This window comes from Polynucleobacter sp. TUM22923 (assembly GCF_030295705.1).
In the GTDB taxonomy this organism is placed as follows: Bacteria; Pseudomonadota; Gammaproteobacteria; order Burkholderiales; family Burkholderiaceae; genus Polynucleobacter.
This window is the reverse complement of the sequence record NZ_AP027274.1, coordinates 1,263,487-1,373,920: the sequence shown is the minus strand read 5'-3', so window position 1 is coordinate 1,373,920 and position 110,434 is coordinate 1,263,487. Positions and strand designations below refer to the sequence as shown.

125 protein-coding genes, 1 other RNA gene and 1 pseudogene (2 of these 127 running past the window's edge) are annotated in these 110,434 nt (G+C 45.8%); 82 read left to right on the top strand and 45 right to left on the bottom strand.

Annotated features, from left to right (window positions below; all coding sequences use genetic code 11):
- Positions 1-61: the 5' portion of an exonuclease domain-containing protein gene (locus QUD86_RS07060; RefSeq protein WP_286296224.1), read on the bottom strand. 1,361 nt of this gene lie to the left of the window's left edge; 61 of the gene's 1,422 nt are visible here — the first part of the coding sequence; its start codon is at positions 59-61; the stop codon falls past the left edge of the window.
- 27 nt (positions 62-88) lie between these two features.
- A complete protein-coding gene (locus QUD86_RS07055; protein ID WP_286296222.1) occupies positions 89-1,072 on the bottom strand; it encodes an NAD(P)/FAD-dependent oxidoreductase in 984 nt (327 codons plus the stop codon).
- A gap of 170 nt (positions 1,073-1,242) precedes the next feature.
- Between QUD86_RS07055 and QUD86_RS07050 the strand changes: the two genes are divergently transcribed.
- Entirely contained in the window at positions 1,243-1,554 is a 312-nt protein-coding gene (locus QUD86_RS07050; RefSeq protein ID WP_286296221.1) for a hypothetical protein, read from the top strand.
- Positions 1,555-1,562: 8 nt separating this feature from the next.
- A complete protein-coding gene (locus tag QUD86_RS07045; RefSeq protein ID WP_286296219.1) occupies positions 1,563-1,949 on the top strand; it encodes a DUF4149 domain-containing protein in 387 nt (128 codons plus the stop codon).
- Between the two features lie 37 nt (positions 1,950-1,986).
- Here the strand turns inward: QUD86_RS07045 and QUD86_RS07040 are convergent, their stop codons facing one another.
- On the bottom strand, positions 1,987-2,865 hold the full coding sequence (locus tag QUD86_RS07040) for an oxygenase MpaB family protein (protein ID WP_286296217.1): 879 nt from the start codon (positions 2,863-2,865) through the stop codon (positions 1,987-1,989).
- 141 nt (positions 2,866-3,006) lie between these two features.
- On the opposite strand from QUD86_RS07040, the gene QUD86_RS07035 reads away from it, so the two are divergent.
- Together QUD86_RS07035 and QUD86_RS07030 are read left to right on the top strand one after the other, a co-directional pair.
- On the top strand, positions 3,007-3,609 hold the full coding sequence (locus tag QUD86_RS07035) for a nitroreductase family protein (RefSeq protein ID WP_286296215.1): 603 nt from the start codon (positions 3,007-3,009) through the stop codon (positions 3,607-3,609).
- Between the two features lie 93 nt (positions 3,610-3,702).
- Complete coding sequence (locus QUD86_RS07030; RefSeq protein WP_286296214.1) at positions 3,703-4,266, top strand: SRPBCC family protein; 564 nt, start codon at positions 3,703-3,705, stop codon at positions 4,264-4,266.
- Positions 4,267-4,270: 4 nt separating this feature from the next.
- Here the strand turns inward: QUD86_RS07030 and QUD86_RS07025 are convergent, their stop codons facing one another.
- Positions 4,271-5,026, bottom strand: coding sequence for a hypothetical protein (locus QUD86_RS07025; RefSeq protein WP_286296213.1), 756 nt, complete (start codon positions 5,024-5,026; stop codon positions 4,271-4,273).
- Positions 5,027-5,186: 160 nt separating this feature from the next.
- Between QUD86_RS07025 and QUD86_RS07020 the strand changes: the two genes are divergently transcribed.
- From QUD86_RS07020 to QUD86_RS07000, 5 genes are read left to right on the top strand one after another with little or no spacing between them, the layout of a single operon-like run.
- The gene (locus QUD86_RS07020; protein WP_286296212.1) at positions 5,187-5,813 is read left to right on the top strand and encodes a flavin reductase family protein; all 627 of its coding nucleotides are present in this window, start codon (positions 5,187-5,189) and stop codon (positions 5,811-5,813) included.
- A gap of 2 nt (positions 5,814-5,815) precedes the next feature.
- Positions 5,816-6,484, top strand: coding sequence for a DsbA family oxidoreductase (locus QUD86_RS07015; RefSeq protein ID WP_286296210.1), 669 nt, complete (start codon positions 5,816-5,818; stop codon positions 6,482-6,484).
- A complete protein-coding gene (locus QUD86_RS07010) occupies positions 6,481-7,185 on the top strand; it encodes a DUF2461 domain-containing protein (RefSeq protein ID WP_286296209.1) in 705 nt (234 codons plus the stop codon). Before QUD86_RS07015 ends, QUD86_RS07010 begins: the two co-directional genes overlap by 4 nt.
- 4 nt (positions 7,186-7,189) lie before the next feature.
- On the top strand, positions 7,190-7,960 hold the full coding sequence (modA, locus tag QUD86_RS07005) for a molybdate ABC transporter substrate-binding protein (RefSeq protein WP_286296208.1): 771 nt from the start codon (positions 7,190-7,192) through the stop codon (positions 7,958-7,960).
- A gap of 60 nt (positions 7,961-8,020) precedes the next feature.
- Positions 8,021-8,677, top strand: a complete 657-nt coding sequence (locus tag QUD86_RS07000) for a cupin domain-containing protein (protein WP_286296207.1) — start codon at positions 8,021-8,023, stop codon at positions 8,675-8,677.
- Here the strand turns inward: QUD86_RS07000 and QUD86_RS06995 are convergent.
- Positions 8,674-9,495: a hypothetical protein gene (locus QUD86_RS06995; RefSeq protein ID WP_286296206.1), complete on the bottom strand. Its 822-nt coding sequence runs from the start codon at positions 9,493-9,495 to the stop codon at positions 8,674-8,676. The genes QUD86_RS07000 and QUD86_RS06995 overlap by 4 nt on opposite strands.
- Positions 9,496-9,603: 108 nt before the next feature.
- Here QUD86_RS06995 and QUD86_RS06990 point away from each other — a divergent pair, with 108 nt between their 5' ends.
- Positions 9,604-10,800, top strand: a complete 1,197-nt coding sequence (locus tag QUD86_RS06990; RefSeq protein ID WP_286296205.1) for a CaiB/BaiF CoA transferase family protein — start codon at positions 9,604-9,606, stop codon at positions 10,798-10,800.
- Positions 10,801-10,863: 63 nt separating this feature from the next.
- Positions 10,864-11,811: a hydroxymethylglutaryl-CoA lyase gene (locus QUD86_RS06985; protein ID WP_286296204.1), complete on the top strand. Its 948-nt coding sequence runs from the start codon at positions 10,864-10,866 to the stop codon at positions 11,809-11,811.
- A gap of 157 nt (positions 11,812-11,968) precedes the next feature.
- Here the strand turns inward: QUD86_RS06985 and QUD86_RS06980 are convergent.
- A protein-coding gene (locus QUD86_RS06980; protein ID WP_286296203.1) for an IS3 family transposase occupies positions 11,969-13,080 on the bottom strand; the annotation gives its coding sequence in 2 pieces (ribosomal slippage) (positions 11,969-12,831 and positions 12,831-13,080; 1,113 coding nt in all).
- A 120-nt stretch (positions 13,081-13,200) separates the two neighbouring features.
- Here QUD86_RS06980 and QUD86_RS06975 point away from each other — a divergent pair.
- The 3 genes from QUD86_RS06975 to QUD86_RS06965 all read left to right on the top strand — a co-directional run bounded on the left by QUD86_RS06975 (position 13,201) and on the right by QUD86_RS06965 (position 14,662).
- Positions 13,201-13,491: a translational machinery protein gene (locus QUD86_RS06975; protein ID WP_286296201.1), complete on the top strand. Its 291-nt coding sequence runs from the start codon at positions 13,201-13,203 to the stop codon at positions 13,489-13,491.
- A 37-nt stretch (positions 13,492-13,528) separates the two neighbouring features.
- Positions 13,529-13,996 carry a potassium channel family protein gene (locus tag QUD86_RS06970; protein ID WP_286296199.1) on the top strand — a complete coding sequence of 156 codons (468 nt, stop codon included), beginning with the start codon at positions 13,529-13,531 and terminating at the stop codon, positions 13,994-13,996.
- Between the two features lie 75 nt (positions 13,997-14,071).
- Positions 14,072-14,662 carry a lipid-binding SYLF domain-containing protein gene (locus QUD86_RS06965; protein WP_286296198.1) on the top strand — a complete coding sequence of 197 codons (591 nt, stop codon included), beginning with the start codon at positions 14,072-14,074 and terminating at the stop codon, positions 14,660-14,662.
- Between the two features lie 12 nt (positions 14,663-14,674).
- Here the strand turns inward: QUD86_RS06965 and QUD86_RS06960 are convergent, their stop codons facing one another.
- Positions 14,675-15,574, bottom strand: coding sequence for a histone deacetylase family protein (locus tag QUD86_RS06960; protein ID WP_286296196.1), 900 nt, complete (start codon positions 15,572-15,574; stop codon positions 14,675-14,677).
- A gap of 56 nt (positions 15,575-15,630) precedes the next feature.
- Between QUD86_RS06960 and QUD86_RS06955 the strand changes: the two genes are divergently transcribed.
- A complete protein-coding gene (locus QUD86_RS06955; protein WP_286296194.1) occupies positions 15,631-15,819 on the top strand; it encodes a DUF2256 domain-containing protein in 189 nt (62 codons plus the stop codon).
- The gene (locus QUD86_RS06950; protein WP_286296193.1) at positions 15,816-17,072 is read left to right on the top strand and encodes a DASH family cryptochrome; all 1,257 of its coding nucleotides are present in this window, start codon (positions 15,816-15,818) and stop codon (positions 17,070-17,072) included. The genes QUD86_RS06955 and QUD86_RS06950 overlap by 4 nt, the downstream gene beginning before the upstream one ends.
- Before the next feature lie 12 nt (positions 17,073-17,084).
- On the opposite strand, the gene QUD86_RS06945 is transcribed toward QUD86_RS06950, so the two are convergent.
- Genes QUD86_RS06945 through QUD86_RS06935 form a run of 3 tightly spaced genes read right to left on the bottom strand, consistent with a single transcriptional unit; the run spans position 17,085 to position 18,787 of the window.
- Positions 17,085-17,465, bottom strand: coding sequence for a DUF2237 family protein (locus tag QUD86_RS06945; RefSeq protein ID WP_286296192.1), 381 nt, complete (start codon positions 17,463-17,465; stop codon positions 17,085-17,087).
- Positions 17,466-17,509: 44 nt separating this feature from the next.
- Positions 17,510-18,079 (bottom strand): histidine phosphatase family protein, encoded by a 570-nt coding sequence (locus QUD86_RS06940; protein WP_286296191.1) that lies wholly within the window; start codon positions 18,077-18,079, stop codon positions 17,510-17,512.
- Positions 18,080-18,091: 12 nt separating this feature from the next.
- Positions 18,092-18,787 carry an SDR family NAD(P)-dependent oxidoreductase gene (locus QUD86_RS06935; protein WP_286296190.1) on the bottom strand — a complete coding sequence of 232 codons (696 nt, stop codon included), beginning with the start codon at positions 18,785-18,787 and terminating at the stop codon, positions 18,092-18,094.
- Positions 18,788-18,864: 77 nt separating this feature from the next.
- On the opposite strand from QUD86_RS06935, the gene QUD86_RS06930 reads away from it, so the two are divergent.
- The 17 genes from QUD86_RS06930 to ccmI all read left to right on the top strand — a co-directional run bounded on the left by QUD86_RS06930 (position 18,865) and on the right by ccmI (position 31,788).
- Positions 18,865-19,134: a TIGR03643 family protein gene (locus tag QUD86_RS06930; RefSeq protein ID WP_100379029.1), complete on the top strand. Its 270-nt coding sequence runs from the start codon at positions 18,865-18,867 to the stop codon at positions 19,132-19,134.
- Between the two features lie 5 nt (positions 19,135-19,139).
- The gene (locus tag QUD86_RS06925; RefSeq protein ID WP_286296188.1) at positions 19,140-19,529 is read left to right on the top strand and encodes a thiol-disulfide oxidoreductase DCC family protein; all 390 of its coding nucleotides are present in this window, start codon (positions 19,140-19,142) and stop codon (positions 19,527-19,529) included.
- Between the two features lie 4 nt (positions 19,530-19,533).
- Positions 19,534-20,088 (top strand): chalcone isomerase family protein, encoded by a 555-nt coding sequence (locus QUD86_RS06920; RefSeq protein WP_286296184.1) that lies wholly within the window; start codon positions 19,534-19,536, stop codon positions 20,086-20,088.
- A complete protein-coding gene (locus QUD86_RS06915; protein WP_286296181.1) occupies positions 20,089-20,643 on the top strand; it encodes a DUF3833 domain-containing protein in 555 nt (184 codons plus the stop codon). It abuts the gene before it with no gap.
- 18 nt (positions 20,644-20,661) lie between these two features.
- Positions 20,662-22,203 carry a cryptochrome/photolyase family protein gene (locus QUD86_RS06910; protein ID WP_286296179.1) on the top strand — a complete coding sequence of 514 codons (1,542 nt, stop codon included), beginning with the start codon at positions 20,662-20,664 and terminating at the stop codon, positions 22,201-22,203.
- An 81-nt stretch (positions 22,204-22,284) separates the two neighbouring features.
- Positions 22,285-22,737, top strand: a complete 453-nt coding sequence (locus QUD86_RS06905) for a DUF2452 domain-containing protein (RefSeq protein ID WP_286296178.1) — start codon at positions 22,285-22,287, stop codon at positions 22,735-22,737.
- Positions 22,738-22,765: 28 nt separating this feature from the next.
- A complete protein-coding gene (locus QUD86_RS06900; RefSeq protein ID WP_286296177.1) occupies positions 22,766-23,746 on the top strand; it encodes a quinone oxidoreductase family protein in 981 nt (326 codons plus the stop codon).
- Positions 23,747-24,018: 272 nt separating this feature from the next.
- Complete coding sequence (locus QUD86_RS06895) at positions 24,019-24,762, top strand: transporter substrate-binding domain-containing protein (RefSeq protein WP_286296175.1); 744 nt, start codon at positions 24,019-24,021, stop codon at positions 24,760-24,762.
- 186 nt (positions 24,763-24,948) lie between these two features.
- The gene (gene ccmA / locus QUD86_RS06890) at positions 24,949-25,596 is read left to right on the top strand and encodes a cytochrome c biogenesis heme-transporting ATPase CcmA (RefSeq protein WP_286296173.1); all 648 of its coding nucleotides are present in this window, start codon (positions 24,949-24,951) and stop codon (positions 25,594-25,596) included.
- Positions 25,593-26,258, top strand: a complete 666-nt coding sequence (gene ccmB / locus QUD86_RS06885) for a heme exporter protein CcmB (protein WP_286296171.1) — start codon at positions 25,593-25,595, stop codon at positions 26,256-26,258. Before ccmA ends, ccmB begins: the two co-directional genes overlap by 4 nt.
- Positions 26,255-27,025, top strand: coding sequence for a heme ABC transporter permease CcmC (ccmC, locus tag QUD86_RS06880; protein ID WP_353506524.1), 771 nt, complete (start codon positions 26,255-26,257; stop codon positions 27,023-27,025). The genes ccmB and ccmC overlap by 4 nt, the downstream gene beginning before the upstream one ends.
- Positions 27,025-27,213 carry a heme exporter protein CcmD gene (gene ccmD, locus QUD86_RS06875; RefSeq protein ID WP_286296169.1) on the top strand — a complete coding sequence of 63 codons (189 nt, stop codon included), beginning with the start codon at positions 27,025-27,027 and terminating at the stop codon, positions 27,211-27,213. The genes ccmC and ccmD overlap by 1 nt, the downstream gene beginning before the upstream one ends.
- Positions 27,210-27,656, top strand: coding sequence for a cytochrome c maturation protein CcmE (gene ccmE, locus QUD86_RS06870; RefSeq protein WP_286296167.1), 447 nt, complete (start codon positions 27,210-27,212; stop codon positions 27,654-27,656). Before ccmD ends, ccmE begins: the two co-directional genes overlap by 4 nt.
- Positions 27,653-29,572: a heme lyase CcmF/NrfE family subunit gene (locus QUD86_RS06865; protein ID WP_286296165.1), complete on the top strand. Its 1,920-nt coding sequence runs from the start codon at positions 27,653-27,655 to the stop codon at positions 29,570-29,572. The genes ccmE and QUD86_RS06865 overlap by 4 nt, the downstream gene beginning before the upstream one ends.
- Positions 29,569-30,099 carry a DsbE family thiol:disulfide interchange protein gene (locus QUD86_RS06860; protein ID WP_286296164.1) on the top strand — a complete coding sequence of 177 codons (531 nt, stop codon included), beginning with the start codon at positions 29,569-29,571 and terminating at the stop codon, positions 30,097-30,099. Before QUD86_RS06865 ends, QUD86_RS06860 begins: the two co-directional genes overlap by 4 nt.
- Positions 30,096-30,593 (top strand): cytochrome c-type biogenesis protein, encoded by a 498-nt coding sequence (locus tag QUD86_RS06855; RefSeq protein WP_286296163.1) that lies wholly within the window; start codon positions 30,096-30,098, stop codon positions 30,591-30,593. The genes QUD86_RS06860 and QUD86_RS06855 overlap by 4 nt, the downstream gene beginning before the upstream one ends.
- Entirely contained in the window at positions 30,586-31,788 is a 1,203-nt protein-coding gene (gene ccmI, locus QUD86_RS06850; RefSeq protein WP_286296162.1) for a c-type cytochrome biogenesis protein CcmI, read from the top strand. Before QUD86_RS06855 ends, ccmI begins: the two co-directional genes overlap by 8 nt.
- Here ccmI and QUD86_RS06845 read toward each other — a convergent pair whose 3' ends face one another.
- Complete coding sequence (locus QUD86_RS06845; protein WP_286296160.1) at positions 31,789-32,550, bottom strand: SDR family oxidoreductase; 762 nt, start codon at positions 32,548-32,550, stop codon at positions 31,789-31,791. It abuts the gene before it with no gap.
- Positions 32,551-32,664: 114 nt separating this feature from the next.
- On the opposite strand from QUD86_RS06845, the gene QUD86_RS06840 reads away from it, so the two are divergent.
- The 4 genes from QUD86_RS06840 to QUD86_RS06825 all read left to right on the top strand — a co-directional run bounded on the left by QUD86_RS06840 (position 32,665) and on the right by QUD86_RS06825 (position 36,019).
- A complete protein-coding gene (locus QUD86_RS06840; RefSeq protein ID WP_286296159.1) occupies positions 32,665-33,438 on the top strand; it encodes a TAXI family TRAP transporter solute-binding subunit in 774 nt (257 codons plus the stop codon).
- Positions 33,439-33,518: 80 nt separating this feature from the next.
- Positions 33,519-33,965, top strand: a complete 447-nt coding sequence (locus QUD86_RS06835) for a hypothetical protein (protein ID WP_286296158.1) — start codon at positions 33,519-33,521, stop codon at positions 33,963-33,965.
- Between the two features lie 36 nt (positions 33,966-34,001).
- Positions 34,002-34,754, top strand: coding sequence for a 2OG-Fe dioxygenase family protein (locus QUD86_RS06830; protein ID WP_286296156.1), 753 nt, complete (start codon positions 34,002-34,004; stop codon positions 34,752-34,754).
- A 20-nt stretch (positions 34,755-34,774) separates the two neighbouring features.
- The gene (locus QUD86_RS06825) at positions 34,775-36,019 is read left to right on the top strand and encodes an MFS transporter (protein ID WP_286296155.1); all 1,245 of its coding nucleotides are present in this window, start codon (positions 34,775-34,777) and stop codon (positions 36,017-36,019) included.
- Here the strand turns inward: QUD86_RS06825 and QUD86_RS06820 are convergent.
- Entirely contained in the window at positions 36,016-36,417 is a 402-nt protein-coding gene (locus QUD86_RS06820; protein WP_286296154.1) for a DUF2177 family protein, read from the bottom strand. The genes QUD86_RS06825 and QUD86_RS06820 overlap by 4 nt on opposite strands.
- An 86-nt stretch (positions 36,418-36,503) precedes the next feature.
- Here QUD86_RS06820 and QUD86_RS06815 point away from each other — a divergent pair, with 86 nt between their 5' ends.
- Positions 36,504-36,944: a universal stress protein gene (locus QUD86_RS06815; protein ID WP_286296153.1), complete on the top strand. Its 441-nt coding sequence runs from the start codon at positions 36,504-36,506 to the stop codon at positions 36,942-36,944.
- A 74-nt stretch (positions 36,945-37,018) separates the two neighbouring features.
- On the opposite strand, the gene QUD86_RS06810 is transcribed toward QUD86_RS06815, so the two are convergent.
- Positions 37,019-38,452, bottom strand: coding sequence for a M23 family metallopeptidase (locus QUD86_RS06810; protein ID WP_286296152.1), 1,434 nt, complete (start codon positions 38,450-38,452; stop codon positions 37,019-37,021).
- 156 nt (positions 38,453-38,608) lie between these two features.
- Between QUD86_RS06810 and QUD86_RS06805 the strand changes: the two genes are divergently transcribed.
- A complete protein-coding gene (locus QUD86_RS06805; protein ID WP_286296151.1) occupies positions 38,609-39,742 on the top strand; it encodes a mandelate racemase/muconate lactonizing enzyme family protein in 1,134 nt (377 codons plus the stop codon).
- A 77-nt stretch (positions 39,743-39,819) separates the two neighbouring features.
- Here the strand turns inward: QUD86_RS06805 and QUD86_RS06800 are convergent, their stop codons facing one another.
- From QUD86_RS06800 to QUD86_RS06785, 4 genes are all read right to left on the bottom strand, one after another.
- The gene (locus tag QUD86_RS06800; protein WP_286296150.1) at positions 39,820-41,832 is read right to left on the bottom strand and encodes a TRAP transporter permease; all 2,013 of its coding nucleotides are present in this window, start codon (positions 41,830-41,832) and stop codon (positions 39,820-39,822) included.
- Positions 41,833-41,932: 100 nt separating this feature from the next.
- Positions 41,933-42,883, bottom strand: coding sequence for a TAXI family TRAP transporter solute-binding subunit (locus QUD86_RS06795; protein WP_286296149.1), 951 nt, complete (start codon positions 42,881-42,883; stop codon positions 41,933-41,935).
- A 28-nt stretch (positions 42,884-42,911) separates the two neighbouring features.
- Positions 42,912-43,838, bottom strand: a complete 927-nt coding sequence (locus tag QUD86_RS06790; protein WP_286296148.1) for a dihydrodipicolinate synthase family protein — start codon at positions 43,836-43,838, stop codon at positions 42,912-42,914.
- Between the two features lie 12 nt (positions 43,839-43,850).
- Positions 43,851-44,780 (bottom strand): 2-hydroxyacid dehydrogenase, encoded by a 930-nt coding sequence (locus tag QUD86_RS06785; RefSeq protein ID WP_286296147.1) that lies wholly within the window; start codon positions 44,778-44,780, stop codon positions 43,851-43,853.
- Between the two features lie 82 nt (positions 44,781-44,862).
- Between QUD86_RS06785 and QUD86_RS06780 the strand changes: the two genes are divergently transcribed.
- Entirely contained in the window at positions 44,863-45,804 is a 942-nt protein-coding gene (locus QUD86_RS06780; protein ID WP_286296146.1) for a 3-hydroxyacyl-CoA dehydrogenase family protein, read from the top strand.
- Between the two features lie 28 nt (positions 45,805-45,832).
- On the opposite strand, the gene QUD86_RS06775 is transcribed toward QUD86_RS06780, so the two are convergent.
- Positions 45,833-47,038 carry an MFS transporter gene (locus QUD86_RS06775; RefSeq protein WP_286296145.1) on the bottom strand — a complete coding sequence of 402 codons (1,206 nt, stop codon included), beginning with the start codon at positions 47,036-47,038 and terminating at the stop codon, positions 45,833-45,835.
- Positions 47,039-47,083: 45 nt separating this feature from the next.
- Between QUD86_RS06775 and QUD86_RS06770 the strand changes: the two genes are divergently transcribed.
- Positions 47,084-47,764, top strand: coding sequence for a cytochrome b/b6 domain-containing protein (locus tag QUD86_RS06770; RefSeq protein ID WP_286296143.1), 681 nt, complete (start codon positions 47,084-47,086; stop codon positions 47,762-47,764).
- Here the strand turns inward: QUD86_RS06770 and QUD86_RS06765 are convergent, their stop codons facing one another.
- Positions 47,765-48,217, bottom strand: coding sequence for a c-type cytochrome (locus QUD86_RS06765; RefSeq protein ID WP_286296142.1), 453 nt, complete (start codon positions 48,215-48,217; stop codon positions 47,765-47,767).
- 78 nt (positions 48,218-48,295) lie between these two features.
- A complete protein-coding gene (locus QUD86_RS06760; RefSeq protein WP_286296139.1) occupies positions 48,296-48,958 on the bottom strand; it encodes a site-2 protease family protein in 663 nt (220 codons plus the stop codon).
- 6 nt (positions 48,959-48,964) lie between these two features.
- Between QUD86_RS06760 and QUD86_RS06755 the strand changes: the two genes are divergently transcribed.
- The 3 genes from QUD86_RS06755 to crcB all read left to right on the top strand — a co-directional run bounded on the left by QUD86_RS06755 (position 48,965) and on the right by crcB (position 49,809).
- A complete protein-coding gene (locus QUD86_RS06755) occupies positions 48,965-49,156 on the top strand; it encodes a hypothetical protein (RefSeq protein WP_100378999.1) in 192 nt (63 codons plus the stop codon).
- Positions 49,157-49,200: 44 nt separating this feature from the next.
- The gene (locus tag QUD86_RS06750) at positions 49,201-49,338 is read left to right on the top strand and encodes a hypothetical protein (RefSeq protein ID WP_198508680.1); all 138 of its coding nucleotides are present in this window, start codon (positions 49,201-49,203) and stop codon (positions 49,336-49,338) included.
- Between the two features lie 69 nt (positions 49,339-49,407).
- On the top strand, positions 49,408-49,809 hold the full coding sequence (gene crcB / locus QUD86_RS06745) for a fluoride efflux transporter CrcB (protein WP_286296137.1): 402 nt from the start codon (positions 49,408-49,410) through the stop codon (positions 49,807-49,809).
- A 32-nt stretch (positions 49,810-49,841) separates the two neighbouring features.
- Here the strand turns inward: crcB and QUD86_RS06740 are convergent, their stop codons facing one another.
- The 5 genes from QUD86_RS06740 to QUD86_RS06720 form a co-directional block, all read right to left on the bottom strand.
- Positions 49,842-50,819 carry a Bug family tripartite tricarboxylate transporter substrate binding protein gene (locus tag QUD86_RS06740; protein ID WP_286296135.1) on the bottom strand — a complete coding sequence of 326 codons (978 nt, stop codon included), beginning with the start codon at positions 50,817-50,819 and terminating at the stop codon, positions 49,842-49,844.
- Entirely contained in the window at positions 50,816-51,325 is a 510-nt protein-coding gene (locus QUD86_RS06735) for a chromate transporter (RefSeq protein ID WP_286298709.1), read from the bottom strand. Before QUD86_RS06735 ends, QUD86_RS06740 begins: the two co-directional genes overlap by 4 nt.
- Before the next feature lie 8 nt (positions 51,326-51,333).
- Positions 51,334-51,873 (bottom strand): chromate transporter, encoded by a 540-nt coding sequence (locus QUD86_RS06730; protein WP_286296133.1) that lies wholly within the window; start codon positions 51,871-51,873, stop codon positions 51,334-51,336.
- Between the two features lie 14 nt (positions 51,874-51,887).
- Positions 51,888-52,865: a D-2-hydroxyacid dehydrogenase family protein gene (locus QUD86_RS06725; protein ID WP_286296132.1), complete on the bottom strand. Its 978-nt coding sequence runs from the start codon at positions 52,863-52,865 to the stop codon at positions 51,888-51,890.
- 262 nt (positions 52,866-53,127) lie between these two features.
- Positions 53,128-53,907 (bottom strand): sulfurtransferase, encoded by a 780-nt coding sequence (locus tag QUD86_RS06720; RefSeq protein WP_286296131.1) that lies wholly within the window; start codon positions 53,905-53,907, stop codon positions 53,128-53,130.
- 92 nt (positions 53,908-53,999) lie between these two features.
- On the opposite strand from QUD86_RS06720, the gene QUD86_RS06715 reads away from it, so the two are divergent.
- The 6 genes from QUD86_RS06715 to QUD86_RS06695 all read left to right on the top strand — a co-directional run bounded on the left by QUD86_RS06715 (position 54,000) and on the right by QUD86_RS06695 (position 59,860).
- Positions 54,000-54,998 (top strand): Bug family tripartite tricarboxylate transporter substrate binding protein, encoded by a 999-nt coding sequence (locus tag QUD86_RS06715; RefSeq protein WP_286296129.1) that lies wholly within the window; start codon positions 54,000-54,002, stop codon positions 54,996-54,998.
- 41 nt (positions 54,999-55,039) lie between these two features.
- Positions 55,040-55,591, top strand: a complete 552-nt coding sequence (locus tag QUD86_RS06710) for a carboxymuconolactone decarboxylase family protein (protein ID WP_286296128.1) — start codon at positions 55,040-55,042, stop codon at positions 55,589-55,591.
- A gap of 3 nt (positions 55,592-55,594) precedes the next feature.
- Positions 55,595-56,785, top strand: a complete 1,191-nt coding sequence (locus tag QUD86_RS06705; RefSeq protein ID WP_286296127.1) for a 50S ribosomal protein L11 methyltransferase — start codon at positions 55,595-55,597, stop codon at positions 56,783-56,785.
- 122 nt (positions 56,786-56,907) lie between these two features.
- Positions 56,908-57,540: an energy transducer TonB gene (locus tag QUD86_RS06700; RefSeq protein WP_286296126.1), complete on the top strand. Its 633-nt coding sequence runs from the start codon at positions 56,908-56,910 to the stop codon at positions 57,538-57,540.
- The gene (hemP, locus tag QUD86_RS09520) at positions 57,431-57,718 is read left to right on the top strand and encodes a hemin uptake protein HemP (protein ID WP_353506523.1); all 288 of its coding nucleotides are present in this window, start codon (positions 57,431-57,433) and stop codon (positions 57,716-57,718) included. Before QUD86_RS06700 ends, hemP begins: the two co-directional genes overlap by 110 nt.
- Before the next feature lie 84 nt (positions 57,719-57,802).
- Positions 57,803-59,860 carry a TonB-dependent receptor family protein gene (locus QUD86_RS06695; protein WP_286296125.1) on the top strand — a complete coding sequence of 686 codons (2,058 nt, stop codon included), beginning with the start codon at positions 57,803-57,805 and terminating at the stop codon, positions 59,858-59,860.
- Positions 59,861-59,907: 47 nt separating this feature from the next.
- Here the strand turns inward: QUD86_RS06695 and QUD86_RS06690 are convergent, their stop codons facing one another.
- Positions 59,908-60,333: a VOC family protein gene (locus QUD86_RS06690; RefSeq protein WP_286296124.1), complete on the bottom strand. Its 426-nt coding sequence runs from the start codon at positions 60,331-60,333 to the stop codon at positions 59,908-59,910.
- 105 nt (positions 60,334-60,438) lie between these two features.
- Between QUD86_RS06690 and QUD86_RS06685 the strand changes: the two genes are divergently transcribed.
- Positions 60,439-61,428, top strand: coding sequence for a Bug family tripartite tricarboxylate transporter substrate binding protein (locus tag QUD86_RS06685; protein ID WP_286296123.1), 990 nt, complete (start codon positions 60,439-60,441; stop codon positions 61,426-61,428).
- Between the two features lie 27 nt (positions 61,429-61,455).
- The gene (locus QUD86_RS06680; RefSeq protein ID WP_286296121.1) at positions 61,456-63,216 is read left to right on the top strand and encodes an IlvD/Edd family dehydratase; all 1,761 of its coding nucleotides are present in this window, start codon (positions 61,456-61,458) and stop codon (positions 63,214-63,216) included.
- Between the two features lie 338 nt (positions 63,217-63,554).
- Here QUD86_RS06680 and ssrA read toward each other — a convergent pair.
- The 4 genes from ssrA to ompA all read right to left on the bottom strand — a co-directional run bounded on the left by ssrA (position 63,555) and on the right by ompA (position 66,023).
- Positions 63,555-63,913: a transfer-messenger RNA gene (ssrA, locus tag QUD86_RS06675) on the bottom strand.
- Between the two features lie 59 nt (positions 63,914-63,972).
- Positions 63,973-64,668 (bottom strand): HAD family hydrolase, encoded by a 696-nt coding sequence (locus QUD86_RS06670; RefSeq protein WP_286296120.1) that lies wholly within the window; start codon positions 64,666-64,668, stop codon positions 63,973-63,975.
- Entirely contained in the window at positions 64,665-65,354 is a 690-nt protein-coding gene (gene ubiG, locus QUD86_RS06665) for a bifunctional 2-polyprenyl-6-hydroxyphenol methylase/3-demethylubiquinol 3-O-methyltransferase UbiG (protein ID WP_286296119.1), read from the bottom strand. Before ubiG ends, QUD86_RS06670 begins: the two co-directional genes overlap by 4 nt.
- 93 nt (positions 65,355-65,447) lie before the next feature.
- Positions 65,448-66,023, bottom strand: a complete 576-nt coding sequence (ompA, locus tag QUD86_RS06660) for an outer membrane protein OmpA (RefSeq protein WP_286296118.1) — start codon at positions 66,021-66,023, stop codon at positions 65,448-65,450.
- A gap of 157 nt (positions 66,024-66,180) precedes the next feature.
- Here ompA and gyrA point away from each other — a divergent pair, with 157 nt between their 5' ends.
- The 15 genes and pseudogenes from gyrA to cysM all read left to right on the top strand — a co-directional run bounded on the left by gyrA (position 66,181) and on the right by cysM (position 83,577).
- On the top strand, positions 66,181-68,934 hold the full coding sequence (gyrA, locus tag QUD86_RS06655) for a DNA gyrase subunit A (protein ID WP_286296117.1): 2,754 nt from the start codon (positions 66,181-66,183) through the stop codon (positions 68,932-68,934).
- A 31-nt stretch (positions 68,935-68,965) separates the two neighbouring features.
- Positions 68,966-70,063 carry a 3-phosphoserine/phosphohydroxythreonine transaminase gene (gene serC, locus QUD86_RS06650; protein ID WP_286296115.1) on the top strand — a complete coding sequence of 366 codons (1,098 nt, stop codon included), beginning with the start codon at positions 68,966-68,968 and terminating at the stop codon, positions 70,061-70,063.
- Between the two features lie 11 nt (positions 70,064-70,074).
- A complete protein-coding gene (gene pheA / locus QUD86_RS06645) occupies positions 70,075-71,154 on the top strand; it encodes a prephenate dehydratase (RefSeq protein ID WP_502928860.1) in 1,080 nt (359 codons plus the stop codon).
- A gap of 35 nt (positions 71,155-71,189) precedes the next feature.
- Entirely contained in the window at positions 71,190-72,329 is a 1,140-nt protein-coding gene (gene hisC, locus QUD86_RS06640; RefSeq protein WP_286296112.1) for a histidinol-phosphate transaminase, read from the top strand.
- Between the two features lie 5 nt (positions 72,330-72,334).
- Positions 72,335-73,207 carry a prephenate dehydrogenase gene (locus QUD86_RS06635; protein ID WP_502928898.1) on the top strand — a complete coding sequence of 291 codons (873 nt, stop codon included), beginning with the start codon at positions 72,335-72,337 and terminating at the stop codon, positions 73,205-73,207.
- Positions 73,207-74,535: a 3-phosphoshikimate 1-carboxyvinyltransferase gene (aroA, locus tag QUD86_RS06630; protein ID WP_286296108.1), complete on the top strand. Its 1,329-nt coding sequence runs from the start codon at positions 73,207-73,209 to the stop codon at positions 74,533-74,535. The genes QUD86_RS06635 and aroA overlap by 1 nt, the downstream gene beginning before the upstream one ends.
- Positions 74,536-74,548: 13 nt before the next feature.
- On the top strand, positions 74,549-75,211 hold the full coding sequence (gene cmk, locus QUD86_RS06625; RefSeq protein WP_286296107.1) for a (d)CMP kinase: 663 nt from the start codon (positions 74,549-74,551) through the stop codon (positions 75,209-75,211).
- A gap of 162 nt (positions 75,212-75,373) precedes the next feature.
- A complete protein-coding gene (rpsA, locus tag QUD86_RS06620) occupies positions 75,374-77,047 on the top strand; it encodes a 30S ribosomal protein S1 (protein WP_100378971.1) in 1,674 nt (557 codons plus the stop codon).
- 52 nt (positions 77,048-77,099) lie between these two features.
- Positions 77,100-77,396 (top strand): annotated as a pseudogene (locus tag QUD86_RS06615) (integration host factor subunit beta); the annotation flags it as partial.
- Between the two features lie 106 nt (positions 77,397-77,502).
- The gene (gene lapB, locus QUD86_RS06610; protein ID WP_286296103.1) at positions 77,503-78,714 is read left to right on the top strand and encodes a lipopolysaccharide assembly protein LapB; all 1,212 of its coding nucleotides are present in this window, start codon (positions 77,503-77,505) and stop codon (positions 78,712-78,714) included.
- 35 nt (positions 78,715-78,749) lie between these two features.
- Entirely contained in the window at positions 78,750-80,114 is a 1,365-nt protein-coding gene (locus tag QUD86_RS06605) for a UDP-glucose dehydrogenase family protein (RefSeq protein ID WP_286296101.1), read from the top strand.
- 44 nt (positions 80,115-80,158) lie between these two features.
- The gene (rfaE1, locus tag QUD86_RS06600; RefSeq protein ID WP_286296100.1) at positions 80,159-81,088 is read left to right on the top strand and encodes a D-glycero-beta-D-manno-heptose-7-phosphate kinase; all 930 of its coding nucleotides are present in this window, start codon (positions 80,159-80,161) and stop codon (positions 81,086-81,088) included.
- On the top strand, positions 81,085-82,107 hold the full coding sequence (gene rfaD / locus QUD86_RS06595) for an ADP-glyceromanno-heptose 6-epimerase (RefSeq protein ID WP_286296098.1): 1,023 nt from the start codon (positions 81,085-81,087) through the stop codon (positions 82,105-82,107). The genes rfaE1 and rfaD overlap by 4 nt, the downstream gene beginning before the upstream one ends.
- 94 nt (positions 82,108-82,201) lie before the next feature.
- Positions 82,202-82,624 (top strand): ComEA family DNA-binding protein, encoded by a 423-nt coding sequence (locus QUD86_RS06590; protein ID WP_286296097.1) that lies wholly within the window; start codon positions 82,202-82,204, stop codon positions 82,622-82,624.
- A gap of 41 nt (positions 82,625-82,665) precedes the next feature.
- Positions 82,666-83,577 (top strand): cysteine synthase CysM, encoded by a 912-nt coding sequence (cysM, locus tag QUD86_RS06585; protein WP_286296096.1) that lies wholly within the window; start codon positions 82,666-82,668, stop codon positions 83,575-83,577.
- Here cysM and QUD86_RS06580 read toward each other — a convergent pair.
- Positions 83,574-84,854, bottom strand: coding sequence for a lytic murein transglycosylase (locus QUD86_RS06580; RefSeq protein ID WP_286296094.1), 1,281 nt, complete (start codon positions 84,852-84,854; stop codon positions 83,574-83,576). The two genes, cysM and QUD86_RS06580, sit on opposite strands and share 4 nt — an antisense overlap.
- Before the next feature lie 78 nt (positions 84,855-84,932).
- Between QUD86_RS06580 and QUD86_RS06575 the strand changes: the two genes are divergently transcribed.
- Genes QUD86_RS06575 through QUD86_RS06555 form a run of 5 tightly spaced genes read left to right on the top strand, consistent with a single transcriptional unit; the run spans position 84,933 to position 91,108 of the window.
- Complete coding sequence (locus QUD86_RS06575) at positions 84,933-85,853, top strand: histone deacetylase family protein (protein ID WP_286296093.1); 921 nt, start codon at positions 84,933-84,935, stop codon at positions 85,851-85,853.
- 54 nt (positions 85,854-85,907) lie between these two features.
- Complete coding sequence (locus tag QUD86_RS06570) at positions 85,908-87,560, top strand: acyl-CoA synthetase (RefSeq protein WP_286296092.1); 1,653 nt, start codon at positions 85,908-85,910, stop codon at positions 87,558-87,560.
- Between the two features lie 59 nt (positions 87,561-87,619).
- Positions 87,620-88,369: an electron transfer flavoprotein subunit beta/FixA family protein gene (locus QUD86_RS06565; RefSeq protein ID WP_286298708.1), complete on the top strand. Its 750-nt coding sequence runs from the start codon at positions 87,620-87,622 to the stop codon at positions 88,367-88,369.
- Positions 88,370-89,305 carry an electron transfer flavoprotein subunit alpha/FixB family protein gene (locus QUD86_RS06560; protein WP_286296090.1) on the top strand — a complete coding sequence of 312 codons (936 nt, stop codon included), beginning with the start codon at positions 88,370-88,372 and terminating at the stop codon, positions 89,303-89,305.
- Positions 89,306-89,320: 15 nt separating this feature from the next.
- A complete protein-coding gene (locus QUD86_RS06555) occupies positions 89,321-91,108 on the top strand; it encodes an acyl-CoA dehydrogenase (protein WP_286296089.1) in 1,788 nt (595 codons plus the stop codon).
- Positions 91,109-91,117: 9 nt separating this feature from the next.
- Here the strand turns inward: QUD86_RS06555 and QUD86_RS06550 are convergent, their stop codons facing one another.
- Together QUD86_RS06550 and QUD86_RS06545 are read right to left on the bottom strand one after the other, a co-directional pair.
- Positions 91,118-91,564, bottom strand: coding sequence for a hypothetical protein (locus QUD86_RS06550; RefSeq protein WP_286296087.1), 447 nt, complete (start codon positions 91,562-91,564; stop codon positions 91,118-91,120).
- Between the two features lie 39 nt (positions 91,565-91,603).
- Complete coding sequence (locus QUD86_RS06545) at positions 91,604-92,077, bottom strand: META domain-containing protein (protein WP_286296085.1); 474 nt, start codon at positions 92,075-92,077, stop codon at positions 91,604-91,606.
- A gap of 303 nt (positions 92,078-92,380) precedes the next feature.
- On the opposite strand from QUD86_RS06545, the gene rpsP reads away from it, so the two are divergent.
- From rpsP to QUD86_RS06515, 6 genes are all read left to right on the top strand, one after another.
- Positions 92,381-92,626: a 30S ribosomal protein S16 gene (gene rpsP, locus QUD86_RS06540; protein WP_100378955.1), complete on the top strand. Its 246-nt coding sequence runs from the start codon at positions 92,381-92,383 to the stop codon at positions 92,624-92,626.
- A 93-nt stretch (positions 92,627-92,719) separates the two neighbouring features.
- Positions 92,720-93,283 carry a ribosome maturation factor RimM gene (rimM, locus tag QUD86_RS06535; RefSeq protein WP_286296080.1) on the top strand — a complete coding sequence of 188 codons (564 nt, stop codon included), beginning with the start codon at positions 92,720-92,722 and terminating at the stop codon, positions 93,281-93,283.
- Positions 93,284-93,300: 17 nt separating this feature from the next.
- Positions 93,301-94,047, top strand: a complete 747-nt coding sequence (gene trmD / locus QUD86_RS06530) for a tRNA (guanosine(37)-N1)-methyltransferase TrmD (protein ID WP_286296078.1) — start codon at positions 93,301-93,303, stop codon at positions 94,045-94,047.
- A 125-nt stretch (positions 94,048-94,172) separates the two neighbouring features.
- Positions 94,173-94,568 carry a 50S ribosomal protein L19 gene (gene rplS / locus QUD86_RS06525; RefSeq protein ID WP_286296077.1) on the top strand — a complete coding sequence of 132 codons (396 nt, stop codon included), beginning with the start codon at positions 94,173-94,175 and terminating at the stop codon, positions 94,566-94,568.
- 64 nt (positions 94,569-94,632) lie between these two features.
- The gene (locus QUD86_RS06520) at positions 94,633-95,370 is read left to right on the top strand and encodes a CoA pyrophosphatase (protein WP_286296075.1); all 738 of its coding nucleotides are present in this window, start codon (positions 94,633-94,635) and stop codon (positions 95,368-95,370) included.
- Positions 95,367-96,326 carry a CobD/CbiB family protein gene (locus QUD86_RS06515; protein ID WP_286296073.1) on the top strand — a complete coding sequence of 320 codons (960 nt, stop codon included), beginning with the start codon at positions 95,367-95,369 and terminating at the stop codon, positions 96,324-96,326. Before QUD86_RS06520 ends, QUD86_RS06515 begins: the two co-directional genes overlap by 4 nt.
- Here the strand turns inward: QUD86_RS06515 and rsgA are convergent.
- Both rsgA and QUD86_RS06505 read right to left on the bottom strand, forming a co-directional pair.
- Positions 96,271-97,284, bottom strand: a complete 1,014-nt coding sequence (rsgA, locus tag QUD86_RS06510; RefSeq protein ID WP_286296071.1) for a ribosome small subunit-dependent GTPase A — start codon at positions 97,282-97,284, stop codon at positions 96,271-96,273. The genes QUD86_RS06515 and rsgA overlap by 56 nt on opposite strands.
- A gap of 15 nt (positions 97,285-97,299) precedes the next feature.
- The gene (locus QUD86_RS06505) at positions 97,300-98,550 is read right to left on the bottom strand and encodes a M48 family metallopeptidase (RefSeq protein ID WP_286296070.1); all 1,251 of its coding nucleotides are present in this window, start codon (positions 98,548-98,550) and stop codon (positions 97,300-97,302) included.
- A 15-nt stretch (positions 98,551-98,565) separates the two neighbouring features.
- On the opposite strand from QUD86_RS06505, the gene orn reads away from it, so the two are divergent.
- A complete protein-coding gene (gene orn, locus QUD86_RS06500; RefSeq protein WP_286296069.1) occupies positions 98,566-99,153 on the top strand; it encodes an oligoribonuclease in 588 nt (195 codons plus the stop codon).
- Between the two features lie 51 nt (positions 99,154-99,204).
- Here orn and mog read toward each other — a convergent pair whose 3' ends face one another.
- Positions 99,205-99,828: a molybdopterin adenylyltransferase gene (gene mog, locus QUD86_RS06495; RefSeq protein WP_502928859.1), complete on the bottom strand. Its 624-nt coding sequence runs from the start codon at positions 99,826-99,828 to the stop codon at positions 99,205-99,207.
- A gap of 26 nt (positions 99,829-99,854) precedes the next feature.
- Between mog and pmbA the strand changes: the two genes are divergently transcribed.
- Positions 99,855-101,201 (top strand): metalloprotease PmbA, encoded by a 1,347-nt coding sequence (gene pmbA, locus QUD86_RS06490; protein WP_286296068.1) that lies wholly within the window; start codon positions 99,855-99,857, stop codon positions 101,199-101,201.
- A 48-nt stretch (positions 101,202-101,249) separates the two neighbouring features.
- Positions 101,250-102,338: a TRAP transporter substrate-binding protein gene (locus tag QUD86_RS06485; protein WP_286296067.1), complete on the top strand. Its 1,089-nt coding sequence runs from the start codon at positions 101,250-101,252 to the stop codon at positions 102,336-102,338.
- Positions 102,339-102,356: 18 nt separating this feature from the next.
- Here QUD86_RS06485 and QUD86_RS06480 read toward each other — a convergent pair whose 3' ends face one another.
- Genes QUD86_RS06480 through fdxA form a run of 4 tightly spaced genes read right to left on the bottom strand, consistent with a single transcriptional unit; the run spans position 102,357 to position 105,058 of the window.
- Complete coding sequence (locus tag QUD86_RS06480; RefSeq protein WP_286296065.1) at positions 102,357-102,845, bottom strand: dihydrofolate reductase; 489 nt, start codon at positions 102,843-102,845, stop codon at positions 102,357-102,359.
- A gap of 11 nt (positions 102,846-102,856) precedes the next feature.
- Positions 102,857-103,651 (bottom strand): thymidylate synthase, encoded by a 795-nt coding sequence (locus QUD86_RS06475; protein ID WP_286296063.1) that lies wholly within the window; start codon positions 103,649-103,651, stop codon positions 102,857-102,859.
- Positions 103,652-103,689: 38 nt separating this feature from the next.
- Positions 103,690-104,733, bottom strand: a complete 1,044-nt coding sequence (locus tag QUD86_RS06470) for an NAD(P)/FAD-dependent oxidoreductase (RefSeq protein ID WP_286296060.1) — start codon at positions 104,731-104,733, stop codon at positions 103,690-103,692.
- A gap of 1 nt (position 104,734) precedes the next feature.
- Entirely contained in the window at positions 104,735-105,058 is a 324-nt protein-coding gene (fdxA, locus tag QUD86_RS06465) for a ferredoxin FdxA (RefSeq protein ID WP_286296057.1), read from the bottom strand.
- Between the two features lie 119 nt (positions 105,059-105,177).
- Here fdxA and QUD86_RS06460 point away from each other — a divergent pair, with 119 nt between their 5' ends.
- The gene (locus QUD86_RS06460; protein ID WP_286296056.1) at positions 105,178-106,191 is read left to right on the top strand and encodes a 2-hydroxyacid dehydrogenase; all 1,014 of its coding nucleotides are present in this window, start codon (positions 105,178-105,180) and stop codon (positions 106,189-106,191) included.
- Here QUD86_RS06460 and QUD86_RS06455 read toward each other — a convergent pair.
- The 5 genes from QUD86_RS06455 to QUD86_RS06435 form a co-directional block, all read right to left on the bottom strand.
- Positions 106,188-106,481 carry a hypothetical protein gene (locus QUD86_RS06455; protein WP_100378939.1) on the bottom strand — a complete coding sequence of 98 codons (294 nt, stop codon included), beginning with the start codon at positions 106,479-106,481 and terminating at the stop codon, positions 106,188-106,190. The two genes, QUD86_RS06460 and QUD86_RS06455, sit on opposite strands and share 4 nt — an antisense overlap.
- A gap of 12 nt (positions 106,482-106,493) precedes the next feature.
- Positions 106,494-107,831 (bottom strand): molybdopterin molybdotransferase MoeA, encoded by a 1,338-nt coding sequence (gene moeA, locus QUD86_RS06450; protein ID WP_286296053.1) that lies wholly within the window; start codon positions 107,829-107,831, stop codon positions 106,494-106,496.
- Complete coding sequence (gene mobA, locus QUD86_RS06445) at positions 107,828-108,430, bottom strand: molybdenum cofactor guanylyltransferase MobA (RefSeq protein WP_286296050.1); 603 nt, start codon at positions 108,428-108,430, stop codon at positions 107,828-107,830. Before mobA ends, moeA begins: the two co-directional genes overlap by 4 nt.
- Positions 108,431-108,432: 2 nt before the next feature.
- Complete coding sequence (moaA, locus tag QUD86_RS06440) at positions 108,433-109,545, bottom strand: GTP 3',8-cyclase MoaA (RefSeq protein WP_286296048.1); 1,113 nt, start codon at positions 109,543-109,545, stop codon at positions 108,433-108,435.
- An 83-nt stretch (positions 109,546-109,628) separates the two neighbouring features.
- Positions 109,629-110,434: the 3' end of an Rne/Rng family ribonuclease gene (locus QUD86_RS06435; protein WP_286296045.1), read on the bottom strand. 1,792 nt of this gene lie beyond the right edge of the window; 806 of the gene's 2,598 nt are visible here — the last part of the coding sequence; its start codon lies off the right edge, out of view — the gene reads right to left on this strand; it ends in the stop codon at positions 109,629-109,631.

Genomic DNA, 110,434 nt, shown 5'->3' with positions numbered 1-110,434 from the left:
ACCCGGTTGTTTCTATATCAACAAAAGCAATTTCTGGAAAATCGTCTGATGGGGTTTTCATTATTAGAAAAGGGCGCTGACATACGCCTTAAGAATACATTCGATTCACAGCCTTAGCTAGATGAAAGCCGCTCATCCATGCCCCCTCTACTGTGGACGTTCTTAACCAGTCTCCACAAAGTGCGAGTTGATTTTGTGCATCTAAACCATAGTTTGAATGGCTTTCATTTTCTAATTTAGCGTAACGCCATAGGTGCGTTTGATACAAGTCACATTCAGCACCTGTTAAATTTTGGAAAGCCTCTATCAATAAAGGCTCTACTTCATAGTGGCTGAGTTCGAGATGCTCTTCAGACCAAGCGGGATTGGCCTGGGCCACCCAAGTTTCGTATCTTGAGCGTTCTGGTTTTGTATTGTCTCTAGCGATCCAAGAGAAAATATGGTCGTTAATAAAAGCACCATCAAAATCAAGCGTTAAAGGATTTTTAAGGTAGGCCAAAAAAGTCCAGCAGGGCAGCATCTTGACTTCACTGCACATCGTTTGGAGGTTCTGTGAGTTTTTCGCAACGAGGTTCTTCGCTTGGGCTGGAGGAATAGCGCAGATCATAAAATCAAACTGATGAGCTAGTGCACCAGATTCTTTTGAGGAAACTTCCCAATAACCATCTGTCTTGGTAATTTCTGTAATAGTCTGAGAAAGTTCAAGCGCTACATTTTTCGCTAGATACTTAGCGGGGGAAGTCATTTCTGGTACGCCAACAAATCTTTTTTTGGCGGGATCCGAGTCTATAGTCTCACCATGGGTGTAGCTGACGATCTTACCTAACCAAGGACTGGCAACTCCAGCCTGAATCCACTGCTGCACCTCTTCAGAAAAAAGAGGATCTTTTGCAGTGAAGTATTGAGCTCCGTGATCGGCGCCCCATTTTTCGTAATTCCGGTGGCTCATGCGTCCACCTACCCCATGACTTTTATCGAAGATGACTACTTCATGTCCTGCTAGTGTGAGTTGATGGGCGCAAGAGAGTCCTGCGATACCAGCACCGATAATGCCGATTTTGAGAGATTTCATTGAAAGGGATAATTCATTAAATTGAGCTATATGTTAATCCCTTTAGGCCTAATCTGCTTGGCACGGGAGTCTGTATGCCTCTAAAGGGAGGGGAGTTTGTAGCTGCAAGATTTTCAAGAAAAGATTATATTGATGTTTCGCAGTGCTATCAATACTTAGGTGCTAAAAATATGATCCGATTTCTTGTCCTTACTCTCGCAATGCTATCTACGCCTGTCTTCGCAGACCTGCCTTCAGACTTGGCGCAAGCCTGTCAAAGAGAGCAAGTGAAAGCCCATAGCAATCTAAACAAATCCCTTGTGGAAAAGGATTTTCAGCCATATTGCACATGTGTAGTTAAAGCAGTTTCCGATAAGCTCAGTAATCGTCAGTTAAATGAACTGAAGATGCATGGCTGGGATAGCAAATCGAGCTGGTTTAAAAGTGCTCAACAGTCAGCCGAAAAAGCGTGCATGGTTGATGATGCCAAAATGAAAGCTTAGGAAATATCATGAGTTCAAATTTATTGAGTTTGTATATCGTCGCTGGAATGCTAGGCATCATGTTATTTTTTACTGTTGCTGTTGCGCCTACGGTATTCAAGGTGCTGCCTCAAGAATGGTCAAGTAAATATGTCAGGGCTTTTTTCCCAAAATACTATATTTTCTTAGGCCTTTTTAGTTTGTTGTCTGCCTATTTGATTGAGGGGAATGTAAATACCCTTCTTTTGATTTTGTGCACAGTTTTATTTTTATTCACACTGTTAATATTGATGCCTGCCATTAATCGTGCCACTGACTCAGGTAATAAGAAATACTTTGGACTCCTTCATGGCCTGAGTGTGTTGGTTAATTTGATTCAGTTTGGTATTTTTGTTTACGTATTGCTCTACGAGTAAAAATCAGACCTAGCGGCACTGATTTTTTCTGCCAAGATTAACTTTTCCCATCAATTCTTCTACGGCTGTGCGCTGCCACACCATCCTTTAAAGCCATTCGGACTGGTTTAGCAATCATGGCGACCGCAGCATTGATGGCTATTCTTTGCAGTACTGAAGGTTTTTTCCGCTCAATAAACGCAAAGGCCCAATCAGGGAGATTGGCAAAGCCTGCCTCGGTAATGAGCTTAACAAACGGTTTAGTAGGTAAGCTTGTCGGAAAGTGGTCTAGTAGCTGAACGATACTCCTAGCTCTCTCCCCGTAATGAAGCTCTGACCTGTATTGGCGAATGAGATGCAGTGTTTCTATTTTTGTCTTTGGTAAACCAGGTGCGCCCAATTTATTGGCTAATAAAGTCATCTCATCAAAATATTGATCCTCTTGGCGCGTACTGATATTGTTATTTTTATGTGTCAGGTAGGAGCTTAAAAAACTACTGGTTTCAGTACTATGTACCCAGGCTAATAGGTGGGGGTCGGTTGCGCTATAGAACTTTCCAAACTCGTCTACGCCCTGGACCTTCTGATGAATCAGATTGACCTTGGCGATGATGTTTTCAGCCATCGATACCGATCCGTATGTTGTGGCGGCGATAAAGAATGCAGTTCGACCTAGGCGTCCCTTGAGATCCTCTCTAAAGGTAGAGTGATCCCAGACTCCACCAAGAGCTCCTGGGTGCAAGGCCTGCAAAATTAAGGAACTAATACCGCCAATCATCATGGACATAAAATCTGCATGAATTTCCCAGGACATGGATTCCGGGCCAAATAGACCTCGGTCACCTACTGGCTCTAAAAAAGCTACCGGTGGACCCTTGCTGCCCCCAACCATTTCACGAATGGCTTTGCGGATGGATTCTTCAATCATGGTTGACATAGCAATAGTAGTTAAATAAACCGCAGTTTAGGCGGGAATGCGTTTTATTGTTTGCTCCGACTGAAGTCCCCGCCCGAACCTGAGGCCTCAATGAGTCAAGCATGCTATCGTGACCCTTTACCCCAATCAAGGATCAAGATTATGAATACATTGGACGCAATTCGCGCAAGACGGGCAGTTAAGCACTATGACCCGGCATTTACAATTCCCAAGGAAGAGCTGGAGCAGTTAATTGACCTAGCGATGCAATCCCCTTCGTCTTTCAATATCCAGCACTGGAGGCTAGTTAATGTCACAGATCCTGCAATTAGAACGCAATTGCGTGCAGCGGCCCATGATCAAGCTCAAGTAACAGATAGCTCTTTATTATTTGTTGTCTGTACTGATTTAAAGGCTTGGGAAAAAGACCCACAACGATATTGGGTGAATGCACCTAAGGAGGCGCAAGATATATTGGTGCCTTGGATTAATCCATTTTATGCAGGTAATGAGCAACTTCAGCGTGATGAGGCAATGCGTTCTGTAGGTATATTGCTGCAAACGATGATGTTATCTGCAAAAGCAATGGGATATGACTCTTGTCCAATGATTGGATTTGACTCTGATAAGGTAGGGCAAATCATCAAGCTACCAAAAGACTATGCCGTGGGCGCAATGCTCGTCATTGGCAAGGGAATTAAGTCTGCATGGCCTAAGCCAGGATTTATTTCCAAGGCTGAAATGGTGATAGAAAATCATTTCTAATTTAAGGTATTGAGAAAAAATAGCTGATCTCGGTCAGCTATTTTCTTATATTTTTTTATTTATATTTTTCTGTGTTGGCCGTAAAATCATTTTATGAAATGGCTTTTATCCCTTCTAGTCTTGATCCACTTTTCGGCCTTTGCCCAATCGACCACTAGTTCTTTTGACGTGGATGTTGATGTATCAAGGGTAGGTAAAAATTTGAAAGTGCAGGCATCGTATCGTTTGCCTATTTCATTATGTGCCGCTTATCAATTTTTGACTGACTATGATGGCGCTAGAAATATCCCGGGCATTATTGAGTCTAAGGTAATTTCTAGGGCGAGAGGTAAAGTCCAGGTGGAGAGGCTAATCCAGGAGAGAATCCTCTTTATTCCTATTAATATGCGATCGGTAGTTGAGTACTCAGAGTTACCAAATCGCGGTTTAGATTTTGAGCAAACTAGCGGCGATAATAATTTATATAAAGGGACATGGCGCCTCACAGATGAAGGAAAGAAGATTCTCTTTCAATATCAAAGCTTAGTTGAGCCTAACTCTGTGATGCCAAATATTGTGATCGAGTACTTCATTGAAAATAGCATTCAGTCACGCTTCGAAAAAATGGCAGAAAATGCCTATCAATTTGGACAAAAGCCTACCCTGGCCTGCAAGTAGATTTTTAGGGCAGGACTGCCATCCACTGATCATCGATCTTGGCAAGCTCAACGCGAGATAGTAAGTGCGCCTCTTCCCAATAGCGTCCAGACTCAACAAAGTAGCCTAATTTTTCTTCAGAGTCTAATGCGGCTTGTATGCGTTGCTGATCAAGTTGATCTTGAAGATTTTTGAGGTGTTGATTAAAGCCCTGCTCAGTAAGAACCTGTAGTTGATCGACCGACATGCGAGGAAACATCAGCCTTGAAGTGGGTTGATCACTCAGGTTGACACAAAGACATTGCTGCCCCGCTGCTAAGGCTAGCAGTCGGATCGATTTAGCTTCTAGTGATTGCAAGGTCACATCATCTCTTAACGGGTCGGGCGCGCCATTTCCATAAAAATGCGTTTGACTACCGTCACTTGGGTAAATCATATCGCAGCCAATGAAGGCCATTACATCTGGTTTAAGGGCCCCTAAGACCCAATAGGCCGCTGTATAGGCCATCGTTCCACCGGCATAGATAAAGCCGCCATAGGTATTTTGGGTGGGCACGAAGTCTTTAGCAACAATCAGGCGCTGGCTTGCTTGAATGGTCGTTGGAGCATTCTCCGATGGAAAGTCTTCAGGAAATACTAAATAATCCCAGTCCGATCGAATGCGCCATGCATTATTGATAGCGGCAATAGTGTGTGTTGACTTATCCCATAGGGTGGAGCGTGAGGCATCTGGTGCACTGCCTATGACGATCACGATGTTTGGTTTTTTTTGGGAGATCATTGGTGTTAACTCAGGTATGTCATTCCATTTTAAGTCACCCTCTGGTCCTATAAGCCTATTTTTATGAGCTGACAGTATGTAGATGGATTTCTATTGTTATGATTTGAGGTATACCAACGTAGTATTTATAACGGCAAAAAGAGCGCCAAGGGTCAATAATATGCATCCCAGATTTTATAGTTACGAACCCAAAAATGGTCACGGCTTGGCGCATGATCCTTTTAATGCCATTGTGGGCCCAAGACCGATAGGTTGGATTTCGACAAAAAGTAATGCAGGAATTCTCAATCTAGCCCCATATAGTTTTTTTAATGCCTTTAATTATGTTCCACCAATTATTGGTTTTTCTAGTATTGGCCACAAAGATAGCTTAAGAAACATTGAAGAAAATGGCGAGTTTGTTTGGAATTTAGTCACCAAGTCTTTGGCCGAACAAATGAATACGACTTGCGTCAGCGTGGGCCCTGACGTGAATGAATTTGAATTAGCGGGCCTAGAAGCTGTGGCCTCGACTATTGTATCGGTCCCTAGGGTGGCATTAAGTCCTGTGAGCTTTGAATGTAGGGCAACACAAATTGTTCAACTCGAAGGTCTAGACAAGCAAAAAGTACAAAGCTGGCTGATATTGGGGGAGGTGCTCAATATTCATATTGATGAAGTGTTTTTAGAGGGTGGTATCTATGACACTGCTAGTGCTGGTCATATCTTAAGAGGGGGTGGTCCAGCGGATTACTTCACCGTAGGCCAAGAGCAGCTATTTAAAATGACTAGACCTAAATCGATCTAAATATGACTGCTGATCTTAAAATAGATGTTGTTTCGGATATTGCCTGTCCTTGGTGTGCGGTTGGCATTGGCAATCTAATGCAAGCCATCAACGCGCTGGGAATTCGAGAGCAGATTAATCTGGAGTTTCAGCCTTTTGAATTAAACCCCTCCATGCCAGTTGGAGGCCAGGATGCGATTGAGCATTTGACGCAAAAATACGGAATGGATGAGGCGCAAGTAAAAGCTAATCAGGCGAACATTCGCACTAGAGCAAAAACTGCTGGGTATGATTTTCATCCAGAGGGGCGTAAGCGTGTTTACAACACCTTTAACTGTCATCGATTGCTGTACTGGGCATTGCTTGAGATTGGTGCTGGTGCTCAGTATCATTTGAAGCATCAATTACTCAAGGCATATTTTGAGGATGCTAGCGATATGGATGAGATTGATACATTGCTTAATGCGGTGGACCGGGCCGGGTTGAACCGGGTGGCAGCACAAGAGATTATTCAGGGCAATCGATACGTTGATGAAGTGAAGGCCCTTGAGCGTGAATATACTCAGGCTGGTATTTCAGCGGTGCCAGCAGTAATTTTCAATAATCAATTGTTGATTTCAGGGGCACAGTCTGTCGAGTCATATCAAAATGCGATAGAAAAAATACTGAGCGACTCAGCACAATCCTTATGAAAACAGCCGCTCAAAATAAACCATTATTTGAGGGCTTTAGTCCAAAGGCGTTTACCTTCTTAGAAGCGTTGACAGATAAGCAAAACCGTCTTTGGTTTAATGAGCACCGCTCTGAGTATGAGGATTATGTGCGTGATCCTCTTCGGGAATTTACAGTGATGCTTTCTGATCTCCTGAGGACTAAAGACATTCCTCTATGGGGCGACCCCAAAAGATCTTTATTTCGAATTAATCGTGACGCACGTTTTTCTAAAGCTAAGCATCCATACAACATGCATGCCAGCGGCTTATTTAGTATCACGGGCGATAAACATGCGCCTGGTGTTTTATATTTTCGCTTAGATCCATTAGGCAGTAGGGTGGCAGCGGGGTATATGCAACCTGAGCCACATGTCCTTAAAAAGCTTCGCATGGGAATTCTTGATAACCCTAAAGCTTGGCTTCTCTTGGAAAAATCGCTTAACAAAAAAGGGTATGTGCTTGACTACTCCGATGCCTTGGCAAGGGTGCCAAGGGGATTTGTAGATGTGCCTGCCGAGATAGAGCATGCTATCAAACTGAAAAGCTGGATTATTCGCAAACCACTTTCAAAAAAGGTAGTGTGCTCAACGGAATTAATTCAAGAGACAGCTATTTTTGCTAAAGATCTGTTGCCACTGCTGAGTTTTGGTTGGCATGCTTTGAGTAAATTTTCCGAGTGATGTAATGAAGCATCTTATTCAATCTATTGTTTCCATTTTGCTCTTACTGCTTGCAGGCATTATTCAAGCTCAAGCTCAAGCCCAATCCCATAATGTAGCTGCTGCCTCTGATTTGAAGTTTGCTATAGAGCAAATTGGTGTGAATTTTCACAAAGTCAACTCTCAGCCGATTAAGTTGATCTTTGGCTCATCGGGGCTGCTAACGCAGCAGGCTATGAACGGGGCGCCATTTGGTATGTTGATGTCAGCCGATGAACAAATGATTGATCAACTACATAAAGCAGGCAAGACTGAAGATGCTGGTCAGATGTATGCAATTGGCAGAATTGTGCTGATGCAGAAAAAAGATAGCGCTCTTCGAATCAGTGCTGACAAAGCAGATTTGATGAAAGCAATTAAACGGGCTAAGAAAATTGCTATTGCCAATCCTGAGCATGCACCTTATGGCAGGGCTGCTAAAGAGTATTTACAAACTTTGGGTCTATGGGAGATTGCCGAGCCTAAATTAGTCTATGGGGAAAATATTTCCCAAGCAACTACCTATGTTCTAACGGGCGCGGCTGATTTTGGTATCTCAGCTTTATCCTTAGCATTGTCACCACAATTAAAATCGATCTCCAGCTTTGTGCTCATTCCTGAGGAACTTCATAGGCCTCTGCGGCAAAAAATGGTTTTGCTCAAGGGAGCCACTCCAAGCGTTAAAGCTTTTTATGGATACCTACAAGAGCCTGTCGCTCGACAGGTAATGTCTAGTTATGGCTTTGTCTTGCCCTAATTACTATACTAAGTTCATAAATTGAAGATTAAATAGATTAAATAGATTGAGGAGAATTTGATGGATATTCATGCTGATTACAGCAAGCGAGTGGTGATTAATCATCATGATTTACCATGGGTCAAAAGTCCTGAATCGGGCATAGAGCGAAGAATGTTAGATCGTATTGGTGATGAGGTGGCGAAGGCAACTTCGATTGTTCGCTATCAGCCTGGTTCCCGTTTTCCATTACATATGCATGAGCTGGGTGAGGAGATACTGGTGCTAGATGGTGTCTTGAGTGATGAGGCGGGGGATTATCCCGCTGGTACCTACATCATCAATCCCCCTGGATCAGCGCATGCACCGTATACCGAAAATGGCTGCACACTTTTTGTGAAGTTACGACATTTAGGGGTTGATCAGATAGAGCGAGAGGTACTTGATACTAAGTCAGCTGAGTGGTATCAGGGAATGGTTTCAGGCCTAACGGTAATGCCGCTCATGCGACAGGGATCTGGATCTACCCTAGTGCGATGGGCGCCAGAAACCTATTTCAATCCACATCAGCATTTCGGTGGTGAGGAGATTTTTGTGGTGGATGGTGTTTTTGAAGATGAGCATGGACGATATCCGACTGGATCTTGGATTCGGAGCCCGCATATGAGTATGCATAAGCCTTTCAGTAAAGAAGGCTGCACAATCTTTGTAAAAACCGGGCATTTAATGCAGACCTAAAAGTTGAATGCAACTTTTCCATATACCGTCCAATTGTATTGATTATAAGTTTGGACAACTTGCTTTGCAGCGCCTACAGCAAAGAGGAAGTGTTTAGAGATTCTATGGGTGACCATCGCATCGAGCGGTACAAACCAGCCACCTCCGGCTGAGTTGTAGATGATGCCGTTTTCATCCCAGAAACGAATTTGCGTTGCTGGGGTTATTTGAATCCCAATGGTGGGAAACAACTCTAGCCTTCTAATGAGAGGGGACTGCGTTGAATTATTTTGTGAGGAATTTTTCTTCGTATCAAAGCCGTACATATAACGAACTAATGGAGAGATATTCGCCAATATTGTTTTACTTCCCTCTACGGGTGTGTAGCTTGCACCTACTTGTGGGCCGACAGCCCATTGGCCTTGATTCCCAAATGGAAAAATCACTCTGGCACCTAAGTTACCTCCCCAGCTTGAGAAGAAGTTTGGGTGATTTCCCCAAACAGTCAGTAGCGTATTTCCAGCGCTATATTGCCCTTGGTTTTCGGCAGGAAAGCTCGGCCCATAGTTTCTAACGTATTCGGTATCTAATCTTGCTGTGCCACGCATAGCGCCGATGGATAAGGGCTGGTAGTAGCGCAGTTTGAGGGTATCCGTTGAGTTGCTGGCATTGTCGGCAGCATGGTAACCCCAAAATTCGAGAATGTGCTCTGGGGAATACGACCAAGAGCTATTTTTTAGATTGAAGTAATCTTTTGTGGAGGAAGTTTCATTATCTGCCGCAATGCTGGCACTGCTGATACAAAAGGACAGCAAAATAAGTAGTAAGGGCTGTCGCATGGGGATAATTAGCTGGAAAGTGGCTTTGAAGTGATGGGGTAAGCTGATATTGTAAAGCTGGTAAATAGTATTGAGCTTCTAAGTAATGCTGGGTCATAAGAGAGCGTGATGGAGCCTTTAGCTGGATTAAAAGTGATTGAAATGGGGCAATTGATTGCCGGACCTTTTGCGGCCAAAACTTTGGGTGATTTTGGGGCTGACGTGATCAAAATTGAGCCTCCAATAGTAGGCGATGCATTGCGGAAATGGCGTTTATTAAAAGATGGGACTTCTGTTTGGTGGCAAGTACAGTCTCGCAATAAGCGCTCTCTTTCTTTGGATTTGAAGCAGGCAGAGGCGCAGGCAATTGTTCGAGCCTTAGTTCAAGAGGCTGATGTGCTGATTGAAAATTTTCGTCCTGGCACTTTAGAGGGATGGGGGCTAGATCCCAATCAGCTACTTGAACTTAATCCAAAATTAATTGTCCTCAGAATTAGTGGTTATGGCCAGACTGGGCCATATCGAGATAAGCCTGGATTTGGCGTAGTTGCCGAAGCTATGGGTGGTTTGCGTCATCTTACTGCTGAGCCTGGACGAGTGCCTGTTCGAGTTGGGGTCAGTATTGGCGATACCCTAGCCTCGCTGCACGGTGTGATTGGTATTTTGCTAGCTCTGCAAGAGCGGCATCGAAGCAATCAAGGGCAGATTATTGATATCGCTCTTTATGAGGCGGTCTTTAATTGCATGGAAAGCCTCCTGCCTGAGTACAGTGCTTTTGGTGAAGTTAGGCAAGCCGCTGGTAGTGCCTTGCCAGGCATCGCGCCTACTAATGCTTACTTATGCTTAGATGGTGGCTATGTTTTGATTGCTGGCAATGGCGATAGTATCTTCAAGCGTCTTATGCAAATCATTGGCAGAGATGACTTAGGTAGTGATCCGCAATTAAAAAATAAAGAGGGCAGAGTGAAGCGCGTCTTAGAGCTTGATTTAGCCATCGGGGAGTGGGCTCAAACAGTATCTACTGATAAAGCATTAGAGATGCTTGACTCTGTTTCTGTCCCAGCGGGGCGTATTTATACCGTTGCAGATATTGCTAAGGATCCACATTATCGAGCCCGCGGCAATATTGCCTCTATTGAGATGACTGATGGCAGCACCTTAGAGGTGCCGGGAGTAATCCCTAAACTCTCCCGAACACCCGGATCCATTAAGACTCTTGCCCCCAATATTGGCCAAGATACCGATGCCGTTCTAAAAGAAATCGGTTTGGACCCCATTCAAATTGCCGCATTAAAGCAACGCGGCGTAGTCTTTAAATGCGAATAAACGTACTCATTTATTTGTTTATTTTCTTATTGACTTCTTTACTTACTCGCTCAGTTACTAACTATGAAAAAAAGAATTTACTTTAATGATGTTGTCGCCAGAGATGGCTTTCAGATTGAGTCAAATTTTGTACCGACAGAGCAGAAGATTAAGCTTGTGAATGAATTAAGTCACTGTGGCTTTGCCAAGATTGAAGTAACTTCATTCTCTTCTCCGAAAGCCATCCCAATGCTAAGGGATGCTAAAGAGGTGATGGAGGGTATTGAGCGTGTGCCAACCGTTGAATACACAGTATTAGTTCCCAATCTTCGGGGGGCAGAGCGCGCCTTAGACGCTAGGGCGGATGAGTTGAATTTAGTGATGTCTACTTCAGAAACGCACAACCTGGCTAATTTACGCATGACCAGAGAAAAAAGTTTCACTGCTTTGTCTGAGGTCATTCGGTATGTTGGAACTAGAGCGCCTATTAATGTATCTCTTTCAACCAGTTTTGGCTGTCCTATGGAGGGTGATGTAGCACAATCGGTAGTGGAGGAATATGCCGATCGATTTGCTGCCTTAGGTGTGCGCGGAGTCTCGATTTGCGACACTACGGGCATGGCTAATCCAGCCCAAGTGATCAGAATGGCGGAGTCTCTTCAGAAGCGATTGCCAAACCTGCAACTGACCTTTCATTTTCATAATACCCGGGGCATGGGATTGGCTAATGTCCTTGCGGCTGTTCAATCAGGCATTACCCGCTTTGATGGGTCATTGGGTGGACTCGGCGGTTGCCCGTACGCGCCAGGCGCTAGTGGAAATATTTCTAGTGAAGATGCTATTTATATGCTCGATGAAATAGGTTTTGACACCGGTATCGACATCCCTAGATTACTAAATACCGCAAGAGCACTACCCGATCTTGTTGGCCACGAAGTACCTGGCCAAATAATTAAAGCGGGCTTAAATTGCAATTTACACACTGCGCCACCTGATGTTGAAGCGCTTCGTCATCCATCAAAGAGTTCATAAAGAAAATTGGGATTTGCTTAAGATTCGATTATCCGGTGGTTACAATGAACTACCTACTTTCTAGAAAGAGCATATGTCATTTAATCACTCAGTAATTTGGATCGATCACCAAGAAGCGCATGTTATTTACTTTAATCCCACGGTAATCATCCCCTTTTTAACCTAAGCTAAAAGTAGAGGCTGGTACTGCAATTGCTAGTTTTTGTTTAGGAGTAATTCCTCCTAAACCCATATTGGGTCTTTCGTGATTGTAGGTCCACATCCAGTGGGTTGCAAAATCTTGTACTTCATCAATCGATTCAAAGAGGTATTGATTAAGCCAGTCATATCTCACCGTACGGTTATAGCGTTCAATATAGGCATTTTGTTGTGGCTTACCTGGTTGGATGTAACTCATCTCTATCTGATGTTTAGCAGCCCATACAGTCAGGATGTTTCCTACGAGTTCGGGGCCATTGTCACAACGTATTTTTAAGGGCTTGCCACGCCATTCAATGATTTGATCGAGTGACCGGATCACTCGTACTGCGGGCATGGAAAAATCAATATCAATGGCCAAGGCCTCTCGATTAAAGTCATCGATCACATTAAAAAGGCGGATGGTTCTGCCGTCGTGCAACTGATCATGCATAAAATCAATCGACCAAGTGTCATTAATGCCTTGGGGTACAGCTAGTGGTAAAGGCTTTTCCCGAACCAAGCGTTTATGGGGTTTGATGCGTAAATTGAGCTCTAGTTCCTTATAGATCCGATAAACCCGTTTGTGATTCCATTTAAATCCCTTCACGTTACGCAAGAACAGGTAGCAAAGACCAAAGCCCCAGTTACGTTGATTGTGAGTAAGACGAACCAGCCAATCGGCAATGAGGGCATTGTCAGTCGACAGCTTGGGGCTATAGTGATAGCAGGTCTGGCTAATGACAAAGGTGTCGCACGCTAAGCGGATGCTCATACGACCCTTTTTTACTTCTTGGCTGGCCATCTCGCGGCGGCGAGATGGCCGAGTTACTTTTTTTGCAGAACTTCCTTTAAGACATCCGCCTGGAGTTGGACTTCGGCGTACATCTTCTTTAGGCGGGCATTTTCAAGCTCTAACTCTTTAACGCGGGACATCATAGAAGCATCCATACCGCCGTATTTAGAGCGCCACTTATAGAAGCTAGCAACGCTAATATTGTGCTCACGGCACAGTTCTGGGGCTGGCACGCCAGATTCGGCTTGTTTGAGGATGGCCATGATTTGGCTATCGGTAAATCGGGAGGTCTTCATAGAATTTCCTTTAAATCAAACTACATAGAAATTCTACTTTTAAATCAAGTTAAGCTAGGGGATGATTACCCCACTGCAAGTGAGAGTGAAGTGATTAAAACAAGATCAACTCATAAAAATGTGCACCACAAAAGCGGTAATGTTTCTGGTGCGCGTGCTGAACCAGATCAAGTGTATTTACATGAAGTCATTCAGGCGGTAAAAGAATCTAAAGAAATTCTTATTGTTGGGCCAGGCTCTGCCAAGCTCGATTTAATGAAGCATGCTACGAAGCATGACCATGACACTGCGGATCGCGTAGTTGGCATAGAAACAGTAGATCATCCAACTGATGGTCAATTATTGGCTTATGCTAAAAAGTACTTTATTAAAGTAGACGCCCTTAAAGGCGATACCATTATTACTGGCTAAAATTTGATTCCCCTGAAAAATGGGGAATTTCTTAATAATGCTGATTCTCTCTGCCTTCATTATTAATGGTTCATTAGCGCTGATTGCTATCTTGTTCCACTATGAAGTGCTTTTCAGATTGGGAAAAAATCTTCCCAAAGTCGCTCACTTTGCACCTCGGTTTAGGGTGTTGTTAGGTGTTGGTGCCATCTTTATTGCGCATGTGTTCGAAATTTGGCTTTTTGCGCTCGGATACTTTTTTACCCTACAGTTTCCCATGATGGGAAATCTGATGGGCGAGCTTTCTGGTCATGGCCTCATACTCGATTGCGCTTACTTATCTTTTGTTACCTTTACAACGCTAGGCTATGGTGAGATTGTGGCTCAGGGTTATCTGAGATATTTAACTGGCGTAGAGGCTCTTACGGGATTTATCCTCATTACTTGGTCTGCCTCATTTTTGTTTATTGAGATGCAGACATATTGGGATCCTAGAAAATCTACGCACAAAAATCCACCTGTATGACCTCTCAAGGTGAAATATTAAAACTCAATGAATAAGTGTGGTGTGATGCGATCTTTCTCGGCGTTATTCGTAATAATGTATTCCCTCTTATTGCTTGGTTGCCAGTCAACGGGGGGTAACGGAAAGCCATTGACGGCAGCAGAAATTGAGCAAAAGAGAGAATCTACCTTGCTCATGGCTAAGACGGGATTGGCCGCCTTACTAAAACAAAATTCTGCTCTTCAAATGGAAATTGAAAAGGCGCCAGGGTATGCTGTGTTTAGTGCAACCAATGTCAATATTGTGTTGTTAGTTGTAGCCAGGGGTGAAGGGGTTATATTTGATAAGCGCCGTTTGAAGCCTATTTTTATGAAAGATATGAAGACGGGCGAGGGTGTCGGTGTGGGGTACCAAAACCAATATCAAGTGATTGTCTTTAAAAATACAGCGGCGATCGACCAATTTTTACTGACCTCGATTGCTGGGCAGGAGGGCGGAATAGATGTGGATGCGAATTTTTCAGCTGGGTCTGGAGGTACCGTTCGTTCATTTAATCCAAACATCACCATCTATACGGTGGGGCTTTCGGGGTATGACTTGCAGGCGAACTATGGGGGCACACTTTATTACGTTGACCAGCAATTAAATGATGTGGGCACATTAAATAGCTTGCCTGCTCAGCGCTAGTCAGCTACTCAGCTAGTTGGCTTGATGAAAGTGTAGTGCTGTTTGAATCGTTTGAAGGTGAATATCTACGGTAGAGTTAATCTCCTTTCCGTAGCCACCAGCCATACTAAAAGCAACGGGAATCTGTCGATCAAGACCGTATTGAAAAACGCATTGATCTCTGAGGCGCATACCTTCTTTGCTAATACTCAGCTTTCCCAGCCGATCTCCTTCATGGGGATCTGCTCCAGCGAGGTAAATAATAAAATCAGGTTTAAATCGATCATCCAGTAAATCAAGGCTGTGATGTAAGGCAGTTAAGTATTGATCATCCTGACATTGGTCCGGCAAGCCAATATCTAGGTCGCTTATCTCTTTTGTAAAGGGAAAATTATTCTCTCCGTGAAGCGAAAGGGTAAAAATAGAAGCATCGTTTTTCAAAATAGCAGCCGTACCATTGCCTTGATGTACATCTAAATCGACGATGGCCACCTTGAGATTAGGGCTTTCTTCTTTTTGCAGTGCTCGTGCGGTAATCGCCGAATCATTAAATACACAGAATCCGCTGCCTTTATTGCGATAGGCATGGTGGGTTCCTCCCGCAAGGTTTACGGCGACCCCCTCCTTAAGTGCAACTTTTGCGGCTGCTAAGGTGGCGCCTGCTGATCTACGTGAACGCTCGACCATCATTAAGCTCCAGGGGAAGCCAATCTCTTGTTGCTCTTGGGGGCTGAGTTTGCCCTCAATGATCTGAATCAGATAGCTCGCATCATGGGCATAGAGAATCTGCGTATCTGTAATTGCTGGCGCCTCTTCAAGAGTAACCCCTGGTAATTGAGAAACCAGGCTCCGAAGTTGGCTGTATTTTTCCATCGGAAAGCGGTGTCCTGGTGGAAGTGGTAAAACATAGTGGTCGGTATAGAAAGCTTTCAACGAAATCTCGGATTTTGTATAAGAGGTTGAGTCTATTCGTTTTTTAATAGGTAGGTATGACACGAGCTGAAAAATTAGGGTTTAAGGGAAATAAATCTACTTTGCCTAATAAGCCTTGTATGGTTTGCGCACGGGAAATGACTTGGAGAAAGTCCTGGGCAAAAAACTGGGAAGAAGTGAAGTATTGCTCTGAGGCTTGCCGTATGAAAAAGTCTAGCAATCCTCAATCTGGAGTTGGTAAATGAGAGTATTGATTTATTGGTTTAGAAATGACTTGCGTCTTATCGATAACCCAGCATTTACGCAAGCTTGTCTTGCTGCAGATGCTCTTTTGCCTGTCTATATTCATGAGTTCTCTAATGGCGAATTGAACGAGTATGGTTTTAAAAGAGTAAGCCATCATCGTCAGGAGTTTGTTAGGCAATCATTGGATCAACTAAGGCAGCAGTTACGGGAATTGGGATCTGATTTATTGGGGTACGAGGGTAAGCCTGAAGTGGTGTTGGCAGAGCTTGCAAAAGTAATGTCAGCGCAGGCGATTTACTGTGAGCAGATTGAGGCGCCTCAAGAAATTGATCAGGTAGCAGCGCTTCAGGATTTAGGTATCGAGGTAAACGAATTTTGGCAGTCTAGTATGTTGAGCCCCCAGGATTTGCCATTTGATCTAGAGTCAATGCCAGATATGTTCACTCAGTTTCGCCGCGAAGTGGAGGCTGTTAAATTGCGAAACGCTGAGCCAATTCCTGCGCCTGCGACTTGCCCCCCGTTGCCTCAATCGATTGATGCCATTGCAAATAAAGTGCTGGCGTCCAACTCGCCCTCTTCAGCCAGTACCCTTTATCAAGGTGGCGAAGAGGCGGCAACGCTCCATTTAACGCGCTATCTTGAGCTCCGTTTTCCGGATAGCTACAAGCAGACTCGCAACCAGTTGATGGGTCAAGATTTTTCTAGTAAGTTTTCACTTTGGCTAGCTTCCGGATGTATCTCTGCTCGAGTAATTGCATCAGAGCTTGCTGCGTATGAAACGCAATTTGGTGCAAATGAAGGGACCTACTGGCTTTGGTTTGAATTATTGTGGCGTGATTATTTCCGGTTTATTCTTTTTAAGTATGGCAAGAAACTTTACCGTTCACAAGGCTTAAGCAAGCAAACTACAAAACCATTGGATTCCTTGAAATATAGGCAATGGACTTCTGGAAGTACGGGCCAACCGCTAATTGATGCGGGTATGCATGAGTTAGAGCGAACTGGCTACTTATCGAACCGCTTGCGTCAAGTCGTTGCCAGCTATTGGATTTATGACATGGATGGAGACTGGCGAGCAGGGGCAGCTTGGTTTGAAGCGCAACTGATTGATTACGATGTCTATAGTAATCAGGGAAATTGGCTCTACATTGCCGGTAGAGGCACTGACCCTAGAGGTGGCAGGCCATTTAACGTTGTTAAACAAATGCGCGACCATGACCCCCATGGAGTCTACCAACACCACTGGCGCTGATTCGATTGGACCTTAGATTTCTGCTTCAGCGGCGTATTGCTCTAGCACTTCTAGGGAAACTTTTTCCAACGCCTTCGCATGGGTGCTTTCGAGTTTGATCATCGGGGCACAGTTTGCCTCCAGCGCCTCAATCCAACGGTTTAAACAAAGGCACCATTGATCCCCTGCTATCAGCCCTGGAAACTGGTACTCAGGTCTTGGCGTAATGAGATCGTTACCTCGCTTAAGGCTAAATTGCAAAAAGTCATTCGTGACAATCGCACATACCAGATGACTTCCTAAATCTTGCGCATTGGTTTTGCAGCAGCCATCCCTAAAGAATCCGGTGAGCGGCTCAAAAGAACAGGGCACCAGTGGTTGGCCAAGAACATTCGATGGGGAGTCATATTGCATAAAAAACTTTCTAAATTGGTAATGAGAGCAGCTTATCTGAATAATTAAGGGCTTGGATATAACTGATGAGACATGGATTTTCCGTTACGGTCTACCTTAACTAACACCATATCACCAGAGCCCACCACTACACCGGTGAAGGCTTGGATGTTAACGTGATGGGTCACCATAATAATGGGTGTGTTGGGATATTTGCGCTGCTCCTGCGCGATCAGTTTGGCCAAATCATACGTTTGTTTTTTGGACTGACTCATATCATTAAAGAAGGAGCCTAATGCAGCTTCCTTGGTCACGGGCCCCTTATCCAAGAAGGTGGCGGTATCAAAGCAGCGGCACCAGGCACTACTAAAAACTTTGGCTTGATCTACTCCTTGGGCAGTAAGCCAAACACCTATTGCTTTAGCCTGCTTACGCCCGTAGTCTCCGAGATTACGCTGGGTGGCGCATTGATTGAGTTGGTAGCCTGCTGGATCTCCATAGCCAGGAGCATCAGCATGCCTCATGAGAAGAACGTGTTGGCTATCTTTGAGTGCATCAGCTAAAGGGGATTGGGCTAGTGAAGCGGTGCTGTTTAAAAAGAGCAGTGCTGTGAATGATAAAAAGAGTGGTTTCATATGCATAGCGGCCTACCAAGGCAACCTCTCTCCTGAATAGCTAATAAAAGTACCTGAATCTTCTTTATTTAGAGAAAGTAAAACATGGAGCATATCTTGGGCAGCCTCTAAGGGCGGCCTTCCCAGCTGTTCCCCTTTAAATGGCTTTGATAGCCTCGAATTCACCGTGCCTGGGTGAAGGGCAATTAAAGCCGTGTTTGGTTTTGTCCGACTAAATTCAATGGAGGCTGTCTTTATCAGCATATTCAATGCAGCCTTCGATGCTCTATAGCTATACCAGCCGCCCAAACGGTTATCTTCAATACTGCCAACCTTGGCAGATAAGGTAGCCATCACTGCACCTGCGGGATCAAGCAACTTGGCGAAGGCCTTGATGGTGAGGCTAGGGCCAATGGCATTAACTTGCATCAGATTTTGCAACTGCTCCGCCTGAAGATCCCCGAGCTTTTTCTCGGGCATCCATTCGGAGGAATGCAAAAGGCCAATCGTATTGATGATGAGTCCAAATGGAGCGCTAGAAGATAAAGCGGTAGCAGCAAGTTCGATAGTACTGAGATCTTGATAGTCAATTGGACAGGCTGAGTTGCGGTGGATGCCTTCAACCCCGGTGCAGTTAGGGTCATTTTCCAAAAGTTCAAGAAATGCTGATCCAATGGTTCCAGAAGACCCAATGATTAAGGCGCGAAAGGGGTTGGTGACTAAGGGCATAAATGAGGCTTAAAAAAGGATGTAAACAAGTAAAGCTAGCTTCAACCAGTTTATTGAATAAGTCTTAAACTTGCTAGATGACCAACCAGATGCCAAAATCGCTCTCCGAAGCTGATCTATCCAGAATGATTGAGATGGCATGGGAGGATAGAACCCCCTTTGACGCCATTGAGCAGAACTTTGGATATTCTGAGCCCCAGGTCATTGCAGTCATGCGCAGGGAATTAAAGCGCAGCTCCTTTAATTTATGGCGCAAGAGGGTCACTGGTAGATCGACTAAGCATGTTGCACTGAGAAGTAAGCTAGTTACACGTGCCTATTGCGCTACCCAATATAAACATAAATGAATGTAATGAAAAAGTTGACCTTGTTTTATGATGCGTTATGCCCTTTGTGTCAGGCAGAAATTGTATTTTTGTCTGGACGAAATCACGCTGGCTTATTGTGTTTTGTCGATATTAACTCTCAGCAATATTCTGAAAAAGAAACTGGCGTTAGCTGCCGACAAGCATTGGCATCTATGTATGCCCAATTTGAGGATGGTACTTTAATTAATGGTGTCGACGTATTTGTGGCGGCCTACCAAAGGGCTAATCTACCGACCTTAGCCTGGTTATTTTCTAGACCGACTTTACGTCCTGCGCTTAATGTGGGGTATCAATTTTTCGCAAAATATCGACATGCAATTTCAGGGGTATTGGGGCCGCCTGCTTTGTGGTTAGCCAATAGGAAAAGGGGCTGAAAAAATGCAAAGCTTTTTACAAAGAATGGCAAGCTTATTAGTAGCGCTATCAGTTATGGTGCCGTATAGCTTTGCTGGAGAGGTCGCTCATATTGAAAGTGCTGTTTCGCAAGCGCAAACTCAGGGGTCTGGACGTCTCAATTTTTGGGGTCTTCATGTGTACGATGCGACTCTATATAGATCCTCGGTAAAAGACTCCCCGGAATTTGCCTTAGATATTCAGTATCAAAAGTCTTTTAAAGGCGCTGCTATTGCTGGTCGCACCGCTGATGAAATGAAAAATATTGGTATTCCCGAAGCTCAAGCCAGTGCTTGGGGAAAAGAGCTAGCAGCTGTTTTGCCCAATATAGAATCCGGCCAGTCTTTGACCGCTGTTTATACCCCTAAGCAAGGCACCATCTTTTTTCACGATGGAAAAAAAATTGCCCAGATTGCAGGGGTTGATTTTTCAAAAGCTTTTTTTGGTATTTGGCTCGATTCAAAAACGAGTGTTCCAAAGCTGAGGGCGGAGTTACTTGGAAAAGGTTGCCCACCCACATTAATATCAGGAGCTTGTTAAATGAATTTCACCGCTAACGTCGCAAAATGGATGCTTGGATTTTTTTTAATGTTGACCCTGGGGGCATGCTCTTCGCCTCAGGTTATTCAGTACGCCAAGGAAAAACCTACCCTAGAACTAAGTGAATACTTCAACGGCACGATTGATGCTTATGGCATCTTTACTGACCGTAACGGCACAGTTCAAAAAAGATTTACTGTGCTGATGCAGGCCAGCTGGAAAATGGTCGATGGTAAGAAGGTGGGTATTTTGGACGAAAGCTTTGAATATTCGGATGGTACAAAGCAAAAGCGCATTTGGACTTTGACAGAAACAGCGCCAGGAAAGTTTATTGGCAAGGCTGATGATGTCATTGGTGAGGCGCTTGGCGAGTCATCTGGAAATGCACTGCATTGGTCTTACACCCTTGCCTTGCCAGTTGATAACTCGATTTATCACGTGCAGTTTAATGACTGGATGTATCTCGTTACACCCAAGGTCATGATCAACAAAGCAAAAATGAGTAAGTTTGGAATTGATCTAGGCGAAGTCACTTTGAGTTTTTATAAGCGCTAATCCTTCTGAAAGACTGCTTTGAAAAAAATAGTATCTAAAAAACTTGTACTGATTTTGGGTGATCAGCTCGATATCGCTAGCCCAGTTCTCAAAAATATCGATATTGCTGTTGATGCGATATTAATGGTGGAGTCCGCAAATGAGGCTCAGCATGTTTGGTCTCATAAGGCCAAGATTGCCTTGTTTCTGTCGGCGATGCGCCATTTTGCAAAGCAGCTGGAGAAGCAAGGCCTGCCTCTCATCTATATCAAGCAATCCGCTAAGACAATTGCTGAAAATCTAAAAGTGGAGTTGGTAAAGGGTAAATTTACTCATCTAACTTGTGTAGAGCCTGGTGAATGGCGGCTCAAAAAGGCGATTGAAGCAGTGGCTTCTGAAATTGGGGTAGCACTAGAGATGCAAGAAGATAGCCACTTCTATTGCACTCGTGAAGAGTTTAGCGCCTGGGTTGCTAACAAAAAAGAGCTGAGGCTAGAGTATTTTTATCGTTTGATGCGTAAAAAACATGGGGTATTAGTAGATGGCGAAGGAAATCCAGAGGGCGGTCAATGGAATTTCGACAAGGATAATCGCAAGCCTTTCCCAAAAAAAGGTCCAGGTTTAATTAATCCTCCAGAGCTATTCGATCCTGATGACATCACTAGGGAGGTGCTCGCTGAAGTTGAAAAGCGCTATCCCGATCACCCAGGGTCGTTGGCCAATTTTCAGTGGCCAGTGACTCGAAAACAAGCCCTTCAAGCGTTGCAGTGTTTTGTTGAGCATCGCTTAGCTACTTTTGGGATTCATGAGGATGCCATGTGGACAGGCACCCCTTTTGGTTGGCACTCCCTCTTATCGAGTTCACTCAATTTGAAGTTACTTAACCCCAGAGAGGTTATTAGCGCTGTTTTGGGTGCTTGGAAGAAATATGATCTCGATATTGCTACTGTTGAAGGGTTTATTCGTCAAATTTTAGGTTGGCGAGAATTTGTGCGCGGTATGTATTACTTAGATATGCCGCAGATGGCGGAAGATAATTTTTATCAGCACCAAAACAAATTACCTGCTTGGTATTGGAGTGGCGATACCAAGATGCACTGTATGCAAGCAACAATCGGACAAACATTGGAGTATGGATATGCCCATCACATTCAGCGTTTGATGGTCACGGGTAACTTTGCTTTGCTGGCCGAGATATTGCCTAAAGAGGTCTGTGATTGGTACCTAGCAATTTATATTGATGCAATCGAGTGGGTGGAACTACCTAACACTGCCGGTATGGCTTTATTTGCTAGCGGTGGGCGCTTCACTAGCAAGCCCTATATAGCGAGTGGTGCGTACATTAAAAGAATGAGTAATTATTGCGACTCATGCCAATACAAGCCTGATGTTCGGTTTGGTGAAACTGCCTGTCCGATGACCAATCTGTATTGGAATTTTTTGATTAAGCATCGTAAGCAGTTTGAGGCCAGCCCCCGAACACGGCTTATGACAGCTAACCTTGCCAGAATAAGCGAACCTGATCAAAAAGCAATCCAGATCCATGCCAAGGCGCTTTTAGCGAATTTAGACTCCGTATAGCCCAGTTTAGGCAGCAATCAGGGCGAATTTTCTGGTTTTGTGTCACACTTCAGGCACGTTAATTAATGCTTTAAGGGTTGTATGAGAATTGAAGATAAAGATCCAGCAAGGCATGCTGGCATTGAATACCCCATGGAAGTAGGGGCTCCTGTTTTCGCGCCTATCAAAGTAGTCGAAGAAAAAGACAAGGCCGTCAATGTTGCCCGCCAAAACGCTAAGCTTGAATACGACCGCATTATGGAGCAAGCGGAAGTATTGATGAAGCAGGCGCGCTCTCTGCAGGCAAGGTTGGATGCTACCGAAATGGTTCATAGTGCTAAATATGGGTTTAACCCCATTCATGGCAAAACTTATCACCTCTATTTTGATAATCGTAATGGGGTGAACTTGTTAATTCAAAGCGGTCCTCATGAGTGGACATGCGGCATTCCAGATGCTTGGACTTATTCTATGGCGGTAAAAAAGCTAGGCGATAGTACATGGGCCATAGTAGAGGATGAAGATACTGTTTCGTCCTCAATGACAGTAAGCTAATTTTTTATAAAAAATAATAAGGTATCTTGTGACAACTGCACGAATGGTTAGTCTTACAGAGCTCGGTAATGCCGATGTGATCCAACTAATTGACAAAGAGCTGCCTGCTCCTAGTAAAGGTGAGGTACAACTTCGTCAAACAGCTATTGGCTTTAATTTCATTGATGTGTACCAGCGCTCGGGCATGTATCCTTTGGATCTACCTACTGGCCTGGGTCACGAGGCGGTAGGCGTAGTCCAGGCAATCGGTGAAGGTGTGACGCGCTTTTCGATCGGCGATCGTGTTGTGTATATGAACGCCGGTATTGGCGCTTATGCCAGTGCACGCAATGTCGCTGCCGATAAATTAGTTTCAGTACCGGATAGTGTTTCAGATGAAATTGCGGCCACTGTATTTTTTAAGGCAATGACAGCGCAATATTTGGTTCAAAAAACATATCCCGTTAAGTCAGGCGATGTAGTCTTGGTTCACGCTGCTGCTGGAGGCGTTGGTCAAATTTTGGCCGGCTGGGCAAAGTCTCTTGGCGCCTTTGTAGTCGGTACAGTGGGATCAGAGGCTAAGTTTTCCGCTGCCAAGGAGGCGGGTTGTGATGCTGTAGTCGATTACTCAAAGCCTGACTGGGTTGACGCTGTACTCAAGGCAACTGGTGGTCGTAAGGCCAACGTCGTTTATGACTCGGTTGCTAAAACAACCTTCTTAGGATCGCTTGACTGCGCCGCTCCATTTGGCACGGTAGCTTTATTTGGTGCTGCCTCTGGCCCTGCGCCAGAAATTCAGCCAGAGATTTTGAATAAAAAAGGTTGTTTATTCCTAACAAGGCCGTCGGTTTTTCCTCATAACGCTACCCCTGAACTATTGCAGGAGAACGCTCGCGCAGTATTTGATGCAATAGCCCAAGGTAGGGTCAAGGTTCAAATTGGGGCTAGATTTTCTTTGGAGCAAGCAGTAGAAGCACATAAGGCCGCAGAGAGTCGAAAAATTGTTGGGGCGATTGTTATAACCCCTTAATATTTTGCTCGCAGGGTAACGCTGCTGATGACAACTTATAAGCCTCGCTGTTGCGGGGCTTATTCATTTGCGAAAAATAAAAATAAGGTACTTGTGATTGGCGCGACGCCACAAAGTCAGCACTCCTTTTTCTGGGCTATAGTTAAAGCATCAGCCAACACTTGGAGAATCTGTTGCGCACGGGGAGTCAATCCAAGCTGGTGATTTCAATAACTGAAGGGCAGACTGTTCAATTTTAAGTAGGTTGAGATTATTTCTTTAAAGAGGCTTTTTTGACTTCAATATCATCTCAGGTGTTGGCCCAGCTGGCACCCACTGGCGTTCTGCGCGCCTCTGTTTATCTGGGTAATTTTTTGTTAGTTACCGGGCAATCATCAGATGGTGAGCCGACCGGCATTGCGCCTGACATGTGCCGAGCCGTTGCCGAGCGACTTGGTGTTCAGCTACAGTTGTTTGGCTTTAAAACTCAGGACGAGGTAGTTGAGTCTGCGGCTACTGAAAAATGTGGCATTGCACTAGTGGGATCAGATCCTGCCCGCGCGAAGCTGGTTACATTTACCTCAGCATATGTCGAGCTAGAGGCAACATATTTGGTGCCAGCGAGCTCTAGTATTACTGAGCTTTCACAAGTCGATCAGCCAGGTGTCCGAATTGCCTCGTTCTTAAATAGTGCTTATGACCTTTGGCTGCAGCGCAACCTTCGTCATGCCACTCTGGTTCATGCCGAGAGCCTAGTAGCTAGTAATGCCTTATTTGATCGTGAAAAGTTAGATGCCTTAGCAGGCTTAAAAACTGGCTTGTTAGCCGTCTCTCAAGGCTTGCCGGGATCACGTATTTTGTCCGGCCAATTTACCGGAATACAGCAAGCTATATCCACCAAGAAATCTCATGTGGAGTCCCTTGTATTTTTAAATGAATGTGTAAAAGAGTGGATTTCCAATGGTTTCGTATCGAGTCTGATTCACAAGCATGCCGTGCAGGGTGTATCGGTAGCTTCTATATTCAAGGGTCAGTAGAGATTCTTGATGATCAAAGTGGCCGTATTGAGCCAAAATAGAAGCTTTCTGAGAATTTGGCTTATAATTAGCTAAGCTATTGAATTATATGAAGTTTTCTTCTTAAATTACCGTTTTAGGCGGTTTGGCGGCTCTAAAGGGCCTTCGGACATTCCTTAGGGTGGTTGATTCAGGCTAATTACTCCCATGACAGCCACCACATCCCATGTTCCCAGTTCTCCCTTGCCTCTATTAGAGGCTCGTGGCGTTACCTGTGTGCGAGGCAGCCGTGAGTTGTTTACAGACCTGAGTCTGACCCTATCCGCTGGCGAATGTATGCACATTCGCGGTGAAAACGGTGTGGGTAAAACGAGCCTACTGCGTTTACTGACTGGCTTATCTTCCCCTGAGTCTGGAGAAATTCTCTGGGCGGGTAAGCGAATTCAGGATGAGGTACAGGCATTCCACCGCCGGCTGCTATTTTTGGGTCATCGCGATGCGCTCAAAGAAGATCTCACATCGCTTGAAAATTTATTGATGTATGCGGCCATTGATGACCTTGAGCTGACAGAGAAAGATGCTCTCGCGGCTCTGCATCAATTTGGTTTGAGGGCTCGCGCAGATCTTCCGGTGAGCTGTTTATCAGCCGGACAGAAAAAGCGGGTATTAATGGCACGAATGGTGTCCAGGCAGGCGGATATCTGGATTTTGGATGAGCCGTTCAACACATTGGATGTTGCTGCCGTTCAAGAGCTGCAGCAGTTAATTGCGGGGCACCTTAGAAACAATGGATTAGTCGTTTTTACTAGTCATCAGCATATAGAGATACCTGGCTTACGGGTGCTGGATTTATGAATGCTTTTATTGCCATCATTCGGCGTGATCTTCTTTTGGTAATGCGCCGTAAAAGTGAGGCATTAACAGCACTTTTTTTCTTTGTCATTGTGACAAGCCTATTTCCATTAGGTATTGGTGCCGATGCCGTACTGCTGAAAAAAATTGCACCAGGTGTAATTTGGGTTGCAGCCTTACTTTCGACCTTATTGGGGCTTCAGAGAATGTTTGCGGCGGATTATGCTGATGGGACCCTAGAGCAATTGGTCTTATCACCCAACTCTTTCTCCGGCCTAGTGTTTGGGAAGATTGTTGCCCATTGGCTCGTGGCTGGTTTACCCCTGGTCCTGCTCGCCCCCATCATTGGCATCCAGTTTGGCTTAGATTTCGACTCTATCAAAGTTTTAATGGTAGCCCTCCTCTTGGGTACACCTGTTTTATCATTAGTGGGCTCTATTGGGGCTGCATTAACTTTGGGGGTAAGGGGTGGGAGCGTGTTGATGAGTCTTATTATTTTGCCGCTCTATATCCCCGTATTAATTTTTGGAGCTGGTGCGGTGTACTCCAGTAGTGTGGGTCTGGATATTTCAGGATATTTCTCGCTACTTGGCGCCTTATTGATTTTGGCGCTGGCATTTGTACCCTGGGTTAGTGCTAATGCTGTGAAAATTGCGATTGAATGATGAATGCAAATAATGTACCTACAAAACAGATGATGAGTTGGTTTAAATTCTCTAGTCCAAGCACCTTCTATCCGTTGGCTGGAAAACTGATTCCTTTGTTTTGGGTGCTCACGATTATTTTTGGCGCGGCAGGTTTGTGGGTTAGTTTTTTTGTTGCCCCAGTCGATGCGGTGCAGGGTCAGGGTTATCGTATTATTTTTATTCATGTCCCGGTCTCCTGGATGTCTATGGTGATCTATTTAGCGATGGCTGCATGGGCTGGTTTAGGTTTAATTTTTAATACCCGCTTATCTGCCATGATGGCGCAGGCACTTGCACCGATTGGCGCTTGGATGACCTTTCTTTCTCTATGGACTGGCGCATTCTGGGGCAAGCCAATGTGGGGAGCCTGGTGGGTATGGGATGCTCGCTTAACCTCGGAGTTAATCCTTTTATTCTTATATCTAGGCTTTATTGCCTTGCAGGCCTCTATTGACAATGTTCGTCGCGCAGATAAGGCTGGCGCTATTTTGGCCTTGGTTGGAGTGGTGAATATCCCCATTATTTACTTCTCAGTGAAGTGGTGGAATACCTTGCACCAAGGTGCATCGGTGTCTTTGACTAAAGCGCCAGCGATGGCTCAAACTATGCTGTGGGGAATGCTCTTAATGGCTTTATGCCTTTGGATGTACTCAATTGCAGTAGGGTTAATGCGTGTACGAGCCATCATTCTAGAGCGTGAGGCTCATACTGCTTGGGTAAAACAATTAAATGGGGTAGAGCATTGATGTGGAATAGTTCATCTGATTTCTTCGCAATGGGAGGTTATGCCCTATATGTATGGTCAAGTTTTGGTGTGAGCGCTCTAGTTCTTTTGATTGAGCCCTTGACTGTGCGTGCGCGTCATCAAGCGGTTTTAAAAAGGCTTCAACGTGAATCGTTGGCCGAGCAATTGGATTTAGAGGTTGCAAAATGAGCCTGACATTAAAGCCAAGACACAAGCGTTTGGCCATCATCATTGGCGGCCTGATTGCCGTTGTGTTGGCAGTAGTTTTGATTCTGAATGCGCTCAATAGCAATATCGCTCTTTTTGTTACCCCAAGCGAAGTAGCTGCGGGCAAAGCGCCCCAAGGACAGGCTTTTCGGATTGGCGGAATGGTGAAAGAGCAGTCAGTGAGGCGCGACGGCTTGACTGTTCACTTTGTGATTACCGATATGGTTAAAGATATATCGGTCGCCTACACTGGTATTTTGCCTGACCTATTTAAAGAAGGTAAGGGGGCCGTGGCTCAAGGACGATTGGATGCCAATGGGCAATTTGTTGCTAGCGAGGTACTTGCTAAGCATGATGAAAACTATATGCCTCCTGAGGCAAAGCATGCTCTCGAGCAAGCTCAAAAAAATGGAAGTAAACCATGATTGCCGAGTTTGGTCACTACGCATTAATACTTGCTTTATGTGTTGCGATTATTCAGGGAGTACTACCCTTGGTAGGGGCGCACCAAGGTAGACGTGAGTGGTTAATGCTGGCTAGGCCAGCAGCGCAAACAGTTTTCTTATTGCTGGCAATTGCTTTCGTGACCCTGTCATGGAGTTTTTACATTAATGATTTTTCTGTCCTGTACGTTGCAGAGCACTCAAATTCACAGCTACCTACGATGTATCGACTATCAGCAGTTTGGGGTGGTCACGAGGGTTCTTTATTGCTGTGGGTTTTCTTGCTATCGACTTGGACTATTTTGGTAGCGCAACTTTCAAAATCATTGGATGATTTTATGGTTGCGCGAGTCATTGGCGTACTAGGTTTGGTTATCACTGGTCTACTGCTATTTATCATTACGACATCGAGCCCGTTCGAACGGCTTTTTCCTGCTGCGCAAGATGGGCGATCTTTAAATCCCCTCTTACAAGATCCGGGTCTCATATTTCATCCACCCATGCTTTATATGGGTTACGTAGGTTTTTCAGTTGCCTTTGCTTTTGCAATTGCCTCTTTGCTATCAGGCAGACTCGATGCTGCTTGGGCGCGTTGGTCGCGCCCCTGGACCACTGCAGCCTGGGTGTTTTTAACGCTAGGTATTGCACTGGGATCCTGGTGGGCCTATTACGAATTAGGTTGGGGCGGTTGGTGGTTTTGGGATCCTGTAGAGAACGCCTCCTTCATTCCTTGGTTAGTAGGTACGGCTCTTTTGCACTCCCTTTCGGTCACTGAGAAGCGCGGTGGATTTAAGAGCTGGACAGTTTTGCTGGCCATCTGCGCTTTTTCACTGTCATTACTGGGAACATTTTTAGTGCGCTCTGGAGTCTTGACTTCAGTTCATGCTTTTGCAACTGACCCTAGACGGGGTGTATTTATTTTAATTTTTCTAGTGCTAGTGGTTGGGTCATCACTGGCGCTGTATGCATGGCGTGCCCCCAAAAGTACGCTGGGTGGTAAGTTCAGCCTTACTTCTCGAGAAACATTTATCTTGCTAGGGAACGTCTTCTTAGTAGTCTCGGCAGCATCTATTTTGCTCGGTACTTTATATCCCTTGTTGATTGATGCTTTGCACTTAGGCAAGATCTCTGTAGGCCCTCCCTACTTTAATAGTGTCTTTGTTCCCATCATGGTTCCTTTGCTGGTATTGATGGGAATTGGCCCTTGGACTAGCTGGAAAAATTCGAATCTGTTGACCGTTATTAAGCGTCTATGGGTTGCCGCTTTGGTGGCGGTCATTGCAGCGATATCGATTCCGTTCGTCATGGGTTCGTTTACTTGGCTCATTAGTTTGGGATTCCTATTGGCATTTTGGGTGATTGCATCTGGTGTGCTGCAATGGATTCGTCAAGCAAAAGCGGGTAAACCGACGCGCTCATTTATGGGAATGCAGCTTGCCCATCTAGGCATTGCCGTTTTTGTTATTGGCGTCACGATGGTGGGCGGGTACCAAGAAGAAAAAGATGTGAAGATGCACGCGGGTGAAACTGTGAGCGTAGGTGGTTATCAAATTCAGTTGCAAGGGGTTGCTGCTGTTCCAGGACCCAATTACAAAGCGATGCAGGGTACCTTTTTGCTGACGCGTAATGGCGAGTTGGAGGCAACCTTATATCCTGAAAAGCGTAGTTACTTCTCATCTACGATGCCAATGACTGAGGCTGCAATTGACGTTGGTTTAACACGCGATATTTACGTATCACTTGGTGAAGAGTTAGACGACAAGGCCTGGGCTGTGAGGGTGTACTTCAAGCCTTTCATAGATTGGATTTGGGGCGGGTGTTTGTTGATGGCTTTAGGCGGTATGTTGGCGATGTCCGATAAGCGCTATCGCATGAAATGGCGTAAGGTTTCTGCGTGAAAGCTAAATTTCTTATTCCTTTTGTGTTGTTTGTGATTTTGGTTGGGTTTTTAGCTGTGGGCTTAAATCGTGATCCGCAAGAGGTGCCTTCACCTTTGATTGGAAAATTAGCCCCTGCCTTCGAGGTGCCTCAACTTGCTAACTCTAAAAATACCTTCTCTCCAGAAAGTATGAAGGGTCAAGTCTGGATATTAAATGTCTGGGCCTCTTGGTGTGTTGCTTGTCGCGAAGAGCATCCAGCATTAGTCGAGCTGGGTAAATTAAAGCTAGCACCCTTAATTGGCTTGAACTATAAAGATAAACGAGATGATGCATTGACTATGCTTGCTCGCCAAGGTGATCCCTATACACTGTCTGCGTTTGATGGCAACGGCCGTGTGGGTATCGACTATGGTGTCTATGGTGTTCCTGAAACTTACATTATGGATAAGGCAGGCATCATTCGTTTTAAGCAAATTGGGCCAGTAACAACAGAAGTGCTCAATCAAAAGATCATCCCCTTATTGGCCGAGCTTAAATCGCGATGAAATCATTTTTTGTCGCAATTACATTTGTATTAACTACTGCTGGCTGCATGAGCACTGCACTCGCTACGGATGCTGTTCCGCTTTCAGATGACCCAATTACTGAGCAGCGCTTAATTTCAATTTCTGAAGAAATGCGTTGTTTAGTGTGTCAAAACGAATCGCTTGCAGGATCACGTTCGGATTTAGCAAATGACTTACGCCGTGAGATTCGTATTCTGATTAAAGAAGGCAAGACGGATGATCAGATACGAAGCTTCATGGTAGAGCGTTACGGTGATTTTGTGTTGTATCGCCCACCTGTTAAGCCTATAACTTGGCTGCTGTGGATAGGCCCCTTCGTTATTCTGCTGCTGGGTATTATGGGACTTATTCTTTATTTGCGACGCAGAAATCAAAGTGTGCCGAGTACGACACTTTCTGCTGACGAGAATCGCCGCATTGATGCGCTGCTTAAGAATGTAAAACCTAGCTCTTCTGAAAGTCCCCATGACTAGTTTTTTAATTGCCGCTTTTCTTTTATTGATTTTGGTTTTAGTGCTGCTGTTGCGTCCATTTTTCTTTTTTGGCCTAGAGCAGGGAACTTCGCGTCGGCAAATGAATGCTGCAATTTATCGTGAAGAGTTGGATAAATTAGAGGCCGAGCGATTGTCTGGTGTTGTGGAAGAGGTGACTTATGAGCAAACTCATGCTGAAATGCGTCAGCGTCTTTTTCAGGACACTGAAGTAGCCGATGATTTAGCGACAGTTCGGTCTCCTAAAAAAACCATCGTTGGTGTTTGTATTTTTGTGGCACTACTTTCAATTGGCTTCTACTTTGTATTAGGCGAGGCACCTGCCGTTGCTGAGCAAAAGATTCAACAGCCGATAGATCAAGAGTCTGTTGAAAAGATGGTGAATGAGTTTGCTACAAAGCTAGAAAAAGAGCCGGACAACTTAAAGGGATGGGCTATGTTAGCGCGCTCTTATCGTGTTCTGGGTCGCAATCAAGATGCCGTAAACGCTTATGCTCGCGCTGGTTCTTACGTAGACTCTGACCCACAGTTATTGGCAGACTATGCAGATGCGCTGGCAAGTAACACCAATGGAAGCTTTGCTGGTAAGCCAACTCAGTTGATTAATAAAGCGTTGGCACTCGATCCAAATAACTTGTTAGCCTTATGGCTCTCTGGAACGGCTGCATTTAATGCGCAAAACTACTCTGGCGCAATACAGTCTTGGGAGAAATTAGCCAAACAATTACCACCGAATTCTGATGAGGCGCGTGGCATTGCGGAGTCAATCGCAGAAGCCCGTTTAAAAGGGAAGCTTCCTTTGGCACCTACTCCCAACTCCGTCCCTATGACAAGCGGTAAGGGTATCAGTGGCACTATATCGATTGCCCCCGAAGTGAAATCCCAGCTCAAATCAGGGGATGTTTTAATGGTGATTGCTCGTAAACCAGGTGAGCGTATGCCGGTTGCTGTTTTGCGAGCACCCCTCACGACATTCCCGATGAGTTACCTATTGGATGACACTTTATCAATGAGCCCGAATACGCTGATTTCTGGATTATCAGAAGTAGTGGTCGAGGTGCGCATTTCTAAAACTGGCATGGCTATGCCAGAAGCTGGGGACTTGATCTCTATGGCCAAAACCGTAAAGGTAGGCTCTTCTAACGTTCAGCTGCTAGTCGATAGAGTACGCCCTTAATCAGCCTCGACCTACAAAAGGCATTTTGCTGGCCATGATGGTCATGGAGAGAATGTTGCTTTCTAGCGGTAATTGAGCCATATGGAGTACCGCTTGACCTACATGATCTACATCCATCAGCGGCTCTACTAGATTTGAGCCGTCAGCCTGCAAAATACCGGCCGCCATCGGGATTGTCATTTCTGTTCCTGCGTTACCGATATCGATTTGGCCACAGGTAATGTTGAATGCACGTCCATCGAGTGCAATGGACTTGGTTAAGCCTGTAATCGCATGTTTTGTTGCGGTATAGGGAGCGGACATAGGACGGGGGGTATGCGCAGAAATCGAGCCATTGTTGATAATTCTGCCGCCTTGCGGAGATTGCGCTTTCATCATCCGAATGGCTTCTTGTGAGCAAAGAAAGGCCCCGCATAAATTTGCATTAACCACATTCATCCACTGCTCATAGCTTAACTCTTCCATGGGGATAGCAGGAGCCCCAATGCCGGCATTATTAAATAGGACATCAATACGCCCAAAGCGGTTTTGGATTGCCATAAATAGCCGTTTTACATCCTCTGGTTTTCCGACATCGGAGGAGTGAGCAAGACAGTTTTCTTGGGTCCCGCCGATATCAAGCATCGCCTGCTCTAGACGAGTCTGATTTCTGCCAGTAAGCACCACCTGAAAACCACCCTGTAAAAGTGCTTTTGCAGCTGCTTTACCGATGCCGGTTCCAGCGCCGGTAATTAGCGCGACTTTATTGAGGGGCAGAGTCATGTTTGGCCTATTATTTTTCTAAAGAATCTATCTTATCGCGAATGTTTTTATTGAAGCGAATTGCAAGTTCAATTGCGAGGCTCGAGGCATAATGACAAAAAAAGAAGGTTTCTTATGGACTTTATACGTAAAAATATCTATAGCCCGTCGGTGATTGGGGTAGCAATTTTGCTTTTGGGCTTGATACTTTTCGCCGTACTTTGGATTTTAGTTCCTCCTCCACCTCGATCAATTGAGTTGGCGACGGGTTTTTCAGAGGGCCTTTATCAGCAGTTTGGTAAAAAACTTCAGCATCAGCTTTCGGGTGAGGGTGTCTCACTAACACTGAAAACAACTGGCGGAACAAGGGACAACATCGCTTTATTAGACGATCCAAATTCAGGGATTGATTTTGCATTAGTCCAAGGTGGAGTGGCTGATATCTCTAAGTATCCCAATCTCGTTTCTATCGCAGGTATTTTTTATGAACCAATATGGGTTTGGTACCGAGAAGCTGCATTTAAAAAAGAGGGCGGTCGCTTAAGCTTGTTAAGCCAAATTAAAGGTAAGCGTGTATCTATTGGTAGTGATGGTAGTGGCACCTTAGCTTTGACGATGGAGCTAATGAGAGTTAGCGGATTAAGTGTTGATGATTTTCGTGCTGAAAAATTAAGGCCGGATGAGGCATTGGCAAAGTTTAGTAGCGCAGAGTTGGATGTTGTTTTTTTAGTCAGTGCTATTGAGGCACCGCTATTAAAAAAATTCTATCAAATTCCAGATATTCGTTTAATGGGCTTTGAGCAGGCAGATGCTTACTTGACTCAGCTTCCTTACCTATCAAAGGTGAAGGTTCCTCGGGGGGTTCTTAGTATTGCTCAAGATATTCCAAGGCAGGATATGAAGTCCTAGCTCCAACCGCTACATTAGTGGGTAGGGATAATGTTAGTCCAGCATTGGTAACCTTACTCTTAGGTGAGACGTATGAGGTGTTGAAGTCCTACACTTACCTCCAGCGACCTGGAGACTTCCCCTCCGCAGTTGGCTTAGATTTTCCCGTTCATGCAGATGCTGAGATTTATCTTAAGGACGGCCCCTCCTTTTTACATCGCCACTTACCATTTTGGACGGCAGTTTGGATTGGGCGCTTTGCAAAAATCGTGATCCCCTTGTTGGTAATTTTGATCCCCTTATTTACCTACATTCCAGCTATCAAAAACTTGTTTCTTCGGCTCAAGCTTTCCCGGGTCTATGAGGAATTAAAGGTAATTGAGAGAAATGCCCTTAAACCAGAGTTAAAACAACAGAATTACCGAGATTTAGAAGGGATTGAGATTAGGGTAGGTCAAATTCAAGTCTCGATGCTGGATGCCAAAGAGCTTTACGACCTAAAGGGGCACGTTGGTGATGTGCGAAACCGCCTTAATTTAAATCCTTAGGCAATGATTTAGTGGGTGATGCTCTAAAATGAAATCATGCCTTCTTTAAGCCTCTCGCCTCCCCTAACTCCTGTTGGAGAAATTGCCCAATCGCTGCGAGGCGATGGCTATGCAATTGTGTCACCTGAAGAGGTTGCAAAGATTGCAGGGGTGCCGCTCAATGATTTATTAAGTCTGAATCTCTTGTGGGAGGGCTTGCCACGCGATCCCTATTTAAAGGATGGTGGACGTTATCGCTTTCGTCGGCATGTTAGTTATGAGATTGCGAATGATGCTCTCTCTATGGTTCCTCACCGCGCTCATTGGCAGTCACTGAATTACAACGCCTTACACGGAGGTATCGAGCGTTGGTTTGAGCCTTCACCAGTGGCGCTAACAAATAATTCAGCCTGGCAGTCACTGCTCATTGGTATTGCCCATATCTTAAGCGGTATCAAGCCGGTCAAAACTTGGTTTGTTGAGGCACATCAATTTAGAATCGACACCACAGACGGAATTGGTCGGCCCACACCGGAGGGTGCTCACCGCGATGGAGTAGATTTTGTTGCGGTCTTCTTGGTGGACAGAGTGAATATCAAAGGTGGGGAGACTAGAATATTCGAGGCTAATGGTTCTGTAGGCTTACGGTTTACATTGGCACAGCCTTGGTCTGTATTGCTTATGAATGATGAAAAAATGATTCATGAATCCACCCCCATACAGCCAATAGGACCCCATGGTCACCGCGATACCTTGGTGCTCACCTACCGATCTAATGGCTTTCAAGATTCTCCGAATCAAAGCCAATAGTCAGTATTGATAGAAGCCTGATGCGCTTTAAGTCAAATAATTGCACTCCGTTTATGCTGATGGCGCAAACAGGCGCCTTATTAGGGTTTGCTTGCTACGCCGTAGTACTTACTACCCTTCAGGACGAATGGCATCTCAGTAACTTGCAATCGGGTTTAATTGCAAGCGCCTTTTTCTTTGGTTATATGTTGATGGTGCCGTTAGCTACCGCATTGACTGATCGGGTCGATGCAAAAAAGGTATATCTAATTGGTGGTATTTCTGCTGCTTGTGGATTGATGGGCATGGCTCTTTTGGCCCACGACTTTTGGACAGCACTATTTTTCATGGCTTTAAATGGTGCTGGATTGGCGGGTACTTATATGCCAGGCTTGAAGATACTTTCAGATCGCATTAAAACGGGTGAGCTTACTCGGCATATCGCCTTTTACACTGCATTTTTTGGTATCGGCACAGGCTTTTCTTATTTGATCTCTGGGTGGATTTTGGATGCGCTTGGTTGGCGCTATGTATTTGGATTAATTTCCTTGGGCCCACTTACTGCATTGCTGATAGTGTTGTTATTCATTCCAGCCCTGACTCATGAAAAATGGCAAGGCCCCTTTCAAATTGGCCTGCGTGATATTTTTCCAGTAGACAAATGGCGTTTGGTTTTGCAGGACAAAACGGCATCCGGATTTATTTTTGGTTATACCGCTCATACCGTTGAGTTATTTGCATCACGTAGTTGGATCGTTGCCTTTTTTGTATTTTGCGCTGTAGTTTCTGGTGAACCTTTTTTACTAACGGCTACAACTCTAGCCGGGGTCATTAATTTCTTTGGCGTGCCTGCCTCGATTATCGGCAACGAAATTGCTTTGAAAATTGGTCGTCAAAAATGGATTTGTATGGTGATGCTCACTAGCGCCTTATTTGGCATTGCGTTAGCCGCATCAACTGGCCATTCATGGTGGTTAATTGTGGCATTGGCAACTGGCCACTCCATCTTCATCATGGCCGATTCTGCTACCTTAACGGCAGGCTTGGTAACTAGTGCAAAAGAAAATATTAAAGGTGCAGCAATGGGTTTGCATTCTTTAATGGGTTTCGGAGGAGGGTTACTAGGGCCTGCAATATTCGGTTTTGTGCTCGACCTTACAGGCTCGCGTACCTCGCAGATGTCTTGGGTGTGGGCCTATGCTGCGATTGTTGTCTGGGGAGTGCTATTTGTGATCTATGAGCGTCGGAGCGGATGGGGAGCTGACGAGCATCGGCGCCACACTTAACTAATTCGGCTACCTAGCCAATAAGCAATCACGGCCGATGAAGCAGTAACGCTGGCGCCCCAAGCAATATCGATCAATGCCAGGCGGATTGGAAAATCACGTATGACAGCCAAATTTGTAAGATCGTAAGTCATATAGCAAAAGAATCCAAATAAAGCACCATACTGCAATGCATAGATCCAGGATTGTTTTGATAGCGCAGGAATAGTTACGAAAATAGTAGCGCCCAGAGCATAGAGGAGATAAAAGCAGAGACCTGCCAGAAGCTTGGGCTCAGGGGCCATTAATGAGCCCATTTCAGTGCGATACAAATTCTTGGCAATGCCTAGCAACCAAATCAAATCAATCACCAGTAACGATACAAGGAAAGAAAAATACACCACGAAGTACTTGAGCAATTCTGTCTCCTTTTTATCGCTTTACAGAAAAGCAATAAGGTTTATGATGAAATGAAGCAACTTCCTACAATTTAACAGGAGTCGATATGTTCAAGCATTTATTAGTACCGGTTGACGGTTCAGATGTGAGTAAAAAATCACTCAAAAAAGTAGCTGCGCTTGCTAAATCCGATAAAGCAGCAATTACTCTGACCTATGTTTCAGATCCTACACCGCCTATGGTTTACTCAGATAGTACGATGGGTTACGGTATTTCTCAGAAGGATCATCAAAAGGTCTGTGCAGCGTTTGCAGCGGATGTGTTCAAAAAATCCATTACCTTATTGGGCGCTGGTATCAAGGTGAATACGGTTCATATTGCCAATAGTGATTTATCCCAAGGCATTTTGGATGCTGCCAAGAAGGCTAAAGCAGATGTCATTGTGATGGCATCTCATAAGCGAACAGGCATCAAGGGGCTATTGCTTGGTAGCGAAGCACACGAGGTTATCGTGCACGCTACGTTGCCTGTTTTGGTGCTTGGTTAGGGTAAGTAAGCGCCTAAGATAAAGGGATCTGTGAAGATCCCTTTGTTTTTTCAGATGGACTGATTGATGCTGCTCTAATTTTTTATAGGTGTACCAAGCAATAGTATTTCTCGGGTGAGTAGGCCGCTATCGCTTTCGCGCATATTCCACAAATCTAATTGAATTTTAGGGCTATACGGGTCTACATAGACACCATCTTTTCTGAGCTCAAAATGGAGATGAGGGCCTGTGGATCGACCGGTTGAGCCAACATACCCGATCTCTAATCCACGCCTTACTTCATTACCTACTGCAAGCTCTGGGTTGTAGTTACTCAAATGGGCATAGTAGGTGCGGTAATTCCCTGGATGCTCTAGGATGATGAGGTTGCCGAATGCGCCGCTGTAGCCCAGATGAACAACCTTACCGGTTGCAACACTAAAAATTGGGGTTCCTATTGGGGCAGAGTAGTCAATCCCCATATGGGCACGATACCGTTGTTGAGGTACTGCCGCAGGAGCTCCACCATTTTTTGGCGCCGCAACTTTTTTACTAGATGCTCGCACGCTTCCTACACCGCGTGATATACGTCGATAACTTAAGGGGTTGGTCCAAAAGGTACGTTCAATCGATTCTCCACTAGCGGTGTAAAAGCCACCGGGTATGTCGCTACGGTCAACCCAAAAGGCGCTAGAGAATATCTCTTGCGATGAGGGGTCAATGATTTCTGCGGCCCAAATTTGCGCCCAGCGTTCCTTGTCGCCAAAGTCTACGATCAGGCGTACAACACTTCTCGTGTTTTCAAGGGCGTTATTTTCCTCAGGATATATTTGTTTAATAACAGAATTTAATTCCCATACAAGTTCGACTGGTAATTGATCGCCGACTTTTTTGGGGTCATATAAGACGTCATTTAGGGGTATCTGAATTTCTGTAAAACGTTTAGATTCTTCTTTTAAGGAGTCTTGTTGAACCAGGTACCCACCAGCCGCTGATGGCGTGAATGTCCAAACTTCCGTTTGTGAATCCTGTAGTGGGCCATTCATAATGCTGAGTGATTCAAAGCGATTTCGACTCCCTAGGGCTAGGGCATAGGGAACGCAATTACCGCGCATGCGATCAAAAAATACTTTAGATTGCGCATTGAAGAATTCATTAAAGGAGCGGTCTTCAACGCCAATATTTGCGGGCAAATTATTCTCGTTAAAGCTCCTGCGGATACACCCACGTTGTATGCGATAGTCAAAGTTCCCGGTATCTTCTCTACTATATTGCCCATCTATCCTTTTAAATAACTCGGGATTCAGACTCATGCTCTTAGAGGATTTGTCGATGGCGTTATCTTTGAACTTGATGCCACCCTGCACATTTGTTGCTACCTTTTTCTTTACTTGAGGCGCCTTGCTTTTCTGAGCTGTTTGATTTGACTGCTGTGCTTGGGCGCTAGAGACGAATGCAAGCATAGACATCATGATGAGTCCGATAAAAATCAGCTTGGCAAGGTTAATCGCTTTTATTGAAAGAGCCATGAATCTTTAACTTTTTTTTTCCACATGGTAATTATCCGATATTGCGGATCCTTTTTGAGATATTTATGTTGTGATGCAACAATTTCTATTGTTTTCATTTATCTGTGAGTGGAAAAAGTTCTCGATACAATATTTTTATTAAATATAGGAGATGTGATGCCCATTATTGAGTCTGTATCCGTTGCAGCAGTTGCCATTCCGCTAGATAAAGTCACTTCTTTTTCTACCCGAACAGTCTCTGAACGTCATTATTGCCTGGTAAAGGTGCGTGGCAAAGATGGTAATGAGGGAATTGGGTTTTGCTATGTTGGTAGCGCAGGCGGTGATGTAGCTAAAGTTGCTGTTGAGCAATTATTAGCGCCCAAATTGATTGGCCAAAATAGTCATCGTAGTGAGGGCTTATGGATGGAAATGTATGACGAATCCATCTTACAAGGACGGGCTGGAGTGGTGATGCGGGGTATTTCTATCTTGGATACCGCACTATGGGACTTAAATGCCCGTGCTGCTAAATTACCGCTGCATCAATACTTAGGCTCTGTAGTGGAGGATCGTGTGCCTGCGTATGCCAGTGGCGGCTACTATTTAGATGGAAAGACACCGGCTAAGTTAGGTAAGGAAATGGAGTCTTACGTAAATCAGGGTTTTAAGGCTGTCAAAATGAAAACAGGTCGCCTATCCCCAAGAGAGGAGGAGGCGCGCGTTAAAGCGGCTCGTAAGGCCGTAGGCGACGATGTATTACTCACGCTGGATGCCAATAACGCATGGCGTGATTTACCTACTGCCCTGGAATACATCCGTCGTTTTGAGCAATACAACCCTTATTGGATTGAGGAGCCATTTTCCCCGGACGCAATAGATCTTCACGCAGCCCTAGCCCGTCAAACCACTATTAACGTGGCTACTGGTGAGATGGAGGCAGGCCGTTGGCGCTTTAGAGAGCTCATTGACACTGGCGGTGCTGCTATTTTGCAGCCTGATGCAGCGGTGTGTGGCGGTATTACCGAGTGGCGTCGTATTGCAGCCTATGCGGATGTAAAAGGGGTCACCGTTTGCCCGCATTGGATGCATGACTTACATGCACCTTTGGTGGCTGCAACGCCAAATGCCCGTTTCGTAGAATTTTTCCTAGATGATCAAGTATTGAACTTCCGTAGATTAATTAACAAGCAACTCACATTTAAAAATGGTGACCTTATTTTGCATAAGACTCCGGGGTTAGGGTTTGAGTTTGATGAGGCTGCAGTTAAGAAATATGCAGGTAAAGCCGCTTGGACGAAGGTGATGTAATTTAAGTGCGCCAATAAAAATATCCCGCCTCAATCTGCGGGATTTTTTTATCGCATCAATACGGACAGTACTGCGAATCAGGTTGATCGAGGATTGAGTTTGAAGTGAGTCATAGTCTGGGTAATAAGCACTAATCCAAACCCTAAGAATCCAATAATGTCAGCCTCAGTTGAGGGGTAAGCCAGTGCTACGCCAGCGGCCACCATGATGACGCGCTCAAAGACTTTAGTCTTCTCAATAAACCAACCCTGAAGGCCTCCCGCTAGGCAGATGATGCCGACTACAGCCGTGAAGGAGATCCAAGCAATCTCTAGCCAATTGGCCTGCTCAAGCGCAGCTGTTGAGCCCATGAGTAGGAGACTAACCCCAGACTTATCTAGAACAAACATGAACGGTACCAATATAGCTGGCGCAACATACTTCCAAGTTTGAAGAGTGGTTTTGTAGGGATTGCCTTTACAGATGGCTGCGGCAGCAAAGGGGGAGAGTGCTGTTGGGGGAGAAACCTCGGACAGCACTGCGTAGTAGAAAATAAACATGTGAGCAGCAAATGCCGGAACGCCCAAATTAATTAACGCTGGCGCAGCGATAACCGCGCAAATGATGTAGGACGCGGTTACTGGAACTGCAAGCCCGACCACCCAAACTACTAAGGCAGTGAAGATGGCGGTGAGCAACAACGAGCCACCAGCATACTGAATGACGATAGAGCTGAACTTCAAGCCTAGACCGGTGAGTGTGACAGTGCCCACAATGAGGCCTGCACCTGCGCAGGTGGCTGCAATTGCGAGTACACCAGTAGAGCCTGATGCCAATGACTTGGTGAGATTTGAGTTGTAGAGACCTGCAAGTATCGGCTCTTTACCCTTAAACCAGGCCCAAGGAATAATGGCAGTATCTTCACGCAGCATGCTTGAGAGGGCCGAAACTACTGTCGCCCAAAATACAGACATGACTGGTGAGAAGCCGAACAGCATAAAAACGACGATCGAAATGAGTGAAAAGAAATGAAACCAGTATTTTTTGGTGAGTTGCCAAGCAGTTTCAGCCGCATGAAATTGGATGCTCTTCATGCCATATTTGCGCACATCGATTTCTACCATGACAAATAAGCCAAGATAGAACAAGATGGTTGGGATGGTTGCCATTAGCAACACATCTAAGTAAGAGATCTTTAAGAAATCAGCAATTAAGAATGCAGCTGCGCCCAGTACTGGCGGAGAAATAATAGCGCCTAAGCCACCTGCGGCAAGTAAGCCACCTGCGGCATTTTTTTCGTAACCTACTTTTTCTAGCATTGGTGCCGCTACAGAGCCAACAGTCACTGTAGTCGCTACACCGGAGCCAGAGGGGCCGCCAAGTAGAAATGAAGACATCACAATAGTCCTACCTACGCCAGAGGATTTTCCACCCATTGCTGCAAAAGAGAAGTCGATAAAAAACTTACCCGCACCAGTGAATTGTAAGAAGGCGCCAAATATCGTGAAGAGAATAATCAGGGTTGCTGAGACATCTACTGCTGTTCCATAAATACCTTCAAGCGTCATGAACATGTAGCCGACTAGGCGATCAATGTCATACCCTTTATGGGTCCATGGGGCCGGTAAGTAATTACCGAATACAGCATAGAGCAAGAATAAGGCGGTTACGCCAACCAAAATCATGCCATTTGTTCTTCTAACGCTCTCTAATATCAATGCAATTAAGCCAATGCCGATCATTACATCGGTAGAGTTTGGCGCAGTATTTCTGTCCATTAAGTCATCGCCACCGCTCAGAATGTAGTAGGCGATAAATACCGACCCAATTGCAAATACGATATCCCACCACATCAAACGATTTTTAAAACGGGCAGCTATCGGAAAGCTCAGAAACACTAAGAAAAGAACTAGGGCGACGTGAATGACGCGTAGCTGATGCGTTGGAACAATTGAGTAAGCAGCATAAAGGTGGAATAGGGACATGCCAACTGCTACCAGAGTAATGAACTTTGCCAAAAGACCTTTGTAGTCATTTGAGTCCCCCTCCTCTTGCTTGATGAAGGCGTCTAGTTTTTCTTGCGTTTCGTTATCAATCACGGACTGAGTCATGTCTCTACCTATTTATTTATATTCGTAAGGCTATTAAATCAAAAGAGTGGGACGTGCCCACTCTTGTTACTGCTGGCGCATTGCTAATACGTTTTACCGCTTAATTTAACTTCACGTTCTTTTCTTTAAAGTACTTTAAAGCGCCCGCATGAAAATCAATTGGCGTAGACTTTGTTTTTTGGTTCTCTAGAGTCACGTTAATGTACTCAGCATGGGTACGTACTAAATCAATTTTGTTGTCAAATACTGCCTTAACAATTTTGTAAGCTTCTGCTTCTGGCATATTGGCATTGACGACAAGAATGTTGGCAACGCCAGCGACATTGTTAGTTTTACTCATGCCGCTGTAGGTTTCTTTTGGAATATCAGCAGCAAAGTACAGATTTCCATACTTCTTATTCATTGCAGGTACTTCAGCAGAAGTATCAACCATCACAATTTTCATACCAGGACTGTTAGCAAGGTCAGTCACTGCTGCAGTAGGCAAACCACCAACCCAGAAAAAGGCATCAATCTTGCGATCTTTGACTGCATTGACAGATTCCGCTACGCTTAAACGTTCACGCTTAACATCCTTGTCCTTATCTAGACCGGCAGCCTCAAGTAGGCGAAAGGCCATCACTTCAGTTGCGCTTCCAGGGGCGCCAGTACTAATGCGCTTTCCTTTCAGGTCCTTCATCGACTTAATGCCTGTAGATTCGACAGTTACTACATGCATTAAGTTGGGGTACAGAACCATTAATGTACGCAAATCTACTTTTTTGCCGGCAAACTTACCTTCACCAATTTGAGCGTCTTTTGCGGCATCAGCCATAGAAAAGCCAACGTAGGGCTTGCCAGTACCGATCAGATTTAAGTTATCAACTGAGCCGCCAGTGACTTCTGCGGTTGCAGCCATTCCTGGCACCTTACTTGAGAGTAAGGCTGCAAGTCCACCACCCATTGGGTAATAAACGCCACCTGTACCACCAGTTGCAATGGAAATATTCTGTGCCTGAGCACTTCCCCAAAGTATTGAAAGGGATAAAGCGATGATTTTTAATAGTTTCATGGTTGTCTCCTATGGTGCATCTATTGAATTAAAGGCCTGGCATATTAAAGTGAATGCTTTTGAGCTCTCCAAGCAACTTCGCTTGCTGCTCTGTACTTAACTGCATGAGCGGTGGTCTTACCCGTAACCACTCAGAATCATTACTATAACTGGCAACGGCAGTTTTCATTCCGGCAATCATCTGATATTGAGCAAATATTGAGCGTACCTGATCTAAATCGGCTTGAAGTTGATCTGCATCAGATTCTTGCCAATGCGCTGCTAATTCTGCGATGGCCTTAGGGTTTACATTAGCAGTAGCAGAGATGCAGCCTACGCCGCCTGCACGCAAGGCACGCATTAAAAATACCTCACTGCCAGCATAAACTCGAAAACCCGATGGCGCTAAAAGCTTAATCACAGACTCTGTGTACTCCCAATCGCCGGAGCTGTCTTTCATCCCGACAACCGTTTGTGGATACTCTTTTGTTAAGCGCTCCAATAAGGAGAGGCTTAAATTGATTTTGGTAACTGGCGGAATGTTGTAAATATAAACTTGTAATCGAGCATCACCAACTTTTTGAATTACTTCTGAGAAGTAAGCAAATAAACCATCATCAGTGACATCCTTGTAGTAGAACGGAGGCAACATCAACACGCCTGCGCACTGATGTTGAACAGCATGGCTAGTCATACTGACTGTGGCATCAATCGAAGTGGCACCCGTACCGGGCATCATATGCGCTGGATTGAGGCCGCCCTCTATCAGTGCGGTTAAGGTACTCATTTTCTGTGGCGCAGACATAGAGTTTGCTTCGGAGTTGGTCCCGAAGATAGCTTGCCCTACGCCGTTTGATTCAAGCCATTGGCACTGCTTAAGTAATTTTTTAGCATCAGGATTACCCTCTGGCGTAAAGGGGGTTAAAACTGGTGACAGTACTGCGGGCAGCGAAGAGGGATGCGGTGACATGGTCATATTGATTCCGGGTTAATTTTTTACTTCGGTAAGAAGTGGCTTTAGATTATAAAAAGCTTCTAAGTTATCTAGTGCTAAATTTGTCATTAATTGTCTAGTTTCTGATGTTGCACTGCCAATATGAGGCGTAAGCAATACATTATCAAGTTTTAAGAACCCAGGATTGGGATTGGGCTCATTTTCAAAGACATCTAGCGCCGCCCCAGCAATGATTTTTTGCTGCAGCGCAACTAAAAGGGCGGCTTCGTTGACAACACTACCTCGTGCAACATTAATGAGATAGCCTTTGGCCCCAAGTGCCGCCAGTACCTGTGCATTAATCATGCCTTCAGTCTCAGGGCTGGCAGGGCAGGCAAGAAATAACACGTCACTAACCTGCGCCAATGCAGTGATTGAAGGGTGGTATTCGTAAGCGACGTCCTTTTGATTTGGTCCGGTATAGGCAATCTTGACCTTGAAGGGCTCCAAGCGTTTGGCTAGGTCCTGTCCAATACGGCCCATACCGGCAATACCGACACACTTACCGGCTAATGAAGTGGTCATGGTGAAGGGCGCCTTGGACCATGCACTTGTTTGGACAAACTCTTGCGCTTGAGGAATGCGACGCAGTAACCCAAACAACATGCCAATAGCCAGTTCACAAACGGCATCATTTAAAACGCCCGGTGTATTGCTAGCTTTGATACCTTTTTGCTGAAGATAGGCCAGGGGAAGGTTGTCATAGCCCACCCCGCAAGTAGCAATCATTTGAATACCAGTCACTTGCTCAAGTAAAGATTGGGAGATGACTGTATTGGAGCGAGTCAGTATTGCAGTGAAGTTTCCTGCGGGCACTTTTCCCTGGGGATCAAGTAGCTTAGCGGTCTTTAGTCGTTGGTCGATTTCCGTTTGCATAATTTCTGGAAATTGACCGACCTGAAGGACAGAATTGACTGGGATCATGTCTCACTTACTTTTTTATTGAAATAATCAAATCATTGTAAGAGGATTTATAGTCTTATTTAAATATTTAAGGAGAAATCAGATGTTATTTACCCCAGCAGAAACAAAGGTGGTGATTGTCGGCGGTGGCACTATGGGCGCCGATGTAGCGGCTGTCTGCGCACGGGGGGGTTGTGCAGTACAAGTGGTTGAGCTTACAACAGAGCGGCGAGCGCTTTTACCGGATTATTTTGCCAATACGTTGAGTGACCTAGGGTACGAGCATCGCACCCACCTGCTCTCGGTTGCAGGCTCCCTGCAAGAGGTGGATTGGTCAGATATCGACTTGGTGATTGAATGCGTGCCTGAGCGACTTGATATTAAGCAAGAGCTATTTGCGAAGTTAGAAAAGCTAGCTAAGCCTGAAACAGTGCTTGCAAGCAATAGTTCCAGTTTCCCAATTAGTGAAATCGCTAGTGGATTAAAAACAGCCGCCCGAATGATTGGCTTGCATTTTTTTATGCCCGCTCATTTAGTTCCTTGTGTTGAAGTGGTTTACGGTGAAAAAACATCCCTAATGGTTGGTGAAAGTTTATCTAGACTCATGACAGCCTGTGGCATGGTGCCCGTAACTGTGAAAAAAGATCTGCCTGGATTTTTAGCAAACCGATTGCAACATGCTTTATCGCGTGAAGCTTTCTCAATGGTAGACGCTGGGATTGCTACGCTAGAAGACATTGATAAGGCGGTACGTTTTGGTTTTGGCTTTCGCTACCTTGCCGCAGGCCCAGTGATGCAGCGTGATCATGCTGGTCTTGAGGTGCATGGCGCTGCTGGAGCCAGTATTTATCCCTCTTTGAATAATTCACCTAACATTGCTAAGTGCTTAAGTGAGCGTGTGGCCAGTGGCAAGCTAGGCATGAAAACTGGCGAAGGATTTTTCCCTTGGACTTCCGAATCCATTAAGGTCGAGCGAAAGCGTTACGACGACATCCTTCGTGCAGGGCTTCAGATTATTCAAAAAGAGCTACCCGAAATTAAATGATGAAGTGACTAAGCCCCTATTGACCGTACTAAGTAATATCTTTGAGATTGAGTTTTCTGAGGTGGGGGGCGAGTCGATAAGTAATGGCAACTACAGCAATGGTTGCAACGCCACCAAAAATAATGGATGGTACCAAGCCTATCAGGCTCGCAGCAATACCGGATTCAAGGGCGCCCAATTCATTGGAGGAGCCAATGAAGATGCCATTGATTGCGCTAATTCTGCCGCGCATATGATCGGGTGTGGTTAGCTGCATAATGCTGCCGCGAATGACTACCGACACTGAATCGCAGCAACCTGAAATACCCAGAAAGAGGGCGCAGAGCAATAAATTACTGGATAGGCCAAAAGCAATAATCGCCAAACCAAATCCTGCAACAGACATAAAGAGATACTTCCCTGAGTCAGTGAGAATAGGCCGTTTGGCTAAATAGATCCCAGTGATCACAGCGCCTACTGCAGGAGCGGATCTCAAGATGCCCAGTGTTTCTGGGACAGCATTGAGTACTTCTTTCACAAAGGCGGGCAAGATGGAGACGGCGCCGCCGAACAGCACAGCAAACATATCTAATGCCATGATGCCTAGTATGAGCTCATGCTTTTTAACGTAATGAAAGCCCTCTAAAAAGCTTTTTAAAAACCGATGAGATGAATAGTTCGTTTTCTCTTGAACAACATTAATAAAGGTAATCCCATATAAGCCAAATACTCCGCATAGAGCAGCCAGCAGGTAAGTCCACTCTAGGCCTGCAAAACCAATCATGAGGCCACCCAATCCAGGGCCTGTTACAACACAAATTTGAAATGCGGATGATGCATAGGCAGTGTATCGGGTCAGTTGATCACGGGGGATGATTTGCCCAAATAATGCTTGATAAGAGGGTCTTAATAAAGCCCTGCCAACGCCAATAAAAGCTACTGCGGTGTAAATCAGTGGAATGGGTGGTGAGAGGTAGCCCAATGCAATAGCCGTTAAAAATAAAGCGACAGCCACGTGAATCATGCAAGCAATTGCGGCAATCCATTTTCTAGAATAGTGGTCAACTGCATGCCCAGAGTAAAGCGCTAAGGCAAAGTAGGGAATGAGTTCAGCTAGGCCAATGAGACCCAGGGATATGACGCTGTTGGTAATTTCATAAATATGCCAACCTACAGCGACCATCGTGATTTGGTAGCTCAGTGTTGCGCCAACTCGGTAGAGTAATAGGGTTCTAAAAGCTTTGCTGTGGTTCATGAATTCTTTTCATTTTACAAGGCATTCATGATTTATCCTTAAGGAATGAAGAAGATCATTCGTATTTGGGATTTACCTATCCGCCTATTTCACTGGGCTTTAGTTGTCTTCATCATCATTAGCTTCATTACAGTCAATATTGGTGGTGATGCGATGGCGTTGCATGCGCTATCGGGTTATTGCATTCTCGCGCTGATTATTTTCAGAATATTTTGGGGGTTCTTTGGATCTCATCATGCCCGCTTTATTAATTTTGTTCCGAGCCCCCGGGGCTTATATCAATATCTGAAAGGCCAATCGCCGGCAGTTTTAGGTCATAACCCTTTAGGCTCTTTATCAGTGCTTGCCTTAATCTTTGCGGTTGGGCTTCAAGCAGTGACCGGCCTATTTTCAAACGACGATATTCTGTTTGAGGGGCCTTTTGCACAATACGTTTCGAACGCTACTGTTGCGATATTTAATTCGATACATCATTGGAATGATTTAGTTTTGTTAGGATTGATTGCAGTGCACTTATGCGCCATTTTTTACTATCAACGATTTAGACGTGAAAATCTCATAAAACCAATGCTGGTTGGTGATAAGGAAATTGACCCAAGCGAAGAGGCAAAATATCTGCCTGCTGGCTTAGGTCAAGACTCTAAGGATGGAGCCTGGCAACGCGGTACAGCCTTGCTATTGCTTAGTCTGATTGCCGTTATCTTAGGCTATTTCGTTACCCGCTAATTATTTTTTCTTGAAGTCATCATGGCAATTCTTGCATGTTTGACCAGCCGCACCAAAAGCCTTTTTGATTGCTTCTTGATCGCCTGACTGTGCAGCTACATTCAAGTTCACCACAGCGAGTTGCATTTTTTCACTAGCGGATTTGAACTTCGCGTTATCTGACCAGACGGCTGGCAACGCATTGCCGCCCTCAGTGCCGGGGCCAAACGCCTGCCATGGCAAAGTCGACAGTGTGGTTACGATCGCTGCATTCTTGGCAACCTCATCTTTGTTGTATGGCGCCTCACCCTTTACTACAGCACTAATTTTCCCAAAGGAATTGGCCATAACGGTGTAAACACTTTGACGATATTTAATCGCATCTTCCGGTTTTTTAAATTGGGCAAAAGCGATGCTAGATGCCGCTGCTAGAGTGGCGATCGTTGCTACTAGGATAATTTTTTTTGTTTTCATGTGCACTCCTAAACGAAGTTGTGAGGCTTTGGTTTAACAAGGTAATGGGTTAGTTGAGCATACTACTGAACGATGTGGCTACAGTAGCATTTGCAAGGGTAGCGTTATTAGGTAGATGGCACCTTTAAAAAACCCTATAAGCGGCTCCATCCAGAAGTTTCCAATCACGCCAGTAAATACCAGCGCTAGCACGACAAAAAAGCCCCAAGGTTCAATTTTACCTAGGGCAATCGATTGGCGAGCTGGCAACAGCCCAGCCAGAATTCGGCCACCATCAAGAGGGGGCAGTGGAAACAGGTTAAACACTAATAAGCCAAGGTTCCAGCTAATGCCGGCCTGAGACATGGAAACTAAGAAGGGCTCATTTACCCCTAATCCAAATAGTGTGATGAGTAGTATTGCCCAAATCAGTGCCTGAATAAAGTTAGAACCTGGGCCGGCCAAGGCCACCCAAATCGAATCTATTCTGGGATTCTTTAGCTTGTCAAAGCGCACAGGTACTGGCTTGGCATAGCCCACCAAGAAGGGGGAGCCAGTTAATAGCAGTGTTAACGGAATCAGAATGGTGCCCACAGGATCGATATGCTTCGCAGGGTTTAGGCTCACTCTGCCTAATAAATAGGCAGTGTTGTCACCCAGTTTTCGGGCGGCATAGCCATGGGCCGCCTCATGAACCGTAATGGCAAAAATCAAAGGAATCGCATTGATGGCGACAGCTTGGATAGAATAGTCAGTAATCATGACAATATGATATCTACAGGAGTGAACAAAGTGACTGACGAGAAAAAACCAGAATCAAAAATCCCGGCCAAGGTAACGCTGGCTAAGCCTGCTGCACGTCCTCCGGCTCCAAAGGGTCCATCAGGTCCTGGTGGCAGGCCTCAGGCTGGATTTGGTGGTGGAAAAGCCATGATGCGTAAGGCTGGTCGAGGCCGATAGTGGATAATGACTCCATTAATGAATATATTCAATAAGGATTCAGCATGAACGAATGGCATAAAGAGTCGAAAGACGAAATCAATAAAAAAATCATTACCCTGATTGTGATGTTGGCAGTGGCAACGAGTTTGGCTATTCTGTTTGCACTGGTTGCCGCTCATATTGGTTACGTATTCGGCTAATTCGCATTCATGGCAGCATGACCTGTTCTAAGCCAATACTGATTTTTACCTCTTAATAAGACACCAAGTATGTGGCCATCTTTGCTTGCAATCTTTTGTGGGGCCGGCACTGGCGCATTGCTCAGGGCTGGATTTAATCTAGTAACTGTAGGCGCCACCGTAGGAATTACGACAGGAGCTGCTGCAGTGCTTCCCTTGGGTACGTTGCTATCCAATCTAGTTGGCGGCTATTTTGTTGGTATCGCCGTAGCATTCTTTGGAAATAACGCCCATTTATCCCCTGAGTGGAGACTATTTGTCATTACTGGTTTCTTAGGCGGTCTAACCACCTTCTCCAGTTTTTCTGCCGAAGTTGTCGGCTTAATGCAGCGTGGTGAGGTGACGTGGGCACTCGCCACAACCCTGTTTAATTTAATCGGATCTTTGGTATTAACCTTTGCCGGTATCTTGACTTACCAAGCTCTGAAATAGGAGCATTTGAATAGAAGTAAGTACCGGGTCATTTACTCGGGCTTGATATTTCCTGCATTGACTACGGCGCTCCATTTAGCAGCCTCAGACTTAATTAACGCGGCAAAGTCGGCGGGAGTTCCTCCACCAATTTCATTGCCTTGTGAGAGCATTAGCTCTCTAAGTTGAGGATCCTTTAAGGCTTCATTGGCAGCGGCATTGAGTTTTTCAATAATGGCCTTTGGTGTTTTAGAGGGTGCGATAAAACCTTGCCAATTCAGTACTTCAACTTTAGGAAAACCCGCTTCAGCAAAGCTGGGTAGATTCGGAAAGAGGGGTGATCTCTTTTTGCTGGTAGTAGCGATGGGGCGTAGTTTGTCAGCCCTAATGCTTGGTACTGCCGAATACATCTGATCAAACATCATATCGACATTCCCGGCCATCAGATCGGTTAGACCTGCAGAGCCACTTTTATACGGTACATGGATCATCTGAATGCCTGCATTTTGCATAAAGAGTTCGGCCGAAAGTTGATGGCTTCCACCAATTCCTCCGGAGGAAAAGGTTAGGGTGCCAGGCTTGGCTTTAGCGGCTGCAACAATATCTTGAATCGTTTTGTATTGAGAATTGGGGTTGACCACCAGAATGAGTGGCCCTTTTTCTATCAGAATAATAGGGCTGAGATCTGTTTCTGGGTCGTAACGCAAATTACCAAATAAGGTTTTATTCACCGCTAATGGTGCAAAGTTACCCATGCCAATCGTATAGCCATCTGGAGCAGCCCTAGAGACAAATTCCGTACCGATGTTACCGCCTGCACCAGGCTTGTTATCAACAATGATTGGCTGCTTGAGAATGACACTCATTTTCTGTGCCAGTTGCCTACTGCGAGAGTCTGCACTGCCTCCTGCACCGTAAGGCACGATTAAATTAATTGATTTATTGGGATAATTAGTTTGAGCGCTGACAGCGCCTATCGTTGCAAGAGTGGTGGAGATGATTGCAGTAATAAAAAAGGGTGTCATTTTCATATAAAACCAAATAGTCCTAAAAGTGCGCCTAGTCCAATAAAGTAAAGAGGATGCCAGCGAGTAAAGATGGTTAATGCAATGGTGAGGATGGTAAGAATATAAGCGGCATTAGTATGATTAATTTGTAAAGCAATCTGCCATGCCGAAGATAGTACCAGCCCAATAGCAAGAGCTGCAGCTGCGTATTGAATAACTTTCTTTCGGTGCTCGTTATGCATATTTGTGATGAAGCGCTGAAGAAAATAAATCAAAATTGATGATGGCCAGGCGATCGCAAGGGTTGCGAGAAACGCACCAAGAACACCATAAACATGCCAACCTATTAAGGTGACCGTCATAAAGTTGGGCCCAGGGGCGGCTTGGGCAATTGCGAAATAGTCAGCAAAAGTTTGCACGTCAACCCAATGCTCTTGCCTCACAGCTAAATCCAATAAACTGGGAAGCAGGGCATTTATTCCGCCAAAGGCAACTAGAGAAAGTGCGGAGAGCTTGATAAATAAGCCCATCAAAATACTCATGATCTGGAGGCTTTCTTGTGCGCCAAAAATAGAGCCAATGGTGCGACGATCAGCACTACCCAGCCAAGACCAAGATGAAAATAGCTTGCCGCAATCACAGTGACAACTACTACCAGTAGCATGGCGGGGTATTGAAGCTCATCACGCAGCATCTTGAGACCCGTAGAGGCAATTAAACCTACGCCTACAGCAGAAATGCCACGCAGAATGCCTTTTACAGAATCCAAATAGCTGTATTGTTCATACAGTAGCGCTAAAAGCAGTACCAAACATACTGGTCCCAAAGTTAAGCCCAGTACTGCTGCTAAAGCGCCTTTAGCTCCCGCAAAGCGGGATCCAACACATACAGCGAGATTGACGATATTGGGACCGGGAACGATTTGACAGATTCCCAATATGGCACTGAACTCCTCTGAGCTCAAAATTTGATCTTGCTCTACAAGGGTTCGCCGTGCCCAAGGGAGAACCCCGCCAAAACCAGACATGCCGATCTTGCTAAAACTAATGAACAGCTGGGTGGGGGTCAGTGTTTTCAAAAAACAAGTTGGGTTTATGAGGGTTTGAAAGGATGTGGAACTGGTTTTTGATCAAGCCAGGCATTCAGAGTCTCTGTGATGCCTTGAGAGAATGCTTCAAAAATAGGCTCTGCAATAAAGCCTAAGTGTGGTGTAACTAATAAATTGGGCGTATTGCGCAAAGAATCATTGACGGGCAGCGGCTCAATATCAAATACGTCTATTGCTGCTTGGGCAGGAGCACCCCTTTGAAGTGCAATGCTTAAGTCAGACATATTAATCAGCGCTGCTCTAGAGGTGTTAACTAGAATGGAATCAGGGCGCATTAAAGCCAATTGATCGGCACTAATAATTCCTTTGGTTCCTGGACCGGCCACTAAATGCATAGTGATTACCTTGGATGTACTGAGTAATTCGTCTAAGCTAACCGAGACAGCATTTTCAGTAGCGGCGCGCTCAGGAGTCATGCGCGGGCTCCAGGTCACTACTTCCATTCCAAAGGCACGACCTACTCTGGCCACTTTACTTCCGATAGCGCCTAAGCCCATGATGCCCAGACGTTGCCCTGACAACATTGGCAGTACTGATAATTCATTGCGCCAACCACCATTTCCAATGAGTGATGTTTGATTGATCAAATTTTTGGAGGCAGCCAAAATCAAGGCCCAAGTAAGTTCAGCTGTGGTCTCTTTTGATGGGCCACCTGGTGTGCATGCCATCGGAATATTTCTGGAGACAAGCGCTGAAGCTTCGAGCGTGCCATTACGTTCACCAGTGAACATCAGGAGTTTAAGCTTTGGTAATCGGGCAATCATCGCCTCATTAAATGGAGAGCGATCTCTTACGATGGCGATAGCATCAGCGTCCTTAACCGCCTCATATAGGGCTTCGTCACGTAAGGGCTCATGATGAATGGTCAGATTTGACTTTTGATCTAACTCTTCCCAATGAGAGAAGCGTCGCAAAGCGCGTTCGTAGTCTCCGAGGATGACGATATTAGGTAGTGTGGACATGTGCCAGTTCCGTAAGTTTATGGTGGATTAATCAGGTGTGGAGAGTTGCAAGATCTGCTTTAGATCGGAGGCGCACACACGTGCCAGATAGGGCTTAGGCCTTTAGAAATAGTACGAGGCATCAAAAAAAGAATATCCAATGAGAATGGTTAAGCATGCCTTAAGCTTTCATATATGTTTAAGTAATTTTTTCTTGTTGGGCAGATTTTACTCTGGTTACTTAAGCTACTTGTAGCAGGAAAAGTCGTTTACCTTGAGAGTCTTACTGTGGCTCTAAGACTTTAAGTTTTTTTCGTATGGACTGTTCGATCGGGATCGATTTTAAATTAGGTTCCAATGACTCTCGTTCATCAAAAACAAAGCAGGTGCCGCTGTAGTGTGTAGAGCCTACTTCCTCGAAATACTTCAAGATGCCACCTTCTAATTGGTAGCTATGTTGCATCCCAATCTCGCGCATATAGAGGCCTGATTTTTCACAGCGTATTCCCCCGGTGCAAAAGCTCACTAATGTTTTGTCGGCTAAAGCCTCTTTCTGAGCCTCGATTGCTTGGGGAAACTCTGTAAATTTACTAATGTTGAAATGCATCGCATTTTCAAAGGTGCCGTACTCCACCTCAAATGCGTTGCGGGTATCAATCATTACCACTGGACGTCCCAAATCATCGGTTCCCCGATCAAGCCATTCTCGTAATTTTTGGGGTGCAATGAAATTAGCCCTACCTTCTTCAGGACGAATCGTGGGGTGATTCATGCGAATAATTTCATTCTTTATTTTGACGAGCATCTTTTTAAATGGCTGCGCTTCAGACCAGCTATCTTTGGTCTGCAAAGCACTAAAGCGGGCATCCATCCTTAGCCAGCCTAAGAAGCTGTGTAATTCGAGCTCTTTGCCAGCTAAAAACAGGTTGATTCCTTCCCCGGTTAATAAGATCGTGCCTTTAATTTGGCGGGAATTGCACTCAGCAAGCATTGCACTGCGTAGCTCTGTCAATCCATCTAGGCTCACAAATAAATAGGCTGCAATGTTCAGGATGGGTTTCATGATTGTTCTATTTTGGCTCCAACCCTTATTATCGAACAGGATGGCTGCAAGGGGTGGTAATCTTGGGCACTTAACTGAAGGAGATACGAGCAATGCAGATTATTGTAAGGATGGCTAAAAAAGCCTTGATTTTGGGCTCAGTTCTGTTGGCTGCCAGCTCTATCGTGAGCGCCCAAAGTGCTGGAGTAGGGACTTGGCCCACCCAAAAGCCTATTCGTTTAATTGCAGTATTCCCACCAGGTGGATCTGTGGACCAGGTAGCTAGAGTGCTAGCCCCAGCCTTGCAGGCAGAATTGAAGCAAAACGTGATTGTTGAAAACATTGGTGGTGCATCTGGTGTTATCGGGACTGCTGCAATGACGCGTGCCGATCCAGATGGCTATACCTTTGCAGTAGTGTTCGATACACACGGGGTAAATCCTAGTTTGAAAGATAAGCTTCCCTACGACACGATTAAAGACATTGCGCCGGTAACCTTAATTGGTACATCGCCAATGGTCATCGTTGCAAGTAAGAGTTCTGGCATAACAAGCTTTAAACAGCTGATAGATCAATCGAAAGCGGGCAAACAATTTAGCTACGGCTCGATTGGAATCGGGAGTCTTGGACATCTAGCGATCGCTCGCTTAGCAAAACAATCGGGACTGGACTGGAATCACATTCCTTACCGTGGCGGAGGGCCTTTGATGCAAGACATTCTAGGGGGACAAGTTCAGCTAGCGATTGGTTCGGAATTTTTAGTCAGGCCTCACATTGATAGCGGTGGTGTCATTCCTTTAGCGATTACTACCAGTAAGCGATCGGCTGCTTTACCAAATGTACCTACTATTGCTGAGAGTGGCTTCCCAGGATTTAATGCGCCAGCATGGTGGGCGGTTTTGGCTCCTGGTAAAACACCTCCTGCTATTGTCAACGCGATGAATCAGGCGGTAACTAAGGCCTTAAAAACACCTTCTGTTGCTGAGAAACTGAAATCACAGGGAATTGAAATTGTTGCTGGAAACCCAGATACTTTACGCGATTTCATTGGTAAGCAGATTGCCATATGGGGTAAGTTTGTTATTGAAAATAACATTAAAGAAGCGCCTTAATTTCTTAATTCCTTAATTAACACCTGACCAAATACATCAATATGAACGAGCGTTTAATTCCTTATCAACCAATGGATTTGGCAGAACCTGCTGCACTGGTCTCCGCCATTCGCCAAAGGCGCGGTGGGCAATTTATTAATCTAGATCGAATGCTGTTGCATAGCACCCCGATTGCCGAAGGCTGGAATCACTTTATTGGCGAGATTCGTAACAATCTATCCCTAAATCCTAAGTTGCGTGAACTAGCGATGTGTGGGGTTGCGGTATTAAACGGTGCTGAGTATGAGTTTTTTCATCATGCGCCACCATTTATTCAGGCGGGTGGCACAGAAGAGCAGGTGCAAGCATTGCGCCTTATTGGACAGGCTAACTTTCCAGAGGAATGTTTTAGTCCAATAGAGCAAGATACTGCAGCGTTAACTTTTCAGATGACGCGCAATATTCAAGTCGACAGCGCTTTAATGAAAAGGCTGCAAGCTACCCTTGGCAATACGGATACAGTGGAGTTAGTAACGGTGATTGCAGCGTACAACATGGTCTCTCGTTTTCTGATTGCCTTAGATGTCAATCCGGAGGATCACCCTCCTGGATAATTTATGACTAAAGATGCTTTTATCCAATGGGAAGAGGGCGACCAAATACAGACAGCCCTTTGGCATTCTGAAAATGGCATAGCGCCCCATAAAAAAGTAGTTCTGGGAGATGACACGCTAACTGCAGATATCGCCTATCGCCTAGCCTGTGAGGGCACCGCGATCTTGTGGAGGGGCGATTTTCAAAATGCCCGTCAATTATTGCAAGCGTTAGTGCGACGCGTAGATAGGCCTTCAAAAAAATCAAAGCGAGCAGATAAGAGTGTTATTGCCAATGTTGAGAAGACTGCTCAACAGCTTGCCCTCGACACCTTTAATTTACATCGCCTTACGCAATCCCAGCGTGCTCGTATTCTGGGGATGATATTAATTCAATGCACTTCCGAGCATACGATCTCTTTGAGGCGGGCGCCGGTCGTATCTCAGGCATGTTATGAGGCGTATGGCGCTTCTACTCAGGCGTATGTTATTTCCTTACGCGAACTCTTAGGGGTGATCAGCGCTTATGAATGGCGCAAGAATGGTTTACCTGTCCTTGCCGATGAAAATGGTGAGGCTGTTTTTGTGTATCCACACTATGGTGTTTTTTCTCCTATTCGTGGTGAGTATCTTGAGTTAGTTTGTGATACCCCTTTGCCTAAGGCGCTTGATGCTGAATCGACTGCTTTTGACATTGGTGTTGGTAGCAGTGTTTTATCTATCATCCTGACTATGCGTGGATTGCAAAAGGTTATCGCTACAGATTTGGATGATCGCGCGCTAGCTTGTGCTAAAGAAAATATTGAGCGTTTGAATTTAACCAATCAAATTACCGTTGTTAAAGCAAATTTATTTCCCGAGGGTAAGGCTTCTTTAATTGTATGTAACCCTCCATGGTTACCAGCCCGACCTAGCTCTACTTTAGAGCGTTCTATCTATGATCCTGGCAGTCAGATGCTGAAGGGCTTCATCAATGGATTGAAAGATCATCTATTGCCTGGGGGTGAGGGCTGGCTGATTTTGTCTGATCTGGCTGAGCATTTGGGGCTGAGGACCCGAGCCGAATTACTAGAGTGGATCGAGCAGGCAGGATTGAAAGTGCTAAGCCGAAGCGATACAAAGGCAAAGCACCAGAAAGCATTTGATGAAACTGACCGGCTTCATGCTGCTAGAGCTGCTGAAGTGACTTCACTATGGCGCTTGGCAACTCAGTAATCTAGCAAATTAGCATTCCAGTGTTACGTCCTCTTTTTAAGAAGGGTTGTTTATATTGCTTGCTTTGCATAAAATAGATGAGAATCATTATCATTTAAAAATTATGTAGGGCGGGCGTAGGTATGGCGTTGTTAAGGTATCGGAGTAGTGCTTTTAATGGCGATATCTCAATCGCTCTCATTGCGGTTGTCACTGCAATTCACGTAAGTGTTCTAGGGCTTGCTACATCATTTAAAAATAATGGCGTAGATAGGCTCGCAGAACAAGTCATCTCTTTGGGGCTTACTCGAGAGAGTTCTTCAAAGAGTGCCACAAGGTCGCCCCCTGAAAATCGAACAATCAAACAATCGGTCGATCATGCCGCTAAGGTGTTTGGTGCATCTATGGCTTTTAGGCATCAAAAAATAGAGTCTACTAGCCCAACTATAAATGTCATGGAAGGGTCTACTGCACCAGCAATCTCCTCAATCACCAATATGCCATTGAGTCAGCGCGGCATTTTGGCAAATCCTCAGCCACCTTATCCCATAGCTAGTAGGCGTATGGGTGAACAGGGCTTTGTTGAGCTAAGGATGTGCATCAATCGCCAGGGCTTAGTTGATGGGCTTACATTGGTGAAAAGCTCAGGATTTTCACGGCTAGATCATGCGGCTTTGGAAACAATCAAAGAGTGGAGATTTTCTACCTCAGGGCCGAAGGGATCAGGCGCCTCCGAGTGTTATCGCCTCCCGATCCACTTTACCCTGGAGGCCTAAGTTGAGTCATCACACGCCCGCATTGAAAGAAACATCAAATGTGCCCCAAGATGTTTGGGGTAGGGTAATCCAAAGCACCTCTTTAATGGGAAATGATCGCTCAATCATCATTCTGCACGAGGGTCACAGGTATCAGCTAAGCATTACCAAGCTAAGAAAGCTTATCTTGACTAAATAATTTTAAATTTATTTTTAGCCAGCAAAAAGTATATTGATATGCCAATAGCCAGCGATTTTTTATTTACATCACTGGAGATTGCATATGAAGTTACAGAAATTAGCATGGGCACCAAGATTGGCGTTAGCGCTTGGATGCTCAGCATTGACATGCGCCAATGCTCAGGAAATGGATCTACCTAGAATTGATATTGTGGGTAAAGAAGCAAATGCATTATCAAAAATTCCCGGGACAGTGGACATCATCAATCAAAAGCAGTTGGAAATTCTCCAGCCACTTTCATTGCAAGATGCCTTAAAGACCGTTCCCGGAGTCCATGTTCGAGGTGATGAGGGTGCGCTTGGCGCAATTCCGAATATTGGTATTCGGGGATTGAATCCAGGTCGAAGTCAAAAAGTGTTGCTTTTGGAGGACGGTGCACCGATACATCCCAGTTTATTTATTTCCAACGCTTCTTATTACAGTCCACCAGTAGATCGCATGAGTGGTATTGAGGTATTAAAGGGGGCATCTGGGTTGCAGTACGGCCCATCTAATATTGGCGGTGTTGTTAATTATCTGACCAAAACACCGGAAGAAGGGTTTAAGGTTACCGCTAAAGCTGGTAACTATGGATATCGCTTGGCGCAAATTGAGGCTGGTGGTAAATCAGAGTCCAATGGAGCTATTGCTGGTCTGAATGTGATTAAGTCTGAATCAAATAGTTATCAGAGTAATGGGTATGAGATGACCGATATTCTTTTTAAGGGGGGCATGAGTGTTGCCAAAAATCAATGGATGAGCTTGAAATACACTCATTACGATAATGACATTAATATTTCTTATGTGGGATTGAGACCCAATCAATATAACAATAAAACGTCATCAAATCCTGCGCCAAACGATAGTTTTGTTACTCAGAGAAATGCAGTTGATTTAAATCACTCCTGGGATATGAGTCCCGATGCCAAACTGAATACATTAGTCTACTGGAGCAAGCTGGGGCGTGATTTTTGGCGCCAGAGTATTAACTCTCGCTCTGTTGATGGGACGGTTTTTAAGCCATGCAACGGTAGCTCCGAATGTATGTTCGGGCGTAATCGAGAGTTTCAGATGTTGGGTATAGATTCTCGTCTCATGCATGCATTTAAAGCATTTGGCCTTCGAAATGAGGCTGAGTTTGGGGTGCGATTGCATACTGAGACGCAGTCTAATCAAATGTTAGCATCGACTAGCCTAGCTAGATCGGGAAGAATTGCCACTCATGAAGAAAATAAGGCAAATTCAGTAGCGTTGTATGCCCAAAATCGGTTTTTAATCACCAAAGATTTTGCTGTGATTCCGGGCATACGTGTAGAGAGCTATAACCAGACCCGAAATAACGTGCTTACTGAAAAAAGCGGTGGCGCCAAAAACGTAGAAACGATTCCGCAGATTGGCGCTACCCTACAAGTCACTCCTGGTCTTCAGCTGTATTCCAGCATCTATAAGGGATTTGCTCCTGCACAACTCGCTACTGCAGTCAGTGAGCAGGGGGTTGATCAGCAGCTGGATCCTGAGCGATCGACTAATATGGAATTCGGCTTCAGGGGAAAAAATCCAAGCTTTACTTATGATGCTGCAGTTTTTAGTATGAATTTTAGTAATCAAATTGTGAATCAAAGCTTAGCAATGGGGATCAACAAAGCCAATGGTGGAAAAAGCTTACATCAGGGTGCCGAGTTAGCATTGGGGCTCCTGTTGGGTGCTGGTTGGAGTATCAACGGTAATGCAACCTATATTCCCGTTGCAAAGTATGTTGGCAGCTCTTCTATTGGAGCGGATGGTAAGCGCATACCCTACACGCCTAAACTCATCTCAAATTTAGGATTAAATTATCAGCGCAATGGATTTAACACCTTGCTCAGCGCTAACTACATTGATTCACAGTTTCCCGATTCAGCAAATACGGTGGCATCTAATGCGATTGGCACCTTAGGTGAAATACCTGCAGTAGTTACGGTCAATTGGACTGCAAATTACGCGGTCAACAAACATTGGAAAGTGTTCGGGGTGATTAATAATTTATTTAATAAGCGCTACATCTATAGTAGAAGTCCAGATGGTATTTTTGCGGGCGCACCTTTGAATTTTCAGGCAGGCATGAGTTATCAATTCTTCTGAAATACTATCTGGAGAGGTGAGAGATCCTTGGATTTCCGCACCCTAATTTATTTGGCAAATAGTTGACTTGGATCCTCGAATGCTTTGAATTCTAATGCGTTACCAGCAGGATCCAAGAAAAACATCGTAGCCTGCTCGCCCACTTTTCCCTGAAAGCGAATTTGTGGCTCGATGATGAATTGCATATTGGAGGCTTGTAATCGTTTCGCTAGAACATGCCAATCTGGCATTGTTAAAACAACTCCAAAGTGCTTCACGGGCACCTGTTGTCCATCCACTTCATTTGCACTTGCGTGCCCACACTCCTCGGGTGCAAGGTGAGCAACAAGTTGATGGCCAAAAAAGTCAAAATCAATCCACTCCTCAGAGCTTCGACCTTCGTCGCAGCCTAGAGTTTTGCCATAAAAATGGCGGGCTGCCTCTAGGTCATTTACCGGAAAAGCTAAGTGAAATGGTTGAACGTTGCTAGACATAGCTTTTTCCCATAATGTAGTTAAAGTTGAGTTTGCTCAAGTATTTTGATTGCTAAAGTTTAGTATATTGAGCTTATAAAAATAATGCTATCAACTGGAGACAAAATGTTTACTTCCTCATTTAGTAAGGCTGGTCGCGCCATCCTATATTGCGCCTTAGTCATTGGATTGAATGGAGTGGCTCATGCGGTTTATCCGGATAAGCCAATTAAGCTGATTGTTCCTTATCCTCCGGGCGGTGCTACAGATGTTATCGGTCGCATTCTGGCTAAGAATCTAGGTGATGCACTGGGCCAACAAGTGCTTGTAGATAACCGTGGTGGTGCTGGCGGTAACATTGGCGCAGAGGCGGTAGCTAGGTCAAATCCTGATGGTTACACCCTTTTAATGGGCGCCGTTACCTCTCACTCAACTATGGCTACATTAGAAAAGGGGAAGCTACGCTATGACATCCTGAAGGATTTCACCCCCATCATGATTGTGGGCTCCGTTCCCTTGGTTGTCGTTGTGAACCCCAATGTTCCTGTGAGAACCTTAAAAGGCTTGGTTGATTATGCAAAAGCCAGCCCTGATAAGCTTAATTACGCTTCATCTGGTGCCGGTGCTCCACAGCGCATGGGGGCAGAAATTTTCCAAAAAGAAGCGCAAATTAAAATTACACACATTCCCTATAAAGGCAGCGGTCCGGCGATGACTGATTTAGTAGCGGGACAGGTCAACATGATGGTGGAAACCGTTCCTGCAGCATTACCTTTTATTAATGCGGGGCAGCTACGTCCATTAGCAGTGACCACATCAAAGCGAATTTCGATGCTGCCAGATGTACCCACCACCGCTGAGTCAGGTATGCCTGCTTTGGAGGTAAGCTCTACTTTTGGCGTATTAGCTCCGGTAGGTACACCCGTTGCCATCATCAACCAATTGAATGCAGTGATTGCTACACTGCTAGTTAATCCAGAAGTTAAGGAAGCATTCTTAAAGCAGGGTGTTTATGCTGCTGCACCAACTAATCCAAAGCAATCTGCATTGTTGTTAGCTGCGGAAGTCAAGCGCTGGGAAAAAGTAATTAAAGAGGCCGATATTAAGGCTGAGTAAGTTAATTTTAAAAACAAAGAATATGGCATGACAAGCAAAGACAAAAAAGATAGCTCAGATCAAAAAATAGCCCCTGCGAGTGGCTTACGTAAAGGCTTAACAAGCTATGGTGATAAAGGATTTTCTTTATTTTTGCGTAAAGCATTTATCAAGGGTGCAGGCTATACCAATAGTGCGCTAGATCGCCCGGTCATTGGCATTATTAATACGGGTAGTGCATACAATCCTTGCCATGGCAATATGCCGCAATTAATTGAGGCAGTAAAGCGTGGCGTGATGTTGGCCGGTGGATTGCCGATGGATTTTCCGACCATCTCGATTCATGAAAGCTTTGCTGCGCCAACTAGTATGTATTTACGAAATTTGATGTCGATGGATACGGAAGAAATGCTGCGTGCTCAACCAATGGATGCCGTTGTCATGATCGGTGGATGCGATAAAACCGTTCCTGCGCAGATGATGGGTGCCGCATCTGCCGGGCTTCCTGCTATCCAGCTCATCACGGGCTCGATGCTCACTGGCTCACATCGTAGTGAGCGAGTTGGTGCTTGTACTGACTGTCGCCGCTATTGGGGTAAGTTTCGCGCAGGTGAAATTGATGAGGCAGAAAAAGATGAGGTAAATGACCAGCTCGTCGCTAGTGTGGGAACTTGTTCTGTGATGGGTACCGCCAGTACGATGGCCTGTATTGCTGAGGCATTAGGAATGACTGTGCCTGGTGGGGCAACTCCGCCTGCAGTAACTGCAGATCGCATTCGTATTGCAGAGGAGACGGGCACCCGCGCTGTGCAAATGGCTAAAGACGGTGTCACGATCGACAAAGTGCTGACTGCGGATGCATTTGAGAATGCGATGCGTGTTTTATTAGCTATCGGTGGATCAACTAATGGGATTGTTCATTTAGCCGCAATTGCAGGTCGTATGGGCCTAGAGATTGACTTGGATGCCTTGGATAGAATGGGTAATGAAACTCCGGTATTGGTTGACCTAAAGCCTTCAGGTGACCACTATATGGAAAATTTTCATGATGCGGGTGGCATGACTACACTCTTACGCGAACTTAAGCCTTTATTAAAGCTCGATGCTATGACAGTCACTGGCCGTACTTTGGGCGAAGAGATTGATGCAGCGCCACCAAGCTTCAAGCAGGACGTTGTGCGTAAGTTAGATAACCCGATTTATCCTCGCGGCAGTATTGCTGTGTTGCATGGTAATTTAGCGCCTGGGGGAGCCATCATCAAGCAGTCTGCCGCTGATGAAAGATTGATGGAGCATGAGGGGCGCGCAGTCGTCTTTGAGAATTCTGAAGATCTGGCAAACCGAATTGATAGTCCTGAGTTGGATGTAACGGCCGATGACATTTTGGTTTTAAAAAATATTGGCCCTAAAGGTGCGCCTGGCATGCCGGAGGCGGGCTATATTCCTATTCCACTAAAGTTGGCGCGATCTGGTGTCAAAGACATCGTACGCATTTCAGATGGTCGTATGAGTGGCACTGCTTTTGGAACGATCGTTTTACACGTCACTCCAGAGGCTGCTATTGGTGGGCCTTTAGCGCATGTACAGAATGGCGATCGCATCCGTTTAAGCGTGAAAAATCGTGAGATCAGCCTATTAATATCGAATGAAGAGCTAGAGCAGCGCGCAAAAGATAATCCGATTATTGAGCCTACTGCAGAGCGCGGCTACCTTAAATTATTTTTAGATACCGTCACTCAAGCAGATCAGGGTGTCGACTTTGATTTTTTAAGAGCAGCAAAAATGGTGGGCAAAATACCTAAGTGCTAACTAAGTAGAGCAATGAATTAGTAGTCAATTTTTTAAAGAAAAACGCCACCCAGTTGGGTGGCGTTTTTCTTTGTAAATAAAGGCCTCGACCATCTGCAAGCTTGCTGCCTGGGGCTGAACGGTTGATGAAGCTCTTAATCCCTTTATCCGTAAGCTTTCCAGAAATACCCCCAACCATGTTTTTTGTCAGTTCGATTTTGTAAGAATACCCCCAATAATACCCCCAACGGTTTTGGTTACAGCTGGATTTGGAAAGACCACAACGGACGTACAGGCCTTTATCTACAAAGAAAAACGCCACCCTGGTGGGTGGCGTTAGACTGTTACGTACTACAAAATGGTGGAGCCGGCGGGAATCGAACCCGCGTCCGCAAATCCTCTACAACAAGTTCTACATACTTAGTCATATCATTTAATTTAGCTAGCTAGTCACAGACTGACATGTTCCACGCTGGCGATTCACTAAATTTTCGAACTATTCCTCGTGACACGAAATAATCTTATCTCTTGTAAATGACCCTGATGTAGCTTGCGCTACCTGACCCAAGAGAGAATCAGTTCAGGGGCAACCGCAATTAAGCGGCTAGTGCGAAACGTTCGTCGTTTGCAGTTATTACATTCCCATTGATTTACGAGATAACGGGTCCTCGGTATGCCCTTGATGCTTCGTAACCCACGTCGAAACCATGTCGGCCCCAGAGTGAAAGCATTGGAAGTTCCATTTTAAGGCTTTCGACCTCAATTTGTCGGATATCTTTAAATTGCCGTCTTATTCCTGCTGGGATAGATGATTTCCATTAGTTCACTCGGGTGCTGAATTAAATAATCCGCCCCCCATTCATCTGGGGGTTCATCACATCCGCAATAGCCATAGGCTGCTGCGATGGTTTGCATACCCGCCGCTCTGCCTGCCACGACGTCTCGAATGTCATCTCCAACATATAAGGCTTTTGTAGGGTCGACATTGGCGATTCTAGCGGCATGCAAGATAGGTTCTGGATGCGGTTTAGAGTAGGGCGTGGTATCCCCTGAAATCGTTGCTACGGCCCTCTGACGTAATCCCATCAGATCAGTCAAGGGGTTGGTGAATCGTTCACTTTTATTGGTAATGATGCCCCATGGTGTTTGGGCGGCATCCATCTGGTCCAGTAAATGCGCTATCCCTTCAAATAATTTGCTATTTACAAGGAGCGCTTTTTCATAATTACTGAAAAATTCATCGCGCAGGGTATTAAAGTCCGGGTGATCCGTACCCATAGCAAATGCCCCAAAAATAAGACCTCTGGCTCCTGCGGAGGCTCTAGGGCGAAGTAATTCGTAAGGTTTGGGTTCGAGCTTACGCGCAATGAGGAGTTGATTGGCGGCCGCAACTAGATCCGGTGCGGTATCAGCTAAGGTACCGTCAAGGTCAAAAAATACCCCGCTGTAAGGGCTGACTAGCCTGTCAGTCATTTGCGCACGGCAATCATGTAATTGACATCAACATCAGCACCCAAACTGTAGACCTGAGTGAAGGGGTTGTAGCTCATCCCTTTCATTTGTAGCATTTCTAATTCAGCCTGGCGAGTAAATGAGACTAACTCTGAAGGTTTGATGAATTTTGCGTATTCGTGGGTGCCTTTAGGCAGCATTCTGAGGATGTATTCAGCGCCAACAATGGCAAATAGGTAAGATTTTGGATTGCGATTAAGGGTGCTAAAAAACAGGGTGCCACCCGGCTTGCACAACTTTGCGCAGGCTTGGACTACAGATGCGGGATCCGGTACATGCTCCAGCATTTCCATGCAAGTAACTACGTCATATTGCCCTGGCTCCTCTTCAGCTAATGCTTCGGCAGATATAGCGCGATACAGAAGGCTCGCCCCAACCTCTAGAGCGTGGAGCTCAGCAACTTTAAGGGCTCTTTCAGATAAATCAATGCCGCATGCTTGAGCACCGGACTGAGCCATAGATTCAGCCAAAATACCGCCGCCACAGCCTACGTCCAAAACCCGCTTGCCTTGAAGGTCAACGATTGACTTAATCCAATTCAGGCGCAGGGGATTAATGGCATGCAGCGGTTTGAATTCGCTATTGGGATCCCACCAGCGGTGGGCTAGGGCGCTAAATTTAGCGATTTCTGACTGATCGACGTTCATTAATGTTGGTGCCTTAGGCGGGATAGTGTGAGATACGAATATAGCGGAAATAAAAAAGCCCGCATAAGCGGGCTTTTTTACAAGTAAAAAGAATTACTTAACAGCGGCTGTACCAACAACTTCGATGTCGGTGCGGCGGTTCTTAGAGCGACCATCAGCAGTTGCGTTACTGGCAACTGGGTTGCTCTTACCTTTTGATTCTGTGTAAACGCGGCTACCATCAACGCCTTTGCTTACTAAGTAAGCTTTAACGGACTGAGCACGACGCTGACCTAGAGCCATGTTGTAGGCATCTGTACCAACACTGTCGGTATTACCAACAGCAATAATTACTTCTAACTTGATCTTGCCTAAGTCTTTAGCAATTTTGTCCAAAGTAGCCATTCCTTCTGGCTTCAATGATGCTTTATCGAAGTCATACAAGGTATCAGCTTGCAAAGTAATTTTGCTTTGAGTTACTGCAGGAGCAGCAGCTTTTTTAGCACCTAACCAGCCATCGCAATTTGCGGCAGCAGTTGCAGGAGTCCAGCTAGCATCACGCCAGCACAATGTGCCATCGCCGTTTTTCCAGTTCAAGCCAGAGCTGTTAACCCAGTTATCGGAAGCCACAGCTGCAGTAGCGGAAATAGTAATAATGGATGCAAGCATCAGTTTTAGGGTTTTGTTCATTTTTGTCCTCAAAAATCTCTTTTAATTAAAGTCAAACTTAAATGTAATTCGCCCTACTTTGAAGCAAATGACTGCAAAGCGACACATCTCAATTTCTTACAAACTGTCAGAATATTAGCATAGGGGCTAGCAGTCATCAAAATGATATTATTTATAAATGGAACAAGCCGCTAAAGAAACACTACCAATATCCCTCGAAGACGAAATGAAACGGTCCTATTTGGACTACGCGATGAGCGTTATCGTCGGTAGAGCCCTACCAGACGTACGCGACGGCCTTAAGCCGGTCCATCGACGTGTTTTATTCGCTATGTATGAATTAAACAACGATTGGAACCGCGCTTACAAGAAATCTGCTCGTATAGTTGGCGATGTGATCGGTAAATACCATCCCCATGGCGATTCTGCGGTGTATGACACCATCGTTCGGATGGCTCAAGACTTCTCTTTGCGCTATATGCTGGTTGATGGACAGGGTAACTTTGGCTCTGTGGACGGTGATAATGCCGCTGCGATGCGATATACCGAGATTCGCCTGCGTAAGATTGCTCATGAGTTATTGGCTGATCTGGACAAGGAAACGGTCGATTTCGGGCCAAACTATGACGGTAGTGAGCGGGAGCCCTTGATTCTTCCTGCAAAAGTACCTAATTTGCTCATTAACGGCAGTTCAGGTATTGCAGTCGGCATGGCGACCAATATTCCGCCCCATAACTTAGATGAGGTAGTTACAGCCTGTCTGTATGTGTTGCACAACCCAGATTGCACCATTGATGAGCTGATTGAGATTGTTCCAGCTCCAGATTTTCCTACTGCCGGCATTATTTATGGGGTTCAAGGGGTGCGCGAGGGTTATCGCACTGGGCGGGGTCGTGTGGTGATGCGGGCCAAAACTCACTTTGAAGATCTAGACAAAGGCTCACGTCAATCCATCATCGTTGACGAGTTGCCATATCAAGTGAACAAGAAGAACTTGCTTGAGCGCATTGCTGAGTTGGTTAATGAGAAGAAAATTGAAGGTATTTCTGATTTACGTGATGAGTCTGATAAGTCAGGCATGCGCGTAGTCATTGAGCTAAAACGTGGGGAAGTACCTGAAGTAGTGCTTAATAATTTATACAAGGGCACTCAGCTTCAAGATAACTTCGGTATGAATATGGTGGCGTTGGTGGATAACCAGCCACGCCTGTTGAACCTCAAGCAAATGCTCGAGTACTTCTTGCAGCATCGTCGCGAAGTCGTTACTCGCCGCACTATTTTTGAATTACGTAAAGCGCGTGAGCGTGGTCATGTCCTCGAGGGCTTAGCTGTTGCTTTAGCTAATATTGATGAGTTCATCGCCATTATTAAAGCAGCTGCTAATCCTGTTGTAGCTAAGAGTGGGTTGATGAGTCAGGCTTGGGATTCGTCTATGGTGCGTGAGATGTTAGCGCGCGCAGAGACAGACACTCCAGGCGGTCGTAATGCCTATCGACCAGAGGGCTTATTACCTGAGTATGGAATGCAGACGACTGGCTTGTATCGCCTGTCAGATAGCCAAGCGCAAGAAATTTTACAAATGCGCTTACAGCGTTTAACAGGTCTTGAGCAAGATAAGATTGTTAACGAGTACAAAGTGGTGATGGAAGAAATTTCTGACTTACTCGATTTGTTGGCTAAGCCTGAACGCGTCACTTCGGTAATTGAAACTGAATTAAAGGAAGTTCAAGCTGAGTTTGGCATTGCTGGTGGCGATAGTGGTCGACGCTCATTCATTGAGATGAATGCGACTGAGTTGTTTACGGAAGACTTGATTACTCCGCAAGATATGGTGGTCACTCTTTCCAATACGGGTTACATGAAGAGCCAGCCACTGAGTGAGTACCGCGCGCAGAAGCGTGGTGGTCGAGGGAAGCAGGCTGCTGCAACTAAGAATGAAGATTGGATTGAGACACTTTTCGTCGCTAATACGCACGACATCATTTTGTGTTTCTCGGATCGCGGCCGTATGTATTGGCTCAAAGTCTGGGAAGTCCCTCAGGGTAGTCGCACCTCGCGTGGTAAGCCTATTGTGAATATGTTCCCCTTAATTGAGGGTGAAAAAATCACGGTAATTCTTCCAATCAAGGGATATCAGGATGATCAGTATGTCTTTATGGCTACCAGTTTAGGAACCGTAAAGAAGACTCGCTTGTCTGACTTTTCGAACCCTCGCAAGGCCGGAATTATTGCTGTAGATTTAAATGAAAATGACTTTTTGGTTGGTGCAGCCATTACGGATGGCAAGCATGACGTGATGTTGTTTTCGGATGCCGGAAAAGCAGTGCGCTTTGATGAGAATGATGTGCGCCCAATGGGTCGAACGGCACGAGGTGTGCGCGGTATGAATTTGGGTGATGGCCATCAAGTTATCGCTATGCTGGTTGCTCCAGCAGAGGCAACTGATGATGTTGTTGGTGTTGGTGCTGGTGCTGGCGCTGGTGCTGAAGCAGAAGCAATAGCCAGCGAAACTAATGAGAGTGCCGTTCCAAATAGCGTTCTGACTGCAACGGAAAATGGTTTTGGTAAGCGCACCCCAATTGGTGAATACACTCGCCATGGCCGGGGAACAAAAGGCATGATCGCTATTCAGACTTCTGACCGAAACGGTAAAGTAGTCGCTGCTGCGTTAGTGTCTCCAGAAGACCAGATCATGCTGATTACCACTGGTGGCATTTTAGTGCGTACACGTGTTTCTGAAATTCGTGAGATGGGTCGCGCAACCCAAGGGGTTACCTTGATTAACGTGGATGAGGGCACTCGTTTGTCTGGCTTACAGCGCATTGCTGAGGGTGATTCAGACGATGAAAATGACTTAGATGATGTTGAAGAGGGAGAAGTTTCTGCCGATCCAGTGATTGATGCTGCGTCTAATGAGGCTGGTGATGCTTAATCTGTGTTGGCCCAGGGGTAAATAATTCATCATGACGTTTGACCGCCGTATTTTCAACTTTGCTGCGGGGCCTGCAGCTATACCGGAGGTGGTATTGAAGCAGGCTGCTAGCGAGATGCTTAATTGGCAAGGCTTAGGCGCTAGCGTCATGGAAGTCAGTCACCGCGGTAAAGAGTTTATGGCGCTTTACGAAGAGGTATTGCATGACCTGCGTACCTTGATGAATATTCCAGATTCATATGAGATTTTGCTGCTTCAAGGGGGTGGTTTAGGTCAAAATTCCGCCATACCAATGAACCTAATGGCGCTTGGAAAGAACGGCCCCAAAGCTGACTTTTTGGTCACAGGGATCTGGTCAGAAAAATCTTATAAAGAGGCCGAGAAATATGGAGCGGCACATTTAGCTGCTACCTCGGCGCTTGAAAAATTCAACACGATTCCTGATAAAACTACTTGGGCGCTATCTGAGGATGCTGCCTATGTGCATTACTGTGCAAATGAGACTATCGGCGGCGTAGAGTTTCCAGAGGTGCCTGAAGTCGGTGGTCGCTTGTTGGTGGCCGATATTTCTAGCAATATTCTCTCCCGTGAAATAGACGTTACCAAATGCGGAGTGTGGTTCGGTGGCGCGCAAAAAAATATTGGTCCGTCTGGCGTAACGATTGTGATCGTACGTAAAGATTTAATGGGTCACAGTATGAGCATTACGCCATCGATTTGGGATTGGTCAAAGCAGGCTGCTACTCAATCGATGCTCAATACGCCCCCCACCTTTGCCATTTATATGGCGGGTCTTGGCTTTAAGTGGTTGCTAGCGCAAGGCGGCGTGCAGGCAATAGAAAAACAAAATCAAGCAAAAGCAAATTTACTGTACAGCTTTTTGGATCAAAGCGGCTTGTATGAGAATCGAGTCACCAAGGCATATCGATCTAGAATGAATGTGACTTTTTTCTTGAAAGATGAAAGCCTCAATGCAGTATTTCTGGAGCAATCAAATGCTGCAGGGTTAGTTGCTTTGCGGGGCCATAAAGCAGCTGGCGGTATGCGTGCTAGCATTTATAACGCGATGCCACTAGAAGGCGTTCAAGCCCTGGTGGAATTTATGCGTGACTTTGAAAGGCGTGCCTAGTGAATTCAAAAGTGAGCTCTGAAGAACAGCGCTTAGCGCCCATTCGCGACAAGATTGATGGATTAGATGCGCAGATCTTAGAGTTGCTGACTTGGCGCGCTCAAGCTGCGCAAGAAGTTGGTCATATCAAAGGAGGCTTTGCCTCACCTGTTTTTAGGCCAGAGCGCGAGCGTCAGGTAATAGCGAAGTTGCAAGAGATCAATCAAGGTCCTTTGCTGCCAGACGGTATCGCTGCAATATGGCGCGAAGTGATGTCGGCCTGTAGAGCGTTGGAGGCTCGCCAAACGATTGCCTACCTTGGGCCGATTGGCACATTTTCAGAGCAAGCAGCCCAGACCTATTTTGGCCACTCTATAGCAGGCCTTCCTTGTAATAGCTTGGATGAAGTATTTAAGGCGGTTGAGAAGGGCGCAGCCCAATTTGGTGTTGTGCCTGTCGAGAACTCTAGTGAAGGTGCTGTTTCAAGAACGCTTGATCTTCTCTTAGACTCTCCTATGCGCATTAGTGGTGAGTTGGTACTACCTATTCATCATCATTTATTAACGGCGAATGGGGCATTAAATGGGGTGACTACTGTTTGTGCTCACGCCCAAGCTTTGGCTCAGTGTCAACAATGGTTGAGTGAGCATGCACCGCATCTTAAGCGTCAAGCAGTCAGTAGTAATGCCGAAGCAGCGCGCATGGCGGCGAGTGACCCTAGCTTGGCAGCAATCGCAGGTATTCCTGCGCAAGTAGCTTATGGGCTGCAGGTAGTAGCTTCGCAAATTCAAGATGATCCTCACAACCGAACACGCTTCGTTGTCATTGGTCACTACGCATGTCAGTCCACTGGTCAGGATCAAACCTCCTTAGTGTTGTCAGTCGATAATCAGCCTGGTGCGGTTCATCGCCTCTTGGAGCCTCTTGCAAAGCATGGTGTTTCGATGAATCGATTTGAGTCTCGGCCTGCACGTAAGGGCACTTGGGAATATCACTTTTACATTGATGTGGCTGGCCATGCTGAGGATGCAAAAGTAAGCAAAGCTTTGAATGAATTAAAAGCAATGGCGGCCTTTTATAAAAACCTGGGTTCGTATCCGCACTCCGTGTAAACGCTGAGTGAGAACAAAAGTGATCTATATCTATCATGACAACTAAGCTGGGTTTAAAACATATTCAGGCAATTGCGCCTTACGTTGGAGGGCGCCCAATTAGTGAGGTTGCACGGGAGTATGGTTTGGATGAAAGTAAAATTGTCAAACTTGCTTCGAATGAAAACCCTCTTGGGATGCCTAAGTCAGCGCAAGAGGCGATGCTTAAGGCGGCTGGTGATTTGGGTCGTTATCCCGACTCCAATGGGTTTGAATTAAAAAAAGTACTGTCTGAGCGTCTTGGAGTTCCCTCGGACTGGGTAACTTTAGGTAATGGCAGTAATGATATTTTAGAGTTGGCGGCACGTGCTGTCGCGCAAGCTGGTGATGAGGTTATTTTTTCGCGACATGCTTTTGCGGTGTACCCACTAGCAACCCAAGCCGTTGGCGCAAACGCGATTGAAGTTGCCCCAACAGCTAGCTATGGCCATGACTTACCTGCCATGCTAAGCGCTATTCAGGCTTCTGGCGATAAGGCAAAGCTGGTATTCGTTGCAAATCCCAATAATCCTACCGGCAGTTACTTGAGCGCTCAAGAAATTGAAGCATTCCTGCTGGCAGTACCAGCACACGTTGTTGTGGTGTTGGATGAAGCATATAACGAGTATTTGTCTGTAGAGCAACGTTACGATGCTGTTGCTTGGATCAAGCGCTTTCCTAATATGATCCTGTCGCGTAGTTTTTCTAAAGCATATGGTTTAGCTGGTTTGCGTATTGGTTACGGAGTAGCACAGCCTGCACTGACAGATCTACTCAATCGCATACGTCAGCCATTTAACGTTAATAGTCTTGCGCAGGCTGCAGCAATTGCCGCATTCCAGGATATAGAATTTTTGCAGCAAGGATTTGAGCTTAATCGTGCTGGCTTAGCTCAGTTGACCGAGGCATTTGATGCCCTCAATCTGTCTTATCTTCCCTCGGCTGGAAACTTTGTTTTAGTCAAAGTAGGTGATGACGATGGCGCAGGTAATCGTATGAATCTAGAGTTGTTAAAACGTGGAATTATCGTTCGGCCGGTAGGAAATTATGGTTTGCCACAGTGGTTGCGAATTTCGATTGGACTACAAGAAGAAAACGCAGCATTTATTCATGCCTTGCGGGATATCGTCGCGCAGAATAAAGCGCTGACTGCATGACGGTTATGAATTCGAAAGTGAATTACGGAACCGTCACTATTGTGGGTGTCGGTCTGATTGGTGCCTCTCTTGGCTTGGCTTTGAAGCAAGCAGGTGTTGTCAACACCATATTAGGGGTTGGGCGTAGTGCAGCCAACACAGAGCAAGCCTTGAAGATGGGTGCAATTGATCAGGTAGTTGATCTTGTAGAGGCTGCCAAACAATCTGATTTGATTGTGCTTTGCGTTCCTGTCGCACAAATGCGAGCAGCCTTTGAAATCATGGAGCCTCATCTTCAGCCTCGGACGATGTTGACTGATGCTGGTAGCACCAAAGGGGATGTGATTTTGGCAGCAAAAGAAATTTTAGGTAAGAAGGCTTGCCAGTTTGTTCCGGCACATCCTATTGCTGGTGGCGCACAATATGGCGCTAATGCCGCTAAGGCTGATTTATTTCAGGATAAGCAAACTATTATTTGCCCACTGCAAGAAAACTCACCGCAGGACACCGATCTGATTGAGGGCTTTTGGAGGTCAGTCGGCGCACGGGTAAAAAAGATTTCTTCTGTGCAGCATGATGCGATCTATGCAGCAGTGTCTCACTTGCCGCACATCTTGTCTTATGCCTTGATGGTGAGCATTATTAATTCAGAGGATGCAGATCAAAAGTTAGAGCATATTGGCGCTGGCTTTAAAGATTTCACTCGCATTGCCGCTTCTAGCCCTGAAATGTGGCGGGATATTTGCCTGGGGAATCGCACTTCAGTTCTAAAAGAGCTTGATCAGTACTTATTAATCGCTGGCCATATGCGCCAATTAATTGCTGAAAACGACGGCGCTGCTATTGAAAAGTTATTCAAAAAAGCAAGTCAGGCCCGTCAAGATTTGGATACTCTTTGATGAGCAGTTTTTCTAGTATTCAGATTGGTCCATTTAGACAGGCACATGGCGAGATTGTTTTGCCTGGCTCAAAAAGTATTTCCAATCGAGCATTATTGTTAGCAGCCCTTTCTTCTGGCACTACTACACTCCATAATTTATTAGATGCGGACGATACGCAAGTGATGCGAAACGCCTTGCGTCAGCTAGGTATTTTAGTAGCGGATCAGGATCATCACATCTGCATTATTGAGGGGTGTAGCGGTCAATTTCCGGTACGCGAAGCAGATCTTTGGATGGGAAATGCAGGGACTGCTATTCGGCCGTTAACGGCAGCGTTAGCGATGCAAAGTGGTAACTACCGCCTATCAGGCGTAGCCAGAATGCATGAGCGTCCTATTCGTGATTTGGTGGACGGACTACGTCAAATTGGCGCAGAAATTACTTATGAGTTGCAGGCTGGTTATCCGCCGATCCAAATTGCTACATCCCAGATTAATATCCAAGATATTGTGAAAGTGCGTGGCGATGTGTCTAGTCAGTTTTTGACAGCGCTATTAATGGCTCTGCCTTTGGTGGCAAAAGAGCCAGTCAGAATTGAAGTCATTGGCGAGCTCATTTCTCGTCCTTATATCGAGATTACCCTTAAATTAATGGCTCGATTTGGAGTGCTCGTAGATTGTCCAGATGCGCAATCTTTTGTTATTCCTGCCAATACATCAGACGCCGTTTATCAAAGCCCTGGAGCGATGCTGGTTGAGGGCGACGCCTCTTCTGCATCCTATTTTTTGGCATTGGGGGCAATTGGTCGTGGGCCTGTGCGGGTGTTGGGGGTTGGTAGCGACAGTATTCAGGGCGACGTTGCTTTTGCTGATGCATTGGCATTGATGGGGGCAAAAATTACTACAGGTGATGATTGGATTGAGGTTGCTGGTGTTCAAAACGCCAGTGGCAAACTGAATGCGATTACGATCGACTGTACTGAAATTCCTGATGCGGCAATGACGCTGGCTGTTGCCGCCTTATTCGCAGAGGGAAAAACCCGCTTGAATGGCATTGCCAGTTGGCGCGTGAAAGAGACGGATCGTATCGCCGCAATGGCAAAAGAGCTCAAAAAATTAGGGGCAATAGTTGAGGAGGGTGATGACTATATTGAAGTGGAAGCCCCCAAGACTTTGGCTGATTGGCGATCACCGCCTGAGGGCATCGATACCTATGATGATCATCGTATGGCAATGTGTTTCTCTTTAGCGGCTTTTGGCCCAAATCCATTGAAGATTAATGAACCTGATTGTGTTGCCAAGACCTTCCCCACTTATTTTGCGGAATTTGCTGCGGTCGTCAGTTAACGCCTTTATTGCCATGAACTTAGCCCCCGTGATCGCAATTGATGGCCCAACAGCCTCTGGTAAAGGTACGGTCGCATCCCTAGTGGCTGAAAAGCTAGGCTTTCATTATTTGGACAGTGGGGCGCTCTATCGCTTAGTTGCCTTAGGCAGTCAAAAAGCAGCAATTGACCCCGAAAATGGTATTGAATTGGGTTTTTTAGCCCAGAAAATGGTTATTTCCTTTAAAAATGGTCGAGTTTTGCTCAATTCTGAAGATGTGACTGAGGCAATTCGGACTGAAGAGGTAGGTTTACGGGCTTCTAAGATTGCCGTTCACCCCGAAGTAAGGGGTGCGTTAGTGGGCGTTCAGCATGGTTTTAGACTGTCCCCAGGCCTGGTGGCTGATGGGCGAGATATGGCAACGGTGATTTTTCCTGATGCAACGCTCAAGGTTTTTTTAACTGCAACGGCGTTAGCCAGAGCAGAACGTCGACATAAGCAATTGATAGCTAAGGGAATTCCTGCTAAACTTACTGACTTATTGAGTGATTTAGAAGAGCGTGATGCTCGAGATAGCAGCCGAGGAACTGCACCTCTTACAGTTGCAGAAGGCGCGAAAGTGCTGGAAACTTCGGAATTATCGATAGATCAAGCAGTTCAGGCGGTCTTGGCTTGGTATCAAACTAAGGTTGCTTGAGTAGTCAGTAAGGCAGTTTGCAGCAATGTAATGCAGTGTGCAGTAAAGCAGTAGTTTTGGTGTCTTTAGAAACTCTACAACGCGATTATCTAATTTAGCGTGTTTCTTTGGGCTTTTATAACCTAACCCGTCGGATCTTCTGGCGGCACAAAGTGAATATACATGTCTGAATCATTTGCAGAATTATTTGAAGAATCATTAACCCGATCGAATATGAAGACCGGCCAAGTTATTTCGGCTGAAGTCCTTCGCATCGACCATAACTTCGTCGTTGTTAACGCTGGCTTAAAGTCTGAAGCGTTTATTCCTGTTGAAGAATTCCATAACGACGCTGGAGAGATTGAAGTAGCTCCCGGTGATTTCGTTTCAGTTGCGATTGACGCACTTGAAAATGGCTATGGCGACACCATCCTCTCCCGTGACAAAGCAAAGCGTCTGGCTTCATGGATGAATTTGGAAAAAGCACTCGAGCAGGCAGAAATCGTTACTGGTACTGTTACCGGTAAGGTTAAAGGCGGCTTGACTGTCATGGTTAACGGCATCCGCGCATTCTTGCCTGGATCACTCGTAGATACACGCCCAATTAAGGATACAACTCCTTATGAAGGCAAGACCATGGAATTTAAGGTTATCAAGCTTGATCGTAAGCGTAACAACGTAGTGTTGTCACGTCGTGCGGTTGTTGAAGCTAGTCAAGGTGAAGAGCGCGCGAAGTTGATGTCTAACCTCAAAGAAGGTAGCGTTGTTGTAGGTATCGTGAAAAATATTACGGACTACGGCGCATTCGTTGACCTCGGTGGTATCGATGGCCTCTTGCACATTACCGATTTGGCATGGCGTCGCGTGCGTCACCCAAGCGAGATGTTGACTGTAGGTCAAGAAGTTACCGCAAAGATTTTGAAGTTCGACCAAGAGAAGAACCGTGTTTCACTCGGCGTGAAGCAGCTTGGTGATGATCCTTGGGTTGGTATCGCTCGTCGCTACCCACCAAATACTCGCTTATTCGGCAAGGTAACTAACCTGACTGACTACGGCGCGTTTGTTGAAATCGAGAGTGGTATCGAAGGCTTGGTACACGTTTCCGAAATGGATTGGACAAACAAGAACGTTGCTCCAAGTAAAGCTACTGCACTAGGAACTGAAGTTGAAGTGATGGTTCTGGATATTGATGAAGACAAGCGTCGTATTAGCTTGGGCATCAAGCAGTGCAAAGCAAATCCATGGGATGAGTTTGCACGTGGCCAGCAAAAAGGTGACAAACTCACCGGCGCAATCAAATCGATCACTGATTTTGGTGTATTCATTGGTTTGCCTGGCGGTATCGATGGCTTGGTTCACCTCTCAGACCTTTCATGGAATGAGCCAGGAGAAGAGGCTGTTAAGAGATACAAAAAAGGTGATGAAGTCGAAGCTACGGTATTAGCCATTGATGTTGAGAAAGAGCGCATCTCTCTTGGTATCAAGCAATTGTCTGGTGACCCATTCAACAACTACACATCAGTGAGTGACAAGGGTAGCCTCGTTACTGGTACTGTAAAAGCGGTTGATGCTAAGGGTGCAACCATTCATTTGGCTGATGAAGTTGAGGCTTACTTACGTGCATCAGAAATCTCAACCGATCGCGTTGAAGATGCACGCAATGTATTGAAAGAGGGCGATAGTGTTACCGCCATGATCATTAACATTGATCGTAAATCACGTGTGATTAACCTTTCAATTAAAGCAAAAGACAGTACTGACCAGCAAGATGCAATGAGCAAGCTCCAGGGTGATGCGCAGTCCGGCACAACCAACTTGGGTGCTTTGTTAAAAGCAAAGATGGACAGTAAGGGCTAAATCAAGATCGCCGCTTCCTTTGTGGGGAGCGGCGTTTTGTCATTGATAGACCATGTCAGATCAAGAGCAACAAGCAATTACTCGTTCAGAGTTGGTAGAGAGTTTGGCGGAGCAGTTTCCGCAGTTGCTGCCTAGGGATGTCGAGTTAGCTGTAAAGACTTTATTGGACACTATGACTCATGCCTTAGCTGAAGGTAAACGTATTGAGTTGCGTGGTGTTGGTAGTTTTGTATTGCATCATCGTCCGGCGCGTACTGGTCGTAACCCTAAATCTGGTGAGAAAGTACTCATTCCAGAGAAGCGAGTTCCCCACTTTAAGCCTGGCAAAGAACTTCGTGAGCGTGTTGATTACAAGCCGCTTAAGCAAGTGAGCCCCAAAGAGGGTTCTGGTGGTTAGCCGCATTACATTCACCCAGTGGTCCGTTCGGGCCATTTTTTTATTGAGCCTCTGAGTCATGATTCAGATCGCTACCTCATGGCTGTTGATACTGCCGATATTATTTGGTATCGGATGGCTGGCCTCACGTTGGGATTTACGTCTTGAAAACCGCATGGATGAGCGCGAGCGGATGCGTCAACAACGTTCTACATTCAAAGGCTTAAGTCTTTTATTAAATGAGCAGCCTGATCAAGCTATTGAGACTCTGGTCAAGATTGCACAGCTCGACCCTGAAACGATTGAGTTACATTTTTCCTTAGGAAGCTTGTTCCGCCGTCGCGGTGAAACTGAGCGTGCGATTCGGGTGCATCAACACCTTGCAAATCGAGATGATTTAAAGCCACGAGATCGTGATCACGCGGCATACGAGCTAGGCCGTGATTTTTTACGAGCAGGCTTATTAGATAGGGCGGAAGCCTCTTTAAATCGTGTGGGCGAAGGTAAGTTTTCCGCCCCCGCTAAAGAGAGTTTATTGGAGATGTATCAGATTGAGCGCGAGTGGCAGAAGGCCATTGTTGCTGCAAGTGAGCTAGAGAGTTTGCAGGGCAAACCACACCGTGTTGAGATCGCTCAGTTCTATTGCGAGATAGGTCAGGAGGCGCTTAGGCGGAAAGATTTATCTGAGGCTGAGCAAACCATCACACTGGCACTGCAAGCAGTGCCTAATCATGCTCGCGGACTGATCTTACGGGGCGATTACTTCATGGCACTTGAGCGTCCAGCGCAAGCAATAGAAGCTTGGAGTGTTATAGCGGCCAACCATCCTGCATATATGCATTTGTTGGCAGATCGTTGGATGACTGCACACTCAGGCCTGGATAAGGCGGAGCAAGGATTAAGTGTGTTGGACGCGTTACTGAAAACTCAGGCATCTGGAGAATTGCTTGATATTGTTCAAAAGCATATGACCCAAATTCGGGGCGCTAAGGCTGCCGAGGCCATGTTGGTCGATGTAATGCAATACGCACCTAGCTTGAGTGCTTTATCTAAATTAGCCGAGACCCGCCTGATGCTGGCTGAGAGTAATGGCACACCAGAAAGAATTTCTGATTTAGTGGCGACACTGAGTTTATTAAAACAACGTACGACTAGTCTGGCTCGTTACACCTGCGGCAATTGCGGCTTTCGTGCACGACGTTTTTATTGGCAATGCCCGGGTTGCAACCATTGGGAGGCTTATTCACCAAGACGTAATGAGGGTGCTGTGCCCAGTGGACCCTCAATGTAATTGAAGCTGTAGATACTGAAATATTTGGAGATGTCTTGAAAGTCACAATCATTGGTAGCGGTTACGTTGGTTTGGTTACTGGCGCTTGTCTAGCGGAGCAGGGCAATCATGTTTTTTGTTTGGATGTAGATCCCCAAAAAATTGAAATACTAAACTCGGGTGGCGTCCCTATTTATGAGCCTGGCCTCAAAGAAATGATCGAGCGCAATCGTGCTGCAGGTCGCTTGCAGTTTTCTACTGATATTGCCGCCTCAGTTGCTCATGGTGACATTCAATTTATTGCGGTGGGCACCCCTCCTGATGAGGATGGATCAGCAGATTTGCAGTATGTAGTAGCGGCAGCGCGCAATATTGGACGTCATATGACTAGCCCAAAGGTCATCGTCGATAAATCTACGGTTCCTGTAGGCACGGCTGATAAGGTCACTGCAGCCATTGCAGAAGAGTTGGTGAAACGTCATTTATCGTCAGACCTATGTTCAGTCGTTTCTAATCCAGAATTTTTGAAAGAAGGTGCGGCAGTTGAGGACTTTATGCGGCCTGATCGCATTGTGGTTGGTACTCAAAATACGCCTGCAGGCGTACGCGCTAAAGAGCAGATGCGTAAGCTCTATGCGCCTTTTAACCGTCACCATGAACGTACCTATTACATGGATGTAAAAAGTGCAGAGTTGACCAAGTATGCCGCCAATGCCATGCTGGCAACACGCATCTCTTTTATGAACGAGTTAGCTAACTTAGCTGATCTAGTGGGTGCTGATATTGAAGCTGTACGCCAAGGCATTGGCTCAGATTCTCGTATTGGTCATGGGTTTTTGTATTCAGGTACAGGTTATGGAGGCTCATGCTTTCCAAAGGATGTATTGGCTCTTAGTAAAACAGCGGCTGAGTACGGCAGAGACCTCAAAATTCTAGATGCTGTCGAAGCGGTCAATCAAGCTCAGAAATATATTTTGGTCGAGAAGATTGAAAAACGCTTTGGTAAAGATCTTTCGGGAAAAAAGTTTGCTTTGTGGGGGTTGGCATTTAAGCCCAATACTGACGATATGCGTGAAGCGCCAAGCCGAGTCATTATTCAAGAGTTAGTCAAGCGTGGCGCCCATATAGTAGCTCATGACCCAGTTGCGATGCCAGAAGCTCTGCATTGCCTGGAAATGGACTTTGAAGGTAATCCAGATGGCTTGAAAAGAGTCTCCTTGATTGATGACCCAATGTCTGCTGCGGATGGTTGTGATGCTTTGGTCATTGTGACGGAGTGGAAAGCATTTAGAAGTCCAGATTTTGATCTGATGAAGGCCAAATTAAAGAGCCCCATTATTTTCGATGGTAGAAATCTCTATGAGCCTCAAGCTATGCAAGAATTAGGTATTGAGTATCAGGGTATTGGCCGTCATAATTAATCCATCCATATTTAGTGAATATTCAGAAAAAAATAAGTTACCCCGTGGAAAAAGCAAACCCAGAACAATTTTCTAAAGCCCGATTACTGGTGGTAGGTGACGTAATGCTAGATCGCTATTGGTTTGGCGATACCAGTCGCATTTCACCAGAAGCACCGGTGCCAGTGGTTCAAGTGGGTAAGATAGATGAGCGCTTAGGTGGAGCCGCCAACGTTGCCCGAAACGTAGCTGCGCTAGGTGCTCAGACCACTATCTTGGGTTTAGTAGGTGATGATGAGGCAGGCAAGCGCATTGCCGAATTACTACAATCGAGCGATGTCGATAGCCAGCTAGAAATCGATCCCAAGGTTCCAACGACTGTTAAGTTAAGAGTAATTGCTAGGCAGCAGCAGCTGATTCGCTTAGATTTTGAGGAGGCGCCTAGTGAGGCAGCCTTAGCCCATAAATTAGAGCGATACGAAAAGCTAGTAGGTGATGCGGATGTTGTCATTTTGTCTGACTATGGCAAAGGCGCGCTAGGTCAGGTGGCTTTCATGATTAAACAGGCGCGTGCTCAGAAGAAAATGATCTTAGTTGACCCTAAGGGTGACGACTACGCTAAATATCGTGGGGCTACCGTGCTAACTCCAAATCGCAGTGAACTGCGTCAAGTTGTTGGCCGATGGGCAAGCGAAGAAGAGCTTACCCAAAAAGCGCAGGCTCTACGTCGATCTTTAGATCTTGAGGCCTTGTTATTGACGCGCTCTGAAGAGGGGATGAGCCTTTATACCGAGGCAGGCGTTAGTCATGTCAAGGCGCAGGCACGCGAAGTGTTTGACGTATCTGGGGCTGGTGATACGGTGATTGCTACGCTAGCAGTCGCTTTAGCGGCCCAGTGGCCATTAGAAAAATCGATGGCGCTAGCCAATCGTGCGGGTAGTATTGTGGTCGGAAAATTGGGTACTGCCACAGTGACTTCAGAGGAATTGCAATGACGATTATCGTAACCGGTGCCGCTGGATTTATTGGTGCCAATATTGTTCAGGCGCTTAATGCTCGTGGTGAAAAAAATATCATTGCTGTAGATGATTTGCGACCTGCGGACAAATATCGCAACCTCGCTGATTTAGACATCATTGACTATTTAGATAAAGATGAGTTTTTAGAGGCATTCAGAAGCGGTAGATTGGGTAAGATTAAGGCAGTGTTTCATGAGGGGGCTTGTTCAGACACGATGGAAACAGATGGAATTTTCATGATGGCGAATAACTTTCGTTACACCATGGATCTCCTCGATATTTGTACGGAGCAAAAAGTACAACTGTTATATGCTTCATCAGCAGCAACCTATGGGGGCTCCGATGTATTTGTCGAGAGTCGCGAACATGAGAAGCCACTCAATATTTATGGTTACTCAAAGTTTTTGTTTGATCAAGTAATGCGTAAGCGTTTTGCTGACAAGTCTAATACTGCACAGGTAGTGGGTTTTCGTTACTTCAATGTATACGGACCGAGAGAATCGCATAAAGGTCGTATGGCTTCGGTAGCCTTTCATCAATATCACCAGTACAAGGTCAATGGTCAGGTGAAGCTGTTTGGTGAGTACGGTGGTTATGCTGCTGGTGAGCAAAGCCGCGACTTTGTCTCGGTAGAGGATGTGGTTAAGGTTAACCTATACTTTTTAGATCACCCTGAAATTAGTGGCATTTTTAATCTTGGTAGTGGTCATGCGCAACCTTTTAACGATGTTGCACATGCGGTGGCTAATGCCATGCGTAAGATCGATCATGTAAACGCTGCAAGCTTAGAAGACTTAGTTAAAGAAAAGGCAATTGAGTACATTCCTTTTCCGGAGGCGCTTAAAGGGAAGTATCAGTGTTTCACTCAGGCAGATTTAACAAAGTTGCGCGCCGCGGGCTACAGTGAACCTTTTTTGAATGTGGAGCAGGGTGTCAGTCGCTATATTACTTGGCTGTCAGCCAATGCTGATTTCTTGGCAAGCCCTCTTTCGTGATGTAAAAGTAGTCAACAAATTCTCTTTGCACTCGTTTTAACTGATCCACTTGCAATCTCTGCAAGTGGATTTTTTATTAACAGATGGAGAGAGAATGAGTCGATCATTAAATTTCGGTAACGCCCGTGGTCTTTTTCAGGCATTAGTATTTTCAGTAATGTTGGCAGTTTCAGGTTTAAGTGGTGCTACGCCGATCAACGTCAACACCGCGACCCAGTCGGAGCTGGAAAGTATTAAAGGTATTGGGCCGTCTAAAGCAAAAACAATCATTGCTGAGCGATTGGATGGGGGGCATTTCCAAGATGCCAACGATCTACAAAAGCGGGTGCGTGGCATTGGCATGAAATCCGTAGAAAAAATGGTGGATAACGGTTTAACTATTGAGGCGCCAGGCTCCTTTCGTGAGCCTAATAGCCGTACCGTTAAAGAGGGCACAAGCTCTACTAGACGGGGTTCTCGCAGCCAAAACGGCCCTCGTAATAGTTCAGATCGAAGCGTACCAAATCGTCGAAATTAGCTTATCGGATGCTTAAGTTTGCTTATGGCTAAAATGGGTTCATGAGCACACCTTCTTACTTGACTATTTCACAGACCGTGGGGAACACCCCTCTAGTTCGTTTACAGCGCATTCCTGGCCTTGAAAATGAATCCCGAAATAATCTGATTTTAGGAAAGATGGAAGGAAATAATCCAGCCGGGTCGGTAAAGGACCGACCTGCGCTGTCGATGATCATGCGCGCTCAAGAGCGTGGTGATATTAAGCCGGGCGACACATTAATCGAAGCTACCAGTGGTAATACAGGCATTGCTTTGGCCATGACTGCTGCAATGCTTGGTTATAAGATGGTTTTAGTTATGCCCGAGAATCAAAGCATCGAGCGCAGACAAAGTATGGCCGCCTATGGGGCTGAGTTAATTCTGACTGCAGCGTCTGGGGGTATGGAGTTTGCCAGGGACTATGCCTTGCAGTTACAAAAAGAAGGTCGAGGCAGATTGCTAGACCAATTTGCTAACCCTGACAATCCACGGGCTCATATTGAAACCACTGGTCCCGAAATCTGGCGTGATACCGATGGGCAAGTGACTCACTTTGTTTCTTCTATGGGCACTACGGGCACGATTACTGGCGTTTCTACGTACCTCAAGTCCATGAATCCCCATATTCAGATTATTGGCGCGCAACCTGAGGAGGGCTCTCAAATACCGGGGATTCGTAAATGGGCGCCCCAGTATTTGCCCAAAATCTATGAAGGTGATCGGGTTGATCAGATTGAGTACGTGTCGCAAGCCGATGCTGAAGAAATGGCACGTCGTCTCGCTGCTCAAGAGGGTATTTTTTGTGGCATCTCCGCAGGAGGTGCGTTAGTTGTTGCTTTAAGAATAGCCCGTCAAGTGGAGAACGCTACCATCGTATTTATTGTGTGCGATCGCGGCGACCGTTACCTCTCGACTGGAGTTTTCCCAGCTTAAATCTGCTTTTGCTTTTTCTTAGCTTTATTTTTCTTAGGCTTTGATATTGTTGGATCAGCCAGGGTTTCTTCCTTGATATTTCTTGGGTATTTTTGATCAAGAGTAGCTGGTACTACGCTTTGATTTTTATATCCCAGCGCCTCTGCAAAATCTGCAACACTTTGTGCGTAAAAATAGCTGCGGTTATATTGAACGATCGTCAGAAAGTTATTTAAGCCGACAAAATATTGCACCTGATCATTGCCTTCTTTATCTGGATAGGGTAAATCAACAATCAGTGCTTTGCTCTGAGGTGCTACGCCACCAGCCTGTAAGTCACCCCTATTGCTGCTGAGAATGCCTTTATCGATCAGTTCTTGAACAGTGTACTTAAGAACGGGTTCGCCATCAGCAAGAGATTTGGCTGAGTCTATGCCTGACTCTTTGATTGGGAAGGATATGGGCATCCCCGTTTGCCATCCATGCTTTTTCAAAAAGTTCGCCACGCTGGCAATTGCGTCCCTTGGACTTTGCTTCAGATCAATACGCCCGTCGCCATCTCCATCTACTGCAAAGCTACGGATGCTGCTGGGCATAAATTGAGGTAATCCAATAGCGCCTGCATAGGAACTATTTTGGTTGAGGCAGCTATCAAAACGACTTGAATTCACTTCCGGTTTATTGTTTTTGATTGCTTGCCTACCCCCTGCATCTGACCAACATAGCAAAATCAACTCTTGCAGTTGATCTTTGAATAATTGCTCTCGTGCTGCTTTGTTGGGGGTATCTGGGTAATTAAAGGCCAATGTAAAAAGCACATCTTTCACGCGAAAGCTGCCCGTTTGTCGTCCGTAGATTGTTTCAATACCAATAATGGCCACAATCAACTCAGCTGGCACCCCATACTCTTGCTCAACTTTGGATAGGAACGCTTGATGTTGTTCCCAAAAGACTCTCCCAGCGTTAATGCGAATCGGCTCTACAAAGCGTTTGCGATAAGCAAGCCAATTCTTTTTAAAGGTGCCAGATGGGGGTAATACCAATTTTCTAATAGACGGAATAGTTTTAACATCAGAAAAGCCAGACTCAAGTACCGATAAGGAAATGGCCTGATTTTGAGCCACTTGAGCTAGTAATTGACTCAGATTTTGGGTAAGACGAGTCTCGGAGGCGATATCCTCAGACTGGTTTACGATAGGCTTATGAGGTTTTACCTCCTGGGTGGGAACGCTTGAGCAGGAGATTAAACCCGCCACTAAGAGCAGTATTGAGGCAGAGTAGAGGAAACGAACATTCATTGGATGGCGAGTAGGTGAGTATTCAATGGCTTTTATTCAATTAAAAAATGATATTGTCGCAATGAAGGGTTTTAAGTAATGACTACAGGATACATAACTCACCCTGATTTTCTCAAACATGAGATGGGTGCTCATCATCCCGAGTGCCCAGAGCGCATTCAGGCGATTAATGATCAATTGATTCGTAGTGGAGTGGATGGCTTCCTTCAGCACCTAGAGGCGCCACTGGCAACTGAAGATCAGCTTGAGTTGGTGCATAGCCAAGATCACATTGCTTTTGTTAAAGAGTGCGCACCCGCTAGTGGTTATCACATGCTTGATGGCGATACCATTATGAATCCACATACTTGGAATACCGCTCTACGCGCAGTAGGCGCTGCCATTGCTGGTGTAGATGCCGTCATGAAGGGCGAGGTGGAAAATGTATTTTGCGCTATTCGTCCTCCAGGCCATCATGCTGAGCCAACGCGCTCTATGGGGTTTTGTATTTTTGATAGCGTTGCTGTTGCAGCTCGTTACGCAATGCAGGAGTATGGAATTGAGCGAGTGGCAATTATTGACTTTGATGTCCACCATGGAAACGGTACAGAAGCAGCATTTTTTAATGACCCTAACGTATTGATGTGTAGTTTTTTCCAACATCCTTTCTATCCTTATAGTGGTTTAGATGGCGCTAACAATATGGTGAATGTTCCACTACCAGCATCCACTCGCGGTGATGTTGTGAGATCGATCGTAGAGGAGCAGTGGTTACCACGTCTACGCGATTTTGAGCCTGAGCTGATCATGATTTCGGCCGGTTTTGATGCCCATCGTGAGGATGACCTAGGTCAAATGGGTCTTGTAGAGGATGACTATGCGTGGATGACTAAGAAGCTCAAAGAGGTTGCCAATCAATATGCTCAAGGCCGCATTGTCAGCTGCTTAGAGGGGGGATATAACTTATCCGCTTTAGGCCGCAGTGTGGTGGCACATGTGAAGGCGCTTGCTGATATTTGAGAGATTCACAATTCAGATTTTTAGAGACAAAGTAATTTAATAATAGGGGTGCGAATGGTAAATATCTTTGAGCAAGGTTTAGAGCGTAATCCTGCAAATTACACGCCCATTACCCCTATTTTGTTTTTGGAGCGCTCTGCTCAGGTCTATCCAGATCGCTTGGCAGTTATTCATGGCAACTTACGTCAAACTTGGAGCCAGACTTACGAACGTTGCCGTCGTTTAGCCAGCGCCCTACAAAAACAGGGTATTGGTGTGGGTGATGCGGTGGCAGTAATGCTCCCCAATACGCCGCCAATGGTAGAGGCTCATTTTGGAATTCCAATGGCAGGTGCAGTATTAAATGCGCTCAATACCCGCCTTGATCCAGTATCGATTGCCTTCATGTTAAATCACGGTGAGGCTAAAGTCGTCATTGTGGATCCCGAGTTTGCGGATGTGATGAAAAAAGCATTGGAGATTGCCAAGCGTGACAGTGGTCGCGATTTCATGGTGATTGATGCACAAGAAAAAGAGTTTGATGTTCCAGGGGAGCGCTTAGGATCGCTGACCTATGAGCAGTTCTTAGATACTGGGGATCCCCAATTTGTCTGGCCAATGCCGTCTGACGAGTGGCAAGCCATTTGCCTTAATTACACCTCAGGCACCACTGGCAATCCAAAGGGCGTGGTCTACCATCATCGGGGCGCTGCGATCAATGCCATTTCTAATATCTTAGACTGGGATATGAATAAGCACCCTGTGTATTTATGGACTCTGCCAATGTTTCATTGCAATGGCTGGTGCTTTCCATGGACAGTTGCCGCACGCGCCGGTGTTAATGTTTGTTTGCGCCGGGTGGATGCAGAACATATTTTTTCTGCGATTAAAAATCATGGGGTCACACATTACTGCGCAGCTCCTATTGTTCATAACTTGCTAGTGAATGCACCGGATGCACTAAAGGTGGGAGTGCCTGCTGGGGTTAAAGGTTTAATTGCTGGAGCTGCACCTCCTGCATCCATTATTGAAGGAATGGAAAAATTAGGATTTGATTTAACGCATGTCTACGGTCTGACCGAGACCTATGGCCCAGCCGCAGTTTGTGTTCAGCAAGAGGATTGGGATGACTTGGAGATTGGAGAGAGAGCTCGTCTGAACGCTCGCCAAGGCGTCCGCTATCACCTGCAACAAGCAATTGCAGTACTTGACCCCCTAACGCTAGAGCCTGTAGTTGCCGATGGTGAGACTATGGGTGAAATCATGTTTAAGGGTAATATCGCCATGAAGGGTTACCTTAAGAATGAAAAGGCAAGCAAAGAGGCCTTTGCAGGCGGCTGGTTTCATTCAGGCGATCTTGCAGTAATGAATCCTGATGGTTATGTCAAGATTAAGGATCGCAGCAAAGACATCATCATTTCTGGCGGCGAGAATATCTCATCGATTGAGGTGGAGGATGTCTTATATCGGCATCCCGCAGTCATAGCTGCTGCGGTAGTGGCTAAGCCAGATCTTAAGTGGGGCGAGACGCCCTGTGCATTCCTGGAAATTAAAGCCGGCGCAGAAGTGACCGCTGCTGATATTGTGGCGCATTGCAAGCAGCATTTAGCTGGTTTTAAAGTGCCTAGAGCAGTAGTCTTTGGAGAGCTCCCAAAGACTTCAACTGGGAAGATTCAAAAATTTGAGTTACGTAAACGAGCGGGTTCCGCCTCGGCGATTGATGTCTAGCCTAAGATCGTGATAGACGGATAAAATAGAGAAATAACCCCCAAAGCAAAGAGTGAATGATGAAAATCTTGGTAGCAGTAAAACGCGTTGTTGATTACAACGTCAAAATTCGAGTGAAGTCAGATAACACCGGTGTGGACATTGCAAATGTCAAAATGAGTATGAACCCATTTGATGAGATCGCAGTAGAGGAGGCGGTGCGCTTAAAAGAGGCGGGGATCGCAACTGAGATTGTTGTTGTATCTGCTGGCGCTACTCAGTGTCAAGAAACCCTGCGTACTGCTCTAGCGATCGGGGCGGATCGCGCAATTTTGGTTGAGACAGATGCTGAATTACAGCCCTTGGCGGTAGCTAAGATTCTAAAAGCGCTGGTAGAAAAAGAGCAGGCGCAAATTGTGATCTTAGGCAAACAAGCGATCGACGATGACAGTAATCAAACGGGTCAGATGTTGGCTAGCTTACTGGATGTACCGCAAGCTACCTTTGCCTCAAAGGTGGTGGTCGCCGATAGTAAGGTCAGTGTGACTCGTGAGGTAGATGGTGGATTGGAGACTATTTCCTTGGTGTTGCCCGCAGTCATTACTACTGACTTGCGTTTAAATGAGCCACGTTATGTTACGTTGCCCAACATTATGAAATCTAAGAAGAAAACTTTAGAGATTACAAAGCCCGAGGAGCTGGGTGTTGACATTGCCCCACGCCTAAAGACGATTAAGGTTGAGGAGCCACAAAAACGTTCTGCTGGCGTAATGGTTGCAGATGTTGCTGCATTGGTTGATAAACTTAAAAATGAAGCGAAGGTAATTTAAATGACTGCTCTTGTTATTGCTGAACATGATAATAGTTCACTAAAAATAGCCACACTTCATGCTGTAGCGGCTGCTTTACAGTGCTCACCTGAGGTAGATATTCTAGTTTCTGGAAATGGAGTCGCCTCAGTAGCTCTAGCGGCTAGTCAAATTGTGGGTGTTCGTAAGGTGATTCAGGTAGACGATGCGAGATTAGCTGATCAGTTAGCCGAACCTTTGGCTGCTCAAATTTTAGCGATCGCACATCAATACGAGTACATTCTTGCTCCTGCCACTGCCAACGGAAAAAATGTATTGCCTCGAGTTGCCGCTCAATTGGATGTTGCCCAACTATCTGATATTACAAAGGTAGTTGCCAGCGATACCTTCGAGCGTCCGATTTATGCGGGCAATGCCATAGCGACGGTTCAGTCTAGCGATCCGATTAAAGTCATTACTGTGAGAACTACGGGTTTTGATCCAGCAGCTGCTTCTGGAGGATCTGCGCTTATTGAGAGCCGGGTCGTGACTGCTGATGCAGGACAGTCTAGCTTTGTAGGGCGCGAACTTACTAAATCAGATCGACCTGAGTTAACTGCTGCTAAGATTATTGTTTCTGGTGGACGTGGCTTAGGATCTGGCGATAAGTATCAAGAGCTCATTGCCCCCTTAGCTGATAAATTAGGCGCTGCACTTGGAGCATCACGTGCGGCAGTCGATGCTGGTTACGTGCCCAATAACTACCAAGTCGGTCAGACCGGTAAGATCGTTGCCCCACAGCTTTATATCGCGGTTGGAATTTCTGGAGCAATTCAGCATCTTGCTGGTATGAAAGACTCTAAGGTAATTGTGGCCATCAATAAAGATCCGGAGGCACCCATTTTTAGTGTTGCTGACTATGGCCTTGTTGCAGATCTCAATGTTGCTGTGCCTGAACTGATTGCCGCACTCACCTAAACTATCGGAGTATCTATGCCTTATATAGCCCCAGTTAAAGACATGCTGTTTGTAATGAATGAACTGGCCGGTTTATCAGAGGTAGTAGGCTACCCTCAGTATGAGCAAGCAGGCATTGATATTGATTTAGCGCCGGCGATCTTAGAGGAGGCGGCAAAATTTAACCAAGATGTTATTGCCCCTCTCAATTGGCCTGGCGATCAAAATCCCAGCACCTTGCAAGATGGAGAAGTACGTACGACCCCTGGTTTTAAAGAAGCCTTTTCTCAATTTGGGATGGCCGGTTGGCAGGGTGTTGTGCACCCAGCTCAGTTTGGCGGTCAAGGATTACCAAGGCTGATTTCGGTAGCGTGTTTCGAGATGGTGAACTCAGCAAACATGTCATTTGCCTTATGCCCCATGCTGACCGATGGTGCGATTGAGGCTTTATTGACCGCAGCTAGTCCGGTATTGCAAGAGCGCTTTGTTCCCAAGATGATTTCAGGTGAGTGGACTGGCACCATGAATTTAACAGAGCCACAAGCAGGCTCTGATTTGTCTATGGTGAGGACCCGTGCGCTACCGCAGGCTGATGGTAGTTACAAAATTATTGGCACCAAAATCTACATTACCTATGGTGATCACGACATGGCCAAAAATATCGTGCATTTAGTGCTTGCACGTGTTCCAGGTGCACCCGAGGGTATTAAAGGAATTTCATTATTTGTAGCGCCAAAATTCATGGTGAATACTGATGGATCTCTGGGTGAGCGCAACGACATTCAATGTGTTTCCTTAGAGCATAAGCTGGGTATTAAGGCGAGCCCCACTGCAGTGTTGCAGTTTGGTGATCATGGGGGAGCGGTTGCATATCTTGTGGGCGAGGAGAATCGTGGGCTGGAGTATATGTTCGTGATGATGAATGCCGCTCGATTCTCTGTTGGAATGCAAGGTGTCGCGATTGCTGAGCGCGCTTATCAAAAAGCAGTGCAATACGCAAAAGACCGCGTTCAAAGCCGCGACCTCAATTGGTCACCAGAGCCAGTTGCCATTATTCACCAACCAGATGTGAAGCGTATGTTAATGACAATGCGCGGCTATACAGAAGCATCAAGGGCATTGGCATACTATGCAGCTGCTGCAATCGATATCCAGCACGCCTCCCCCGATGAATTGATCCAAAAAGAGCATCAAGCTATTTATGAATTTTTGGTGCCGATTGTCAAAGGCTTTTCAACTGAAATGTCCATTGAGGTTGCTAGTTTAGGAATTCAGGTGCATGGCGGTATGGGTTTCATTGAGGAGACCGGCGTTGCACAATACTATCGAGATGCGCGCATTCTGACAATTTATGAGGGTACTACTGCTATTCAAGCAAATGACTTGGTAGGCAGAAAGACTGTGCGGGATAAAGGGGCTACCGCTCTTATTCTTGCGGGAAAGATTATCCAGACCGAAAAGGCTTTGATGGAAATGGGCACTAGTGATGCTAAGGCAACATCAATACAACTCACGCTTGCCCGTCAAGCATTCGAATCTGTTGTCGTCTATATTGTTGGTAATGCAAAAATAGATACTAAGGCGGTATATGCAGGTAGTGTTGCTTACCTTCGCCTATGCGGTTTGGTGCTAGGTGCATGGCAGATGAGTCGTGCCTTATTGGTGGCGTATCGTCTGCGTGATCAGGATCCTAGTTTTTATAATGCCAAAATTGCAACGGCACGTTTTTTTGCAGAAAACTTACTTCCACAAACACAGGCTCTAGCGACTTCTATTTTAGAGGGTGGTTATTCTACTAATGCGCTAGCAGTAGAACAATTCTAAGAAGTCTACTCACTGCGATAATTTTCTCGCCTCTTGTAATTGGGAGATGAAGAATTGCTCAAATGCAATCGCTAAAAAGGTCATCATTACGCCAACGCCTAATACTAGTGAAAAAATCACTGTGAGCACTACCAGCCAACCAGACCGAGTTGCTTTTTGCGGTTCAAGACCTGGGTTGAACTGCGCATCCCACTTTTCATCAGGACGCAAGCCAAATACGATAGTAGTGAGCCAGCTAGCTTCAATAGCAATAAAGCCAAAGGTAATTAAGACCCAGCCTGGGGCAGAATGAAGATGCGATTCTTTCAGTATCTGCCAACCAGCGATGCCGCCAATAAGTGAGAGCATTTGCGCCCAACCCCAGAATGATCTGAGGCCTTGGAGATAAAGACAATTTAAACCAGTACCCGGAAAGAATAATCCGAGGGAGCAAAAAAGGAGTTTGTATTTTTTCATTGGAGATTTCTAATTTCTGTAGCGATATGATGCAGTAATTTACTTAGCCTGATTATTTTTTTGTATAAAACTGAGTACTTCACGATCAGCACCAATCATCAGCAACTGATCGCCATTGCGAACGATTGAGCGGTAATCATTTAACTCGTATAAAAAATCATTCTCGAGTTCCATGCGTTGAGGGGTGCAGGCTATTTTTGTACTGGCAATTTGATCTAGTGTGAAGCCGCGGGCATCCTCGTTAATGCGGGCTGTAAAGCGATTGCAGCCAGTTGAACCACTAAGGCGCTCACCGTTGGTATCAAATTGGATCTGAATCGGGTTGCTGTTATCACCCTGAGGGATTTGTCGGGTGCGTACTTCACCCTGGGCATTGGGCGTTAAATTCCAGCGGACTAGCTCCCACTTCGTATTACGCAGCTCGCTGCTTGGGGGGCTCGTTTTGGCCGTGCAGGCAGGGATGACATTTGCGCAGGCCGTTAGCAGGCTCAATCCAGCGCAAGTCAATGCCATAAGCAGTCTATTTAAGCTATTACTAGAGGGTGTAAAACATATTATTTTGACTAACATTTTTTGTAAGCTATTGTTTTTAATGATTATTTAATGAAAAAAGTAATTCATGAATATGATGCTCTGTAATGAATCAGTTCTTAAATAGGTGGATACAACAAGGGTTTTCGTCTAGAATATGAGCTTTTGCGCTATACCGTGCGATTATTTTGTTAATTGGCATGTGCAGTTGGACATCTAGATTTCGTAGTACTTTCATTGGGTTTGTAATGAACCTGTTTTCATTTTAGATTTTAAGGAATAAGTATGGTCGTCATTCGACTGGCACGCGGCGGTTCAAAGAATCGTCCTTTCTATAGCATCGTAGCTACCGATAAACGTAATCGTCGCGACTCGAACTTTATCGAGCGACTCGGCTACTTCAATCCACAGGCAGCAGCAAATGAGCAGTCAATGCGCATTGCTCAAGACCGTTTGACCTACTGGACTGGTGTTGGTGCGCAGATCTCTCCAACAGTGGTGCGTTTGATCAAAAATAATCCTGCAGTCTAAAGACTTTATATCCAAAGACCTTTTCATTAGGAGAGGGTATTTGGTTGCAGAATCGACTGGCAGTAACGTTTGGGGAGCTGAGGTGGAGTCATCATGAGTACACCCTCCCTAGGCGAGTTGATTGAGATTGGCGCAGTTCAAGACGCCCAAGGCTTGCAGGGTCAGATTAAGGTTCGCCCTCATTCTTCAGATCCAGTAGCGCTTTTATCCAGTAAAGCAATTTGGCTCTCCCTCATCCCTCGTAGGCAAGAGGGCGTAGCTGCGTCTCTGGAGCAAGCGTCGTTAACGTTGTACAAGGTGAAGCAAGCCAAGATGCATAGCGGTACGGTATTGGTGACCCTGGATGGCGTGACTGATCGCAATGAGGCTGAAGCCTTAAAAGGTGCCCGCATTTTGGTTGGGCGCGATGTCTTCCCAAAAATAGAGAGCGATAGTTATTACTGGGTTGATCTTATTGGCTGCAAAACAATCAACCTTCAAGGTGAAGAGCTGGGTGAGGTGATTGACATTACTGATAATGGTGCCCATGGCATCATCTCCATCGGAGATGCGCAAACAAAAACAGTGAAGCAGCTTGTTCCGTTTGTGAAGGAAGTGATGCAGAGCGTAGATTTACCGAATAAGCTCATCACATTAGATTGGCAGTCCGACTGGTAGGAGCCTCAATTTCCACTATGCGTTTTGATGCCGTTACTTTATTCCCAGAGATGTTTACTGCTTTAACGCAGTGGGGTGTTACTGGTCGCGCGTGCGAGCGTGGTCTTGCCAGCGTGAACCTCTGGAATCCCCGCGACTTCTGCTCTGATCCTCGTAAGACTGTCGACGATCGCGCTTATGGCGGTGGCCCAGGCATGGTGATGATGGCAAAACCCCTAGAAGACACAATTTATGGGATTAAAGCTGAGCATGATGCTCAGGGCATCATTTCCGGGCCAATCTGCTTGTTGGCACCACAAGGTGAGATCTTTTCTCAAAAAATAGCCTCTGATATTTTGAGTAGGGGTAATTTAACTTTTATTTGTGGTCGCTATGAAGCGGTTGATCAGCGTTTCATTGAGCGCAATGTGGATTTACAGCTTTCTATGGGTGATTTTGTAGTTTCTGGCGGTGAATTGCCAGCAATGACCATGATGGATGCGGTGATTCGGCTTATTCCTGGAGTGCTTGGGGATGGCGAGTCAGCAGTCCAGGACAGCTTCATTAATGGCCTTTTGGACTACCCGCACTACACTCGACCCGAAATATATGAAAATTTATTGGTGCCGGACGTGCTTTTAGGCGGACATCACGCTAAAATAGCAGATTGGCGTCGGCAGAAGTCTTTAGAGCTGACGTTAAGGCTAAGGCCTGATTTAATTAAATCGGCCAGAGCTAATGGGTTGCTAAGTCGTGAAGATGAGCAATTTCTTTGCACTTTGTGAGTAATTGCAAAGTCGAATTAAATGTTGATGTTCTGATTTAGTGAAATGTTTTAACTGCATCCTCTGTCTGGTCCGTTGATGAAAGTCTCGGGATTAAACGCTGACAAGATGTTTAAGGATTAATAATGAATTTGATCGAAAAAATTGAGCAAGAAGAAATTGCTCGTCTAACTGCTAACCGAGTACTTCCTCCATTTGCTCCCGGTGATACTGTCATCGTTGGTGTGAACGTTGTTGAAGGTACACGCAAGCGTACTCAGGCCTTTGAAGGCGTTGTGATTGCTAAACGCAATCGCGGATTGAACTCTAGCTTCATCGTTCGTAAGATTTCATCTGGCGAAGGTGTAGAGCGTACATTCCAAACTTACTCACCATTGATCGCTAGTATTGAAGTTAAGCGTCGCGGTGATGTTCGTCGTGCAAAGCTGTACTACTTGCGTGATCGTTCAGGTAAGTCTGCGCGTATTAAAGAGAAGTTGCCTGCACGTAAGGTAAAAGTTGTCGCTCCAGCAGCGGCATAACAATTGCTTTAGTGTCATAAAAAAGGCGGCTTAGGCTGCCTTTTTTATTACCTTAAAATAATCCATGTCTAAAATCGATAATCCCCTAGAGCTGGCTACCAATATCGCCGCTCCAGCTGGTTTTGATGCGAAAGCAGTTCCTATCTATCGGGTTTGTGACAGCCAACCAAAGGTGATGTTAGATTCTCAGAGTGCTGTTGCAATCAAGGAGCGCTTTAACGCACCTCCACAATGGATTCCGGAGATCACTGATGAAAATCGGCATGTGATTGCTGCTGGAATTATTTCCAAGCGCCAAACCATTGGCAAGGAGACTCGGGCATCAGTGCTCATTCCTTTGCTCTTAAAGAATGATGGCCTTTCCGTCTTACTTACGCAAAGAACGGATCATCTGCAGGATCATGCGGGTCAAATTAGCTTTCCGGGCGGACGTATGGATCCTGGGGATACTGATGCTTACGATACGGCCCTGCGCGAGAGTGAAGAGGAAATTGGCCTGCTTCGAGAGCATGTGGAGATTATTGGTCATTTACCTCAGTATTTAACAGTTTCTGGATATAGCGTCACTCCAGTTGTGGGTTTAGTGAAACCTCAGGCAGAATACGTATTGGATGCCTTTGAAGTGGCAGATGTTTTTGAAGTACCCCTACATTTTTTAATGGACCCTGCAAATCATCAGGTGCGGGTCTGGGAGAGTGATTTGGGCGGTCGTCAGTTTTACTCTATGCCCTATGAAAATCGTTTTATCTGGGGTGCCACTGCTGGAATGTTACGAAACCTTTATCACCTACTAAAAGCATGACTTTCTTCTCTATTCTCTTTGCCCTTATCGCTGAGCAATACCGCCCAGTTACCGCCAATCATTGGATCGTGCGCATCTCAACTCGCTGGTTAGATTGGGTTGCCAGTGAGTTTGGCGGCAAGACCGAACAAGGGGCCTCTCCTGTGGGTGCTCGGATGGCCTGTTTGGTAGCCTTCATTCTGCCGACTTTTTTTGTGTTTGCCCTTTACGTCGCCTTCATGGTGACCTATCCTATCTTAGGCTTCTTATGGAACGTATTGATTGCGTATCTATTCTTTGGTTTTCGCCAATTTAGCCACTCTTTCACGGCCGTTCATGAGGCGATTACAAATCACGATTTACCGGCGGCACGCCTTGTACTCTCGGAGTGGTACGGACCTGAATTAGATGCTTCCAATCTCACGGAGGCTGAAGTGATTTCTTTGGCCTTAGAGCGTGCCATCATCGGTTCTCACCGCCATGTATTCGGTGTTCTCTTTTGGTTCATGATGCCAATGGGTCCAGCAGGAGTAGTGCTTTATCGTCTAGCTGATACTGCGGCTCAGCGCTGGTCAGAAAAAGGTGATTTTAATTTGAGTGAGTCGGCTCGACATTTCTTCTTTGTCTTGGATTGGATTCCATCACGGATTACTGCTATGGGTTTCGCAATTGTGGGTAATTTTGAGGGCGCAGTGTATGCATGGAGACACCTTACCCAAAAATGGTCTGACTCATTATCAGCGGTTATTTTGGCTGCAGGTAGCGGTGCCTTAGGCGTACGTTTAGGTGAGCCGATGAGTGAGCCCGATAGCGATGAAGCATTGCGTATGGCTGAGGCTGGAGAGCCTGTTTTTTATGAGGTAGGGCTAGAGCCGAATGAGCGTACGATGCGCTCCGCGATTGGCTTAGTGTGGCGTCTGGTTATCGTTTGGATGGCTTTATTGCTAATGCTGACCACCGCTCTTTGGCTTGGCTGATTCCCTGAATTTGTGTATCAGCTGTTTTTGAATCAGAACGAAGTTGTCCAAATAGCGCCAGTCTTTCAGGCGCTATTTCATTTTTATCGACTGCGGCACGAATAGCGCATTCTGGTTCGGTTTGGTGAGCGCAATTATGAAAGCGACATTTGCCCATATAGTCTTTAAATTCTCTAAAGGCGTGCTCCAACTCACTCACGGACATATGCGCCAAACCAAACTCTTGAAAACCGGGGGAATCTATTAAGGCTCCTAATTTTCCGCTGGCATCTCGTCCCCACTCTTCAGGCAGTTCAAAATAACGACAGGCGGTTGTCGTATGTTTACCGGTATCCAAGCGCACGGAATACTCTTGAGTGATGGCGGCAGCATTAGGTACCCAGGCATTGAGAAGGCTAGACTTACCCATGCCGGACTGACCAACAAAAACCGATATCTTGCCTTGTATCGCAGGACGTAAAGCCTCAATAGATGCTGCATCAAACTTGGCTGATACCTCAGTGACTGGATACCCCATACGTGCATAAGGCGCAATAATCTTCCGGGCATGTTCTAGGTTATCTTTGAGATCAGATTTATTGAGCAGAATGTGTAAACCAATTTGATTAGTTTCCGCAGCAACCACAGCTCTACCTAAAAGATCGGGTGAGAATGCCGGTTGCGTCGCCAGTACAACTAATATTTGGTCTACATTGGATGCAATGAGCTTACTTTTGAAGGCATCTGATCGATAGAGTAGGTTCTCTCTTGGCTCAATATGGATGATGCGCGCCTGATCTAGGGAGGTCATCTCCAATAGCATTCGATCGCCAACTGCGCCAATATGTTGCTTAGCCGGAGTACTTACTTGGATGAGTTCCCCGGCAGGGGATTCGTTACCATGCCCATCTTGTACTAAGCGCTGTGCTAAGTAGTGCCTCCCATAAGAGGCGGTTAAGAGCGCATGAAACTGTTCCATTAATTCTGGTGGTCCTTAGCTTAATCGCTTGAGGTTGGCAATACGTAGCGGAGCGGGGGGGTGCGAGCTATAAAAAGCCGTATAAATAGGGTCGGGTGTCAGTGTCGAGGCATTGTCCTGATAGAGTTTTACAAGGGCAGAGATCAAATCACTTGCAGAGGACTTATCAGCCGCAAATCCATCAGCTTCATACTCATGTTTGCGGGATGCCAAACTAGACAGTGGAGTGAAGAAAAAACTAAAAACAGGTGAGACCAACATGAAGAGGGCTAGCGCCAGTCCACCGTTATATCCGTTGGGATTAGGAGTGACACCTAGGCCGCTATAGAACCAAGCTTGTGTGCTTATCCAGCCCAATAGCGCAAAAATAGCAAAACTCAGGATGAATGAAACCATCAAACGTTTACGAATGTGATTGCACTTGTAATGACCCAGTTCATGAGCGAGCACTGCTTCGACTTCGCCGGGGTTCAGTTTTTCAATTAAGGTATCAAAAAATACAATTCGTTTCGCTTTGCCCATGCCAGCAAAAAATGCATTGCCGTGCGCACTACGTTTGCTACCATCCATAACGAAAAGACCCTGGCTTGCAAAGTCGCAACGTTTTAATAAGGCCTCAATCTGGGTTTTTAAGGCACCTTCTTCTAAAGGCTGGAATTTATTAAAAATTGGGGCAATCAGCGTTGGAAAAATCCACTGCATCAGTAGGCTAAATACAGTTAACACTCCCCACGCCCAGAGCCACCAAAAGTCACCTGCCTGCGCCATCAGGCTGAGAATGACCCAAAGTAATGGGACGCCAATTGCCCCACCCACGCCAAGACCTTTAAACATATCACTGAAAAATAGGCGTGTGTTCATGCGATTAAATCCGAAGCGTTCTTCTAGGTAAAATTGTTTGTACCAAGAAAAAGGTAGATCAATGATTCCGGAAATAATAACAATGGATATTAGTAAAGCAATTTGCTGAGCGATGCCTTCACCCAGTAATTCTAGTAGTCCCATATTTAGGATCTGCAGACCGCCCATGAGCGTAAAGGCAATCAAGATAACGGCACTAACTCCATTTTCTAAAATACCCAATCGAAGTTTAGCAATTGTGTAGTCGGCAGCCTTTTGATGCTCCGCTAAAGTAATTTGGGCGGCAAATTCTGTGGGGACCGAATGGCGATGCACTGCGACGTGTCGAATTTGACGTTGAGATAACCAGTGGCGTAGACCGAAGCTAGCGATGAGGGCGATTAAAAAAATAATTGTGAATGTCATGAGATCATTATAAGTATGAGTGAAAAAAACAGTACCCCAGCAATAAAGCCAGCACCAGCCAGTGAATACCTCATTTGGGTAGATATGGAGATGTCAGGTCTTAACCCTGAAAAAGAGCGCATTCTAGAAATTGCAATGATAGTGACTGATGCCCAGCTAAATACGATTGCCACCGCCCCTGTTTGGGTGGTTCATCAAGATGATGCCCTGTTAGAGCAAATGGATGCTTGGAATAAAGGCACCCATGGGCGTTCGGGTCTGATTGATAAGGTAAAGGCTTCGACCTTGGACGAGGCGACTGCTGAGGCAGAGTGCATTGCTTTCTTAAAAAAATACGTTAAGCCGGGCGTCATTCCCATGTGCGGCAATACGATTGGCCAAGATAGGCGCTTCATGGCGAAATATATGCCTAAATTAGAGTCATTCTTTCATTATCGAAATATTGATGTCTCGACCTTAAAGGAGCTCTGTAAGCGTTGGCACCCTGAGTTAGTGAAGGGGTTTGCTAAAAACCAGGCCCATACAGCCTTGGCAGATATTCAGGAATCGATTGAGGAATTGAAGTATTACCGCGAAAAATGGATTGTGCCGCTGCCTGAGTAAACGACTTTCAAGGAAAAGGGTTCAGAGGCGAACCCTTTTTTAATCCCATAATTATTTTTTGATAGCGCTTTTAGGCCTAAAGGCCTTGATGATGGCCTCATTTGTTTCGATGTAAGGACCGCCAATCAAATCAATGCAGTAGGGTACTGCAGCGAAAATGCCGGGAACGATCGATTTCCCCTCGGGATCTTTGAGGCCCTCTAAGGTTTCTTTAATAGATTTTGGTTGGCCGGGCAAATTAATAATGAGCGCAGTGTGACCTTCAATTTCACGTAGGACAGCAGTCTGGCGCGACAAAATGGCGGTGGGTACAAAGCGAAGGCTAATTTGACGCATTTGCTCGCCAAATCCGGGCATTTCCCGGGTTCCCGCGTCAATAGTGGCATCAGGGGTTACATCTCTCAATGAGGGGCCTGTGCCGCCTGTGGTGAGGATTAAATCGCATCCTAGCTCGTCCGTGAGCTCGATAATCGTTTCCGTAATGACTTCACGCTCATCTGCCACCAATCTTTCGTGAAATACGCAGGGGGTGTTAAGCGCACTCATGAGCCAAGCCTGCAGGGCGGGAATACCTTCGTCCGTATAAACGCCTTTACTTGCTCTATCAGAGGCTGATATTAAGCCGATTCGAATTTCATTGGGGGCGGATCTTATCCAAGTTTCATTTGGCATCATGCTTCTATTCTAGCTATTATTAGGGCATGTTTACATACTCATCAAATCAGTTCCAAGAAATTATCGATTACATGCTCAAAGAGGCCAAAAGAAGGGGTGCCTCGGATGCAGTAGCAGAGATTTCTGAGGGGCAGGGTCTCTCGGTCACCGTTCGTAAGGGGGAGGTTGAAACCATTGAACAGAGCTTGGATAAGCAGGTCGGTGTGACCGTCTTTTTAGGGCATCGCCGCGGTAATGCAAGCACAAGTGATTTTTCTCAAGCTTCTTTACGAGCAACAGTCGAGGCTGCATACCATATAGCCCAACATACGGCAGAAGATGTTTGCGCTGGTCCTGCTGAAAAATCATTATTGGAAAAGCATCCGTTAGACTTGGATTTATTTCATCCATGGGATCTTGATTCAGCTACGGCCATTGAGATTGCTCGCGTTTCTGAAGGCGCTGCTTTTGCAGTCAGCAAGCAAATTAAAAACAGTGATGGCGCCTCAGTGTCTGCTCACCATGCGCATTTCATGATGGGAACCAGTAATGGGTTCATGGGTGGATATCCGTTCTCTCGGCACTACATTTCTTGCGCCCCTATTGCTAATGAGGCTGCTAAAAAATCACGTATGCAAAGGGATGATTGGTACTCCAGCTCCCGCATTCCTGAGGAGCTCGCAGATCCTGCTTCGATTGGTATTTATGCTGCTAAACGTGCCCTTTCGCGTCTGCATGCTAGATCCTTATCTACCCGTCGCTGCCCGGTTATTTTTGAAGCGCCACTAGCGGCAGGTTTATTGGGCGGCCTTGTGCAGGCTGTTTCAGGCGGAGCCTTATATCGTCGCTCCAGCTTCTTGCTCGATAGCTTAGGTAAGCAAGTACTGCCAAAGCATATTAGCCTTCATGAGAACCCGCATCTCAAGGCTATGACAGGAAGCTCACCATTTGATGAAGAGGGCGTCAAGACCTCCGCTCGAACGGTAGTGGATAAAGGTATTTTGCAGGGCTATTTCTTATCTACGTACTCTGCTCGAAAGTTGGGCATGGAAACTACAGGAAATGCCGGCGGCTCTCATCACCTTACCTTGCAAAGCCGCAAGACCCCGAAGGGTGGCTTACCGGCGCTATTAAAAGAGATGGGTACTGGTTTGTTGGTAACGGAGCTGATGGGTCAAGGGGTCAACTATGTTACTGGCGACTACTCTCGAGGCGCCTTTGGTTATTGGGTTGAGAACGGCGAGATACAGTTTCCTGTGGAAGAGGTCACTATTGCTGGTAACTTGCGAGACATGCTGCTCGATATTCAGGCTATTGGTAGCGATACGCTAATCAGAGGCACGAAAGAAACCGGCTCTATTTTGATTGGCTCGATGACGATCGGCGGAAAATAAGTTATCGGGATTAAAAAAATAAATACAGTATTTACTAGGGGTTAGAAGATGCAAAGACGTTCCTTTTTAAAGAAAGCCACTTTAGGTGCGGGCGCAGCTGCGGCGACATTCTCTGCACCAGGTATTGCACAAGGCCTGCCAACCCTCAATTGGCGTTTAGTTTCTAGCTTCCCTAAATCCTTGGACACCTTATTTGGTACGCCAGAGGTATTTGCTGCGGCACTGAGAAAGGCTACCGATGGAAAATTTAACGTCAAGATATTTGCAGCTGGCGAAGTGGTACCAGCATTGCAAGTATTAGATGCCGTACAAAATGGCACTGTTGAATGTGGCCATACGGCGAGCTACTACTACATTGGAAAAAATAGCGCCTTCATCTTTGATACGGCTGCACCCTTTGGAATGACTGCACGGCAACAGTCTGCTTGGATGCTGCATGGTAATGGCATGAAGTTAATGCGCGAACTATATGCGAGCTACAACATCGTCAATTTTTTGGGTGGTCAAACGGGTACTCAGATGGGTGGTTGGTTTCGGAAAGAAATTAAATCTCTTGAGGATTTAAAGGGGCTTAAATTTCGTATTGCAGGTTTTGCAGGTCAAGTACTTGCCAAATTGGGAGTGGTTCCACAGCAGCTGCCTGCTGGAGAAATTTATTCAGCCCTAGAAAAAGGCACGATCGATGCCGCTGAATTTGTCGGTCCGTATGATGATGAGAAATTGGGCTTGGCCAAGGTTGCAAAGAATTACTATTACCCCGCCTTTTGGGAGGGTGCTGCCGGCCTATCATTTCTAGTGAATAAGAAGCAGTGGGATGCCTTACCGCCTTCATATCAGGCGGCTTGGGAGGCCGCCTGCTTTCAGGCGCACACGGATATGTGTGCCAAGTATGATGCCCTCAATCCTCCAGCTTTGCAGCGCCTCATTCAAAGTGGTGCGGTGTTACGGAAATTTAATAACACCATCTTGGATGCGTGCTTTAAAGCTTCTCAGGAAACCTATGCAGAAGAGTCGATTAAAAACCCTCAATTTAAGAAAATATTCGACGACTATCGTGTGTTCAGAAACATGGAGGCTCAGTGGTTCAACGTAGCCGAACAAGCTTTTGCCCAGTACAGCTTTACCAAAAAGCTTTAAAGAGCCTTTAACTGTTCTTTATTTCCGATCAAGCGTAATAAAACTAAAGGTCATTTCTCCCTCCGAGGCAGGGGTGCGCTCGACCTCCGTCCAGTCAGATGCATTTGGTATTGCAAAGAAAGTATCGCCACCATCTACATCAATGTCAATTTCAGTAATGTAAAGGCGATCCGCTCTTGGGAATGCTTGAGTAAATAGCTGTTCGCCGCCAATTACAAATACACGCGAAAATTCACTCAGGCTATTAAGTGCCCCATCTAATGAATGGACTACCTCAGCACCCGTCAGCTGCAAGTCTAGATTGCGACTAACAACGATATTGCGACGACCCGGAAGAGGGCGGCCAATCGACTCCCAGGTTTTGCGACCCATAATAACTGGGTGACCCATAGTTACTTTTTTAAAGAACTGTAGGTCTGCGGAAATTTTCCAAGGCATTTGATTATCTCGACCAATGACGTGGTTGCGGGAGCGAGCGACAATCATAGAGATGGCTGGTTGAGTCATAGTATTTTTTCTTAGATGGCTACAGGTGCTTTGATTGCTGGGTGACATTCATATCCGACGATTTCAAAATCCTCGAACTCGTAATCAAAAATGGAATCCGGTTTTCGTAATATTTTGAGCTTGGGTAGTGAAAAAAAATCCCTTGATAACTGCAAATCTACCTGCTCTAGGTGGTTGCTGTAAAGATGGCAATCGCCCCCGGTCCATACAAAATCACCAACTTCAAGATTGCACTGTTGAGCCATCATGTGGGTTAGCAAAGCATAGCTTGCAATGTTGAATGGCACGCCTAAAAAGATATCGGCACTCCGTTGATAGAGTTGGCAAGATAGCTTGCCATCGGCAACATAAAATTGAAAAAATGCATGGCAGGGAGCAAGGGCCATGCGGGGAATATCAGCTACATTCCAGGCGGACACAATAATGCGACGAGAATCCGGATTTTTTTTGAGTGTCTCTACAACTTCTGCAATTTGGTCAATGTGTTTGCCGTCAGGCGCAGGCCAAGAACGCCATTGATAGCCATATATAGGACCCAGATCCCCATCAGGAGCAGCCCATTCATTCCAAATAGAGACACCACGCTCTTTGAGCCAGTTATTATCCGTACTCCCTTTGAGAAACCAGATTAATTCAAGAATGATGGATTTGAGATGCAGTTTTTTGGTGGTGACCATCGGAAAGCCCTCGGCCAAATTAAAGCGCATCTGGTGACCAAAGACGGAGATAGTGCCTGTGCCGGTTCTGTCTGCTTTTTGGACGCCCTTGGAAAGGACTTCCTGCATGAGATCGTGATATTGATGCATAAGGTTCTTTTGCTAAATCAGGTGGTAATAGTTAGAGCTTACCCGAAAGTTGGAGAGCTCACCCCAAGGGCTTTGTGGAGCTTTGGCGAGGTAGTGGTGTACTGCAACTGGATCAGTTTTTCGGGGGCCAAGTAGGCTGCAGCTGCAAAAGCAGCTAAGGCTGCCTCATGAAAGCCTGAGAGAATCAATTTCTTTTTCCCGGGATAAGTATTGATGTCACCTACGGCATAGATACCAGCAGTGCTAGTCTGAAAAGTCGCCGTATCTACTGCAATTTGTTTTCGATCAATATCTAGTCCCCATTGGGCGATAGGACCTAGCTTTGGGGATAGACCATAAAAAAGCAAAAGAGAATCAAGCTCAATTGCGCAAACTTCACCATCGATACCCGTCACGGAAATTTCAGTTAACAAGCCATCTTCTGACTTAATGCCCGTAATTTGGCCAATCTCTAATTGAATGCGTTGCTCAGCACAAAGTTCACGCATCTTAGCAACCGATTGGGGGGCTGCTTTGAACTCATCGCGACGATGAATTAAGGTAATACTCTTAGCCTTACCTACAAAATATAGCGCCCAATCCAAGGCTGAATCGCCGCCACCACAAACCACTATTTTCTTTCCGGAAAACAGATCAGGATCTTGTACTTTATAAAAAACCTGCTTATCTACAAAAAATTCAATACCATCAAGATTGAGGGTGCGCGGCTGAAACGCGCCGACACCAGCTGCAACAAAAACGGTTTTACTCAGAAACTGTTGATCTTGAGATGTAACGATCTTAAATCGGCCATCTGTTTGTTGTTCAAGAGTGGAGACCTCTTGATTTAAATGAAACTGTGGTTTGAATGGCTCTATTTGTTTTAAGAGATTATTGGTGAGCTCGCGACCGGTACACACTGGCACAGCGGGAATATCGTAAATGGGTTTATCTGGATAGAGCTCCATGCATTGACCGCCCACCTGGGGTAGGGAGTCGATGACGTGGGTTTTTATTTCTAGCAATCCGAGTTCAAAAACTTGGAAGAGCCCCACTGGACCGGCACCAATGATGACTGCATCGGTTTCAATGGGGGAGTGCAATTTATTTCACCAATTGATCAAGTTTATTTTTGACATCTTTCCACTCGTCCGCATCCGGTAACCCAGGCTTAGATTTGGTAATGGATGTCCATGATGCCGATAAATCGGCGTTGAGCTTAATGAAAGATTGCTGGTCACCGGGCACATCATCTTCTGCATAAATTGCATTGACGGGGCACTCTGGTACGCATACTGCACAATCAATACACTCATCTGGATCGATGACTAAAAAATTGGGACCTTCGCGAAAACAATCTACAGGGCAGACGTCTACGCAATCGGTATATTTGCAACGGATGCAGGCTTCAGTAACAACGTAAGTCATGATGGCTCGGATAGGAGGCGCCCAAAATCAATGGACTACCAGGTTGTAAAACCCAATTTTAGCTGAATCAGCCTATTTTTCAGGCAAAGGGGTCAATTTACTTGAGGTAAAGTCTCGCTATGAGCACACAAACCAACGCTAGCCTCACCCATAAGCCGAAGATTTTGGTCGCAAGGGCGATTTTTCCGGAAGCGCTGGTGAAATTGGAGGAGCTTTACGAGGTACATTCCAACCAATCCGACCGGGTTATGAGTGCTGAAGCCTTGCAAAAAGCCCTTTCTGATGTTCAAGGAGCCTTAGTTACAGGAAGCGAGCGTATTGATACTGCAGCTCTAACAATGGCCAAGGACCTCAAGGTGGTCGCTAATATTTCAGTTGGGTACAACAACTTTGATGTTCCTGCTATGACTGCTGCCGGGGTATTGGCAACGAATACCCCCGATGTTCTTACGGATACAACCGCAGATTTCGGTTTCGCTTTATTGATGGCTACGGCAAGGCGAATTACGGAGTCTGAGCATTGGGTCAGAGCGGGGAAATGGGACCAATGGTCCATTGTGAATAATCCACTGGGGATGGATTTGCACAATAGTACTGTGGGCATCATTGGTATGGGCCGTATTGGGCAGGGTATTGCAAAGCGTGCACTCGGTTTTGGTATGAAAGTGATTTATCACAACCGTAGTCAGCTATCCGCAGAGGATGAAGAAGCCTGCGGCGCAAGCTACGTTTCAAAAGAATCGTTGTTACAGAATGCGGATCATGTTGTGTTGGTGTTGCCTTATACCGCACAGAATCACCATACTATTGGCGCTGCAGAAATTGCGCTAATGAAGCCTACTGCAACCTTGGTGAATATTGCCCGTGGCGGTATTGTGGATGATTCGGCTCTGGCACAGGCGCTGCAAGCTAGAAAAATATTTGCCGCTGGCCTTGATGTATTTGAAGGTGAGCCTAAAGTGCATCCAGAGTTACTCAAGTGCAGCAATATTGTTTTAGCCCCGCATATTGCCAGCGCTACAGAAAAAACACGCAGAGCAATGGTTGATCTTGCAATCGAAAACTTACGAGCAGCGCTAGATGGGAAAAAACCACCCAGCTTAATTAATACTGAAGTATTTTCTAAAGCTTAGTCTGATTCAATTTCTTCTGGGAGTTCGCGGATAGCCAATTCAATACCACCGAATTTCCCCGCAACCCAGTTATATACTTTGCAGGCAATCCACAGCAAAGCAAAGCCAAGGACAGCGTTCAAAATTAAAGCGGATAGCACGGTAAATCCAGGAATTGAACCATCACGAATGAAGGCTACAAAAAGAGCAAGTATCACTATGGGTGCTGAGAAGCAGAGATAGACCAACACCAATGTTTTGGCAGTATGCATTGGGTCTACGTAGACAAGTTCTTTTTTAGTAAGTTTCATAATGGGGCAATCTTAAAGCAGTCCGTCAAAAAGCGCTACATCTACCCAGTCTCCGCTGGCTACATTGCCCTGATCGTGATGCAGAATCACGAAGCAATTCGCCTCACTCATCGAGCGCAAAATGCCTGCACCTTGACTGCCGGTCAGTCTGACAGTGGGTTTGCCATCCAAACCACGCTCTAAAATGCCTCGCTGAAATTCTGTACGACCTGGCCTTTTCCGAATTGGCGCCTGAGCCATCGCCTGCATTAGTGGGGGCTCAGTCTGGCTTGCGCCATTGAGTTGCAATAGAGCGGAGCGGACAAACTGATAGAAAGTCACCATGACTGCGACGGGATTACCAGGCAGGCCAAAGAAGAGAATCTTTCGGTCGTTAGGTTTTGCACCAACCGGCCTTAGTGTGCCAAAAGCCATGGGTCGACCTGGACGCATGGCAATCTTCCAAAATCCAACATCGCCTAACTCTTGCATGATTTGCTTGGTGTAGTCGGCCTCTCCTACGGAAACACCACCCGATGAAATTAGTACATCCGCCTTTGTGGCTGCCTCAGAAAAAGCAGTCTTCAGGGCGTTTGGGTCATCGCGCACAATGCCGCAATCGATAATCTCGATGTTTAATCTATTGAGCAGGCCGGTCAGACTATAGCGGTTGCTGTCATAAATACTGCCGACATCTAGGGGTTGCCCTAGCGGACGTAACTCATCACCGGAGGATAGGATGGCGACCCTAAGCTTGCGATGCACCATGAGGCTGCTAATCCCTAAAGATGCTGCTAGCCCGATATCAGATGGCCGTAATAAGCGACCCGCCACAATTGCAGGCTTACCACTTTGCAAATCCTCACCACGCAAGCGTCGATTTTCTCCGTACCTGACTTGATTTTGCTTAAAAGTGAGGAGCACATCGCTCGCAATATTGGTAGTAGCAGTGAGCTCTTGTGGAATGACAGTATCGCAACCTTGGGGCATGAGGCCGCCTGTCATGATTTTTATACACTCACCTTGGCCGATACTCCCAATAAAGGGTTTGCCAGCATAAGCCGTACCGACCACTTTGAGTGTGATGTCCTGGCTATCAGCGTCTAGGCAATCACCATTAAATGCAAAGCCATCCATGGCGGAGTTATCAGCTGCAGGGACATCTATTGGCGAGAGTAAATCTACTGCCAGAATGCGATTCATTGCCTGATCTAAAAGAACAGATTGGGTTGCCGCTAAATCGGAACCTACTAAGGACTCTTGAAGTAGCTCGGTTACCAACTCAGCAATTGCTTTACGGGCCTCATCGACGTGCAATGAGTCAGTCAACAAAATGGCATTATTGGGTGATGCAGGGCTTGCGTTGCTCATGGGGATATCTTTTCTAATGCGTCAAGCTCTTGGGGGGTGTTGACGTTAGCAAAAGCGTGAGGCGCATTAAATACAACGGTTCCGCTGCGGACCTCTTTAAACCAATGGTCAATTTTGAGATCACCTTTACTCAAAAAATTATTTAGTAAGTGCTGAAGGGTATTACGCATTAAGCAAAATACAGGCTGCGCCCATACCTTACCATTAGCCTCTTCTGATGAGGCATAAACCAAATCTAGATTCTCAGCCTCCAGTTTTGTGAGCATTCTTTGTGCGAGATCTAGTGGCAATAGCGGGGAGTCGCAAGGAGAGGTTAATAGGTATGGTGTTGCACAGTGCTTCAGTCCGATAGAGAAACCTGCCAACGGGCCCGAGAAATCTGGAGTTTCATCCATGATGACGGGGTAACCATAGTGAGCATATTTGGTGATGTTGCGATTGGCATTAATGAGAATGGTGTCTACCTGCGGCTTCAGCCGCTCAATGGCAGATTCAATTAATGGTTTGTCATGAAAGGGGATTAGGCCCTTATCGATACCCCCCATTCTTTGGGCGCGGCCACCTGCCAAAATCAAGCCAGTGATTTTTTGACTAGACATCGTTAGCCGCCAATGTAAGACATTTCGACTTTTCGCGTGCCAGAAAGTTCAGCAGTATGAGATCCCCGAATTTCTGAATAGTGATCCTTGCGTCCTGTCCAGGTAGTCATGACAGCATTTGCGATTTCTAAATCACTTTTACCTGAGCGCAAAAGAGTCTTGAAGTCAAAACCCGCATTAGCGAACAAGCAAAGATAGAGTTGACCATCAGTAGAGATCCGAGCGCGCGTGCATTCGTGACAAAACGTCTGCGTGACACTTGAGATCAGGCCAATTTCACCAGAACCATCTAAGTAGCGCCAGCGCTGTGCCACCTCACCATGGTAGTTGGCTTGAATGGGTTCAATTGGAAAGACTGCATTAATTCTTGCCACTACTTCTTTTGAGGGAAGAACCTGCGCCATATCCCAGCCATTGGAGCTACCCACATCCATGAACTCTATAAAGCGAAGCGTAATGCCGCTTCCCTTAAAGTGCTTCGCCATGGCGATAATTTCCTGGTCATTTGTTCCCTTCTTCACCACCATGTTGACTTTGATGTTCGTAAAGCCGGCTTCTTGGGCTGCCGCAATACCATCCAATACATCGGTTACCGGAAAGTCCACATCGTTCATTTTTTTGAAGATGTCATCATTTAAGCCATCAAGACTAATGGTCAAGCGATGCAGTCCAGCGGCCTTCAGCGCAACGGCTTTCTTGCGCAAAATACTACCGTTGGTAGTGAGTGTTAAATCCAAGGGCAGATCATCCACTGTACGAATCTTGGCAAGCATCTCTATCAGTACTTCGAGATTTTTGCGTAGTAAAGGCTCGCCACCAGTAAGGCGAATTTTTTCAACGCCAAGCGTCGCAAAGATCGAGCTTAATTTAGTAATCTCTTCAAAGCTGAGAAGCTCGTTATGGGAAAGGTAAGGATAGTCTTTATCGAATATCTCTTTAGGCATGCAATAAGTGCAACGAAAGTTACACCGGTCCGTTACAGAGATGCGTAAGTCGCGTAACTGACGTCCACGAGTGTCTTTTGTGAAGGCGTTGGGAGTTTGGAGCTGTCCTAGAATGGATGGCGTCAAACCTTTGCCTTCATCTAATCGAATAGGGATTACTTTTTCAACCATGACTCAATTATGGCTTTGAAATGGGGTTTCTGCCAAACTGTCAGATATCTTTTTGGGATGCATGACAGTTTGGAGAAATGGGATTAACCCTTGTTTTCTGGGCCAGTCTCAACCATGACCATTGGCGCAGCAGATAAGCTGACTGCTGGCTTAGGTGCTCTGCCGAGCTTGATGGTTTCCGGTTCAATTTGAGTTGAAGCTTGCTTGGCGGTGTCAGTTGCAACCCAAACCATACCAGCAGACTCAATAACGCTTTGCAATGGCTTCTCTTCAAGTACCTGATAGGCAACCTTTGGAAGTTCAGGCATAGGCTTTGCGATCACTTCAAGTGCTGGAGCTGCCACAGCCAATACAGGCGCCGCAGTGTTTGCGGGGCGATTGCTTTGGCGTGGAGCGCACGGCTCTCTTGGTGTACGCTGCTTGACTTCAGTTGGCGCAATAATAGCGTTGCTAAAGCTTTGAGCAATGTTTTGAATTGGCATAGAAGAAGATGCGCCACCCATTCCTACAGGCGGACCTGAGAAAGGACTTTTAGCAACTGCCGCACTAGTTGTCTCGGCACCACCTTCTGTACGCTCACCACGTTGACCCCGACCACGACCGCGACGGTTGCGACCACGACCACGACGTTCTTCGCCATCTGCGCCTGTGGCAGCATCAGAACTCACTGTTGCTTCTGTTGCCGGTGTTACGGCGGCTTGATTTTCTGGTTTAGGATTATTTTGGTTGCGATTGCTGTTACGGTTGCGCCCGTCTTGACGACCCCTGCCTTCGCGTGGAGCAGCCGTACCCTCGGTGCTGGCTACTGCAGTGGCTGCTTCGCCGTCTGCTGGACGCTCACTGCGATCATTGCGTTCTCCGCGACGGCCACGATTACGATTGCTATTAC

Excerpts from the sequence above, each read along its gene's own strand:
- QUD86_RS07055 (WP_286296222.1), bottom strand. The coding sequence starts at position 1,072 with ATGAAATCTCTCAAAATCGGCATTATCGGTGCTGGTATCGCAGGACTC.
- QUD86_RS07050 (WP_286296221.1), top strand. The coding sequence starts at position 1,243 with ATGATCCGATTTCTTGTCCTTACTCTCGCAATGCTATCTACGCCTGTC.
- QUD86_RS07045 (WP_286296219.1), top strand. The coding sequence starts at position 1,563 with ATGAGTTCAAATTTATTGAGTTTGTATATCGTCGCTGGAATGCTAGGC.
- QUD86_RS07040 (WP_286296217.1), bottom strand. The coding sequence starts at position 2,865 with ATGTCAACCATGATTGAAGAATCCATCCGCAAAGCCATTCGTGAAATG.
- QUD86_RS07035 (WP_286296215.1), top strand. The coding sequence starts at position 3,007 with ATGAATACATTGGACGCAATTCGCGCAAGACGGGCAGTTAAGCACTAT.
- QUD86_RS07030 (WP_286296214.1), top strand. The coding sequence starts at position 3,703 with ATGAAATGGCTTTTATCCCTTCTAGTCTTGATCCACTTTTCGGCCTTT.
- QUD86_RS07025 (WP_286296213.1), bottom strand. The coding sequence starts at position 5,026 with ATGATCTCCCAAAAAAAACCAAACATCGTGATCGTCATAGGCAGTGCA.
- QUD86_RS07020 (WP_286296212.1), top strand. The coding sequence starts at position 5,187 with ATGCATCCCAGATTTTATAGTTACGAACCCAAAAATGGTCACGGCTTG.
- QUD86_RS07015 (WP_286296210.1), top strand. The coding sequence starts at position 5,816 with ATGACTGCTGATCTTAAAATAGATGTTGTTTCGGATATTGCCTGTCCT.
- QUD86_RS07010 (WP_286296209.1), top strand. The coding sequence starts at position 6,481 with ATGAAAACAGCCGCTCAAAATAAACCATTATTTGAGGGCTTTAGTCCA.
- modA (WP_286296208.1), top strand. The coding sequence starts at position 7,190 with ATGAAGCATCTTATTCAATCTATTGTTTCCATTTTGCTCTTACTGCTT.
- QUD86_RS07000 (WP_286296207.1), top strand. The coding sequence starts at position 8,021 with ATGGATATTCATGCTGATTACAGCAAGCGAGTGGTGATTAATCATCAT.
- QUD86_RS06995 (WP_286296206.1), bottom strand. The coding sequence starts at position 9,495 with ATGCGACAGCCCTTACTACTTATTTTGCTGTCCTTTTGTATCAGCAGT.
- QUD86_RS06990 (WP_286296205.1), top strand. The coding sequence starts at position 9,604 with ATGGAGCCTTTAGCTGGATTAAAAGTGATTGAAATGGGGCAATTGATT.
- QUD86_RS06985 (WP_286296204.1), top strand. The coding sequence starts at position 10,864 with ATGAAAAAAAGAATTTACTTTAATGATGTTGTCGCCAGAGATGGCTTT.
- QUD86_RS06970 (WP_286296199.1), top strand. The coding sequence starts at position 13,529 with ATGCTGATTCTCTCTGCCTTCATTATTAATGGTTCATTAGCGCTGATT.
- QUD86_RS06965 (WP_286296198.1), top strand. The coding sequence starts at position 14,072 with ATGTATTCCCTCTTATTGCTTGGTTGCCAGTCAACGGGGGGTAACGGA.
- QUD86_RS06955 (WP_286296194.1), top strand. The coding sequence starts at position 15,631 with ATGACACGAGCTGAAAAATTAGGGTTTAAGGGAAATAAATCTACTTTG.
- QUD86_RS06950 (WP_286296193.1), top strand. The coding sequence starts at position 15,816 with ATGAGAGTATTGATTTATTGGTTTAGAAATGACTTGCGTCTTATCGAT.
- QUD86_RS06945 (WP_286296192.1), bottom strand. The coding sequence starts at position 17,465 with ATGCAATATGACTCCCCATCGAATGTTCTTGGCCAACCACTGGTGCCC.
- QUD86_RS06940 (WP_286296191.1), bottom strand. The coding sequence starts at position 18,079 with ATGAAACCACTCTTTTTATCATTCACAGCACTGCTCTTTTTAAACAGC.
- QUD86_RS06935 (WP_286296190.1), bottom strand. The coding sequence starts at position 18,787 with ATGCCCTTAGTCACCAACCCCTTTCGCGCCTTAATCATTGGGTCTTCT.
- QUD86_RS06930 (WP_100379029.1), top strand. The coding sequence starts at position 18,865 with ATGACCAACCAGATGCCAAAATCGCTCTCCGAAGCTGATCTATCCAGA.
- QUD86_RS06925 (WP_286296188.1), top strand. The coding sequence starts at position 19,140 with ATGAAAAAGTTGACCTTGTTTTATGATGCGTTATGCCCTTTGTGTCAG.
- QUD86_RS06920 (WP_286296184.1), top strand. The coding sequence starts at position 19,534 with ATGCAAAGCTTTTTACAAAGAATGGCAAGCTTATTAGTAGCGCTATCA.
- QUD86_RS06915 (WP_286296181.1), top strand. The coding sequence starts at position 20,089 with ATGAATTTCACCGCTAACGTCGCAAAATGGATGCTTGGATTTTTTTTA.
- QUD86_RS06905 (WP_286296178.1), top strand. The coding sequence starts at position 22,285 with ATGAGAATTGAAGATAAAGATCCAGCAAGGCATGCTGGCATTGAATAC.
- ccmA (WP_286296173.1), top strand. The coding sequence starts at position 24,949 with ATGACAGCCACCACATCCCATGTTCCCAGTTCTCCCTTGCCTCTATTA.
- ccmB (WP_286296171.1), top strand. The coding sequence starts at position 25,593 with ATGAATGCTTTTATTGCCATCATTCGGCGTGATCTTCTTTTGGTAATG.
- ccmC (WP_353506524.1), top strand. The coding sequence starts at position 26,255 with ATGATGAATGCAAATAATGTACCTACAAAACAGATGATGAGTTGGTTT.
- ccmD (WP_286296169.1), top strand. The coding sequence starts at position 27,025 with ATGTGGAATAGTTCATCTGATTTCTTCGCAATGGGAGGTTATGCCCTA.
- ccmE (WP_286296167.1), top strand. The coding sequence starts at position 27,210 with ATGAGCCTGACATTAAAGCCAAGACACAAGCGTTTGGCCATCATCATT.
- QUD86_RS06865 (WP_286296165.1), top strand. The coding sequence starts at position 27,653 with ATGATTGCCGAGTTTGGTCACTACGCATTAATACTTGCTTTATGTGTT.
- QUD86_RS06855 (WP_286296163.1), top strand. The coding sequence starts at position 30,096 with ATGAAATCATTTTTTGTCGCAATTACATTTGTATTAACTACTGCTGGC.
- ccmI (WP_286296162.1), top strand. The coding sequence starts at position 30,586 with ATGACTAGTTTTTTAATTGCCGCTTTTCTTTTATTGATTTTGGTTTTA.
- QUD86_RS06845 (WP_286296160.1), bottom strand. The coding sequence starts at position 32,550 with ATGACTCTGCCCCTCAATAAAGTCGCGCTAATTACCGGCGCTGGAACC.
- QUD86_RS06840 (WP_286296159.1), top strand. The coding sequence starts at position 32,665 with ATGGACTTTATACGTAAAAATATCTATAGCCCGTCGGTGATTGGGGTA.
- QUD86_RS06830 (WP_286296156.1), top strand. The coding sequence starts at position 34,002 with ATGCCTTCTTTAAGCCTCTCGCCTCCCCTAACTCCTGTTGGAGAAATT.
- QUD86_RS06825 (WP_286296155.1), top strand. The coding sequence starts at position 34,775 with ATGCGCTTTAAGTCAAATAATTGCACTCCGTTTATGCTGATGGCGCAA.
- QUD86_RS06815 (WP_286296153.1), top strand. The coding sequence starts at position 36,504 with ATGTTCAAGCATTTATTAGTACCGGTTGACGGTTCAGATGTGAGTAAA.
- QUD86_RS06810 (WP_286296152.1), bottom strand. The coding sequence starts at position 38,452 with ATGGCTCTTTCAATAAAAGCGATTAACCTTGCCAAGCTGATTTTTATC.
- QUD86_RS06805 (WP_286296151.1), top strand. The coding sequence starts at position 38,609 with ATGCCCATTATTGAGTCTGTATCCGTTGCAGCAGTTGCCATTCCGCTA.
- QUD86_RS06800 (WP_286296150.1), bottom strand. The coding sequence starts at position 41,832 with ATGACTCAGTCCGTGATTGATAACGAAACGCAAGAAAAACTAGACGCC.
- QUD86_RS06795 (WP_286296149.1), bottom strand. The coding sequence starts at position 42,883 with ATGAAACTATTAAAAATCATCGCTTTATCCCTTTCAATACTTTGGGGA.
- QUD86_RS06790 (WP_286296148.1), bottom strand. The coding sequence starts at position 43,838 with ATGACCATGTCACCGCATCCCTCTTCGCTGCCCGCAGTACTGTCACCA.
- QUD86_RS06785 (WP_286296147.1), bottom strand. The coding sequence starts at position 44,780 with ATGATCCCAGTCAATTCTGTCCTTCAGGTCGGTCAATTTCCAGAAATT.
- QUD86_RS06780 (WP_286296146.1), top strand. The coding sequence starts at position 44,863 with ATGTTATTTACCCCAGCAGAAACAAAGGTGGTGATTGTCGGCGGTGGC.
- QUD86_RS06775 (WP_286296145.1), bottom strand. The coding sequence starts at position 47,038 with ATGAACCACAGCAAAGCTTTTAGAACCCTATTACTCTACCGAGTTGGC.
- QUD86_RS06770 (WP_286296143.1), top strand. The coding sequence starts at position 47,084 with ATGAAGAAGATCATTCGTATTTGGGATTTACCTATCCGCCTATTTCAC.
- QUD86_RS06765 (WP_286296142.1), bottom strand. The coding sequence starts at position 48,217 with ATGAAAACAAAAAAAATTATCCTAGTAGCAACGATCGCCACTCTAGCA.
- QUD86_RS06760 (WP_286296139.1), bottom strand. The coding sequence starts at position 48,958 with ATGATTACTGACTATTCTATCCAAGCTGTCGCCATCAATGCGATTCCT.
- QUD86_RS06755 (WP_100378999.1), top strand. The coding sequence starts at position 48,965 with ATGATATCTACAGGAGTGAACAAAGTGACTGACGAGAAAAAACCAGAA.
- QUD86_RS06750 (WP_198508680.1), top strand. The coding sequence starts at position 49,201 with ATGAACGAATGGCATAAAGAGTCGAAAGACGAAATCAATAAAAAAATC.
- crcB (WP_286296137.1), top strand. The coding sequence starts at position 49,408 with ATGTGGCCATCTTTGCTTGCAATCTTTTGTGGGGCCGGCACTGGCGCA.
- QUD86_RS06740 (WP_286296135.1), bottom strand. The coding sequence starts at position 50,819 with ATGAAAATGACACCCTTTTTTATTACTGCAATCATCTCCACCACTCTT.
- QUD86_RS06735 (WP_286298709.1), bottom strand. The coding sequence starts at position 51,325 with ATGGGCTTATTTATCAAGCTCTCCGCACTTTCTCTAGTTGCCTTTGGC.
- QUD86_RS06725 (WP_286296132.1), bottom strand. The coding sequence starts at position 52,865 with ATGTCCACACTACCTAATATCGTCATCCTCGGAGACTACGAACGCGCT.
- QUD86_RS06720 (WP_286296131.1), bottom strand. The coding sequence starts at position 53,907 with ATGAAACCCATCCTGAACATTGCAGCCTATTTATTTGTGAGCCTAGAT.
- QUD86_RS06715 (WP_286296129.1), top strand. The coding sequence starts at position 54,000 with ATGCAGATTATTGTAAGGATGGCTAAAAAAGCCTTGATTTTGGGCTCA.
- QUD86_RS06710 (WP_286296128.1), top strand. The coding sequence starts at position 55,040 with ATGAACGAGCGTTTAATTCCTTATCAACCAATGGATTTGGCAGAACCT.
- QUD86_RS06705 (WP_286296127.1), top strand. The coding sequence starts at position 55,595 with ATGACTAAAGATGCTTTTATCCAATGGGAAGAGGGCGACCAAATACAG.
- QUD86_RS06700 (WP_286296126.1), top strand. The coding sequence starts at position 56,908 with ATGGCGTTGTTAAGGTATCGGAGTAGTGCTTTTAATGGCGATATCTCA.
- hemP (WP_353506523.1), top strand. The coding sequence starts at position 57,431 with ATGCGGCTTTGGAAACAATCAAAGAGTGGAGATTTTCTACCTCAGGGC.
- QUD86_RS06695 (WP_286296125.1), top strand. The coding sequence starts at position 57,803 with ATGAAGTTACAGAAATTAGCATGGGCACCAAGATTGGCGTTAGCGCTT.
- QUD86_RS06690 (WP_286296124.1), bottom strand. The coding sequence starts at position 60,333 with ATGTCTAGCAACGTTCAACCATTTCACTTAGCTTTTCCGGTAAATGAC.
- QUD86_RS06685 (WP_286296123.1), top strand. The coding sequence starts at position 60,439 with ATGTTTACTTCCTCATTTAGTAAGGCTGGTCGCGCCATCCTATATTGC.
- QUD86_RS06680 (WP_286296121.1), top strand. The coding sequence starts at position 61,456 with ATGACAAGCAAAGACAAAAAAGATAGCTCAGATCAAAAAATAGCCCCT.
- QUD86_RS06670 (WP_286296120.1), bottom strand. The coding sequence starts at position 64,668 with ATGACTGACAGGCTAGTCAGCCCTTACAGCGGGGTATTTTTTGACCTT.
- ubiG (WP_286296119.1), bottom strand. The coding sequence starts at position 65,354 with ATGAACGTCGATCAGTCAGAAATCGCTAAATTTAGCGCCCTAGCCCAC.
- ompA (WP_286296118.1), bottom strand. The coding sequence starts at position 66,023 with ATGAACAAAACCCTAAAACTGATGCTTGCATCCATTATTACTATTTCC.
- gyrA (WP_286296117.1), top strand. The coding sequence starts at position 66,181 with ATGGAACAAGCCGCTAAAGAAACACTACCAATATCCCTCGAAGACGAA.
- serC (WP_286296115.1), top strand. The coding sequence starts at position 68,966 with ATGACGTTTGACCGCCGTATTTTCAACTTTGCTGCGGGGCCTGCAGCT.
- hisC (WP_286296112.1), top strand. The coding sequence starts at position 71,190 with ATGACAACTAAGCTGGGTTTAAAACATATTCAGGCAATTGCGCCTTAC.
- QUD86_RS06635 (WP_502928898.1), top strand. The coding sequence starts at position 72,335 with ATGAATTCGAAAGTGAATTACGGAACCGTCACTATTGTGGGTGTCGGT.
- aroA (WP_286296108.1), top strand. The coding sequence starts at position 73,207 with ATGAGCAGTTTTTCTAGTATTCAGATTGGTCCATTTAGACAGGCACAT.
- cmk (WP_286296107.1), top strand. The coding sequence starts at position 74,549 with ATGAACTTAGCCCCCGTGATCGCAATTGATGGCCCAACAGCCTCTGGT.
- rpsA (WP_100378971.1), top strand. The coding sequence starts at position 75,374 with ATGTCTGAATCATTTGCAGAATTATTTGAAGAATCATTAACCCGATCG.
- lapB (WP_286296103.1), top strand. The coding sequence starts at position 77,503 with ATGATTCAGATCGCTACCTCATGGCTGTTGATACTGCCGATATTATTT.
- rfaD (WP_286296098.1), top strand. The coding sequence starts at position 81,085 with ATGACGATTATCGTAACCGGTGCCGCTGGATTTATTGGTGCCAATATT.
- QUD86_RS06590 (WP_286296097.1), top strand. The coding sequence starts at position 82,202 with ATGAGTCGATCATTAAATTTCGGTAACGCCCGTGGTCTTTTTCAGGCA.
- cysM (WP_286296096.1), top strand. The coding sequence starts at position 82,666 with ATGAGCACACCTTCTTACTTGACTATTTCACAGACCGTGGGGAACACC.
- QUD86_RS06580 (WP_286296094.1), bottom strand. The coding sequence starts at position 84,854 with ATGAATGTTCGTTTCCTCTACTCTGCCTCAATACTGCTCTTAGTGGCG.
- QUD86_RS06575 (WP_286296093.1), top strand. The coding sequence starts at position 84,933 with ATGACTACAGGATACATAACTCACCCTGATTTTCTCAAACATGAGATG.
- QUD86_RS06570 (WP_286296092.1), top strand. The coding sequence starts at position 85,908 with ATGGTAAATATCTTTGAGCAAGGTTTAGAGCGTAATCCTGCAAATTAC.
- QUD86_RS06565 (WP_286298708.1), top strand. The coding sequence starts at position 87,620 with ATGAAAATCTTGGTAGCAGTAAAACGCGTTGTTGATTACAACGTCAAA.
- QUD86_RS06560 (WP_286296090.1), top strand. The coding sequence starts at position 88,370 with ATGACTGCTCTTGTTATTGCTGAACATGATAATAGTTCACTAAAAATA.
- QUD86_RS06555 (WP_286296089.1), top strand. The coding sequence starts at position 89,321 with ATGCCTTATATAGCCCCAGTTAAAGACATGCTGTTTGTAATGAATGAA.
- QUD86_RS06550 (WP_286296087.1), bottom strand. The coding sequence starts at position 91,564 with ATGAAAAAATACAAACTCCTTTTTTGCTCCCTCGGATTATTCTTTCCG.
- QUD86_RS06545 (WP_286296085.1), bottom strand. The coding sequence starts at position 92,077 with ATGGCATTGACTTGCGCTGGATTGAGCCTGCTAACGGCCTGCGCAAAT.
- rpsP (WP_100378955.1), top strand. The coding sequence starts at position 92,381 with ATGGTCGTCATTCGACTGGCACGCGGCGGTTCAAAGAATCGTCCTTTC.
- rimM (WP_286296080.1), top strand. The coding sequence starts at position 92,720 with ATGAGTACACCCTCCCTAGGCGAGTTGATTGAGATTGGCGCAGTTCAA.
- trmD (WP_286296078.1), top strand. The coding sequence starts at position 93,301 with ATGCGTTTTGATGCCGTTACTTTATTCCCAGAGATGTTTACTGCTTTA.
- rplS (WP_286296077.1), top strand. The coding sequence starts at position 94,173 with ATGAATTTGATCGAAAAAATTGAGCAAGAAGAAATTGCTCGTCTAACT.
- QUD86_RS06520 (WP_286296075.1), top strand. The coding sequence starts at position 94,633 with ATGTCTAAAATCGATAATCCCCTAGAGCTGGCTACCAATATCGCCGCT.
- QUD86_RS06515 (WP_286296073.1), top strand. The coding sequence starts at position 95,367 with ATGACTTTCTTCTCTATTCTCTTTGCCCTTATCGCTGAGCAATACCGC.
- rsgA (WP_286296071.1), bottom strand. The coding sequence starts at position 97,284 with ATGGAACAGTTTCATGCGCTCTTAACCGCCTCTTATGGGAGGCACTAC.
- QUD86_RS06505 (WP_286296070.1), bottom strand. The coding sequence starts at position 98,550 with ATGACATTCACAATTATTTTTTTAATCGCCCTCATCGCTAGCTTCGGT.
- orn (WP_286296069.1), top strand. The coding sequence starts at position 98,566 with ATGAGTGAAAAAAACAGTACCCCAGCAATAAAGCCAGCACCAGCCAGT.
- mog (WP_502928859.1), bottom strand. The coding sequence starts at position 99,828 with ATGATGCCAAATGAAACTTGGATAAGATCCGCCCCCAATGAAATTCGA.
- pmbA (WP_286296068.1), top strand. The coding sequence starts at position 99,855 with ATGTTTACATACTCATCAAATCAGTTCCAAGAAATTATCGATTACATG.
- QUD86_RS06485 (WP_286296067.1), top strand. The coding sequence starts at position 101,250 with ATGCAAAGACGTTCCTTTTTAAAGAAAGCCACTTTAGGTGCGGGCGCA.
- QUD86_RS06480 (WP_286296065.1), bottom strand. The coding sequence starts at position 102,845 with ATGACTCAACCAGCCATCTCTATGATTGTCGCTCGCTCCCGCAACCAC.
- QUD86_RS06475 (WP_286296063.1), bottom strand. The coding sequence starts at position 103,651 with ATGCATCAATATCACGATCTCATGCAGGAAGTCCTTTCCAAGGGCGTC.
- fdxA (WP_286296057.1), bottom strand. The coding sequence starts at position 105,058 with ATGACTTACGTTGTTACTGAAGCCTGCATCCGTTGCAAATATACCGAT.
- QUD86_RS06460 (WP_286296056.1), top strand. The coding sequence starts at position 105,178 with ATGAGCACACAAACCAACGCTAGCCTCACCCATAAGCCGAAGATTTTG.
- QUD86_RS06455 (WP_100378939.1), bottom strand. The coding sequence starts at position 106,481 with ATGAAACTTACTAAAAAAGAACTTGTCTACGTAGACCCAATGCATACT.
- moeA (WP_286296053.1), bottom strand. The coding sequence starts at position 107,831 with ATGAGCAACGCAAGCCCTGCATCACCCAATAATGCCATTTTGTTGACT.
- mobA (WP_286296050.1), bottom strand. The coding sequence starts at position 108,430 with ATGTCTAGTCAAAAAATCACTGGCTTGATTTTGGCAGGTGGCCGCGCC.
- moaA (WP_286296048.1), bottom strand. The coding sequence starts at position 109,545 with ATGGTTGAAAAAGTAATCCCTATTCGATTAGATGAAGGCAAAGGTTTG.